Raw genomic sequence first — 112,427 nt, forward strand, 5'->3', positions numbered from 1 at the left:
CCTGCCGGTCTACGAGGCGCGCGGCATCGTGAGCCGTGTTGACGGAATGGCCGATATCGATGAAGTGACTGGAGCGATTTCGAAAATCCTGTCCTGACCGTTTTATCGGTCGCTTTTGCGACTTCCCCTTGCAAGCTGTCCGGTCCCCGTCCTAACCAACGGGTGATCGAGCGATAGAGGGGACAGGGTAATGCGGGCCATCTTCCAATTTGGCGCAATCGTTGCCGCTTCGGTATTGGCGGCGGGCCCCGTCCACGCCGAAGTGGCCGTGCTGAAGGAAGACTTCTTTGTCGTCCGGCATACGGAGACTGTCGCTGCCAGCCCCGAGACGGCTTGGGACGTCCTCGTTTCGCCTGCCGATTGGTGGAGCGGCGAGCACAGCTTTTCGGGCGACGCCGAGAATTTTATCCTCGACGCGCGTGCAGGGGGCTGCTTTTGCGAGATGCTGCCCGCAGGTGATGAACGGCCCGAGCCGGGCAGTGTCCGCCACCTTGAGGTGATTTTTCTCGATCCGGGCAAGGCGATGCGTCTGAGCGGTGCGCTTGGCCCACTCCAGAGCGAGCCTTTGAACGGGGTGCTGACGATCACCTTCAAGCCGGTCGACGATGAAACGCGCATCCTTTTCGAATATGCGGTTGGCGGGCCATCGCGTTTTGATCCGCAATCCATTGCGCCAGCCGTGGACGCAGTGATCGGGGAGCAACTGGAACGGCTGGCGGCTTTGTTAGGGCAGGGGAAGGCGAGCACTGACGAAGTGCCGATCGAAGCCGCGCCTGCCGACTTGCCGCCGCAGCCTGCTTTGGGCGCGGAGACGAGGGCGGTGCCACCGATTGAACCGGTTCCAGATGTGGTCATGGACCGTGAGCCAATGCCCGAGGCATCCGAAGATGACGGGATCGGAGCCGATTTCCTGTCGGGAACCTGACAGACGATCGCAAGGTCGTGACATGGCCTGGCATTTTTGACCTTTGGCAAGCCTTGAGTTATATCCGCCAAGGATGAAGAAGCGGAGGCGCGCAAATCGTGCCGTCCGTTTTTCTGCATGCGTCAGACAGCCGTTGACATAACCGGCGAATCTGCGTAAGCGCGCCCCTCGCTCGTCTTTAAATGACAGTGGTCCGGCCGGATCGCGTGTTTGCGCGTTCTATCCGGGCTTTTTGCCGTTCAGGCAATTCGTCATTCAAATTCAAGCGATACGCGATGAGATAGGGGCCGTGATCCGCACTGGTGCGGAAACCGCGCAACCCCTGTGGAGCAGGAGAATTTTGTGGCTCGTATTGCCGGGGTGAACATCCCCACCAACAAGCGCGTTATCGTGGCGCTTACCTATATTCACGGTATCGGTTCGAAATCGGCCGTCGACATCGCCGACAAGCTCGGCATTGATCACACCCGCCGCGTGCAGGACCTGACCGACGCCGAAGTGCTGCAGATCCGCGAAGCGATCGACGCTGAATATGTGGTCGAAGGCGACCTTCGCCGCGAAACCGCGATGAACATCAAGCGCCTGATGGACCTGGCCTGCTATCGCGGCCTGCGTCACCGCAAGGGGCTGCCCGTTCGCGGTCAGCGCACCCATACCAACGCCCGTACCCGCAAGGGCAAGGCCAAGCCGATCGCCGGCAAGAAGAAGTAATTCACTACCCTTGGTAGCGAATTTCTTCCACTAGATCAGGATACGAGACAATGGCACGCGAACCTCAGCGCATTAAGCGGCGCGAGCGCAAAAACATCTCCAGCGGCGTCGCGCATGTGAACGCCAGCTTCAACAACACGATGATCACCATCACCGACGCGCAGGGCAATGCGATCAGCTGGTCCTCGGCGGGCATGATGGGCTTCAAGGGTAGCCGCAAGTCGACCCCTTATGCTGCCCAGGTCGCTGCTGACGATGCCGGCAAGAAGGCCGCCGAACATGGCGTCCGCACCCTGGAAGTCGAAGTAAAGGGCCCGGGTTCGGGTCGCGAAAGCGCTCTGCGCGCTCTGCAGGCGGTGGGCTTCACCATCACCTCGATCCGCGACGTGACCCCGATCCCGCACAACGGCGTGCGTCCGTCCAAGCGTCGTCGCGTCTGATACGGCTGGCGGGGCGTAGGATCCACGCCCCGTCTGTCCGCCTGCCCAAGGCTCATGCCGCGCCCTCACGCGGTTATGGCCACCCAAGAACAAACCCCAGGGGAAGCCCATGTCCGTCAATATGAAGAACTGGCAGGAACTGAAGAAACCCAACAATCTCGAGATCAAGGGGCAGGGCGACGCCAAGCGTCGTGCGACCTTCGTGGCCGAGCCTCTGGAGCGTGGCTTCGGCCTTACGCTCGGCAATGCGCTGCGCCGTGTGCTGCTGTCGTCGCTGCAGGGTGCTGCGATCACCTCGATCAAGATCGACAACGTGCTGCACGAATTCTCGTCGCTGGCCGGTGTTCGTGAAGACATCACCGACATCGTTCTGAACGTCAAACAGGTTGCGCTGAAGATGGAAGGCGAGGGCGTGAAGCGCCTGAATCTGTCCGTCACCGGCCCCGCCGAAGTGACTGCGGGCGACATTCAGGTGTCGGGCGATATCGAGGTGATGAACAAGGACCTCGTGATCTGCCATCTCGATGATGGCGCCACGCTCAACATGGAACTGACTGCGGACACCGGCAAGGGTTACAGCCCCGCCGTGGCCAACCGTCCGGCCGATGCGCCGATCGGTCTGATCCCCGTCGACTCGTTGTATTCGCCGGTTCGCCAGGTCAGCTACAAGGTTGAAAATGCACGCGTCGGTCAGGAACTGGACTACGACAAGCTTTCGCTGACTGTCGAAACCGACGGCACCGTGACGCCCGAAGACGCGGTGGCCTATGCCGCCCGCATCCTTCAGGACCAGCTGGCCCTGTTCGTGCACTTCGAGGACGGTATCCCGCAGGGCGCTCCGCAGACCGCTGGCGCGGCGGCTGCCGCCCCCGAGGAATCGGATGCGAACCAGCTCAACCGTTACCTCCTCAAGAAGGTGGACGAGCTGGAACTGTCGGTGCGTTCGGCCAACTGCCTCAAGAACGACAACATCATCTATATCGGCGATCTGGTGCAGAAGACCGAGGCGGAAATGCTCCGCACTCCGAACTTCGGCCGCAAGTCGCTGAACGAAATCAAGGAAGTCCTGTCGTCGATGGGTCTGCGCCTTGGCATGGATATCCCGGGCTGGCCGCCCGAGAATATCGAGGAAATGGCCAAGAAGCTGGAACAAGAGCTTCTCGGTTAAGAGCTTCCCGCCCTGGCGACGGCCGGGGCGGGAGACCGGGTATCGGGCTGGACCTTAATCAGCCTGGATCGGGGTACCTCATACGGCCCCCCTACGAACGAAGGAATGAATTATGCGTCACAAGATGTCGGGGCGTAAGCTCCAGCGTAAGACCGGCCACCGTAATGCGATGCTTCGCAACATGGCCGCGGCTCTGATCAAGCACGAGCAGATCAAGACCACCACGCCCAAGGCGCGCGAACTGCGTCCCTATGTCGAAAAGCTGATCACGCTGGCAAAGCGTGGCGGCCTGTCGAACCGTCGTCTGGCGCACAGCCGCCTGCTCGACGATGCGCAACTGACCAAGCTGTTCGACGTTCTGGCAGAGCGTTATGCCGATCGTGAGGGCGGTTACACCCGCATCATCAAGGCAGGCATTCGCGCTTCGGACGCGGCACCGGTTGCGATCATCGAACTGGTCGATCGCGACGTTGAAGCCAAGGGCCAGGACAGCGGCCCCGTGATGAGTGACGAGGACGGATACGAGGACGCCTGATCGGCCTCGGCTTCGGTCTGATGTATTGAAAAGGGCGTCGGCGGGTATCCTGCCGGCGCCCTTTTTCTATCAGCTTTGCACCCTAAAGAGTGCCAAGTTCATCAGAGCGTCGCAAAAAATGAACGAGCGCTGACGTCAAGGTTCAGCGCGCCATCATCGCCCGTCATGCATCTTGCGTTTCAACCGGTTGGATGGGCCCGACCGGATGAAAGGATCGCAAGCCATGAAAGCTCTATCCAAAGCCATCGTCGGAACGGCGGCGGCGGGCGCAATGACCGTCGCGGGAATTAGCCCCGCCTTTGCACGGCCGCATGATCGCGACAACGGCATCGATGGCGGTGACATTTTCGCAGGCGCGCTGATCATCGGTGGTATCGCTGCCGTGGCGGGTGCGTTCGACGGTCGTGACGACCGTTACAATTACCGTGACCGCGACCGCCGCTATTATGACCGTGACTATCGCGGGATGAGTTCGCGCGGGGCGGTGGAACGCTGCATCCGTGCGGCCGAACAGCGCGCCTATCGCGCCGGTTACGGGCGCGTCAAAGTGACCGATATCCGCGACGTCGACCGCAAGAGCTATGGCTATAAAATCAAAGGCCGCATCGCGGTCGATAGTGGCTATCGCGGCGGACGCTATGGGCGTGGCTGGGATAATGACTATCGCGGTTGGAACAATTCCATGCGCGGTTGGGACAGCGGCAAGTTCTCCTGCAAGGTCGATGGTCGCGGCGTTCGTGATCTGGACTATAGCGGCATTCGCGGTTTGCGCTGATAGGGCGAATATTTGCGACAAATGTCGCGGTTCAGGCTCCGTCAAGTGACAGGGTGTAGTCTGCCTGCGACAATCTGCCCGCTCGAACTGCGATCAATCGGGCGGGCCCCTGACCGGGGGCGCCTTCGTGGGGAGGGTGCGGTTGATGAGAGGGCTCGATCGATGAAGACATTTCACTGGCTCGTATCCGCGCCTGCCATGCTGGCCGCGACCGGACTGGCCCTGCCTGCGCAGGCCACCGTCATGCAGACCGCGGTCGATGTGGAGGGGCCAACCCTTTCCGTACTTGCCACAGGCAATCAGGCGGGCTGGGACCGTGGTCGCCGCTATCGCGGTCACGGCCATGGTCATGGACGCTATGACGATAATATCGATGCCGGTGATGTGATTGCGGGCATCCTTCTGATCGGCGGCATTGCGGCCGTGGCCAGTGCCATCGCCAATGACAAGGACAAGCAGCGCGACGAATACCGCGAACGTTATCCATATCCGGAGGATCGGTCCTATCCGCAGAACGGGCCATATCCCGATAATGGAAACGCCTATCCCGACGATCGCTACCGATCCGCCCCTGCGGCGGGTTCAGCGGCAGGCGGCGGCATTCAGGGGGCCATAGACCGCTGCGTGGCAGAGGTGGAGCGGCAGGACCGTGTGGCAACCGTCGATGATGCAACACGTAGCGGGCAGGGCTGGACCGTGCAGGGCGGTCTGCGTGATGGCGGGCAATATCGCTGCGAGATCGACGATGCGGGCAAGATCCGCGATTTGAACGTCGGGGGCAGCGAAAGCTATGGCTGGAGCGGAAGCGGTCGGCAAACCTCGTCCTATGGCCAGCAGGGCGACGATTATTATGCCAATGCGCGGGCACGGCAGGGTATGGGAACACCCGACCGGCCTGTCGGCAATGGCGATGTCCATGCTGGCGATGACTGGCAGGGCGATGACTGGCAGGCCGGTGACAACGGGCAGAGCGCTGCGGAAGAGCAGGATTGGCAGCGCGGCGAAAGCGACGATCGCTATCAGACTTCCAACGGAACGGTTGTCGCCCTGGCGAAGTAGTCCGGACCCGACATCAGTGACGCTCGGAATCGTGCTGATCGCCGGCAATCCCGCGCGCATAGGCCGGCAACTCTATTTTCCAGATCATCGCTGCACCCCTCAGGCCAAATCCTGCTGCGCTTGCCAGCAATAGCGCGGGAAGGCGCGGCATGCCGAGGCCGAGCGCAATCAGCGAAACCGAAGCCGCCAGCGCGGCGGCCGTGACGTAAAGCTCGGGCCGCATGATGATCGACGGTATGCCCGCCAGAACATCGCGCACGATCCCGCCGACGCAGCCCGAAATTACGCCTAGAACGATGGCGGGCAGGGGCTGAACGCCATATTCGACTGCCTTGGCCGTCCCCAGCGCGGCAAAGGCGGCTAGCCCTGCCGCATCAGCCCATTCCAGCACGCGTTCGCGCCACCAGCGCCCCGGCGTGAACCATACGGCCAGCGCCGAGAGCAGGATGACCAGCGCCACCAGCCTGTCGCCCAGCCACTCTGCCCTGATGCCCAGCAAAAGATCGCGCAGAGAGCCGCCGCCGACTCCCGTGACCAAAGCGAAAAAGCAAGCCGTGACGAAAGTTTGGCGCAAGCGCGTGGCGACCAATGCGCCCGACACCGCGAAAACTGCGACCCCGACCAGTTCCAACGCGGCAACGGGGGTGATCATGCGCTCACCCGGGTCTTGCGGCGGCGGAACATCAGCACGCAGCCGATGACGCTCATGATAAAACCTATGATTGCGAACAGGATGAGCACGGGATGGTGCGTATCTTCGCGCGTTTGCAGGTCCATGATATGCAGACCCCACATAAAATCGAACACCCGCCACCAACGCGTGCGGACTGCGGCGATCCGGCCGGTGTCGCGGTTGACATAGATATGGGTGCCATCGTGCAGTGCAACTTGCCACACGGACACCGGATTTCGGAAATCGAACGGCGGATCGCTGGCCGGAAACGCGGTGACGGCCGAGACCTGATCGCCGCCTGCTATGTCCTGCGCTACGGTAGCGCGGGCTTGTTTTTCAGAGATTTGCGGAAGTTGCCTGCCGTCGGCAGCGGAAAAGCGCGCGATGCTTCCATCGGAAAGCTGCACGATCATAACGGGGTCTTTACCGGCCATGACGACGGATAATTCGGTCGCAGGCGCGGGCAGATTCTTTAGCGCCGTCATGGCGGAGGTCAGGTCCAGAGCGGGCAACGCTTCGCTTTCATGCCCGATCCGCAAATGATTGCCGCGCACTTCCTCGATCGGGCGGGCAACCATGACCAGACCGGTCAATGTCCACATCACCAGCGGGACGCCAGCCAGCCATCCCAGCCAGATATGCCATTTGGCAAAGCGGCGCATGATCGCGGCCTGACCCACGTTGGAACCTCCCATTCTGAGCTGGGACAATCGTCCGGCAAAAGATGTGCGGAAACAAAAAGCCTCCGCGTTCCGTGTCGGCGCGCGGAGGCTTGTTCGTCAAGCGGCGAGGCGGGAACATACCCGCCTCTGGTGATCGCGATCAGATGTGAATGGGAAGGCCCTTGATGCCCATCGCCGCTTCCTTGATTGCTTCCGAATGGGTCGGGTGCGCGTGGCAGGTATAGGCGATGTCCTCGCTGGTCGCCCCGAACTCCATGGCTTGCGCGACCTGCGCCACCATCGTGCCGGCAACGCTGGCGATCATCCATGCGCCCAGCACGCGATCGGTTTCGGCATCGGCGATGACCTTCACGAAACCGTCGGGCTCGCGATTGGTCTTTGCGCGGCTGTTGGCCATCATGGGAAATTTGAACGATTTCACGCTGTGACCGGCTTCCTTGGCGGCAGCCTCGGTCAGGCCAACGCCTGCAAATTCGGGCATCGTATACACGACGCCGGGGATCACGGCATGGTTCACGATGCCAACTTCGCCAGCGATGTTTTCCGCTACGGCCAGACCTTCGTCTTCGGCCTTATGCGCGAGCATCGGTCCGGGGACGCAATCGCCGATGGCCCAGACACCTTCGACCTTGGTGGCGAAATCGTGGTCGATTTCGATCTGGCCGCGCTGGTTGGTTTCAAGCCCTATGGCGTCAAGGTTCAACCCATCGGTATTCGGCCTGCGTCCGATTGCGACAAGAACGGCGTCCGCCTCGATCGTTTCGGCATCACCGCCTGCTGCGGGTTCAATCGTCAGGTTGGCTTTCCCGCCCTTGACCTCGGCACCGGTGACCTTGGTCGAAAGCTTGAGCTCCATGCCCTGCTTCTTGAAGATCTTGCCGGCTTCCTTGCGGATATCGTCGTCCATGCCGGGAAGCAGCTTGTCGAGGAATTCGACCACGGTCACCTTCGCGCCAAGCCGGCGCCATACGCTGCCCAGTTCCAGACCGATCACGCCGCCGCCGATGACGACCATGTGTTCGGGCACCTTGGCCAGTTTCAGCGCGCCGGTGGAATCGACGATCACGCCGCCGTCATTGTCCACCTCGACCCCGGGGAGGGGCGTGACCGACGAGCCGGTCGCGATGACGATGTCCTTGGCGGTATAGTCCTTGCCGTCGACCTTAACGGTGCTGGCATCGACAAAGCTGCCCTTGCCCTTCAGCCAGGTGACCTTGTTCTTCTTGAACAGGAACTCGATCCCACCAGTCAGGTCCTTCACGGCGGCCGATTTCTCGCCCATCAGCGTGTCGAGATCGAGCGAAACATCCTTCGCGATCACGCCGAACTTGGCCATCGTGCCGTGTGCCGCTTCCTCGAACAGTTCCGATCCGTGCAGCAGCGCCTTGGACGGGATGCAGCCGACGTTGAGGCAGGTGCCGCCCAAAGTCTCGCGGCTTTCGACACAGGCGGTTTTCAGACCCAGCTGGGCGGCGCGGATCGCAGCCACATATCCGCCGGGTCCGGCGCCGATGACGATTACGTCGAAGTCAGTTTCAGCCATGATTTCAGTCTCTTTTGTCGTCTGGCTCTCAAAGGTCGATCAGCAGGCGCGTCGGATCCTCGATCGCTTCCTTGATGATCTTGAGTGCGGTCACAGCCTCACGCCCGTCAATGATACGATGGTCGTATGACAATGCGATATACATCATCGGCCGGATCTCGACTTTGCCGTTAATGGCGACAGGGCGATCCTCGATCCGGTGGAGGCCCAGCACGGCGCTCTGCGGAGGGTTGATGATCGGGGTCGACATCAGCGATCCGAACACGCCGCCGTTGGAAATGGTGAAGGTACCGCCCTTCATGTCTTCCATCGTCAGCGTGCCGTCCTTGGCGCGGGCACCGAAATCGGCGATGTCCTTTTCGATCTGGGCAAAGCTCTTCTTGTCTGCATCGCGCAGGACAGGAACGACCAGCCCGTTGGGAGCCGACACGGCGACCGACACGTCGACATAGTCGTGGTAGAGGATTTCATCCCCTTCCATCTGTGCGTTGACGGCGGGAACATCCTTCAGCGCAAGGCAAGCTGCCTTGGTGAAAAAGCCCATGAAGCCCAGGCGCACGTCGTGCTTCTTGGCAAACAGATCCTTGTACTTCGCACGCGTTTCCATGACGGCGGTCATGTCGACATCGTTGAAAGTGGTCAGTAGCGCGGCCGTGTCCTGCGCGCTTTTCAGGCGTTTCGCGATGGTCTGGCGAAGGCGCGTCATCTTCACGCGCTCGACATTGCGTCCGGCTGAAGGTGCAGCGGCGGGGGCAGGGGCGCTGGTCGATGCGGCGGGCGCATCTTTCTTTGCCTTGGCTGCGGCCAGCACGTCTTCCTTGGTCAGGCGACCATCCTTGCCGGTGCCCTTGATGGTCGCAGGGTCGATCCCGTGTTCCAGCACCGCACGGCGCACGGCGGGAGAGAGAACGACCGCATCGCCCTCGCCAGCCGGTTCTGCTGCCGGAGCAGCAGTGGGGGCGGGGGAAGCGGCAGGCGCGGCATCTGCCTTGGCGGCAGGCTTGGCGGCAGTGCCCGAACCTTCCTCGATCGTGGCGATTAGCGCGCCGACTTCGACGTTATCGCCTTCGGCCACCAGATGTTCGCCCATCACCCCAGCGACGGGCGAGTTTACGTCAACCGCGACCTTGTCGGTTTCAAGGCTGCAGATCGGCTCGTCCGCGGCAACGGCTTCCCCGGGCTGCTTCAGCCATTCGCCGACGGTCGCTTCGGTGATCGATTCGCCCAGTACGGGGACCTTGACTTCGGTGCTCATTCCAATGTCCTTTACGGTATTTCTTCGGCCTCAGAAACTGGGGCTGGGGCTGGGGCTCATTTCTTGTCCGCGGCGATCATGTCTTCGATCGACAGGCCGAGCGCATCGGCGACCAGCGCCTGCTGCTGCGCGACATGGCGAGAGGCAAGGCCCGTTGCGGGCGATGCCGCCGGTTCGCGGCCCGCATAACGCGGACGCGAAACGGATGCCTCGGCTTCGGCCAGTGCTTGTTCGATCTGACTTTCGACGAAGAACCAGGCGCCATTGTTGCGCGGTTCTTCCTGACACCAGACGACCTTTTTCAGGTTCTTCATCCGGCTCATGCGCAGGGCAAGCGGTTCGCCCGGGAACGGATAGATCTGCTCGATCCGGACGATGCTGGTATTGTCCAGCCCCGCCTTGTCACGCGCTTCGATCAGGTCATAGGCGACCTTGCCCGAACACAGCACCAGACGTTCGACCTTCTCGTCGGGAATATCGGTGGTGTCCGATACGATCCGGCGAAAGTGCGATTCGCCCAGGAAGTCTTCCTTGGCCGATTTCGCCATCGGATGACGCAGCAACGACTTGGGCGTCATGATCACCAGCGGCTTGCGGAAGCTGCGAAGCATCTGGCGGCGCAGAACATGGAAATAGTTCGCAGGCGTGGTGATGTTGCAGACCTGGATATTATCGCCCGCGCAAAGCTGCAGGAAACGTTCCAGACGGGCAGAGGAGTGTTCTGGCCCCTGACCTTCGTAGCCGTGCGGCAGCAGCATCACGAGGCCGTTTGCGCGCAGCCATTTGGCTTCGCCGGCTGCGATGAACTGGTCGATCATGATCTGCGCGCCATTGCCGAAATCGCCGAACTGCGCTTCCCACAGAACCAGCGATTTGGGATCGGCCAAAGCATAGCCATATTCAAAACCCAGCACGCCATATTCGGAGAGCGGGCTGTCATAGACTTCGAAATGGCCATGCGGCACATGGCAGAGCGGAATATATTTCTGCTCGGTTTCCTGATCGACCCATACGGCGTGGCGCTGTGAAAACGTGCCGCGACCCGAATCCTGCCCCGAAAGACGGACGGCAAAGCCCTCTGCCAGCAGCGAACCGAAGCCCAGCGCCTCGGCCGTGGCCCAGTCAAAACCTTCGCCATCGGCGAACATCTGGCGCTTGGCATCCAGAACGCGGTTCAGCGTCTTGTGGATCTTCACATCGTCGGGAACGGTGGTGAGGGTCCGACCAAGGCTGTCGAACAGCTTCGGTTCAATACCTGTGGTCAGGTTGCGACGCGCGGTTTCGGGGTCTGCCGGCTTGTTAAGGCCGGTCCAGCGACCGCCGAACCAGTCGGCCTCGTTCGCCTTATAGCTCTTGCCCGCCTCGAACTCTTCTTCCAGCTCGTGGTGAAAGGCGTCTTCCTGCCCCTTCAGATAGCCGGGCTCGATCACGCCTTCTTCTTCAAGTCGCTGGGCATAGAGCGCGCTGACACCGGGGTGCTTGCGGATCTGCTTGTACATCAACGGCTGGGTAAAGCTGGGCTCGTCGCCCTCGTTATGGCCAAAGCGGCGATAGCACCACATGTCGATCACGATATCGCGACCGAAACGCTGGCGATATTCGATGGCCAGCTTGCAGCAGAAGGTGACCGCCTCGGGATCGTCGCCATTGACGTGCAGGATCGGTGCCTGAACGCCCTTGGCCACATCCGACGGGTAAGGTGAAGAGCGCGCGAATTGCGGGCTGGTCGTGAAACCGATCTGGTTGTTGATCACGAAATGGATGCAACCGCCGGTATTGTAACCGCGAATGCCCGAAAAGCCGAGGCATTCCCACACGATCCCTTGTCCCGCAAAGGCCGCGTCGCCATGGATCAGTACGGGTAGGACCTGCTGATGCTTGCCTTCGCCGATATCGTCGCGGAACTGCTGTTGCGCGCGAACCTTGCCCAGAACGACAGGGTCGACCGCTTCGAGGTGCGATGGGTTGGGCACAAGGCTCATATGCACCTTTACCCCGTCGAATTCGCGGTCGGTGCTGGTGCCGAGGTGGTATTTCACATCGCCCGAACCGCCCACGTCTTCGGGATTGGCTGAGCCGCCTGAAAATTCGTGAAAGATGACCTTGTACGGCTTGCCCATCACATTGGCGAGGACGTTGAGGCGGCCGCGGTGGGCCATGCCATAGACGATTTCGCGCACGCCCATGGCGCCGCCGTATTTGATCACCGATTCCAGTGCTGGAATCATCGCTTCGCCGCCGTCGAGGCCGAAACGCTTGGTGCCGACATATTTCTTGGCGAGGAACTTTTCGTACTGCTCGCCGCGGATGACCGCGCCAAGGATCGCCTTCTTGCCCATGATGGTGAAGTCGATCGACTTGTCGGCGCCTTCCATGCGTTCCTGCAGGAAGCGGCGCTCTTCCACATCGGCGATGTGCATATATTCAAGGCCGACCTTGCCGCAGTAATTCGCGCGCAAAATCTCGACCAGCTCGCGCACGGTCGTCCACTCAAGACCGAGATTGCCGCCGATATAGATCTTGCGATCAAGATCGTTCGGGCCGAACCCGTGCCATTCGGGCGTGAGATCCTTGGGCAATTCACGATGCGACAGGCCCAGCGGGTCGAGTTCCGCCGCCATATGGCCACGCACGCGATAGGTGCGGATCAGCATCATGGCGCGCACCGAATCGTCGGCAGCCGCCTCGATCGCCTTTTCGTCGATCGGCGCGCCCTTTTTCTTGGCCGCTTCCTTCAACGCCGCCTTCATCCCCGTGGGATCGAGCGCCTGCGTCAAATCGTCGAAGCCGTCCGCGCCCGTCAGTGGCCAGCTCTTGCGCTGCCACGACGGTCCGGGCTGGGCCACATCGGGCTCCAGTTCGGGAAGGAAGGTCTGATGCTCTTTGCCCATGGGTTTCTTCCGTGGTTGCCCGCAAATGGTGCGGGGCTTGAAATTCGGGTGCCTTGGCCCGCTTCCTCCTCCCCAAGGAAGCAAGCCTCAGCGGATCAGGTCAGGCGAGTTCCTTGAGGAGCCCGTCAAGCGTTTCGCCCAGCAGCGAGGGCGAGGGCGAGACACGGATGCCAGCCTCTTCCATCGCAGCGATCTTGTCTTCGGCGCCGCCCTGGCCGCCCGATACGATGGCGCCCGCGTGGCCCATGCGGCGTCCCGGGGGAGCCGTGCGGCCCGCGATAAAGCCGACCATCGGCTTCTTGCGGCCCTTCTTGGCCTCGTCCTTCAGGAACTGCGCAGCTTCCTCCTCGGCCGAGCCGCCGATTTCGCCGATCATGATGATCGACTTGGTCTCGTCATCAGCGAGGAAGAGTTCGAGTACGTCGATGAAATTGGTGCCGTTCACCGGGTCGCCCCCGATGCCGACCGCGGTGGTCTGGCCAAGGCCGATGTTCGAGGTCTGGAACACCGCTTCATAGGTGAGCGTGCCCGAACGCGACACGACGCCGACCGAGCCCTTCTTGAAGATGGAGCCGGGCATGATGCCGATCTTGCATTCGCCGGGCGTCAGCACGCCGGGGCAGTTGGGACCGATGAGGCGCGACTTCGAACCCTGCAGCGCGCGCTTTACGCGCACCATGTCGAGCACGGGGATGCCTTCGGTAATGGCGACGATCAGTTCCATTTCGGCATCGATCGCTTCGAGGATCGAGTCGGCAGCGAACGGCGGTGGAACATAGATGCACGAAGCGGTGGCACCGGTCGCGGCCTTGGCCTCTGCTACGGTGTCATAGTTGGGCAGTCCGATATGGGTCGTGCCGCCCTTGCCGGGGGTCACGCCCGCAACCATCTGCGTGCCATAGGCCAGCGCCTGTTCGGTGTGGAACGTGCCGGTGGCACCGGTCATGCCCTGAGTAATGACCTTGGTATTCTTGTCGACGAGAATGGACATTTAACGCTCTCCTTGCAGGGAGGGGCGGGCGACGCAGCGCATCGCCCGAAAAGAATGGATGGGCGCGATCAGGCCAGCGAGCCGTCGAGGCCCTTGCAGGCTTCCAGCAGTTCCTCGACCGCATCGACCGAGACCTTGAGGTTCTTGGCTTCTTCGTCCGAAAGTTCGATTTCGACCACGTCCTCGATACCCTCGGCACCGATTACGGCGGGGACGCCGACATACAGGCCGTCAACGCCATATTTGCCTTCGACATAGGCAGCGCAGGGCAGGATGCGCTTCTGGTCGCCCAGATAGGCTTCGGCCATGGCGATCGCGCTGGTCGCGGGTGCGTAATAGGCCGAACCGGTCTTGAGCAGGCCGACGATCTCGCCGCCGCCCGAACGGGTACGCTGCACGATTTCGTCCAGACGGCCCGCATCGACACCCTTGATCTTGGCAAGGTCGCCAACTGGAATGCCGCTGATGGTCGAGTAGGAGAGGACCGGCACCATGGTGTCGCCGTGGCCGCCAAGAACGAAGGCGTTCACGTCTTTCACCGAAACGCCGAATTCCCAAGCAAGGAAAGTGGCGAAACGCGCCGAGTCGAGCACGCCGGCCATGCCGACGACCTTGTTGTGCGGAAGGCCGGAGAATTCACGCAGCGCCCACACCATCGCGTCGAGCGGGTTGGTGATGCAGATGACGAAAGCGTCGGGTGCGTTGGCCTTGATGCCTTCGCCGACCGACTTCATGACCTTGAGGTTGATGCCCAGCAGGTCGTCGCGGCTCATCCCCGGCTTGCGCGGCACGCCGGCGGTGACGATGATGACGTCTGCGCCTGCGATATCGGCATAGTCATTGGTGCCGGTGATGTTCGCGTCGAAACCCTCGACCGGGCCGCATTGCGACAGGTCCAGAGCCTTGCCCTGCGGCATGCCTTCGGCAATGTCGAACAGGACGATGTCGCCCAGTTCCTTCTTCGCGGCCAGATGGGCGAGCGTGCCGCCGATCATGCCCGAACCGATGAGGGCGATCTTCTTGCGTGCCATCGACTCTCTTCCTCTTCTTCTTCCCGTGGGTGCGCCCGCCAGAATTTACGAAGATGGGCGCTGTTTCGGGCAAGTGCCGTAGGCCCCGAAATAGGTGATTGCAACCGGCAAAAAAGAGGGCGGGCGGATTATCTTTGATAAGAGTTCGCAATATCAATAAACGCGGCAAATTGCAGGTTTAGTCTTGCCGCGCTTGCCAAGTGCGCGGCTCGTGGCTAAGCGGCGCGCCATCGTTATGGGTTGGCTGGCCGCACGATTATGTCGCGCGTCTGGCCCTAAGAGGGAAGATCGGTGCGCCGCGACGTGCATGAAACGCGCGTAAAACGGCAAAACCGGCACTGCCCCCGCAACTGTAACCGGTGAGCGTCCGCCAATCGTGCCACTGGTCCCGAAAGGGGCCGGGAAGGCCGGCGGAACGCGGTGATCCGGAAAGTCAGGAGACCTGCCCGTAACGGTCGTTCGAGCCAGCGGGCGGGGTGTACCGAAGGCATCGGATAGGCGCGCGTGCGTCTTCCGACAGGAGCGACATTCGTTCTTGTCGGAGGATTTATGCTTTCTTATTTCCGTATTGCCGTGTCCACCCCTGCCATTGCCAGTGCTGCCATTGCCAGTGCTGCCATCGCCGGTGCTGCCATTTCCGCGCCTGCCGCTGCGGAAGAGGCGATTACCGTCACCGCGACGGGCCTTGAAACCTCGCTCGACGATACCGGCCAGCCCGTAACCATCATCGAATTGCCCGAAATCCAGGCGATCCAGGGGCCTGACCTTGCCCGCGTACTGCAACGCCTGCCGGGTGTGACGATAAGCCGCAATGGCCCAGCGGGCAGCTTTACCGGCGTGCGCGTCCGCGGCGCGGGGGCAGAGCAATTGCTGGTGCTGATCGACGGAGTGAAAGTGGGCGATATGGGCGCGCCGGGTGGCGGGTTCGATTTCGCCAATATGCTGGCGGGCGATGTCGAGCGTGTGGAACTGCTGCGCGGCCCCAATTCGGTGATCTGGGGGTCGGATGCGATGGGCGGGGTAATGAACCTGACCACGCGGCAGACCGGCGGCATTGCGGCCAGTGCCGAATATGGCGCGTTCGACACCGCCTATGCCACGCTGTCGGGCGGGATCGTGACCGGGCGTGTAGAGGCAGGACTGACCGGCAGTTTTTACGATTCCGACGGATTCAGCGCGGCCGATACCGGAAGTGAAAAGGACGGTTTCCGCCAGTGGCAGCTTACCGGTCGCGGCCGGTTCAACCTGTCCGACAGCTTTTCGCTGACTGCCAATGGTCGCTATGCCGACGGGCGGCTGGAACAGGACGGCTATCCCGCGCCGCTTTATGCGTTTGCCGATACCGATGATCTTCAGGATACCGAGGAATATTCGGGCCGCATCGGTGCCGATTATACCGGTGACAGGCTGACCCTGCGCGGCGGCTATGCCATGTCCGATACGACGCGGCTTTATACGGGCGAAAGCTATGGCGATTATCCCTATGAAACCAAAGGCCGTCTGGAACGCGCCGAATTGTTCGGGCGCTATGCAATCGCCGGCAATCTCGGCGTTGATTTCGGGGCTGACCGCGAATGGATGAGCTTTGAGGATTCGGGCAGCGACCGTTCGACGACTCTGACGAGCGGGCATGGCCAGTTGTCATGGACCGGCGCGGCGCTGAAACTGGCGGCCGGGGTGCGCTATGACGATCATGAGCTGTTCGGAGACGAATGGACATTCGGGGCCAATGGCGCGTTGGAACTGGGCGCGGGGCTGCGGCTGCGCGCGTCCTATGGCGAAGGGTTCAAGGCACCGACGCTTTACCAGCTCTACTCCTTTTACGGCGACGAGGGACTGAGCCCCGAACGCAGCAAGGGCTATGATCTGGGGCTGGAAAAGGGGCAGCGCGACGGGCCGTTCTTTGCTTCCGTCTCGCTCTATCGCCGCGACAGCACCGGGTTGATCGACTTCGACCTCGTCAATTCGGTCTATTACAATATCGGCAAGGCTCGTGCGCAAGGCGTGGAACTGGAACTGGCGGCGCGACCCGACAGCAATCTGCGCCTCGGCCTGGTCTATTCCTATCTGGAAACCGAGGACCGGACCGAAGGTGGTGCTTATGAAGGCAATGACCTCAACCGCCGTCCCGGCGATGCGGTGACGGCCAGCATCGACTGGACATCGCCGGTCGGGCTGGCGCTGGGCAGCGACGTGCGCATGGTAGGCGACAGTTTCGACGATCGCGGAAACGTCACGCGGCTTGACGGCTATGTCACGGTGGATTTGCGCGCCGCCATGCCGCTGGGTGACAATCTGCAAATCTTCGGCCGGATCGAGAACCTGTTCGATACGGGGTACGAGACGACCGCAGGCTATAATACGGGCGGCGCAGCGGCCTATGGCGGGGTGCGGGTGAAAATCTGATGATGATTCGGGCGGCAGTCGTGTGGGCGGGGGCAGCGATGCTGTCCGCCTGTGCGCCTGCCACCCGGCATGAGCAGAAAGATGCGCCGGTCATCGTATCGCTCAACCCCTGCACCGATGCGATACTGGCCGAAATCGCACCCGGTCATCTTGCCGCGATTTCGCATTACAGCCACGATCCGGCAGGGTCCTCGATGCCGCCGGATCTTGCCGCCCGCTTTCCCGCCGTTTCCGGCAATGCAGAGGAAGTGGCTGCGCGACGGCCCGATATCGTGGTCGCCGCCATGTTTCTGCCCCCCGCGACCGAACAGGCTTTGCAGCGCATGGGCATTCGTGTGGTGAAGACCGGCTCGATCGCCAATGTCGATGATGCCATCGCGCAGGTCCGCGATCTGGCGTCGCTGGCGGGAGAGGTCGCGGCGGGAGAGCGCCTGGTGCAGCGGATCGAAGCCAGCCTGACTATTCAGGGCAATGTCGATCCGGTTCCCGCGCTGGTCTGGCAATCGGGCGGTCTGGTGCCGGGCGAAGGCGTGCTGATCAGCGATCTTCTGACCCGTGCGGGCTTTACCAACTGGAGCGCGGGGCGCGGTCTTGGACAGGGCGCAATCCTGCCGCTGGAGCAAGTGTTGGCCGATCCGCCTCCGCTGATCATCGCGGCTGGAAAGGGCGGCGAAGAGAACCGCAAGCTGCGCCATCCGGCCCTGAACGCATTGCACGATACGCGCCGCGTCGATTTCGACCCCAAGCTGCTTTATTGCGGCGGGCCGACCATTCCGCTCGCGATGGCGCGGCTGACCGAAATCCGCGCAGAGGTGGCGCCATGAACCGGCTCAATGCGTGTTTGCTGGCGACGCTTGCGGTGGCCTTGCCCTTATCCCTGCTGGCGGGGCGCATATGGATCGCGCCGTGGAGCGATCCTGTCCCCAATGCCGCGATCATCCTTGCCGAATTGCGCCTGCCACGCGGGATATTGGCGCTGGTCATCGGCGCGGGTCTGGGCGGCGCAGGGGCGGCGATGCAGGGCTATTTGCGCAACCCGCTGGCCGATCCGGGCCTGTTCGGCATCGCGCCGGGGGCGGCATTTGGCGCGGTGATGGCGCTGTTTCTGGGGATTGCCGCCGTGCCATTCACCCTTCCGGCCTTTGCCTTGGCGGGAGCGGCGGGGGCGATGGCGCTGTTGGCGGTGATCGCGGGGCGTACCGGCGGAATCGCGCTGTTCACTTTGGCAGGGCTGATGATCGCCAGCCTTGCGGGTACGCTGACCAGCCTTGCGATCAGCCTGTCGCCCAATCCGTTTGCCATGTCGGAAATCGTGACTTGGCTGATGGGCGCGTTGACCGACCGGAGCTGGGCCGACGTATGGATCGCCGCGCCTTTGACCCTGACGGGGCTAGTGGTGCTCTATCTCTGCGGCCCGTCGCTCGATGCGATGATGCTGGGCGAAGAAGCCGCGCTGTCGCTGGGTGTCGAGGCTCGTCGGCTGCAATGGGCCATCGTTGCCGGCATTGGCCTGACCATCGGGGCTGGCGTGGCGGTTGCGGGGATCGTCGGCTTCGTCGGGTTGATGGTGCCGCATATGGTGCGCCCCTTTACCGATCGCCGTCCGTCGAGCCTGCTGGTGCCGGGCGCACTGGCCGGGGCCTTGCTGGTGCTGCTGGCCGATACAGTTTGCCGCGTGCTTCCGATGGCAGGCGAATTGCGGCTGGGAATCGCCCTGTCGTTACTGGGCGCACCGTTTTTCCTTGGCTTGCTGTTGCGGCTGCGACGAGGTTTGGCCTGATGATCGAGGCACGACTTCTTTGCGTCCGGCGCGGTGCGCAAATGGTGCTGAGGGATGCCCGATGCACGCTCGAAGCGGGTCAATTGCTGGCCATTTGCGGTCCTAACGGTGCTGGAAAGTCTAGCCTGTTGACCGCCATGGCGGGTCTGATCGATCCAGCCGGAGGCGGGGTGTCGCTGGACGGCAGGCCGCTGCCCTCGCTCGCGCCGCGCGAACGGGCACGGACCATCGGGTTCCTGCCGCAGCAGGCCGAAGCGGCGTGGGACGTCAGCGTTCGCACTTTGGCCGGGCTGGGCCGCTTGCCGTGGCGGGCCGTACCGGGCAGGCCGGCGCGGGCGATGCGCAAAGCGGACGACGCCGCGATTTCAAACGCGATCGCCGATATGCAACTGGACGACCTGGTCGACCGGCCTGTTTCGCAATTGTCGGGGGGTGAAAGGGCGCGGGCCATGATGGCGCGGGTTCTGGCTGGCGAGCCGCGCTTCATCCTTGCCGACGAACCATTCGCCAGCCTCGACATCGGGCACGCCCGCGATCTGGCTGGCTTGCTGCGCCTGCAAGCGTCGCGTGGCAAAGGCGTTGCCGTGGTGATGCACGATCTGGCCATGGCGATGAACCATGCCGACAGGGTGATCGTTCTCGATCAAGGTCGGATCGTGGCCGATGAAGTCCCCGAACAGGCGCTGGACGAGGCAGTGATCAGCCGCGTCTGGAACACAAATGCGCGCTGGTTGGGCGACAGGGGCGCCCGTGCGCTGACGGTTTAGCGCAGCGGATAGGCCACAACCGGATCGTATTGCGACCCCTTTGGCGTCAAAGTGCTTTCATACAAAAAGAACCGTTCGACTCTGAAGGTGTCAGTGCGCAGGGCGGCGTGCTCGACCAGAAAAGGCGCGATCGCCCCCGCGCTGCCAGACAATCGCGCCAGAGTCACATGGGGTGCGAACACGCGCTTCTCCTGCGCGATCCCCGCCGACCTGCACGCGCTCTCGACACTTTTTTGCAGGGTCAGCAAGGCTGGCGAATGCGCGACCCCTGCCCATAATGTGTGCGGTTTGCCCTTTTTCTCGAAATGGCCGACACCGCGCATCTCAAGATCAAAGGCAGGGGAGCGGATCTGCCCCAGCGCATCGGCCAGATCATTGGCCAATGGCGTATCGACTTCGCCTGCGAAGCGCAGGGTCAGATGCAATTGCTCTTGGCTTTGCCAGCGGGCGTTATCGACGCCTTCCATCGTGTCTATCAGCCGGTCGATCACATGCGGCGGAGGCTTGATGGCAACGAACAGGCGATGGGTCATGGATAGGCAGCCGCACGGGCGAGCGGGGAGCTATTTCGCCTTATACACCTGCTCCTCGCCCGGAAAGCTGCGGGCGCGGACGTCGGCGGCATATTCGCCCGCCGTGTCCGAAATGATTTTGGCGATGTCGTTGTAACGCTTTACGAAGCGCGGTGTGCGTTCGAACATGCCCAGCATATCCTCGGCCACCAGAACCTGACCATCGCATTGCGCCGATCCGCCGATCCCGATGGTGGGGATGGCGATTTCCCTGGTCAGGGTGATGGCAATATCCTCGACCACGCCTTCGATTACGATGGCGAATGCTCCGGCCTGTTCCAGTGCCTTTCCGTCCGCGACGATCTTGGCTTCCTCCGCCTCGCTTCGCCCGCGCGCCATATAGCCGCCCAGCGCGTTCACTGCTTGCGGGGTCAGGCCAACATGGCCCATTACCGGAATGCCGCGCTGCGACAGGAAGGACACGGTTTCGGCCATGGCTGTCCCCCCTTCCAGCTTGACCGCCGCAGCGCCGGTTTCGGCCATGATGCGGCTGGCGCTTTCGAAAGCCTGTTGGGGCGAAGCCTCATAACTGCCGAACGGCATGTCGATCACCACCAGCGAATGATAGGATCCGCGCACCACTGCCGCGCCATGGGCGCACATCATGTCGAGCGTGACCGGCAGGGTCGACGGCAGCCCGTAGATCACCTGCCCCAGCGAATCCCCCACCAGCAGCATATCGCAATGGGGGTCCAGCAATTGCGCCATGCGCGCGGTATAGGCGGTCAGCATGACAAGCGGTTCTTCGGTCACGCCGTCCTTTTTGCGCTGCATCACCTTGGGCACGGTCAGGCGCTTCATCGGGGCGGGGGTGGGATTGGCGCGGCTGGTCGCGGTGTCGAGCTGGAAGGTCGTGGACATGGGCGGCGTTCTAGCCGCGCTTTGCCATGTGGGAAAGGGCGCGCAAGCAACGCCTGTTTGGCACCGCCATGTGGATGCGGTGCACGCAGCGGGTTTTCAGCGGGCGTTTCACCTCTATAAGTCAGGTCCGTTACAGATGAAACGGAGGGTTGAATGGCAGGTGCGACCGGACAGGCCGGAGAACAGGGCTGGTCCTCGCGGACGGCATTTTTGCTGGCTGCCATCGGTGCGGCGGTCGGATTGGGCAATATCTGGCGCTTTCCGACGCTGGCGGGCGAAAACGGGGGCGGGGCATTCGTTCTTGTCTATATCGCCTGTGTTTTCCTGATCGGCCTGCCGCTTGTTTTGTCGGAAGTGATGATCGGGCGCACCGGGCGCGAGGATGCGGCGGGATCGATCGCCCGCGTGGCCGAAAAATCGGGCGTGTCGCGCAAATGGAGCCTGTTCGGCGGAATCGAGATTCTGGCCGCTTTTCTGATCCTGTCGTTCTATTCGGTCGTGGCGGGCTGGGCGCTGTATTACGTGTTCGTGATGGTCGGCGATGTCGCATCGTCCATCGGGGCGGGTGCGCCGTTCGGCGCGGCGTTTCAGGGCGAAACGCAGGATGTGATTACGGGGCGCATGGGCTCTTTGTTCGGCAGCCTTGGCACCATGATCGGGATGCACACGATTTTCATGGTGGTAACCGTGATGATCGTCGCCAATGGCGTGCACGACGGGATCGAAAAAGCGGCCGGCACGCTGATGCCGGCCTTTTTCGTGCTGCTGGTGGCGATCACCATCTATGGTGCGTTTACGGGCGAATTCGCACAGGCGCTGGCCTTTCTGTTCACGCCCGATTTCTCGCAATTGACGCCGACCGCGGTGAACGAGGCGTTGGGGCAGGCATTGTTCTCGCTGTCGCTGGGGTCGGCGGCGCTGATCACCTATGGCGCCTATGTGGGCGACGACGTGAAGCTGGCCCCCACGGCAGGTATGATCGCGGCGGCGGATACGGGTGTGGCGATGCTGTCGGGCCTGATGATCTTTCCCATCGTGTTTGCGGTGGGCCTCGATCCGGCGGCTGGGCCGGTGCTGGTGTTCCAGTCGCTGCCAGTCGCTTTTTCGCAGATGCCTGCCGGTTCGCTGATCGGGCTGGCGTTCTTTGTCCTGATCTTCTTTGCCGCGCTCACCAGTTCGATTTCCCTGCTGGAAGGGCCGGTCGCGTGGGTCATCGACCGGTTCGGGGTAAAGCGCCTGCATGCAGCCTTGCTGGTCGGCGGGAGTGCCTATGCGATCGGGTTGCTGTGCGCGATGGGTTATAATGTGCTGTCGGATGTGCGGCCGCTATGGTTCTGGGGCATTTTTGCCGAGAACGATATTCTGGATTCGATCGACGGCATCACGGGTAAGGTGATGCTGCCGCTGGCGGCGCTGGGCGTGTCGCTGTTCATCGGCTGGCGCGCGGATCGCAGGCTGGTGGAAACGCAGACGGGACTGTCGGTGGGCATGCTGGGTCTGTACCGTTTTGTGATGGCGTGGCTGGCCCCTATGGCGGTGGCGCTGATCCTGCTGTTCGGCCTGTTTCCCGGTCTGCTGGGCTGATGGCAAAAGGGGCGCTCCGCGATGGAGCGCCCCTTTTTCGTTTTACGGCCTTCATCATTTTATAGCGAAGTCTCAACATGTTTGTCGCGGACGTCGCCCGTGACATCCTTGCCCAGCATCATCTTGGCGGTTGTCGTGATTCCGATGCTGGCATCCCAGATCGATGCTTTGCCCAGATCCATACGCAGCATCAGCAGGTTGGGGTCGTCCTTGCCGCCCGGGAACCATGCCTCGGTCATGTTGCTCCACTCTTTCTCCATCCGTTCGCGGCTGGTTTCTTCGACGAGTGTTCCGCGGAAGCGGGCGAATACCGAATGGCCGCTGGAGGAGAATGTGGCCGTGGCGGGGCCCATCGCAGCGAAATGGCCGGTGCGATAGGTGAAGAACCAGATCGCGTGATCGGCATCCTTGTCCAGTTGCGCGGTCATGGGGGCGGCGCTGTCGGGATCTCCGTCAAGCTGCAGCATCACAAAGGGGGATGAGGCCAGTTCCTTCCAGAACTTTTGCTTCAGCTCGTCGGCTTTTCCTTCCTTATATTGCATGGGTTGGTCCTTTCGGTTTGTTCTTCCCTGATGCAACGGTGGAAAGGGCAGGCTGTTCCGTTTTTTCGGATGGGTCAGTGGACGCAACGAATGGAACATAATAAGAACATTGATCGTTTTCATGTCCCGATTCGATTCTTTTAATGGAGCCTGTCATCGCCGGTCCCGATCCCCACGCAGGTATATGCCCTGCCGATCCGGTTCCCTTGCCCGAAGGGGTGTTTCCCGCTGCCGATCTGGCCGGTTCGCGCTGGCTGGAGGGTGGGGACAAGGACGGGGACGGGCGCGGCTGGAACCCTGCCATCGCCTTTCGCGGAGCGGGGGAGATCTTTGCAAACGGCGACGACGGGGCCGGGGCGGCGCTGGCGCTGGAACTGGCGCGCGGGGCACCGCGACCCTTGCACGAACGGGCACTCACCGAAACGAGCGACGAGCGTGCCTTTCTGTGGGTGCAGGACGCCGCTTCTATCCGCGCTGGCGGCCGGCCGTTCTGGCCCGGCCTGCCGCGCGATCTGGCGCATCGGGCGATCCATGTGGCCGTGCGCACGGCAGAGGATGCCTTGTTCGCGCTGGAAGAAGGCGTGCGCTGCCACGATCTGGCCTTTGTGATCGGAGAGATCGCGGGAAACCCGCGTGCGCTGGATTTCACGGCCTCGCGCCGGCTGGTGCTGGCGGCAGAACGGCATCGCGTGCCGCTGTGGCTGGTACGGGTGGATGCGCAGCGCGATCTGGGCGCGGCACGGATGCGGTGGGATGTATGCTCTGCCGTATCGCAGCCGCCGCGCTGGAACCCGCAGGCACCGGGCCTGCCGGGCTGGCGCGGCGAATTGTTCCGCGCCCGAGGCCTGCGCCCCGGCGCATGGTGGATCAGGCCCGAACGCATGACAAGTGATGGAGGGGGTAATGGGGGATCGATCCTCTCCGCCCGTCCGGTCGATCATGACGCCGCCGACCATGGCGGGCACCTTGCAGCCGGACAGGCGGGTGCTGGCGATCTGGTGCGCGCGGCTGGCGATCGATCGCTGGCGGCAGGCTGAAGCGGGAGGCGAGGCGGAGCCGGATGTTCCGCTCGCGCTCATTACCGAAACCGCGCATGGCCCCCGCATCGCCGCTGCCACGCGCGCCGCCGGGGCGGCGGGTGTGCGCATCGGCACCATGCTGGCCGATGCCCGCGCCTTGTGTCCCGCGCTGGAAGTGCGCCCTGCCGATCCGGCGGGCGATCTTGCCTTTCTGGAACGGCTGGCCGTGTGGGCGCAACGCTGGGGGCCATGGAGCGCGCTGGACCCGCCCGACGGGGTGATCGTCGACATCACCGGCGCGGCCCATCTGTTCGGCGGCGAGCAACGCCTGCTGGATGATGCGGCGCGCGTGTTCGCGGCGCGCGGTTTGACGGTGCGGCTGGCCATCGCACCCACGGCAGGCGCGGCATGGGCGCTGGCGCATTACGGGAGAGCCCGTCAGGGAAAGGGCGGGCTGGTGCTGGACGGGGGAGAGGATATCGCTGCCAGCCTGGCCCCTTTGCCGGTCGCGGCACTGCGGCTGGACGACGATGTGCTGCTGGTGCTGCGACGGCTGGGGCTGAAACGGGTGGGCGATCTGGACGGGATCGGCCGCGATGCGCTGTCGCGCCGGTTCCGCAACCGCCGTTCGGCCATGGCCAATCCGCTGATGCGGCGCGACCAGATGATCGGACTGGTCCCCGAACCCATGCTGCCGGTCATCGGCAATCCGCCCGCCATGGTGCAATTGCGGCTGATGGAGCCGATCCGCCACTTGCCTTTGTTGGAAGTCGTGCTGGCCGATCTGGCCGCCGCGATGATGCGCATGCTGGAAGGGCGGGGCGAAGGGGCACGGCGGCTGGAACTCGCATGCTGGCGTGTCGATGGCGAAATCGCGATCCGCACGCTGGAACTGGCCGCCGCGACGCGCGATGCCGCCCATGTCTGCCGCCTGTTTGCCGAACGGATCGCCACGATCGATGCAGGGCTGGGGATCGAAATGGCGCGGCTGGTCGCCCGCTGGGCCGAGCCGCTGGGGCTGGCGCAGGCCGATCTGGATGCCTCGGCAGAGGTGCATGGAACCAGCCTTGCAGCCTGTATCGACCGGCTGTCGGCACGGCTGGGCACGCGCGCGGTGCGGCGACCGGTGCCTTTTGCCAGCCATGTGCCCGAACGCGCCCAGCGCTGGCAGGCGCCGCTGGAGCCGGTGCCCGCAGCGCAGGAGAGCTTTGCCTTTCACGCCCGCCCGTTCAGGCTGCTGGACAAGGCAGAGCCGATCGCGGTGCTTTATGCCACGCCCGACGGTTTGCCCCAACGCTTTCGCTGGCGCGGTCATGTCCACGATGTCGCGCGTGCCGAGGGGCCGGAACGGATCGCGCCCGAATGGTGGCGCGAAAAGGGTGCGGCGCGGCTGCGCGATTACTACCGGATCGAGGATGGCGAGGGACGGCGTTTCTGGATCTATCGGCTGGGGCTGGCCGGCGACGGGCGGGGCGGAGCACCTGACTGGTTCATGCAGGGCCTTTTCGCCTGAGCTTCGTTCGCCTGGGCATTCGCCGACAGGTGTTTGACGCGATCACGCACGATCGCATTGCCGTGCAGCCTCAAAGATACCGGATGATGCAATGATGCAACAAATGCGAAGGGCGACGAGGTCAAAACCCCGCCGCCCGCACACGGAGGCCTTCCGTGCTATCTGTAAATGGCGCGATGCAATGGTTAACGCCAACATGCAAGCGCTTTGGTGCGAGTGGTATTTTCGCCACTATCGCCCTGTCCTGCTGCGGAATCCAGCATATCTTTTGCGAAGTTTGCGCGGCTGCAGCGCATCGATTGATACTATGTCATGACATGATTGCGGCCTTGTCTGTCATAATATTGCGATTGGTCTGAACGCCCTCGGTTCGTCGATTTTGCGGCGAGTGGGGCTAGCCAGCATGGCGCAAAGAACATAAAGTGAACACTGGAGTCGCAATGGCACAGAAATCACTTATCGAACGACTGAAAGTCCTGGCGGATGCCGCCAAATATGATGCGTCCTGCGCATCGTCGGGCACGTCGAAACGCGACAGCCTGAACGACAGGGGGCGGGGCGGCAAAGGCATTGGATCGACCGAGGGCATGGGCATCTGCCACGCCTATGCGCCCGATGGTCGCTGCATATCCTTGCTGAAACTGCTGCTGACCAACCATTGCGTGTTCGATTGCCATTACTGCGTGAACCGCAAGAGTTCGAATGTGGAGCGCGCGCGCTTTACCCCGCGCGAGGTCGCCGATCTCACCCTCTCGTTCTACAAGCGCAATTATATCGAGGGGTTGTTCCTATCCTCGGGCATCATTCGCAATTCCGATCACACGATGGAGCAATTGGTCGAAACGGCGCGCATCCTGCGCGAGGAGCATGATTTTCGCGGCTATATCCATTTGAAGACCATTCCCGAGGCCGATCCCGAAATCGTCCGGCGGGCAGGGCTTTATGCCGATCGCATCTCGATCAATGTCGAATTGCCGACCGATGCGGGGCTGGCCCGGCTGGCGCCCGACAAGAATGCGCATCGGATCGATGGCGCGATGGGCGCAATGCGCAATGCCATTGCCGAAGGGCGCGACGCGAAGAGGCGTTTCCGCCATGCGCCGGCATATGCGCCCGCGGGGCAGTCGACACAGATGATCGTGGGTGCCGACGGGGCCAGCGATGCCGATATCGTAAGCCGCGCCAGCGCGCTTTACGGGCGGCACCGGCTGCGGCGCGTCTATTACTCGGCCTTCAGCCCCATTCCCGATGCCAGCGCGGTGCTGCCGTTGAAACGCCCGCCACTGGTGCGCGAGCACCGGCTTTACCAGTCGGACTGGCTGATGCGCTTTTACGGGTTTTCTCCGGCGGAAGTGGCCGATGCCGCCGGGGCGGACGGTATGTTGCCGCTGGACATCGACCCCAAGCTGGCATGGGCACTGAAGTTCCGCGACAGCTTTCCCGTCGACGTCAATCGCGCTTCGAAAGAGGCTTTGCTGCGGGTACCGGGACTGGGAACGCGCGGCGTGGCCCAGATCCTTAGCGCACGGCGGCATCGCGCCTTGCGACTGGACGATGTGGCCAGGCTGACCGTGTCGGTTGCAAAGCTGCGTCCCTTTATCGTCACGGTCGACTGGCGGCCCGTCGCGCTGATCGACCGCGCCGATCTGAAGGCGCTGGTCGCGCCCGATACGGGGCGGCAACTGGACCTGTTCGCATGACTGCGCTGCAACATGTGCGGCTGGGTGCCTATCACGTGGTGCCAATGGCCTCGCCCGACGATTTCGACGAATGGCGCGATCATGCGCGGCGTATGGTCATGGCCGATGTGCCGCCCGACCGCGTGGCATGGACCGAACCGGGCGGACCGGCGGGCAATCTGTTCACGCATGGTGACCGCCGCTTGCCCGCACCCGACCGCGAGGCGCCGCCGCCGCGCGTATCGCGGCGTTTTATCGAAATTGCGAAGACCGTGATCCTGCATGCCGATACCGACAGGTTCGCACTGCTGTATCGCGTGCTGTGGCGATTGCAGTCGAAACCCCGCCTGATCGAGGACGGGGCCGATGCGGACATACGCGCCATGGCCGATATGGCGCGGGGCGTGCGGCGCGACATTCACAAGATGCGGGCCTTTTTACGCTTCCGCGAGATCGAGCATGAGGGCGGCGAATATTTCGTCGCATGGTTTGAACCGCAGCATCACATCCTGCGCCATAATGCGGGTTTCTTCACGCGTCGCTTTGCCAATATGCGCTGGTCGATCCTGACCCTGCGGGGCAGCCTGCATTGGGATGGCGATACGTTGCGCGAAGGGCCGCCCGCCACGCGCGCCGATGCGCCGAACGGCGATCCGGTAGAGGGGATGTGGCGCGCCTATTACGCATCGATCTTCAATCCCGCTCGGTTGAAGGTCGACGCGATGCTGAAGGAAATGCCGCGCCGATACTGGAAAAATATGCCCGAAACGCAGCTGATTCCCGAACTGATCGCGGGGGCGCAAGCGCGCGAGGCGGCCATGGTTTCGGCAGGCGCGATGGAAAATGGCGAACGGCCCGCAACGCTGGATGCGGTGGACAAGGCGATCCATGCCTGCGCGCGCTGCCCCATCGGCGCGCTGGAAAACCGCGCGGTGATGGGTGAAGGGACGCCCGATGCCCCGCTGATGATCATGGGCGAGCAACCGGGCGATATCGAGGACCGGCAGGGACGCCCTTTCGTCGGTCCGGCGGGGCAATTGCTGGACGTGCATCTGGAACGCGCGGGGATCGACCGTCGTGCGGCCTATGTCACCAATGCGGTCAAGCATTTCAAATATGTGTCGGGGGATGTGCCTGATCGGGGCGTGCCAAATCGTGGCGTATCCGGTCGCGGCGCATCCGGTCGCGGCAAGCGGCGCCTGCACCAGAATCCCTCTGCCCGGGAAATCGACATCTGCCGCTGGTGGGTAGAGGCGGAGCGCGCCATCGTGCGGCCAAAGCTGGTGCTGGCGCTGGGCGCCAGCGCGGCGCGCAGCGTGTTGGGCAAGACAATATCGGTCACCAAGGCACGCGGCACGCCTGTGCCGCTGGACGATGACAGCGAGCTGTGGGTGACGGTGCACCCGTCCTATCTGTTGCGGTTGGAGGGACCTGCGCGCAAAGAGCAGGCGCGGCTGTTCGACGCCGATCTGGCGGCCGTCGCGGCGCGTCTTCGGGAACTGGCGTAATGGCGCGCTGTGGACTGTCTGTGGATAAAGCTGTGCGCAAACCTGATGATAGTGCTGTGGACGGGGCGGCAGAACGTGGGGGTAACCGGCCTGTTTTCGCGGTGACCCGTCCGCTTGTCAGGGGCCTGCCGGTGCCGCCATGCCCGACGCGCCGTTAACGCCCGATCGTCGCCGGATAGAGATCGATACCGATGCATTGGGTGCGCCGCCGCGAGCGCCCTTTGTCGAACTTGGCCTCGTCTCGTGCTTTTCCTTCCTGCGCGGCGCGTCCGACGCGGTCGATCTGGTGATGACGGCGCGCGCTATGGGCTATGACGCCATCGGGATTGCCGATGCAAATTCGCTGGCAGGCGTGGTCCGCGTACATGGCGAGGCAGAGACTTTGCGTTTGCGCCCGGTGATCGGCGCGCGGATCGAAACGGTCGAGGGGCTGGCCTTTCTTGCCTATCCCGAAACGCGCGCGGCCTATGGCCGGTTGTCGCGGCTGATCAGCAAGGGGCGGATGCAGACCTTGTCGGGCGCATGGCAGGACAAGGGCGTGTGCGAGATCGATCTGGCGATGCTGGCCGAACATGCGGCGGATGATGGCGGGCACGGCGCCTTGCATCTGATTGCCTTGCCGCCACCCGATCTGGATACGCCGTTCCGCGTCAGCCTGCCGGGCAATGTGATGCCGATTGGCGGGGGGCAGGCAGAGCCGGTTGCGCAAAGCCTGTCCTTTGCCGGCCTGGTGCCGCATCTGGCGCAATTATTGCCATCGCTGGGCCATATCGCGGCCAGCCATCTCTATCGCGGCGATGATGTGGCGCGGATCGGCAGGCTGGATGCGCTGGCGTGCGCCCATGGGCTGGGCCTGCTGGCCACGAATGACGTGCATTACCACGCACCCGACCGCCGCCCGTTGCAGGATGTGATGACCGCGATCCGGCACAAGACCACGGTGGCAAGGGCGGGGCATTTGCTGCACGCCAATGCCGAACGGCATCTGAAAGCGCCCGAGGAGATGCAACGCCTGTTCTCGCGCTGGCCGCATGCGATCCGCGCCGCCCGCGATCTGGCGGACCGCTGCCGGTTCAGCCTGAACGAATTGCGCTATGAATATCCCGATGAGATCTATCCCGAAGGCCGCACCCCGCAGCAGCATCTGGAAGTGCTGACATGGGAAGGCGCGGACAGACGTTATCCCAGTGGTTTGCCGGAAACCATTCGCGCGACGCTGGAGCGTGAACTGGCGCTGATCGCAAAGCTCGACCTCGCGCGCTATTTCCTGACGATCCACGATATCGTCCGCTTCGCGCGCAGTGTCGATCCGCCGATATTGTGTCAGGGGCGCGGGTCGGCGGCCAATTCGGCGGTCTGCTATTGTCTTGAGATTACGGCCGTCGACCCGGCGCGCCATGCGCTGCTGTTCGACCGCTTCATTTCCGAAGAGCGCAAGGAGCCGCCCGATATCGACGTCGATTTCGAGCATGAGCGGCGCGAGGAAGTGATACAGCATATTTACGAGAAATACGGTCGCCACCGCGCGGGACTGTGCGCCACGGTCATCCATTACCGGCCACGCATGGCGATCCGCGAAGTGGGCAAGGCGATGGGCCTGTCGGAAGATGTCACGGCCAAACTTGCGGGCACCGTATGGGGCGGTTGGGGGCGCGAGATCGGCGAGGCGCATGTGGCCGAAACCGGCATGGACATCAGCGATCCGCATTTGCGGCGGGTTCTGAAGCTTACCCAGCAGATGATTGGAATGCCGCGACATCTGTCTCAACACGTGGGCGGCTTTATTCTGACGCAAGGCGCGCTGACCGAAACCGTGCCCATTGGCAATGGCGCCATGCCCGATCGCAGTTTCATCGAATGGGACAAGGACGATATCGAGGCGCTGGGCATATTGAAGGTGGACGTGCTGGCGCTGGGCATGCTGACCTGCATTCGCAAATGTCTTGATCTTGTGCGCGATCATCATGGCCGCGCGCTGACTTTGGCCAGTGTCCCGCGCGAGGATCCGGAAACCTATGCGATGCTGCGGCGCGGGGATTCGCTGGGCGTTTTCCAAGTGGAAAGCCGCGCGCAAATGAACATGCTGCCGCGGCTGCGCCCGCGCGAGTTCTATGATCTGGTCATACAGGTCGCCATCGTGCGCCCCGGTCCGATTCAGGGGGACATGGTGCACCCCTTCCTGAAACGCCGGAGGGGAGAAGAGCGGGTGGAAATTCCGGCCCCGGGCCCCGCGCATGGTCCGCCTGACGAGCTTTCCAGCATTCTGGGGCGTACATTGGGCGTGCCGATCTTTCAGGAGCAGGCGATGAAGATCGCGCTGGACGCGGCGAAGTTCAATTCGGCCGAAGCCAACCGGCTGAGGAAAGCGATGGCGACGTTCCGTTCGCGCGGCATGGTCGATGAATTGCAGGACATGATGGTCGAGCGCATGGTGAAGCGCGGCTATGACCGCGATTTCGCGCAGCGCTGTTTCAACCAGATCAGGGGGTTTGGCGAATATGGCTTTCCCGAAAGCCACGCGGCCAGCTTTGCCCATCTGGTCTATGTGTCGAGCTGGCTGAAATGCCATTACCCTGCCGCTTTCGCCTGCGCCTTGCTGAATTCGCAGCCGATGGGCTTTTATGCGCCCGCCCAGATCGTGCGCGATGCGGCCGAACACGGAGTAGAGGTGCGACCGGTGGATGTGAACCTGTCGCAATGGGATTGCACGCTGGAACCCGCGCGTGGCGATACGGTGGCGCTGCGGTTGGGGTTGCGACAGGTGGACGGACTGCCCGAACATGTCGCGGCGCGGCTGATCGCTGCCAGGGAAGAACTGAACGGTGAGGATAGGGCCGCATTTTCCGATGTGGCCGCGCTGCGCGAATATTCGGGCATTCCCGCGGCGCATATCGAACGACTTGCCAGTGCCGATGCGTTCGGTTCGCTGCGGATTACCCGCAGGCAGGCCCTGTGGGATGCGCGTTCGATCGTTTCGGCCCCGCCATTGCCCCTGTTCGAAGCAGCGCGTGCCAGAGATCCGCGGGTGCGGGACGAAGGGGCGGAGGTCACGCCTGCCATTCTGCCCGCGATGCCCTTGTCCGAAGAAGTCGTCGCGGATTACCAGACCACGCGCCTGTCGCTAAAGGCGCATCCCATGGCGTTCCTGCGCGCAGGCCTCGCCGAACGCGGCTTTATCCGCGCCTGCGACCTGCGCGAACGCAAATACCGGTCGAATGTGCAAGTGGCGGGCGTTGTGCTGATCCGCCAGCGGCCCGGCAGCGCCAAGGGCGTGTGCTTTATCACGCTGGAGGACGAGACGGGGGTGATCAATCTGGTCGTCTGGCCGCATCTGAAAGAGAAATATCGCCGCGTGGTGATGGGGGCGCGGCTGATGGAGGTGCGCGGGCGGGTCGAATATGACGACGATGTCGTCCATGTGATCGTCCAGCAGATGTTCGATGCCAATCACGCCCTGCATGCCTTGTCGGACGATGTCATGCCCGCCGTAATGGCCCGTGCCGATCACGTGCAAAGCCCGCTGCCCGAGAAATCCGGACGCGGAGGTAACTTGTGCGACGATCCGCGCAAGGACCGCCCGGCCGACCCGCATGGTAGCGCGCCCGACGGGGCGAAGCAGCCGATCGATCCGTGGGAGCCGCCGCCCGCAGGCAATCGCGAATGCGGGTTTCAGGGGCGCCATCCGCGCGATATGCGCATTATTCCGCGGATCCTGCCGCCGTCTCGGGACTTTCACTAGGGTGACTATCCGCAAACGCCTGCCGGCCCGCCCTTTCCGTATCGATCGCGCTGTCATCGCACTGCTTGTGCTGTTGGCATTACTGGCGGGAGGGCACGGCTGGCTGAAAGCGCACCCCGAGCATGATCCGCGTGCGCCGGTCGACCTGAACGGGCCCGAAGGCTGGGCGACTTCGATGAAGCTGGCGGGTTTGCGCGGTGATCCCGTGCAATGCCGTCAGGCGCTGGACCGCGCAGGGATCGGCTTTACCGCACTCGACCCCACGGGTGAGGGGGCGTGCCGACGCGACGACCGGATGCGGATCGCGAGTGATGCCGAACGGGGCATGATACTGACACCGACCATGCCCGAGGCAAGTTGCAGCGTGAATGCCGCGCTGCACTGGTGGATGCGGCACCGCGTGCAACCGGCGGCAGAGGATATTCTGGGGAACAGGGTCGCCAGCCTGCAGCATCTGGGCACCTTTAATTGCCGGCGCATCAATGGAGGCACGCAAGGCCGGTGGAGCGAGCATGCGACGGGCAATGCCATCGACATAGCCGGGTTCACATTGGAGGATGGACGCCGATTGACCCTGTCGGCGGACTGGCAGAACGCCGGAAATCCGGAAGGCGCATTTTTGCGAGCGGTACGCGACGGTGCCTGCGATGCGTTCGGGACAGTGTTGTCGCCCGACTATAACGCCTTGCACGCCGATCATTTTCATCTGGATCAGGCAGAGCGCGGGTTTGGCAGTTTTTGCCGGTAAGGGCAGGCGGGTGCGACCCGAACCCCGCCCGACCGGTCAGTCGCGGAATGTCATCGACCGCAGCAGCATCGAACCTGCCAGATGACGATATTCGGCGCGTTCGCCCGACGCGCTTTGCATCTGCGTTTCGGTCATCGCCATATGTTTGCGATAGGCCTCGGCGCGCGCCTCTTCCTCTTCGGGGCTTTCCCATTCGGTCCAGCGGGTGATCAGATAGACGTCGGGTTCACCTTTGCGCGGGAAAGAGTTCACCAGCACCTCGTATCCGGTGATCCAACCTTGTTCCATCGCAAAGGCCTGACCCTTGCGCCACATGCCCGCCAGATGATTGGCATAATCGAGCCCGTGCCCGTCCTCGATCTCGATCCCCGAAACTTCGACATATTCGCCGCTGACGAACGGCCACTCGCTCTGCGCATGGGCAAGTTGCGGGCAGGCAAGCGCCATCGATGCCGCAAACAGCGGCGCAAGTAATTTGACAGTCTTCATCAATCATCCCCTTCGCGGAACATGTGCAAGACGCACAGGTTTCCCTCGGGCAGTCCCGGTGTATTTACGATGTTCGGAAAAATACCCGATCGGGTCAGGCTGCGCGCCCGTTAATCTTCTGTCAATCTTGCAGCGCAGCAAAAATGATCAGGCAGCTTCGAATGCGTAACCGGCCGAACGGACGGTACGTACCGGGTCCTTGCTGCCTTCGACCGACAAGCCCTTGCGAAGACGGCGAATATGCACGTCGACCGTACGCAGTTCGATATCGCTGCCGGTGCCCCATACGGCATCAAGCAATTGGCCCCGGCTGAAGACGCGTCCGGGGTGTTCCATGAAGAACCGTAGCAGGCGGAATTCGGTCGGACCCAGTTGCAGCGAATGGCCGCGACGGGTGGCTTTATGGCTGGTGGCGTCCAGCTTGATATCGCCGACCTCCAGCACCTCGCCCGCAAGCGCAGGACGCACGCGGCGCAGCACCGCCCCGACGCGGGCGATCAGTTCGCGTGGAGAGAACGGCTTGGTCACATAATCGTCGGCGCCGGTTTCAAGGCCGCGGATGCGGTCATCCTCGCTTCCGCGCGCCGTCAGCATCACGATGGGAACATGCGCCGTTTCCTTGTCACGGCGCAGGCGGCGGCAGATTTCGATGCCGCTGGTCCCCTCGACCATCCAGTCAAGGATGACGAGGTCGGGCGCTTGTTCGTCGGCAAGGATCAGCGCCTCGTCACCATCGCCGGTGACGTGCACTTCATAGCCTTCGGCCTCAAACCGATATTGCAGCAACTCGGCAAGCGAGAGATCGTCTTCGACGAGAAGCAGGCGCGGAGCGGGCACTTCTACGGATCCTTATCAGTGGCGGTACGTCACCCCATCACACGCCTTTTATTACCGGCTTATGACAAGAGCGTGAATATTACACGACTGTGGTCCGGCAATCAGCTCTCGTGATCCTCGCGATCGGGCGGATAGGTGCCGGTGGCCGAGAAATGCACCATTTCCGCCACATTGGTCGCATGATCGCCGACGCGCTCAATATTGCGCGCCACGAACAGCAATTGTGCCGCGCTGCCGATGGTGGCGGGGTTTTCGACCATATGGGTGACCACATTGCGGAAGATGCTGTCGTAAAACGCATCGACGCGCGCATCGCGGGCGATCACTTCCTTGGCCAGCATCGGATCGCGCGCGGCATAGGCAGTCAGCACATCATGCACCATCTCGACCGCGATTTCGCCCATGGCGGGGATTAGCGCGAGCGGTTCGAACCGGCGGCGGCCTTCGATGCGGTTGACGCGCTTGGCGATGTTCTTGGCGTAATCGCCGATCCGTTCGACCACGCCCGCGATCTTCAGCGCGGCGATCACCTCTCGCAAATCGTCGGCCATGGGCGCGCGCAGGGCGATGGTGCGAACGGCCAGACGGTCGATCTCCATCTCCAGCGTGTCGATTTCCTTGTCGCGGGCGATGACGCGATTGCCCAGTTCCTCGTCGCCATTGACGATGGCTTCGAGCGATTCCTGGACCGACAGCTCGGCCAGTCCGCCCATTTCAGCGACCAGACCGCGCAGGCGGGTAATGTCTTCCTCAAACGCTTTGACCGTGTGTTCCATAATCAGCCGTAGCGCCCCGTGATATAATCCTTTGTCCGTTCTTCGCGCGGATTGGTGAAGATGTCACTCGTCTTGCCGTACTCGACCATTTTTCCCATGTGGAAAAACGCGGTCCGTTGCGAAACGCGGGCGGCCTGCTGCATCGAGTGGGTGACGATCACGATGGCATAACGGCCGCGCAATTCGTCGATCAGCTCTTCGATACGCGCGGTGGCGATCGGATCGAGCGCCGAACATGGCTCGTCCATCAGGATCACTTCAGGGTCGACCGCAATGGCGCGCGCGATGCACAGGCGCTGTTGCTGGCCGCCCGAAAGCGCTGTGCCCGAATCGGCAAGGCGGTCCTTCACTTCGTCCCAAAGGCCGGCGCGTTGCAGCGACTCTTCTACGATGCGGTCCATTTCGGCCTTGCTGGTCGCAAGCCCGTGGATGCGCGGCCCATAGGCGATGTTTTCATAGATCGACTTGGGAAACGGGTTCGGCTTTTGAAAGACCATTCCGACACGCGCGCGCAATTGCACGACATCCATCCTGGAGCGATAGATATCCTCGCCGTCCAGCAGGATTTCACCTTCGACCCGCGCGCTGGCAATCGTGTCGTTCATGCGGTTCAGCGTGCGCAGAAAGGTCGATTTGCCGCAGCCCGACGGGCCGATAAAGGCCGTCACATAGCGCGTGTGCACGTCGATCGAGACATCGTCGATCGCCTTTTTCTCTCCGTAGAAAACGGAAACGCCATTGGCCGAAATCTTCGGCTTGGCGGCAGCGGTCTGCGTGGTGGCCTCGGCCAGTTCTTGTTCGGGCATGGTCATCTTCATTAGACGGTCTCAGGGATTACCAGCGGCGTTCGAATTTGTTGCGCAGGTATATGGCGAGGCCGTTCATGGCCAGAAGGAACAGCAATAGCACGATAATCGCGGCAGAGGTACGCTCTACGAAGCCGCGATCGATCTCGTCCGACCACAGGAAGATCTGAACCGGCAGAACGCTGGACGGAGAGGTGAAGCCCGCAGGCGGCGTGGCGACAAACGCGCGCATGCCGATCATCAGCAGCGGCGCGGTTTCGCCCAGCGCGCGGGCCATGCCGATGATCGTGCCGGTCAGAATACCGGGCAGGGCCAGTGGCAGCACATGGTGAAACACCACTTGTACCGGCGAAGCGCCGATTGCCAGCGCGCCGTCGCGGATCGAGGGCGGGACCGATTTGATCGCATTGCGCCCGCTGATTACGATGACCGGCATGGTCATCAGCGCCAGCGTCATGCCGCCGATGATCGGAGCGCTGCGCAGATTGGGAAAGATCCAGAGAAACACCGCAAGGCCCAGCAATCCGAAGATGATCGATGGAACTGCGGCGAGGTTGTTGATCGAAACCTCGATAATATCGGTCCATTTGTTCTTGGGGGCATATTCCTCAAGATAAACGGCTGCCAAGACGCCGATGGGAAAAGCCAGCACCAGCGTGACGATCATCGTGAGCAGTGAGCCTTTGAGCGCGCCCCAGATGCCCGCTTCCTGCGGGTCGGTGGCATCGGCACGCGACAGGAAGCCCCAGTCGAAAGCGCGCGACAAAACGCCTTCGTCCTTCAGCCGCGATGCCATCGCCTGCAATTCGGCCGGTCCTTCGCCGCGATAGGCCGCGGCCAGATCGTCCTCGACCGGCACGGCCACGGTGACATCGCGGGTCAACATGTCGGGATCGGCCACGATCTTCGCCGCCAGATCGCGTGAAGCACCGCCGCCCAGTTGCGAAGCGACGTCATCGCCATAGGCCTGCGTCGCGGCAAATTGCAGCGCGTCGGTCAACCCTGCCGAACGCAGCATCGCTTCGGCACCGGGCTGGCTGAGCTGGCTTTGATCGACAGCAAGGCCGAGTTCGGTAAATTTCACCGGCACCTTCAGTTCGGCACGGGTGAAGCCGGCAATACCGTTCGACGTCATCGCGACCAGCAACACGGCCAGCACCGCGACGGAGACCAGCACCGACAGCATCGCCAGCAATTTGAAGCGCCGTTCTGCCGCGTAGCGCTTCTTCAACCGCTTTGCGACAACGGCATTGCGCTGCACACGCTGCCGGTCGAGTTCGGACAAATCCTGCATCTGTGCGGGGGACGGGGAGGCGGTGTTCATCGCATCCTTACTCATAGGCTTCGCGGTAGCGCTTTACGACGCGCAGGGCGATGAAGTTCAGGGTCAGCGTCACGGCGAACAGCACCATCCCCAATGCAAAGGCGGAGAGGGTGGCCGGATGGTCGAAGCTGCCTTCGCCCGTCAGCATGGCGACGATCTGATAGGTGACCGTGGTCATGCTTTCCAACGGATTGGCCGAAAGGTTTGCCGACGCGCCCGCAGCCATCACCACGATCATGGTTTCGCCGATCGCGCGCGATACGGCCAGCATCACGCCCGCCACAATGCCGGGCAGGGCAGCGGGGATCAGCACCTTGCGGATGGTTTCCGACTGCGTCGCCCCCATGGCAAGGCTGCCGTCGCGCATCGCGGCGGGGACGGCTGCAATCGAATCGTCGGCCATCGAGGATACGAAGGGAATGATCATCACGCCCATAATCAGGCCTGCTGCCAAAGCGCTTTCGCTGCTGGCGCTGGAAATGCCGATCGACTGCGCCACATCGCGGATAAACGGCGCCACCGTCAGCGCAGCGAAATAGCCGTACACGACGGTCGGCACACCGGCGAGAATTTCAAGGATCGGCTTGAGCCATTTACGCAGAGTGGGCGACGCATATTGGGTCAGATAGATCGCGCTTCCCATGCCCAGAGGGATCGCAACAATCATGGCGATGATCGCGCCGATATAGATCGTGCCCCAGAACAGCGGCAGGGCGCCGTAATCCTCACCCGTCGTATAGGCCGGATCGCGCATGGGATCGGGCGACCAGTGCGTGCCGAACAGGAAGTCAATGGGGTTGACCATGCCGAAGAAGCGCACGGTTTCGAACAGCAGCGACGCCAGAATGCCGAAAGTCGTCAGAATGGCGACTAGCGAGGCGAGCAGCAGCAGGCCCATGACCATGCGCTCGACCTTGGTGCGGGCGGTAAAATCGGGACGCAGTTTCAGAAAGGCATAGGCGCCGCCTGCAAAGCCCGTCACCAAGGTGACGGCCAGCCCGATGATGCCATAGCGCGACAGGGCCGCCGCGGCCGGTTCGACCAGAGGCTGCGCGCGCGGGTCGAACACCGCCTGCATGTCGCCGCTGGCAACCGCGATCGCCTCGCCAAGGATGGTATTGCGGGCAAGACCAAAGGGCGGCAGCGAACCGGCGGCCGGATGCGAGAGCATGGCCTGCAACACCAGTTGCGGGCTGAACGCGCTCCAGATCAGGGCGAACAGCATTGCGGGCACAAAGGCCCACAGTGCGACATACCATGCGTGATAGCTGGGCAGCGAATGCGGACGGCTGTCACCGCTGCGAAACGCATAGGCGCGCGAGCGAGCCGCCAGCCACCCGGCCAAACCGAGGCCGAGTGCGAGTAGAACGAGAATTGCTGGCGACATCGCTAGGGTATTAAGCTCGCTTTATTGCAGATCCGTGGCCTGAATCACGGTCAGATTCGAGGCCACCTCGGCGTTGCGGGCTGCCGCTTCGGGCGTGGAAGCGATCATGCCCTTGCTCGTAAGCAGGCCGTCCTTGCCCCAGTTCTCGACCCAAGTCGAGAGATACTCTTTCAAACCGGGCACGGCTTCCACATGCTGTTTCTTCACATAGATATATAGCGGACGGGCACCGGGATACTGTCCGCCCGCGATATTATCATAGGTCGGCTCGAACCCGCCAAGGCTGAGGCCGCGCAGCTTGTCTGAATTTTCCTCGAGGAAGGAATAGCCGAAAACGCCGATCGCCTTGGGATTGGTGGCCAGCTTCTGCACGATCAGATTGTCGTTCTCGCCCTGCTCGACATAGGCGCCGTCGCTGCGGACTTCGGTGCAGATCTGCTCGTAACGGTCTTCGTCGGTTTCCTTCAGCGCCTTGGTCGCGGCATCGGTGTTGCAACCGGCAGTCAGGATCAGCTCGGCCAGCGCGTCGCGCGTACCCGATGTCGGGGGCGGGCCATAAACAAGGATCGGCTCGTTCGGGAACGAGGGGTCGATATCCGACCAATTCTTGGCAGTCTGCGGCTTGCCATAGGGCTCTGCCGCCAGCGCCTGATAGACCTGTGCGGGGGTCAGGGAAAAGTTCTGCCCTTCCTTCGATTCGGCGATCGCAATACCGTCGAGGCCGACTTCAAGCTCCACAACCTCGGTCACGCCATTGGCCTGACAGGTTTCGAATTCCGACAGCTTCATCCGGCGCGAGGCGTTGGCGATATCGGGATATTGCGTGCCGACACCGCCGCAGAACAGCTTGAAACCGCCGCCTGTGCCGGTCGATTCGATGATGGGCGAGGAGAACTGCGGATAGCTGCGGCTGAATTCCTCGGCCGCGGCCTTGGCGAAAGGATAGACGGTGGACGAACCCACGGCCTTGATCTGGTCGCGGCCGGCCGACTGGGGGCCGCCGCAGGCCGCAAGGGTCGCCGCCGACAGGGCGGCCAGAAGAAGGGGCTTCATCATGCGCATGGGATTGGTTTCCTTTCGAATCGCCCGCGCCAATATGGGCTTAATATGACAGTTATGTGACATAATGCTGCACGCCGTACGCGTAAGCTTTTGAAATTGCGTGATTGCTGGAATTGCAAAATCGACACTCCGGTCAGAAATCCAGCTGTGCGCGCGCTCCGAAGCTGTTCACGCCGTAAGACGTATCGCCGCTGGCCGTTGGATAAACCGCGCCATCATACTCGATATAGGCGTAGTTCAACAGGAAGCGGGTGTAGTCGGTCGGCGTCCAGATCAGCGATATCCCGTAAAGGTTCTGCTGGCCGCCCGCGATATCGACATCGTCGAGGTCGAGATAATCATAGCGCAGATTGACCTGTAATGCGCCCATGCCGCCCTCGTTCACCGGATTCGCTGGGCGGATACGGTCGAACAGGCCCTTTTTATACCCGCGCCGGTCGCCCGGCGTCAGGAAATAGCCAACTTCGGCATAACCGCCGAAAAATGTGGGGTCGGCAAAGCCGGTCCGTTCGACATGCTGCCAGAAAGCTTCGCCCGCCACGTGGAACGGACCCATGATGGCAGATGTCTCGACACCCAGACCGGTTTCGCTGTCGGCCGAGAAAAAGCCGGTGTCGATAAAGCGCGAATTATTCGGATGTTCGAGCGGGCGCTGGCGATAGCGGACCAGCCCGTCATCTTCGATATCGTTGTAATGGACCGAGCCGCCGATATGCAGCTGTGTGTCCCCGACCTTGGGCATATAGGCAAAGCGGATGTCGCCGCCAGCGTTCTTGTTGTCGCGCAACACTTCGATATTGTCGGTGAAGAACCCCGCCTGCACCAGCCAGTCGTCGGTGATATATTGCGCCGAGATCCCCACGCGGCGTTCGAACACAAAGGCATCGGTAAAGGCCGCGCGTTCGATGAAAGAGGTGTGGAGCGAGCTGGACAGTTCTTCCATCGACTGGAACGTGTTGTGCTGTCCGGCAATGATGGTGAGATTACCGTCAGTATAGTCGATATAGGCGTCGGTAGTGACGGTCACTTCCTGCGCGAAATCGAATTCCGCCTTATAGCCGAAACCGCCCGGTACTGTGCCTTCGATGCCCAGGCGAATGCGACGCGCCTCGCTGGAATAGCCGTCGTCATGGCCGGTCGATTCGGGTGCCGAGATATAGGCGGCGTCGTAGTTGAAGCGCCCGCGCGGCTTAAAGCTCCATCCGTCGGGATGCGATATGACCGGCGCACCCTTCCATGCGATTTGCGTCTGCGGCTCTTCCTGCGCGGCAACGGGCACCGGCGCGGCCACAGGCGCCGCTGACGCGACAGGCTGCTGCGCATCGGCGTTGCGAGTGTGGGCCAGTTCTGCCTCAAGCTCCTCGATCCGGCGGTTCATTGCCTCCATGCTGGCCCGCATAGCGGACAATTCAGCCTGGATAGCATTCACGTCTACCGTGGCCTCTTGAGCCATGGCGGTGTGGGCCGCCATTAGGCTGGTGGTCGCGAGGAGCGATAATGTGATTGCGTGTTTCATCGAATGTTACAGTTCAGTGTCGATTCCATGACCGGGAGGCGACGCCACTATGACGTATCAATGACAGTTTTGTTACAGTGTGTGTCCAGGATAGGGCCAAGCACCTGCTAAACAGGCTGAAATCTGCGGAACAGTGCGGATCAAAAAAATTTACACTCGCCAACGTGGCGGACTGGTGGTGCCCGCTTCAAGCGCCTTTTGCCTCTTCGTCGACATGGCGGGGCAGTCGGATGGTGATCGTTGTGCCGACGCCCAACTCGCTCGCGATATCCATCCTGCCGCGATGGCGTTCCACAATATGCTTCACGATGGCCAGCCCCAAGCCGGTTCCGCCTGCCGCACGGCTTCGTCCGGGATCGGTACGGTAGAAGCGACGCGTTAAGTGGGGCAGATGCTCGGGCGCGATACCTTCGCCTTTGTCGGTTACGGTCAGTTCGTAACTCGCGTCACTGTGCTTGACCGACACATGGACCGGTTCGGTCTTGGATCCATATTTCATGGCGTTGTCTATCAGGTTTCGGGTCAACTGGTCCAATTGTTGCGTATCGCCCCTGACTGGCATCGGGCGCGGGTCGACATCCAGAAAGACGCGGTCCTTGCCATGCAGCGAAGTCACTCCCGATACGACATGTTCGGTCAGTTCGCGCAGATCGAGCACGGTCGGGGGCAGATCGTGTTTGCCCGCCTCGACCCGCGAGAGGCTCATAAGATCTTCGACCAAAGCCTGCAGACGCTTGGCTTCCTTGGCGACGATTTCAAGAAATCGATGGCGGGTGGCCGGTTCCATCGGTCGGCCGTCGTCGACGTCGGCCTCCAGCATAGTTTCGACATAGCCAATGATCGAGGAGAGCGGCGTGCGCAACTCGTGGCTGGCATTGGCGACGAAATCGGTATGCGCGCGGCTGATATCGGCCTCTGCAGTGCGATTCACCAGTTCGATCGTAGTCCGCGCATCGTCGACCGGGCGGACGGATACGTTCCAGATGGACCGGGGGCCGGATAGCCCCTTGATCGTTGCGCTGCCGCCCCCCTTGCTGTCGAGCAAGCGGATCGCTTCGGGATGGCGCACCGCAACGCGCGCGTCCTGTCCCACGATATGCGGGCCCAGCACGTCGCGCGCAGCACGATTGGCAATCGTGATGCGCCCTTTTTCCATCATCAGATAAGGCTGCGATAGCGGCTCGATCAATTCGCGGGTCTGTTCGGGACCCAACGTGCCGCGTGCGGGCGGTTCGGGTGCCGGTGGAGGGTCACGGCGGCGCAGCAGCAGCGAGCATATCCAGACGAGCAGGATCGCCCCCGACAGCGCGGCATCATAAGTGGTCAGCCAGATCGCCAGCGTGCCGAGCAGGGAGAGTAATATGCCGCCCCATGGCAGTCCTGCCATGATCACGGGATGAACCGAAGTGTCTGAGCGGGGAATCGGTGTTGGGATACCATCCGCCTTGCGATAATGTCGTGCGGCAAGAGGCGCCAGTCCGAACCCGTACTTTGTCGCTTTAGCGTCGGAAAAGAGATTGATCGGGAGCGCGCGACCTTGCCATTCACCTGCGAAGATATGGCTCGTTCAAACCGATGATGGTGGAGAAGGTCGTGGTGACCCCTACGGGAATCGAACCCGTGTTTCAGCCGTGAGAGGGCCGCGTCCTGACCGCTAGACGAAGGGGCCGTGCCTGTCGGCAAGCCCGCACCTTGGTGACCCCTACGGGAATCGAACCCGTGTTTCAGCCGTGAAAGGGCCGCGTCCTAACCGCTAGACGAAGGGGCCTCCGTGGTGCGGAATGGCCCTCTAGATAGCAGACGGTCGGGGGTCAAGCGAAGATTGCAGAGTTTTTACAGACTTGCCGAAATTTCTTTTCACGCAGGGTTGAAGGGGCTCCGGCGATACCGATCTAAATAGCCTAGCCAGCTGCCCCGAAAAATTACGCCAGAGATGCAACAAATGCGCGACTGCCGCATTGTTGGGTTATCAAGGCGCGAAGGACAGGGCTTTGCGCGGAACAATCGAACATGACCAGCAGCGGACGAGAGCATCCATGCCCCATGAACCAAGCGGAATTCTTCCGATCTCCCGCCGCAGCCTTTTGGCAAGCAGCGCAGCCTCGGTCGCTATGACGGCGACACCGCCGATGGCCTATGCGCGCACGCCTGCCCCGGATGCGGTGCCGACCGAATCGGTTCGCTTCATCGTCAACGGCTCTGCACAGACGCTCGAACTCGACACGCGCGTCACCCTGCTCGACGCCTTGCGCGAGCATTTGAAGCTGACGGGGACCAAAAAGGGATGCGATCACGGTCAGTGCGGAGCCTGCACGGTGATCGTCAATGGCGAGCGGATCAATAGCTGCCTGTCTTTCGCGGTCATGCACGAGGGTGACGAGGTTACAACGATCGAAGGTCTGGGAACGCCCGACGACCTGCACCCGATGCAGGCGGCCTTTATCGAGCATGACGGATATCAATGCGGCTATTGCACGCCGGGACAAATCTGTTCCGCCGTCGCCGTGCTCGACGAAATCCGCGCCGGTATCCCCAGCCATGTGAGTGATGACATCACCGGATCTTTCGCGCCGACCGAAATGGAAATGCGCGAGCGGATGAGCGGTAATATCTGCCGCTGCGGGGCCTATTCCAATATTGCCGAAGCCATGGCGCAAGTCGCGGGAGAAAGCGCATGAGGGCCTTTACCTATGAGCGCGCCCAATCGCCGGCGGCGGCGGCAAAGGCAGTGCAGGGGCGGGCGGGCGCCAAATTCATTGCGGGCGGCACCAACCTGATCGATCTGATGAAGATCGAGGTGGAGACGCCGACGCATCTTGTCGATGTGAACGGGCTCGGCCTCGACAAGGTCGAGAGCGACGGGGACGGCGGTCTGCGGATCGGTGCGCTGGTGTCGAACACTGCGCTTGCTGCCGATGCGCGGGTGCGGCGCGAATACGGCGTCCTGACCCGCGCGATTGTGGCGGGCGCATCGGGACAGCTTCGCAACAAGGCGACGACCGGCGGCAATCTGCTGCAACGCACGCGCTGCCCCTATTTCTACGACACCAACCAGCCTTGTAACAAACGTAGCCCGGGGTCCGGTTGCGGCGGGCATGAGGGCTATTCGCGCCAACTGGGTATCATGGGGGTCAGCGATCAGTGCATCGCCACCTATCCGGGCGACATGGCCGTTGCGCTGCGCGTATTGGATGCGGTGGTGGAAACGGTAAGGCCAGATGGCCAGACGCGTGCCATCCCCATCGCCGACTTTCACCGGACCTGGGACAGCGCGCCGGAAAAGGACAATGTGCTGGATAAGGGCGAGCTGATAACCGGTGTCACCTTGCCCAAGCCGCTTGGCGGCACGCATATCTATCGCAAGGTGCGCGATCGTGCATCCTACGCCTTTGCACTGGTGTCGGTCGCGGCGGTGATCCAGCCCGATGGCACGGGGCGTTTCGCGGTCGGCGGGATCGGTTCCAAACCGTGGCGCAGCGCCGAGGCTGACAAGCAACTGCCCAATGGCGCCGCTGCCGCCGCCCGCGTGCTGACGCAAGGTGCGCGCACGACCGAGGATAATGCGTTCAAGGTTCCGCTGGTCGAACGGACACTGGCCGCCGTTCTGGCAGAGGCACGCGGGAAGGGAGATGCGGCATGAAGTTCGATACACCCGCAGGCGCCAATCCGATCGATCGCATGAAGCTGGTCGGCAAATCGACCAATCGCATTGACGGTCCGCTCAAGACCACCGGTCTTGCGCCTTATGCTTATGAACGCCACGACGTCGCCGAGGGGCAGCTTTACGGCTATGTCTTGGGCGCTGCCATCGCCAAGGGACGAATCCAGTCGATGGACCTTTCCGAAGCGGAAAAGGCGCCCGGTGTGGTCGGCATTCTTTCCACCCTCGATCACCAACCGGTGCCGCTGACGGGGTTCAATACTGCCAATCTGTTCGGCGGGGCACAGATACAGCACTATCATCAGGCCATCGCGCTGGTGGTGGCCGAAAGTTTTGAGCAGGCACGCGCCGCATCGGCCTTGATCCGCGTGAATTACCAGCGCGAACAGGGCCAGTTCGATCTGTCGGCCATCGCACCCTCGGCTCCCGTCAAGGAAGACAGCGTCGTCCGGCACGGCGATTTCGACAATGCCTTTGCGAAGGCGGCGGTGAAGATCGAGCAGACCTATACGACGCCCGATGAAAGCCATGCGATGATGGAGTGCCATTCCAGCCTGGCGCATTGGCAAGGCGAGAAAGTGACCGTCTGGACGTCGAACCAGATGATCCAGTGGAACAAGCGCGCGTTGGCAAAGGCGCTTGGGTTGCCCGAAGAGAACGTGCGTGTGGATTCGCCATATCTGGGTGGCGGATTTGGATCCAAACTGTTTCTGCGCGCCGATGCGGTCATGGCTGCTTTGGCGGCAAAACAGGTCGGCCGGCCGGTCAAGGTGATGCTGCAACGCCCGCTGGTGTTCAACAATACGACCCATCGGCCCGCCACAATCCAGCGGATCAGGCTGGGAGCAGGCAAGGACGGCAGGCTGATCGCGATTTCGCATGCATCGGTCAACGGGAACCTGCCCAATGGCGACACCGAAGGTGCGACGGCGCAGACCGAATTGCTCTATGCGGGCGAAAACCGGCTGACGCAGTTGCGGCTGGGTGTGCTGGACTTGCCTGAGGGTAACGCGATGCGCGCTCCGGGCGAGGCACCTGGCATGATGGCGCTGGAAATGGCGATGGACGAGCTGGCCGAGAAGCTGGACATGAACCCCGTCGATCTGCGCATCGTCAATGATACCCAAGTCGATCCGGTAAACACCGAACGCCGTTACAGCCAGCGCCAGATGATCGAATGCCTGCAGCGTGGTGCTGCAGAATTCGGGTGGAGCGATACGAAAAATTTCCCGAGGCCGGGCCAGCGGCGCGAAGGAGAATGGCTGATCGGAACGGGCATGGCAGTGGGTTTCCGCAACCATCTTGTGATGAAATCCGCCGCGCGCGTCCGCCTGTCGCCAGAAGGGCGAGTGACCGTGGAAACCGATATGACCGATATCGGGACCGGCACCTATACGATCATCGCGCAGACCGCTGCCGAAATGATGGGCGTGCCGCTCGACATGGTGACGGTGACGCTTGGCGATTCCGATTTTCCCGTTTCGGCAGGATCGGGCGGGCAATGGGGCGCGGCGAATTCGACGGCGGGTGTCTACGCGGCATGCGTCAAATTGCGTGAGCAGGCCGCCGCCGCCGCCGGTTTCAACGCCGCCGACGATGTCGAGTTTGTCGACGGTGAAATTCGCGCGGCGGGCCGTTCGGTCCCCTTGGGCGAAGCAGCCGGCTCAGGCGAACTGGTCGCCGAGGATGCGATCGAATACGGCGATCTGGATAAGAAATTCCAGCAATCGACCTTTGCCGGCCATTTTGTCGAAATGGCGGTCAACGCCTATACCGGAGAGCCGCGTATCCGCCGTATGCTGGCTGTGTGCGCTGCGGGGCGGATCCTGAATCCGAAATCGGCTCGCAGTCAGGTTATCGGCGCGATGACCATGGGTGTCGGCGCCGCGCTGATGGAAGAACTGGCGGTCGACAAACGCTTCGGCTTTTTCGTGAACCACGATCTGGCCGGATATGAAGTGCCGGTCCACGCCGATATCCCCCACCAGCAGGTGATCTTTCTGGAGGAGGAGGATGCAACCACCTCGCCCATGAAGGCCAAGGGCGTCGGTGAACTGGGCCTGTGTGGTGTGGGCGCGGCCATTGCGAACGCGATCTATAACGCGACCGGTGTGCGGGTGCGCGATTACCCGATCACGCTGGACAAGCACTTGGCCGATCTGCCGGCCATCGCCTGATCTGGTCGGCTGGTTTCCGGCTCAGCGTCCGGTGCTGCCGGGCGCCAGCCCTGCCACCTGCATCGCAGCTTCCAGCTCCATGACGGCCTGTTGCAGCGCCTCGACATAGGGCGCTGCAACAGCGGCGGCGCAGACGGCAGCGCGATCGCTTGTGCGGTCGAGCAAAGCAAGCAGCAAGGCTTCCCCTTCGGCCACCACGGGGCAACAGGGGCGCGCAAATCCCAACTGCATTTTGGCATGCACGGCCAGCAGCGTCATCGCGCGGTAGAACGGGGCGAGGGCCGCGATCATGCGTCGGTCGAGGAAAAGTGGGGCGATAGCGTCTGCCGGACATTTGCGATCGGCCACGGCCATCACCCAGCCCCGCACGGATTTCACCGCGAACTGTCCACCTTCGTCGAGAGCCGACAGGCGCTGATCGAGGAATCGGTACATGGTCTCTCCGTCATTTGTTTCGGGGTGCACGATTCCACGCCTGACGAATTAATGCAAGAGACTCGCAATAGCATTTTTTGGTGTTCTACGACGATCGGTGGCGGGAGCGGTAAGAAGTGGGACTCGGCCCTCAAAATGCGCTAGTGGTAAGGTGTCAGATGCATCGAGCTTGGAAAGGGGATGTCCATGCGTATTGCCATTTTGCTGCCCGTGGTTGCGGCCGCAGCGCTGGCGGCCTGCGGTTCATCAGGCGACACAGGTGCCGAAACAGAAGCCACACCCTTCGAATTTCCGCCCAGCCTGTCACCTTTTGGCGATGGCTATCCAGTGGCAGGCGATCCCTGCCGCCAGATCGGGGAGAGCGAAGCGGTCCTCGATCTCCTCGACGATAGTGCGATGCTGGTCGGCTGTCCGACCGTGGAGCAGGCCGAGGCGTTGGGCGGATCGCTTGTCGCGACGATCGACGGGGTCAGTCTCGTTTCCGTTCCGATGGGCGATGCGAACGCCGGGATGGGCGAAACGGGCGATGCTCTTGTGGCCGGAACCGATTACAATGCAACGACGATTCTGTCCTGTGCCTTTGACGGGGCGGCCAGTTTTTCGGATTGCAACGCCGGAGTGAAGCGCAACTGGGGCGATGACGGCACCTCGCTGGTCGAAGTCTCCAAGCCTGATGGCACGACGCGGGCGATATTTTTCAACGGCACCGAAGCAACCGGCGCCGACAGCGCGCAGGCCGACGGATCCGCCGCTTGGGACTTCAAGGTCGAGCGAAAGGGCGACGAAAGCACGGTCACTTTCGGGCCGGAGAAATATATCATTCCCGATGCGCTGGTCGTTGGCGGATGAGGGTTATCTGCGGTCTGTTCGGCTTGCTCTATCTGGGCGCATTGGGTTTGCTTGCGATCGGCACGTTCGGCCTTTTCGGTCAGGAACAGGACCCGCTTTCGGGCGTATTTCTGATTCCGCTGGGCATGCCGTGGATATGGCTGGCGGACAAGGTCGGCCTGAGCGGCGCGCTGGTGGCGATACTGGCGCCGCTGATCAATCTGCTAATCCTGTTCGCCCTCTGCCGAATGATGAACAGGCGACGCGCAGCCAAGCGCGAGGCGACACCCTAACCGCCGCCCGCGTGCTTCGGGCCAAGCGGCTTTCCGCCCTGCGCCTCGACGATTTTCTCGCCGCCCGAATGGGGCTTGCCGACCTTGCCGTCCCATTCGATGTGGTAAAGATCGAAACGCCGGTCGGCGAGGTTCTTCACCGTGCCTTCGGCGCGCGCCCATGACAGATCGGCAAGATTGACGTCGCTGATGGTCAGCGTTTCGACATTTTCGCTTGCCTCTGCCGCGATACCGTCGCGGGCGAAGGGGAAGTCGCACGGCGTCAATATACAGGACTGGGCGTACTGGATGTCCATATTGCCGACATTGGGCAGGTTCCCGACATTCCCCGCCATCACGACATAGCACTGGTTCTCGATCGCGCGGGCCTGCGCGCAGTAACGCACGCGCAGATAGCCCTGGCGGCTGTCGGTGCAGAAAGGCACGAAGATGATCCGCGCGCCTTCATCGACCAGTCGGCGGGCGAGTTCGGGAAATTCGCTGTCATAGCAGATGAGCACACCGATCGGACCGCAGTCGGTCTGGATCGCGTCGATACTGTCGCCGCCCTTGATATTCCACCAGTAATCCTCGTTCGGGGTCGGGTGGATCTTCTCCTGCTCGTGGATCGATCCGTCGCGTAGGCACACATAGGCGACATTGTGGATGTCTCCGTCCTCCATGCGCGTCGGGTGCGAACCGCCGATGATATTGATGTTATATTCCAACGCCATCTTGGACAGCGCCTTGCGGATTTTGGGCGTGTACCAGCTCAGCGCCTCGATCGCTTCCTGCGGGCTCAGCTCTTTTTCCGCGAAGGAAAGGAGGGGCAGGGTGAACAGCTCGGGAAAGAGGATGAAATCCGCTTCGTAATCCGCTGCGACATCGACGAAATATTCGATCCCGCGCATGAATTCATCATAGTCCTTCACCTGACGCGCCTGCAGCTGGCACGTGGCGATGCGGACTTGCTCGACGCCGCGCGGTAAGCGGAATTTCTTCGGTTGGTCGCGGTCGACGAAGGGGTTTCGCCACACCATGCGCACGGCATAGGCCTTGGATTTCTTATCCTCGGGCAGATAATCCTTCATTACGCCGTCAGGCTCGAAGCCATTGGCCATCTGGAAACGCAGAACGGGGTCGTGCAGCTTTCCTTCTATGACCTTTTCCAGATAGTCCTCGGCCCCGTCGACGCGCCGCCAGAAGCGGCTGAGATTGGGCATGCGTCCGGCAAAGACGATGCCGGTCAGTTCCAGCTCCTCTGCCAGCGCGCGCCGTTCTTCGTAAAGGCGCCGTCCGATGCGCGTTCCGCGCACCTTGGGGTCGACGCACATCTCATAGCCGTAAAGCCAGTCGCCGGTAGGATCGTGGCGCGATCCGAAACCATTGCCGGTAATTTCGTCCCAGTCATGCAGGCTGAATGCCAGCCCCTGCGAAACCCGCATCGACGCGCAATAGCCGACGACCTTGCCGTCCAGCTTGGCGACGAAACAGCCCTCCGCGAAATTGTTCATCTGACCGCGAATCTCACCATAGGTATAGGCGGGCATATCCTCGTAAACGCGGCGGATCAGGGCGGCGATGCCCGATACGTCAGAGGATCGTGCCTGGCGGACTTCCAGGCGGGCGCGGGTGTTGGCCATGGGTACTTCCGGTGTTTTGGACAGTCTGAATGCGAAAGCACCGGCCCCACCTGTTGGCGGAGCCGGTGCCCTTCTAACGCACGAAAAGAGAAATCAGGCCCAGCTGGCCATTTCCTTTTCGAGATTCTGAACGATCGCTTCGAAGAACTGCTCGGTCGTCATCCAGCTCTGCGAAGAACCGATGAGCAGGGCAAGATCCTTGGTCATCGCACCGCTCTCGACGGTTTCGATGCAGACACGCTCAAGCGTTTCGGCGAACTTCACCACGTTAGGCGTATCGTCGAACTTGCCGCGATACATCAGGCCGCGGGTCCATGCGAAGATCGACGCGATCGGGTTGGTGCTGGTTGCCTTGCCCTGCTGGTGCTGGCGATAGTGGCGGGTGACGGTGCCGTGGGCGGCTTCTGCTTCGACGGTCTTGCCATCGGGCGCCATCAGGACCGAGGTCATCAGGCCGAGCGAACCGTAACCCTGCGCGACGGTGTCCGACTGCACGTCGCCGTCATAGTTTTTGCAGGCCCAGACGAACTTGCCGCTCCACTTCAGCGCCGATGCGACCATATCGTCGATCAGGCGGTGTTCGTAAGTGATGCCCTTTTCAGCGAACTTTTCCTTGAATCCTTCGGTGTCGAACACTTCCTGGAACAGATCCTTGAAGCGGCCGTCATAGGCCTTCATGATCGTGTTCTTGGTCGACAGGTAGACCGGCCAGCCAAGCCCCAGACCATAGTTGAACGAAGCGCGCGCGAAGTCGCGGATCGAATCGTCGAGGTTGTACATCGCCATGGCGACGCCGGGGGCGGGGAAATCGAACACTTCGAGGTCGAGGTCGTTCTGACCGTCTTCCGAATCGAAGACGAGGCGCAGCTTGCCCTTGCCGGGGATCAGCGTGTCGGTGGCGCGATACTGGTCGCCGAATGCGTGACGGCCCACGACGATCGGGTCGGTCCAGCCCGGGACCAGGCGCGGCACGTTCGAGATCACGATGGGTTCGCGGAAAACCACGCCGCCAAGGATGTTGCGAATAGTGCCGTTAGGCGAACGCCACATCTTCTTAAGGTCGAATTCCTCGACGCGCTGTTCGTCGGGCGTGATGGTCGCGCATTTCACGCCGACACCATATTGCTTGATCGCATTGGCCGCATCGACGGTGATCTGGTCGTCGGTTTCGTCACGCTTGGTAACCGACAGATCGTAATATTTCAGATCGACGTCGAGATAGGGAAGAATAAGGCGTTCGCGGATCCATTCCCAGATGATCCGCGTCATTTCGTCGCCGTCGATTTCGACGACGGGGTTCTTTACCTTGATCTTCTCCATGGGGCTTTCATCTCTCTTCGTGAGTTAGGGAGGAGCACGATGTTTTTGGCATCGCGCACGAATGAGTCGAGCGGGTCTTAGCAAAGCGCGCCGCTGGCGCAAGGGCGCTTGCCAGCGGATATGGAAGCGGGATCCGGGCGGACAGTGGTATTGCGACGCGCTTGCACCTACATCGGCGCGGCAAATAGCGACAAGGCAGGACCCATGAAATCAGTTCAGGCGCGGATCGAGGAAACCGGCGGGCCGGAGATTATCCGCTTTGCCACAGTCGAAACCGGCGAACCCGGACCGGGGCAAGTCCTGCTGCGGCATGAGGCGGTGGGCGTGAATTTCATCGACACCTATCACCGCTCGGGCCTCTACCCAGTGCCCTTGCCAAGCGGTCTGGGGCAAGAGGCCGCAGGAGTGGTAGAGCAGGTCGGCGAAGGCGTCGTCAATGTACGGACCGGCGACCGCGTTGCGACGTTCAAGTCGGGGCTGGGCGCCTATTCCTCGGCGCGGATCGTCGATGCGGAATGGTTGGTGCGGTTGCCCGATGCGGTCGGGTTCGATCAGGCGGCAGCATTGATGCTGAAAGGATGCACGGCCGAAGCGTTGATCGAACGCTGTGCCAGGGTACAGGCGGGCGCCGTCGTGCTGGTCCACGCCGGTGCGGGCGCGACAGGGCAGATCATGATCCGCTGGCTTGCGCATATTGGCGCGCGGGTAGTGGCAACGGCCAGTACTGCCGCGAAGCGGGCCATCGCCCGTTCGGCGGGCGCGCATTTCGTGTGCGGCTATGTCGAAGACGAGGTGATCGAAACGGTTCACGCCGCCAGCGAGGGACGCGGCGCGGATGTCGTCTTCGACGGCGTAGGCGCGGACAGCTGGCAAATATCGCTGCGTGCGGCGCGGTGCAGGGGGATGATCGTCAGCTTTGGCAATGCCAGCGGCCCCGTCACCGGCGTCAGTCTGGGCGAGCTTGCCAACCATGGCTCTCTGATGGTGACGCGTCCGACGATGATGCATTTCTATGCCGAAAAGAGCGAGTTTCGGACCGGCACCCAGCGTTTGATGCAAATGATTGCCGACGGGGTGATCAATGCCGAGATCGGTCAGCGTTTCCCGTTGGAGCAGGCGGCAGAAGTCCACCGCCTGCTGGAAGCGCGCAAGACAGTCGGAGCCACGATCCTGATCCCCTGACCGCGAGAGTCAGAGGCATCAGATACTCGGACAGTTAAGTTAGTCGCAATCCATTACGGTCAGCGATTGCGTATTGCTGATTGCATTGTTCTGCCGCCCACGCACGTTGAACGCGCTTTCGTACCGGATAGTGGTGGCGGGGAAAAAGCCGGTAGTGACAAGCGGCTGGTAGGCATAGGTTACTTCCGCAAACATCAGTGCGGTGCCTTGCATGGCGGCAATGCTGTGCCCATCCGCGCCCAGACCGGTGGCCAGCGTGGCATCGAAGCGTCCGTCACCCTGCTCACCATAGGCAGGGTCGACATCCATATCGCCCCAGCAACGCTGCCAGCGGATCATTTGCCCTGCGTTCGAACCGGACTGTCCATTCGCTTCCAATGACGAAAGAATTACACGGCCGTTCGCCTCGAAGTCGATCGATTCACCGATCACCTGCGCGCCCGAAAACACTTCGTAGATATCGGCCTCGTCCACGCCCGACATGACGCGGCCTGCATTGTCGGCCACCGTCATTGCCAGATTGCTGACCCGCAAATGGGCCAGAGCCAGATTGGTCGCTTCGATCCCGCCGACACTCAGGGTGAGGAAAACCGGCAGGCCTATTGCAAATTCGGCCATCGCCATGCCGCCCTTGTCGCGGCAAAAGCGCTGTAAAAGTGACGTTCGGGGCATCAATCGTCTCCGCAAATGACAGCCGGCGTCGCCTGAAGCGCATAGGGCTGGTTGCGAACCGCGGTTTTGACGGTGAAGCTGGTAGTGTTCGAGACGGCCATGAAATTATAGATCGGCAATAGGCGCGGCATCGCGATATTCGCTTGGTAAAACGCGACATCGCTGGCGCCCCCGATCCCTTCGCCGCCGGCATCGGTGTCATAGCTGCCGTTGCCGTTCATATCCTCGAAACAATCGCCGTCTGCGGCGTCATATTCGCCATTGCCATCCTTGTCGGTCATCAGCTTTTCGGGATTGCCGATGTCGCTGAAGTCCGAATAGCTCGACTGCGAAGTAATCACGACTTCGTCCACAGCGACCAGTCCGACGGTGCTGGTGATGTAATTTGCCACCTGCTCCTCGACAGTGTCGCCTTCGGAATCGAGCACGGGGTCCTCGACCGCGGCAAGACGGGCGGCATTGTTGAGCGCGCCCTGCGCCAGCGATTTGACATAGGCGACATAACCGAATTCCATCGCGCCCAGCAGGATGATCAGCAGCGGCGTCAGCACCAGCGCGAATTCGACGGCGGCCGCGCCGCGTTCGTCGCGCCGCCAGAATTTCAGGCGTCGGAGGGCACTCATCGCGTCAGCCTCAGATTACCGATGCCCTGGCCGATATCCTCGAAGATTTCTTCAAGGTCGGAACCGTCGCTGGTGTAGAAATGGCCCGGGCTGGTCGCGCAATCAGCAACATCCTCGGTATCGGTCACGTCGAGCGCAACGACCCAGATCGTCATGCCCATCGACTTTGCCACCGAGCAGGCCGCCCAAAAGCGGTTGATATGCTGCGTGTTCTGCGAGCCTGTGCCCTTGGTGCGGTCCTGATAGGTCTCAACACCATGGGCGGAATAGAGCGTGCTGCCGGTGTCCAGCTCACCATCGGTCATGAACACGATATGCTTGTTCACCGGCACGCCATCGATTTCGGTCGGATTGTCGGCCGAGAAGAAGCCCGACGAAGACAGAAATCGCGCGCCCCAGAGAATGCCGACATCGTGATAGGTGCCGCCCGTTACATTGGCGGTCGCGCTATTAACGGCATTCTTGAACGCGGTTTCGCTGGCATAGCTCGTCAGTCTGATCGATTCTCCCGGACACCCGTCCTGGCTTTCGCCTTCTTGCACGTCGGGATCGTAGCGTCCGAATTGCAACGCATTGTCGGCAGAATCTGCGCTGCGATTATCTATGTCAGCGCGCTTGATTGTATCATCGATCTCGATAGGCGAGAATGCGTTGCCGACCGAAGGGCGTTCTTCGATACAGGCGCTGCCGCTGGTGCGGAAGGCGTCCTTGTTCTGGGTCAGGCTCCAGCTCGATTTGCCCCAGCTGGAGTTTTTCACCAGCGTCGTTTTGGTGCCATAGACCCATTTGCAGTTTTTGCCTTTGCTATTGCAGGACTGATAGCGGCTGACATATTCTTGGCTGTCGAGAATATCGTTCGCCGCAAGTGACCGCCCGACATTCACCGTATGCGAATAGGAAACGATGCCGAAGCGCGTGACCGATCCGTTTTCGGAATCGTCGAGCGCGCGGAAGATGCCCGCCGCACCGGTCCGCAGACGGCTAATCTTGGACGCGCCGCCGATCGATGGGGCATAGGCCATCGAGCCGGTGGTATCGAGCACCAGCAGCACATCGTTATGCCCCAGATCCCGCTTTGCATTGCAATTGACGGCCACGTCCATGGTATTAAAACCGAACATATGCATGACGATGGTCGGGATGATGGCGCTTGCCTCACCCAGCAGTTCGGCGCGGTCGTCCTCGTTCTGCTCGATATCGAAGTCGAGGTCGGTGGCGTGATTGGTACCTGCGGGGAAGTTGAAGTCGAAGAACTTGTCGGCCTCGACCTCCACCGCGCCCGTCCATGCATTGCCTTCCATCGACTGCCGTCCTGCCAGGACGGCGGCATCGCAGGCATTCTGCAGCTTGGCGCGCGCGGAATAATAATTGGCGATATCGACGGCGCCGCCGATCATCAGCAGCAACGGGACCAGCGCACCCGCATAGAACATAAGCACATTGCCCGATTCGTCATCGAGCCAAAATGTGATGATTCGCCTTAGCGTTTTCATCGCCGCAATCCTGAAACACCCCTAGATATTGCCAGTCTGTCACGAAAACAGTTAACATCTGTGTAAGCAGCGGGGTTTATTTTCGCGGCCGTGTAATTAAACAACAAATCATTATTTCTAACAGTCTCTCAGCAGGGCTGCATGGAATTTGTTAGAAAGATTAATGACAATTGTTGTGAATGCGACGGGCGGCGGCAAGTGAGGGGCAGCGCCGAGCATGCGCGAGATGCGTCACTAAATTATATCGGGAAGCGAAGCCGCGATGGTGGGCGTAGGAAGGATTGAACTTCCGACCCCTGCGATGTCAACACAGTGCTCTACCACTGAGCTATACGCCCACTCTATCGCCAGGCTCTGCTGGGCTGCCGACCGTTTGTTCCGGGAGGCAGGCGCGATCCCCTAGCGGTGGTTTTCGCGCTGTTCAAGCACAAACATGGGCAGAACAGAAAATTCCGGCGATCAGCCTTCTGCGGTCGCGACATTCTCGTCGAACAGGCGTTCAACTTCCAGCACCAGATCGCGCAAATGGAACGGCTTTGACAAAACGCGTGCCTGCGGTGCTTCCCGGCTGGCCTTCATGGTGACTGCGGCAAAGCCGGTGATGAACATGACCTTGGTAGCTGGCGAAACCTTGGCGCAGCGTTGCGCCAGTTCGATACCGTCCATTTCGGGCATGACGATATCCGACAGCAGCAGATCGAAATGTTCGTTGGTCAGCAAAGGCAGTGCATGGGTGCCGCGGTCAACGGCTACAACGTCATACCCCGCATTTTCGAGCGCGCGGGCGAGGTAGGTCCGCATCGATTCTTCGTCTTCGGCCAATAGGATACGAATCATGGATGTCACTTGGGCCCCTCTTATCCTTGCCGTCACCGTGGCCTGCCATGGGCGGGCCGATATCACCATGCCGCCCCCGCCGGGGCAGGCATGTCTTGAACCGGTGCGGACTATATCCAATGTTGTCGCAGTGCGGAAAAATTCGCGCATGTTGTGCACCTTTGGAACAGGCGGCCATTGACCTGCGACATCACAGGCCGCAGCCTTGCAGGCATGAGCGATGCCGCGCCGCAGCACAACCGGGACGATCCAGCCAACCGCCATGCGGCCAGCACCCGCTGCGAGGCACTCGAATCCGGCGGATCGGTGCCGGGTCTTTCGCGGGCCGCCTTTACGTTACAGCGGTTCGGGACAAGGGCGGTGGAATCTCCGCTTCCGGTGGTGATCGCCGTGCCGCACGCAGGGCGCGCCTATCCTCCCGACACATTTTCGACGCTGCGCCATGGCGAAGCGGCCGCCCACCGGCTGGAGGACCGCTTCATCGATATGGTCGGCCGGTCGGCAGCGGCGGCGTGCGGAGCCAGCCTGCTGGTCGCGCATATGCCCCGTGCGCTGATCGACCTGAACCGGGATGTCGGCGATATAGACAGCGGCATGTTCGCGGGGCCTCCGCCTGCGCGACAGGGCGATGTTCCGGGCATGCCGCGCCAACAGCCGCGCGCGGGGCGGGGGCTAGGCCTGTTTCCACGCCGCTTGTCGGGAATGGGCGAATTATGGCGCGATCCTCTCACTGCGGAAGAGGCAGAGCGCCGCATTGCCTGTGTGCACAGGCCCTATCACGCGGCTCTGCAGGCGGAACTTGTGCGTCTGCGTGACATGCATGGGCACGCGATCCTGATCGATCTGCATTCCATGCCCAGCCTGCGGGGTCAGGGTGACGAAGGGGGGGCATCGCATGTAGTGGGCGACCGCTTCGGTGCCAGCTGCGCCAGCGCGCTTTCGGCAGCAGCGATGGATTTGCTGACCAGGGCCTATGCGCAGCCCGCCTATAACCGACCCTATGCGGGTGGCTATGTGCTCGACCGTCACGGACGTCCGCGCCGCGATATTCATGCGTTGCAACTGGAAGTCGATCGCGCGCTGTACCTGACCGGCGCGGGCGCACCTTGTGCCGACGGTATCGCCGCGCAGGCAAGAATCGTCACCGATCTGGCGCATCTGCTTTCTGTCGTGCTTGCCGGCAGAGGCGCTGGCAGTAGCTGGGGACTGGCCGACGCCGCCGAATAGGGCCCCATGAAAAAACCACCCCGTGCACATGGCACGAGGTGGTCAAGGTTCAGGGAGGTGGTGCAATCGCTCGCACCAGTCCGAGGGGCCATGAGGGAAGCCCGCGCCGGACATTCGTAATATATGCGATTGGGCCTGCTGTTGCAAGAAGGCATCAATCAATAAAAATTAGTACGTCGGGCGATTCTGCCGCATTTCAGGACAAAAACGCGGCAGGGCGCCTTGGAGCGTCGATCAGGCGTTAGCCGGCTGTGCCGCGACCGGGCCCTTGCCCTGACGAATCTGACGCGCGAAAATTTCGCGCGTCAGGTCGAGCGAGAACAGATGCGCGAAAATCAGCGCGATCAGGCCGTTTTGATTCCAGCTGCGAAGCACATCGCCGCGCACTTCGCGCAGCTTGGCTTGATCGACCATCTGGAAACCGCGATACACGAACGGCTGCTCGCTGTCGTCGCGGCGAATCGAAACCTCGCCGTCCATCAGCAGGTCGTGTTTCTTCAGCTCTTCCATGAAGTTCTGGGTCTTCATGCCGGCCTGTTCGAACTGTTCGTTGAACTTCAGAATGTTCTGCGTGGCGGTGCTGGGCTGACCGTCGGTGAACAGCGGTTCGCCTTCGTCGAATTCGCCGACAAGACCGCTGTCGGGATCGAGGCACAGCGAAAGCTGGTCGTTATTCGCGTCAAGCTTTGCCAGAAGAAACGGATAGCGGCGGACATAGGCCGGCACATAGACCTGATCGATCATCGTGCCTTCGTCGTCGAAGAACGTGTTCACGCCTTCGTTCAGGCCCATCAGCGCGATCGGCACGGGGCTTTCGCCCGCCGTGAACACGATCGGAAAATGGCGCTGCGCCTGGGGAAATTCCTCAACCGTCAGCGGAATGGCGTGGTTCTTGCCCAGCCACGGAGCCTTGTCGGTGCTTTTCGCGCGCCAGTTGGCATGCGTGTTCGAATTCAGCGGAACGAGGTTCTTGTAGAACAGCGGCAGATTGGCGTTTTGCGGCGCGCTCGCCATGGGAAATCTCCGGTAAAGTCATGAAATGGGTCGGGCCGGATGCGCGGGGAGCGCAGGCTCTGGGGCGTGGCTTTAGGCGCTGTTCGGCGCGGGTGCAAGGCAGGCGAGGGTGGCGGCGGGGGTTTCGGGGGAAACTGCCCGCCGCGCGCGATGGTCAGACCAGCTTGCCGGGATTGAGCAATCCGCCGGGATCGAGCGCCCGTTTGATGGCACGCATCACCTCCAGTGCCGCCGGATCGCGGGTTTCGCGCAGGGTTTCTAACTTGTCCTGCCCGATCCCGTGTTCGGCACTAATCGATCCGCCGATATCGGTGACCATGCGATAGACATGCCTGCTGACATCCTTGCCCGGACCCTGCTCCCACTCTTCGGCGTCGACACCTTGGGGGGCAACGGTGTGAAGATGGATGTTGCCGTCCCCCAGATGGCCGAAACCGACCACCTGAATGCCGGGGAAGAGCGCGGGTATGTCGCGTCCGGCCCGTTCCATCAATTCGGGCATCAGCGCAACGGGGACCGATATGTCGTGCTGCTTGGCGGGGCCGCGTTGTCGTTCGGCGGGGGCGACATTCTCACGCAGTTCCCAGAACGCTTCGGCCTGTTTCTCGTTCGCGGCGATGACGGCATCGGCGATTAGTCCGCGCTCCAGCGCATCGGCCATCGCGTTCTCGACCGTTTCGCCCAGCGCGTCGGCGCGATCCGGTCCCGCGTCGAATTCCATCAGCACGTTCCACCCATGCCGGTCGGCCAGCGGCGGGTGGGCATCGGGCATATAGTCAAGCACATGGTCGAGGCATTCTCGCGGGATCACCTCGAACCCCTCAAGCTCTTCGGCCAGAGCCTGCTGGCAATGGAGCAGCAGGCTGCGCGCCTGGTGGATGGTTTCGATCCCTGCCCATACCACGCGGCGTTCCGCGATGGCGGGGATCAGGCGCAGCACCGCGCGGGTTACGATACCCAGCGTTCCTTCCGATCCGATCCACAATTGCTTGAGGTCGAAACCGCGATTGTCCTTTTTCAGCGCCGATGTCAGATCGAGGATCGACCCGTCGGCCAGAACAACCTCAAGCCCTTCGACCAGTGCGCGCATGGTGCCATGGCGCAAGACCTGCGTGCCGCCCGCATTGGTGGAGATCAGCCCGCCGACCGTGGCCGACCCCTTGCCGCCCAGCGAGAGGGGGAAGCGCAGCCCTTGGCTCTCGGCCGCTTCGTGCAGGGTTTGCAGCACGACGCCAGCGCCGCATTCGGCGATCGAGGCGCCCTGATCGATGCGCAGCGATTGCATCCGGCGCAGCGACAACAGGATCGCTTGCCCGCTGTCGTCGGGGGTCGCGCCGCCGACCATTCCGCTATTGCCGCCCTGCGGAACCAGCGGGACGTTTTCCCGCGCACATAGCTTGACCAGCGCCGATAATTGCTCTGCCGTTTCGGGCTGGGCAAGGGCGCGCGCCTTGCCGCGGTACCGGCCCCGCCAGTCGGTCAGCCACGGTTCGATGGCATCGGCACCGGTAACGATACCGCATGGACCGAGCAGGCTGGCGGCTTCGGTCAGAAAGGGATCGGTGATCGCCGTCTCGGGGGCTGGTTCGGGCACCATGGTCGTCTCGCTCATCCTGCGCTTTTGCCAAAACGCGGCAGGGGCCGCAATCTTGCTGCGGTTCAGCGAACGTTAAATGCCGATGGGCAATGTCACCGCCGGGACATGTCGTGCCGCCGTTTTCGCGGGGATTGGGTGCGGCCGGAAATGATAGGGATTCTTGACTGCCTATGGCGAGCGGGCTTGCCTTTCTTGCAGCGATCTTGCTCGGCAATAATGCCGTGCCCGCCGGGATGCCCGATACCCGCCCCGCCAGCGAACCCTTGGCAGAAGCCGCCATTTTCGCCGAAGCGTTTGACCCCGTTCAACATCAGGTACGGATCGAACGCCGCGTTATCGTGCGCATCACCCCTTTCAGCGCGCGCCGGGCCTCCAGCGAGATGTCGATACCCGCTCCCCAGTCGGCACCGCGCAATTTCACCGCCGCGACCGAGGTGAAGGGCGGCTGCATTCCGCTGTCCGAAGTGGCTGGCGTACAACTGGGCGAGGGGCGGCGGCTGTTGCTGTTCATGCGCGACCGGCGCGTGATAACCGCCAGCTTCGAACGGTCTTGTCCCGTACAGGGCTTTTATTCGGGGTTCTACGTCGAACGCCCCGCCGATGGCATGCTGTGCGCCGGACGAGAGAGATTGCACGCACGATCGGGCGCGGATTGTACCTTGGGCAGCTTTGCCGAGTTGCAGGAAAGCCAGAACGACGACGATTAGGGTTTATGCGGGCCTCCGACTCGCGCTTTCCCTTGACTTTTCACCCGCTGCGCGCATAGGCGGCTGGCCGGTACGCCGGTGGTCGTTCCGACGGCGCGTTTTCGCGCATCCGGTGTCGCCCGTTTTGGCGAAAGTGGCTTTGCCCTTATCCGCCGCCCGTCCGTTTTGATACGTCCAACAGGATCACTGAATGAAGTTTGCCGATCTCGGCCTCTCCGACGAATTGCTGCAATCGGTCGCCGCGGCCGGTTATGACGAGCCGACCGCGATTCAGGCGCAGGCGATTCCTTCGGTACTGATGATGCGCGATCTGATCGGGATCGCCCAGACCGGCACGGGCAAGACGGCCAGCTTCGTTCTGCCGATGATCGACATTCTGGCGCATGGACGCCGCCGCGCGCGCATGCCGCGATCGCTGATCCTGGAACCGACGCGCGAACTGGCGGCGCAGGTGGCCGAGAACTTTGAGAAATACGGTTCGAACCACGATCTGAAGATGGCACTGCTGATCGGCGGCGTGCAGATGGGCGATCAGGTCAAGGCGCTGGACGAAGGCGTCGACGTGCTGATCGCCACGCCGGGCCGCCTGATGGATCTGTTCGAGCGTGGCAAGATATTGCTGACGGGTTGCGATCTTCTCGTCATCGACGAGGCGGACCGTATGCTCGACATGGGGTTCATCCCCGATATCGAGAATATCTGCACCAAGTTGCCGCCCAACAGGCAGACGCTGTTGTTTTCGGCAACGATGCCGCCGCCGATCAAGAAGCTGGCGGACAAGTTCCTCTCGAACCCCAAGTCGATCGAGGTCAGCCGCGCGGCCAGCACCAACAAGGATATCGAGCAATTCAAGGTTCGTACCTCTGCCCGCGCCAAGCGCGAGGTGCTGAGGAAGCTGCTGCGCGAGGATAACGTCAATACCGCGATCATCTTTGCCAATCGCAAGACCACTGTGCGCGAGCTGAACAAGAGCCTGCAGCGCCACGGTTTCGCGACTGGCGAGATCCACGGCGACATGGACCAGTCCGCGCGTCTGGCCGAACTTGCCCTGTTCAAGGAAGGCAAGATCAACATCCTGTGCGCCAGCGACGTTGCCGCGCGCGGACTGGACGTTAAGGGCGTCAGCCATGTCTTCAACTTCGATACGCCGTGGCACCCGGACGATTACGTGCACCGCATCGGCCGCACCGGCCGCGCCGGTGCCAAGGGCCGCGCGTTCACTTTCGTAACGGCAGAAGATGCCGAGGCGGTCGCCAATGTCGAGAAGCTGACCGGCGCGGAAATTCCGGTGTTCGAATTGACCGACAGCGAACCCGAGCACGAAGAGCGCGAAGAAAAGCGCGAACGCAAGCCGCGTGGCGACAGGTCGCGCGGCGACAAGCCCCGCAGCGGCAAAACTGGACGCGAGTCGAAGCCGGGGAGCGAGGACGTCCCGGTGCGTGCGCGGGAATCCAACCGCAAGGAAGCCCCCCGCCGCGAACGCCGCGATCAGCGTGAAGAACCGAGCAAGCCCGGCGAATGGAACGGCCCGATCCCCGATTTTCTCGGTGTATCGGCGGGTTGATCCTGCAGGTTTCGGGGTAATGGCCCGCTAGTCGGCGGGCTTTACGAAACTGTCGAGCAGGCGCTTCGTACCCGCCTGTTCGAAGTCGATCTCCAGCTTGTTGCCTTCTTGCGCGACAACCGCGCCATAGCCGAACTTGTCGTGAAACACGCGCTGCCCGATGGCAATATCGGTGCGCGGCTTCGCGGCAAAGCTGGCGGCGCTGCGATGTGTTTCGGCAATGCGTTTGGGTGCGGGATCGAACTGCCCCTGCGAAGCGCGGCGGAAACCCGGACCACGCGTCATGGTGCGCGCAGGCTGCGCTGCGGCGACATGGGCGAACGGATCGTCACGCTCGGTAAAACTGGCCCGCCACAATGATGCGCCGCCTGTCATCGTCGTTTCGATATCGACCATTTCTTCGGGCAATTCCTCGATAAATCGAGAGGGGATGGCGCTGCTCCACTGGCCATAGATGCGGCGGTTCGCGGCATGCAGGATGGTGCAGCGCTTGCGCGCGCGCGTGATCGCAACATAGGCAAGCCGGCGCTCTTCCTCCAGCGACTTCAATCCGCCCTCGTCGATCGCGCGCTGCGACGGGAAGACCCCTTCTTCCCAGCCGGGCAGGAACACATAGTCGAATTCCAGTCCCTTGGCGGCATGCATCGTCATGATGGTGATCGTGTCGGCATCGTCTGCCGCATCATTGTCCATCACCAGCGACACATGCTCCAGAAATGCGCCGAGGGTTTCATATTCCTCCATCGCGCGGGCCAGTTCGGACAGGTTTTCAAGCCTGCCCGCCGCCTCGGTGCTCTTTTCGGCCTGCAGAGCTTCGGTATAACCGCTTTCGTCCAGCACCACGCGGGCAAGCTCGGCAGGGGCCAATGTCTTCGCTTCCTCGCGCCAGCGGGCGAAATGGCGCATCAGATCCAGCACCGTATTGCGCGCACGGGCAGGCAATTCGTCGGTATCGCAAATATCGAGCGCGGCGGCAGCCAGCGGCATATCCGCATGGCGCGCATGGCGATGCAGCTTTTCCAGCGCCTTTTGGCCCAAGCCGCGTTTCGGCGTGTTGTAAATCCGTTCGAACGCCAGATCGTCCGACGGCTGTGCGATCACGCGCAGATAGGCGAGAGCATCGCGGATCTCTGCCCGTTCGTAAAAGCGGAAACCGCCGATGATGCGATAGTTGAGGCCGATCTGGATGAAGCGGTCCTCGAACTCGCGTGTCTGGAACTGGGCACGCACAAGGATGGCCGTGCTGGACAGGCGGATGCCGCCGCGCATCAGCGCCTCGGCCTCTTCGCCCACGCGGCGGGCTTCCTCGGGACCGTCCCACACGCCGATCACGCGCAGCTTCTCCCCCTCGGGCTTTTCGGTCCACAGCGTCTTGCCAAGCCGCTCGCTATTCGCGCCGATCAGCGTGGAGGCAGCAGCAAGGATCTGCGGAGTCGAGCGATAGTTCTGTTCCAGCTTGATGATCTTCGCGCCGGGAAAATCACGTTCGAACCGCAGGATATTGGCGACTTCCGCGCCGCGCCACGAATAGATCGACTGATCGTCGTCACCCACCACGCAGATATTGTGGCCAGCGTCGCCCTTCACTTCGGCCAGCAGGCGAAGCCACAGATACTGGACGGTATTGGTGTCCTGATATTCGTCCACCATGATATATTTGAAACGGCGACGATATTCGGAAAGCACGTCGGCGTGCTTTTTCAGGATCGTCACCATATGAAGCAGCAGATCGCCGAAATCACAGGCGTTCAGCGCCCTGAGCCGGTCCTGATACAGGCGATACATCTGCTCGCCGCGGCCATTGGCATAGGCCTCGTTTTCCACCGCATCCAGGTCGCCGGGCAGCAGGCCGCGGTTCTTCCAGCGATCGATCAGTCCGGCTAGCTGACGCGCGGGCCAGCGCTTTTCATCAAGGTCGTTGGCATTGATCAGCTGCTTCAACAGCCGGATCTGATCGTCGGTGTCGATGATCGTGTAATTGGATTGCAGGCCGACCAGTTCGGCATGTTTGCGCAGCATACGGGCGGCGATGGCGTGAAACGTGCCCAGCCACGGCATCCCCTCAACCGCAGGGCCGATCAGATTGCCAACGCGCTCGCGCATCTCGCGCGCGGCCTTGTTGGTAAAGGTGACGCACAGAATTTCGCCGGGCCATGCGCGGCGGCTGGCGACCAGATGCGCAAGTCGTGCGGTTAACGCCGCCGTCTTGCCGGTGCCTGCGCCCGCCAGCATCAGCACCGGCCCCTCGGTCGTCAGCACCGCCTCTCGCTGCGGGTCGTTCAACCCCTGCAGCCACGGCTCACCCTGATGGACCGGTGGTGTGCGCGGGGGCGTAAGGGCATTGTCGGACATGGTGAACAGTTAGGGAACGAAACCCCGTCGCGCAAGCCGGAGAGCGGCCATTGCCAACCAACTTCCCCGGAACGATTTACCGAATGGAAACGTAGAAAAGGCAAGGAAGAGGCCAAGTTCAACGAGAGGCCGTGGCAAACGAAGGAGAGCCCTCATGCGAAAACTCATTCTGACCGGAGCCGCGCTGATGCTTGGCACGGCACCGGTTGCCATTCAGGCGCAGCCCGCGGCGATCCAGCTGACCGAAGCACAACAGTCGGAATATGCCGGTTGGTCCGATGCGAAAAAGGCCGAATTCGCGACATGGCCGACCAGCTATCAGGCCTATTACTGGGGCCTGACGCCGACGCAGCAAGACGCCTATTGGACGCTGCCCATCGAGCGACGTGCGCAGCTTGCCGCCATGGCGCCCGCCGAAGAGGCACAGGCGTGGAGCGAGATCGAGGCGAAATTCGCCGCCGATTCGACGGCTGGCACGGTCGAACCGGTCTATCTGATGCAAAGCAACGAAATGTCGCAGGCCGCACCCCCTGCGCAGGCGGGCGAGTATCCCGTCTGCAGCGACGGCATGACCGACGGCTGCATCAACCCGCGCGAGGCGGGCAAGGATTACGGGAATGTCCCGCTGGATTACTGGCCGGGCAAACCCGCCAGCCAGATGACGCCTGAGGAAAAGATGCAGCACCAGAAGGCACAGGCCGCCCCGCCGCAGCCATAGGGTTTTTGCGTTCTTCGCGCAGCCTGTGGGGGCATTCGGCGGCGCGCGGGACGCACAGGGGGAGGAGGGCGGTCCGCCATCGGTGTGGCCGCCCTTTTCCTGTTCCGGATCAATCGGCCCTGCGCAACAAATGCAGCCGTGCCTTGCCGCAATCGCGGACGGTCTCTGCCTCGAAACCCTTGACGGTAACATCCTCGTCGCGGCCGGTTTCGATGCTGATCCAGGTGGCCGGCGCGATCCATCCGATCCGGTTGAGCCTGTCCAGCGCCACCGCGCCCGCACCGGTGCCATAGGGCGGGTCCATCAGCAACAGATCGGGTGCATCGTCGGTTTTCGTCAGCGAGAGCACCGATCCCGCGCGGACATCGCATCGCGGCTGGGCCTGAAGGGTGGCGATATTGCCGCGCAGGGCGCGGATCGCGGCGGGGTCCTGCTCGACAAACAGGGCGCGCGCCGCTCCGCGTGACAATGCCTCCAGCCCCAATGCGCCGGAACCGGCGAACAGATCGGCCACGAACAGCCCTTCGAAACTGCCCAGGCGGCTGAGCAGCATCGAAAACAAGGCCTCGCGCGTGCGGTCAGCAGTGGGGCGGGTCGCATCGCCTTCGGGTGCGTTTAAACGCCGACCGCGCCAATCGCCCGCAATGATGCGCAGGCCCGTGGGCTTACCCTGCTTCACGCGCCCTTGTCCGTCTTCAGCGCCTTGCGCAGCCGCTCGACATCCTTTTGCGGCACTTCAGCCGCTTGCCCGCGGGCCAGATCGCCCAGCACGAACGGGCCATAGGACAGGCGCAACAGGCGCGATACTTTCAGGCCGAGATGCTCCAGCACGCGGCGAACCTCGCGGTTCTTGCCTTCGGTCAGGGTCAGCTCGATCCATTGGTTGCGGCCCGTCCGACGCTCCATATTCGCATCGATCTGGCCATAGTGGATGCCGTCGATCTCGATCCCGTCCATCAACCCTTCCAGATCGTTCTGGGTGATGTCGCCGAAGGTGCGGGCGCGATAGGTGCGGGGCACGCCCGTGGCGGGCAATTCAAGCGCGCGCTTCAACTCGCCATCGTTGGTAAGGAGCAGCAAGCCCTCTGTATTGAGGTCGAGCCTGCCGACCGGCATCAGCCGCGGCGCGCCTGCAGGCAGGGCATTGCGCAAGGCGGTGTAGATCGTGGGCCGACCGGCGGGATCACGCTCCGCCGTCAACAGGCCCTGCGGCTTGTGAAACCGGAACAGGCGCGCCTGTTCGGGCGCGGCGACCGGTTTTCCGTCCACGGTCACGCCTTTCAGGCTGGTCAGCACGGTCGCGGGCGTGTCCAGCACCTTGCCGTCGATCGCGATGCGCCCGTCCTCGATCATGCGCTCCACCTCGCGGCGGGAGGCAATGCCAGCGCGGGCAAGCAATTTGGCGATCCGGTCCCCGTCGCGCTTCGGCAAATCGGGGGAGGGCGGTGTCGGTCCTTTCGCGCGCGGCTTTGCGGGGCCGCGGGCGGGGCGGCGGGTGCCGGACTTGCCGCCCGCGTTGCCGCGTGAGGGCCGGTTGTTGCGCGTAGGGGGGCGTTTGTCGCCGGTCACATGCAGTCGCCTGTCGTTAGGAAGGGTTCGTTCAGCCGCGCGCCATGCGCCATCGCGCACTCTGGCGCAAGTCGGGTGACATGCTGGTCGGGGCCCGTGCAAGTCGGGTGACAAGCCGGGGGCGGCAATTGCGTGGCGGCGGCGAAGCGTTTTACACCGATCCACCAATGCAAGGAGAGCGGATGAGCAGCACCCCCGTCACCGGCGACACCGCGCCCGAAGCCGAAACGCCGCCGGCCCGGAAAAAACCCGGCTGGCGCGCGCTGGCCGCTGCGCTGAAGAACCGCAAAACAGCCTATATGCTGCTGTTCGGTTTTGCCTCGGGGCTGCCCTATACGCTGCTTCTCTCCACGCTCTATGCCTGGATGAGCGACACATCCATCGATCTGGAGACGATGGGTGTCTTCTCTCTGATCGGGCTGGCCTACAGCTTCAAGTTCCTGTGGTCGCCGGTGCTGGATCAGGTCAACCTCCCGATTATCAAGCGGCTGGGGCATCGCAAGCAATGGATCGTCACCGCGCAATTTCTGTTGGGCGGAGTATTGTTGTTCGTGTCGCGGCTGGATCCGGCGGGGGCGATCGGTGTGTTGTCTTTGATGGCGGCCATCGGCGCGTTCGCGGGTGCGACGCAGGACGTGGTGATGGATGCATGGCGCGTCGATGTCGCGGACGAGGAAGCGACCATCGATATGCTTTCCACCGTGTATCAGCTGGGCTGGCGGACGGCCGTTCTGGTTGGCGGCGCGCTGGCATTGGTGATTGCGGACCGTACCGACTGGCCCACGGTCTATGCGATCATGGGCGGTGTTATGATGCTGATAGCCTTTGCCGCCATCTTCGCGCCCGAGGCGGAGCAGAGCGTTGCCACCATCGCGGCAGATGACGAGGCGCTGAAGGGCCTGCGCCGGACGGGGCAGTTGCAACCGAAAATCCGCGGCTGGGCACTGGCCATCGTTGGTGTGCTGTGGGGCTGGGCGCTGATTACCGTGGGCGTATTCATGTTCCGTTCTCTCAGTTCCGATCCCGATGCGCGGCCCGATTCGGTCGAATTCATCACCGGCATGGGACCGGTGATCGTGATCGCCACCGTGGTCGTTCCGGTGATCATCGCCGCTGTATTGGAGAACTGGCGACGCAAGGGACGCTATGTGCTGACGGGCGACGCGGCAAAGTCGGGCGCATTCGACGGGTTTGTCGACCATGGCTATCGTGCGCTGATCCTTCCTTTGACCGAATTCGTCGGTCGGCTGGGGTGGGCGGTTATCATCGTGCTGACGCTGGTGTTGTCCTACCGCTTTACCGATACGGTGTGGGGCAGCTTTGCCTATCCGTTCTATCTGGGTGAATTGCAGTATTCCAAGGACGAGGTGGCGATCGCGTCCAAGGGGTTCGGGGTTGGCGCGCTTATGTTCGGCATCATGCTGGGCGGCGCATTGTTCAGTTTCATCGGCCGCATGGCGGTGCTGTTCATCGGCGCGCTGACGGCTGCACTTTCGAACCTGCTCTATGCCGATCTGGCGCTCGGCGGCTCCTATATGGAACTGGTGTCGAACCTTACCGGCTTTTCAACGCTGGTCGAATGGCTTGGGGGCGATCTGCGTCTGGCAAAGCTGATGATGGCGATTGCGGGAGAGAACGTGGCGGGCGGTCTCGCCGGAGCGGCATTGGTGGCCTATCTCTCCTCGATCACGGCCAAGGGTTATTCGGCAGTGCAATATGCGCTGCTGTCGTCGCTTACCTTCCTCATCGGCACGTTGGGACGCGGCGCATTGGGGCAGATGATCGATGAGGAAGGCTATTACCCTGTCTTCATCCTGACCACGGCGCTGGGCATGATCGCGGTCGCCGCCTGTATCATCGAATGGGTTCGGCAATCGCGGCTTGGCAAACGCGCAGGGGTGGTCGCGCCCGAAGCAGTCTAGTCGGGCAGTTCCCCGTTTGCCCGCAGCACACGGCCTGCCAGATAGAGCGAGCCGCAAATCAGGACCGGAGTATCGGTGCCCGTTACTCGCGTCAGGGCATCCTCGACCGACAGGGCCGTGCCGGACGCGAGACCCAGATCGGCCGCAGCTTTTGCCAGATATTCCGGCGAGTGGCAGGCATGGCCCGGGATGGGCACGGCCGTCAGACCGGCGAGATGCGGCGCCAGCGGAGTAAGGAAGCCGCGCGCGTCCTTATTGTCCAGCATCGCGCAGATCGCGTGCGGTTTCCGGTCGAGAGCGGCCAGATATGCGGCGAGAACCCGTGCCGCATCGGGATTATGCCCGCCATCCAGGAGCACGCGCGCAGGCGCGGTCAGCGCAGTTAGCGGACCGTCTGACAGCCATTGCAACCGCGCGGGCCAGCAGGCGTTCTCGATACCTTGCACCATGGCGGCAGAGCTGACGGTCACCCCATCCTGATGGCGCAACATGGCGACGGCCAGCGCTGCATTGTCGGCCTGATGCGCGCCGGGCAGGGCGGGCATTGGCAAGGCCAGTTCACCGTGCCGGTCGCGATAGTCGATTGTGTCATTCGATACCGCGTCCCAGTCGCCACCGCGCATATGCAGCTGACAGCCTTTGCTCGCGGCAACGGCGGCAATCGCGTCGCCGGCCTCGGGCCCATAGGCTTGCGTCACCAGTGGCACGCCTTGCTTCGCTATCCCTGCCTTTTCAAATGCGATGCGCGCCATCGGATGTGCGGGCGCGCTGTCATCGGGGGCCAGCAGAAAGCGTTCGTGATCCATACCCAAAGTCGCGATCCCGCAGACGGCGGGACGGGCCAGCACGTTGGACGCATCGAAACGCCCGCCCAGACCGACCTCTATCACACAGGCATCGGCTGGCGTTCTGCTGAAGGCTAGGAAGGCAGCGGCGGTCGTCACCTCGAAGAAGCTGGCGCCGACATCTTCGCCCGCGTCGATCACTTCGGCGAGCAGCGTCGCCAGCGCGTCGTCGGAAATCAGCGTGCCCGCCAGCCTGATGCGTTCGTTGTACCGCACCAGATGCGGGCTGGTGAACTGGTGCACACGCTTGCCGTCAGCCTCCAGCATAAAGCGCAGGAAGGCACTGGTCGAACCCTTGCCGTTCGTGCCCGCGATATGGAACGCGGGCGGCATTGTGTTCTGCGGATTGCCGATCCTGTCCAGCAGCGCGCGGATCGCATCGAGCCCCAACCGGCCTTGAGGCACGGACAGCGCCTCAAGCCGGTTCAGCTGCGCCTGCACGCGCGGATCGTCTGACACGGCGAAATCGCGCATCTGTTGGGCTTTGCGCTTGGCCTCAGGCTGCCTGTTTGGCGGTCATCAGATAGTCGATGGTCTTGGCCAGCGTTTCGCGGATTTCGGCGCGCGGGACGACCATGTCGAGCATGCCGTGTTCGTGCAGATATTCGGAACGCTGGAACCCTTCGGGCAATTGCTCGCGGATGGTGTCCTGAATGACGCGCTGGCCCGCAAAGCCGATCAGCGCATTGGGTTCGGCCATTTGCACATCGCCCAGCATCGCATAGCTGGCGGTAACGCCGCCCGTGGTCGGATCGGTAAGCACGACGATATAGGGCAGGCCCGCCGCATGCAGCCGCCGGATCGCCACCGTGGTTCGCGGCATCTGCATCAGCGACAAAATGCCTTCCTGCATGCGCGCGCCGCCCGCTGCGGTAAAGATCACATAGGGGCAGCCCGCCTGTACCGCGCGGTCGACGCCCGCGACGAACGCATCGCCCACGGCCATGCCCATCGATCCGCCCATGAAACCGAAATCCTGAACGCCGACGATGGCCCTGCGCCCCTCGATCGTGCCTTCCGCCGTGGTCAGCGCATCGGGATGCGGCGCGTTATGGCGCGCCGAACGCAGGCGGTCGGTGTATTTCTTGGTGTCGCGGAACTTCAGCGGGTCTTCCTTGACCTGCGGGGCGGGCAGGACGGTATAGCCGGCGTCCATCACCTGCCCAAGGCGCGTGTCCGCGCCGATGCGGCCATGATGCTCGCAGCGGGGGCAGACCCACAGATTATCCTCATACTCCTTGGTAAACAGCATTTCGCCGCAACCGGGGCATTTGCGCCAGAGATTATCGGGCGTATCGCGCTTGGGTGCGAAGGGCAGGCGTTTGCGGACTTCACTCAGCCAGCTCATGATGCAGTCTCCCTCGCCGCGTGCACGGCATCGGCCAGCGCGGCGGTCAGTTCTTGAATATATCGGGGGGCTTCGTGGCCGTGCCGGGCCACAAGGTCAACCAATGCCGATCCGACGACGACGCCATCGGCCACGCGGGCGATCTGGCTTGCCTGTTCGGGGGTACGCACGCCGAAACCGACGCAGACGGGCAGGTCGGTCGCTGCTTTCAGCCGCGCGACGGCATCGTCGATGCTGGCCTGCGCCGCCTGTTGCAGCCCGGTGATGCCCGCGACCGACACGTAATAGAGGAAGCCGCCCGCACCATCGAGAATGGCGGGCAGGCGCTTTGCGTCGCTGGTGGGCGTCGCAAGGCGGATCGCGGCCAGCCCCTCGGCGCGCAGCGCGGTGCCGAGCGAATCGTCTTCCTCCGGCGGGATGTCGACGCAGATCACCCCATCGACGCCTGCGGCCTTGGCTTCGCGCGCGAACCAGTCCGCCCCGCGCCGTACCATCGGATTGGCATAGCCCATCAGGACAAGCGGAATATCGGGATGCCGAGCGCGGAAATCACCGGCGATTTTCAGCACATCGGCGGTTTTGGTGCCCGCACCCAACGCACGCAGATTCGCCAGCTGGATCGCCGGACCGTCCGCCATCGGATCGGTAAAGGGCATGCCCAGTTCGATCACATCGGCACCGCCCTCGACCAAGGCGTCAAGATTGGCCGCAGTATCGCCATCGCCCGCCGTGATGAAACAGACGAGCGCAGGTTGCGGCTTGGCGAAGGTTTTTTCGAAGCGGGTCATTTTGAAGGGCTCAGAAATCGAAATGGGACCAAAATTGCAGAACGCGCCAGATGTTGAAAAACAATCCGATTACGAAGGTTATCACTGATGCATAAGAAACTAAGTGGATTGCATCCCAGATTGTGAAATTCCAGTCGCCCAAAAAGACGAGAAAGGCAAAGAGCGAATAGATCGGGATGGAAATGAGGAAGGAGATTGTAGCCCGCTTCACGCTAATCATGGAGAGGAGTCCGGATAAAAACCCTTTTGACATGCCCTCTCGGTGATCCTGTTCCCACATTGGGTGGGGTTTGCGCTTGGGCGCTCGCTTCCTCAAATCTCCACCCCCAGCGCCTTGGCCACAGTGAAGATGTCCTTGTCGCCGCGTCCGCACAAATTGCACAGCACGATCTGGTCCTCGTCCATTTCGCGCGCACGCTTCACCACGGCTGCGATGGCGTGGCTGGGTTCGAGGGCAGGGATGATGCCCTCGGTCCGGCAGAGCAGTTGGAAAGCGTCCAGCGCCTCCTTATCCGTCGCGCTGGTATATTCGACGCGGCCCACATCGCGCAGCCACGCGTGTTCGGGGCCGATGCCGGGATAGTCCAACCCTGCGCTGATCGAGTGCCCCTCGATAATTTGCCCGTCATCGTCCTGCAGCAGATAGGTCTTGTTGCCATGCAGGATACCCGGCGCGCCGCCTGCCAATGATGCGGCATGCTCCTTGTCCAGCCCGTAACCGGCGGCTTCCACGCCCAACAGGCCGACATCCTTGTCGTCGAGGAAGGGGTGGAACAGGCCGATCGCGTTCGATCCGCCGCCGATCGCCGCGACGCATACGTCGGGCAGGCGGCCCACGCGCGACAGCATCTGCTCGCGCGCCTCGCGCCCGATCACGCTTTGAAAATCGCGGACCAGTTCGGGATAGGGATGCGGACCCGCCGCCGTGCCGATGATATAGAAGGTGTCGTGGACGTTCGCGACCCAGTCGCGCAGCGCCTCGTTCATCGCGTCCTTCAGCGTGGCGGCGCCCGCCTTCACTGGCACGACTTCGGCGCCCAGAAGCTTCATGCGGAACACATTGGGCTGCTGCCGCTCGACATCGGTCGCGCCCATATAGACGACGCAGGGCAGGCCGAAACGCGCTGCGACAGTGGCGGTCGCCACACCATGCTGGCCCGCGCCGGTTTCCGCGATGATGCGCGTCTTGCCCATACGGATCGCCAGCAGGATCTGGCCGATGCAATTATTGATCTTGTGCGCGCCGGTATGGTTCAGCTCGTCACGCTTGAACCAGACTTGCGCCCCTTTTCCGGCGGGAGCGTCCTTGCGTAATTCCTCGGTCAGCCGCTCCGCGTAATAGAGCGGGCTGGGCCGTCCGACATAATGTTCCAGCAGATCGTCGAACTGTTCCTGAAACGCGGGATCGGCCTTGGCCGCGCGATATTCGCGTTCCAGATCGAGGATCAGCGGCATCAGCGTTTCGGACACGTAACGACCGCCGAACTGGCCGAAATGGCCACGCTCGTCAGGCTGGTTCGCAAAGCTGTTGGGCAGATCGCTGATGATGGTGTCGGTCATGGCGTGCGATTGGCAGAGCGGGCGGGGCTTGTCCAGCGTGACAGCATTGTTTCAGCCCGACCGGTGGACCGGATTTCAGGCGGCCCGCACGGCCTTGGCAAAGGCCGCGATCTTTGACGCATCCTTCACCCCCGCCGCGCTTTCCACGCCCGAGGATACATCCACCAGCGGAGCGCGGGTCCGGCCGATCGCTTCTGCCACATTCGCCGGATTGATCCCGCCGGCAAGGCCCCATGGCAGCGCGCCACGATAGGCGGCCAGCAACGACCAGTCGAACGACAGTCCCATGCCGCCGGGCAGCGTGCCCTTGGGCGTTTTCGCGTCGAACAGCACCAGATCGGCAGCGCCCGCATAATGGGCCGCCCGGTCCACATCGCCTGCGCTGGCGACCGCGATGGCCTTCCACACCTGCAGTCCGAAACGGCCCCGCAACTGGGCCGCACGCTCGGGCGTCTCCGATCCGTGGAGTTGCAACGCATCAAGCCTGCCCGCAGCGACAGCCTCTGCAATTGCGGCATCGTCGGCGTCGACGAACAGGCCGACACGGGCGATGCGGGTGCCCGACCGTTCCGCAAGGCGGGCGGCCTGCTCGCTGCCGACATGGCGGGGCGAGGGGGGGAAGAACACCAGTCCCGCATAATCGGCGCGCGCTTCGATCACCGCGTCCATTGCCGCGCCGTCGCTGATGCCGCAAATCTTGATTTTCGCGCTGCTCATGCCGGTGCCGATAGGGTCAAAGCTGCTTTTCGAAAAGGCGGAAGTACAAGGGCGCGGGCTGCGGCGTGGGAAATGCCTCGCGCGCGCCGGTGTCGGCATACCCCTTGCGCTCATACATGGCGATCAGCTCGTGGCGGTTTTCGATCACCGATATCTCCATGATACGCGCGCCGAAACCGCGAGCCAGTTCCTCCGCCGCAAGGATCAGGCGAGAGCCAAGCCCGCTGCTTTGCATGGGCGGATCGACGCATAGCATGCCGAAATAGGCGCGCCCGCCGCCCTTGTCGGTTACGGCGATGCAGCCGACGGGGTTCGCTTCGTGCTCGGCCATCAGGAAATGAATGGCCGGATCGGCCAGCATTGCGGCCAGATCGGTCGCGGCGATGCGCTCGTCCTCGAGAATATCGGCCTCATGCGTCCAGCCCCGCCGCGCGGAATTGCCGCGATAGCCTCCCTCGATCAGGGGTTTCAGCGCTGCCGCATCGGCAGGACCGGAGCGCCGCAGGCTAAGGCTGTCCGGCGCAATCACGGCGCATAGACGGGCCAGAAGGGACCGCCCAATGCGCCGTTAAAGGCAATATGGGTGATCCGGCCTGTCGAAACGTCGAATTCCACGCCAAAAAATGCAGGTCCGCCATCGCAGACCACCGTGGGCATATGGCGCTGGTCGGGCATGATGTCCGCAGGAACGAAATTGGCGTAGACTATCTGCTTGCCGCCGCGAATGATCCCGAAAATCTCGCGCTGCCAGCGCGGATCGTTGACTGTATAGGTCAACGGATCGGGGTTCTCGGTTCCCGCAGTATAGCCGTTGCTGCGTGCCAGCGAGGGGAGGATTTGCGCCAGTTCCGCTTCCATCGCGCCGATTTCGCTGTCTTCCACTTCCCAGCCGCCATGGACCGGCCCTGCAGTAGAGCGTGAGCAGGCGGGAAGCTGGAAGCCTGCTTGCGGGCCCGCAAGAATGCTCGTTTTGGGCGGCAAGGGTGGCGGCGGCAGTTCGACCTGCGCCATGCTGGCCGCGGCGAGAAGGGATGCGAAGAGAATCAGAGCGTCGCCTCGATCTTGCGGGCGGCGGCCAGCGGGTCCTCGGCCTTTGAAATCTCGCGACCGATGACGAGCACGCTGGCACCGTCGTCACGCGCCTGACGCGGAGTAACGACGCGTTTCTGGTCGCCCACCGAATGTCCCGCAAGGCGCAGGCCGGGAACGACGAAATAGCCGTGCTTCCACTGCTTGTGGACCGCGCCCACTTCCTGTCCCGAACAGACGATCCCGTCGAGGCCCGATTTCTCTGCCAGTTCGGCAAGACGCATCACCTGATCGTGGGGCGTGCCGCCGATGCCGGTTGCGGTCAGGTCATTCTGATCGAGGCTGGTCAACATGGTAACCGCAACGACCTTGGTGTTTTCGCCCGCAGCGGCCTTTGCATCTTCCATCATGGCCCGCCCGCCGCCGGCATGGATGGTGACGATGGCGGGTTCCAGCACATGGATTGCCTGCATCGCGCCTGCCACGGTATTGGGAATATCGTGCAGCTTGAGATCGAGGAAGATGGGCAGCCCAAGCTGCGCAATTTCATGCACGCCGTGGTGGCCATGCGCGCAAAAGAATTCGAGGCCGAGCTTCAGCCCGCCGACATGGCCTTTGACCTTGCCGACCAGTTCCTTGGCCGCAGCGATCTGCGGCACGTCCAGAGCGAGATAGACCGGGTTGCTCATGGAGTGGTGCCCTCTGGCCCCAGCGTGTCCGGAGCCGTGGCGACAGGTGCGGGTTCGGCAGCGGGACCTGGCGCGGGAGCGGGCGACTGGCTGGCAATCAGCGAGCGCTGCGACGCTTCGAGCGAGGCGATGCGCCGCTTCAGCCGCCAGGTGGTCGTGCGATGGGTCAGCCACATCGGACCATAGCCGAGCAGGAAGGCAACGAGGATCAATACCGGAAGCTTGGTTTCCAGCACCAGGCTCTCCCAGATCTGGATATCGACGGAAGTCCAGTTGAACGCCGTGAACAGGGCAAGCGCGACGATAACGACGACCCACAGGGCGGTGCGTAAGATCTTCATGAATTCTCCCGTCTGGCGCGGCGTTGCGGACCCTTTAGCCAGCTGACCCTAAGCGCGAAATCGGGGCTTGACCAGCCCGCCCCGACGTCGGCCGACCTGCTGCTGGCGATCAGCCGAACACCCGCGCAAAGATCGTGTCGACATGCTTGAAGTGATAGTCGAGGTCGAATTTCTCCTCGATCTGCTGCGGCGTCAGCGCTGCGGTCACTTCGTCATCCGCCTTCAGCAGTTCGAGCAGCGACAGCGCGCCGTCGCTTTCCCAGACCTTCATCGCATTGCGCTGGACAAGGCGATAGGCATCCTCGCGGCTGACACCTGCCTGGGTGAGGGCGAGCAGGACACGCTGTGAATGGACAAGCCCGCCCATGCGGTCGAGGTTCTTCTGCATGCGTTCGGGATAGACGAGCAGCTTTTCGACCACGCCGGTCAGGCGGGCGAGGGCGAAGTCCAGCGTGATGGTCGCATCGGGACCGATGAAACGCTCGACCGAAGAATGCGAAATGTCCCGTTCGTGCCAAAGCGCCACGTTTTCCATCGCCGGAACGGTCGCGCTGCGCACCACGCGGGCCAGACCGGTAAGGTTTTCGGTCAGGACGGGGTTGCGCTTGTGCGGCATGGCCGACGAACCCTTCTGGCCGGGCGAGAAATATTCCTCTGCCTCCAGCACTTCGGTTCGCTGCAAGTGGCGCACTTCGACCGAAAGGCGTTCGATCGACGATGCGATGACGCCCAGCACGGCGAAAAACATCGCGTGACGGTCGCGCGGGATCACCTGTGTCGAAACCGGTTCAACGGTAAGGCCCATCTTTTCGGCCACATAGGCCTCGACGCTGGGGTCGATATTGGCGAAAGTGCCGACCGCACCGGAAATGGCGCAAGTGGCGATTTCCTTGCGCGCGAATTCCAGACGCTCTTTGCAGCGCGAGAATTCGGCATAGGCTTCCGCCATCTTCAGGCCAAACGTCACCGGCTCCGCATGGATGCCGTGGCTGCGACCGATGGTGGGCGTATATTTGTGCTCTTCTGCGCGGGTTTTGATCGCGGCCAGCAGCCTGTCCAGATCTTCCAGCAGGATCGCAGCCGCGCGGTCGAGCTGAACGGCCAGCGTGGTGTCCAGCACGTCAGAGCTGGTCATGCCCTGATGCATGAAGCGGGCCTCTTCGCCCACGTTCTCGGCCACCCAAGTCAGGAAGGCGATTACGTCATGCTTGGTCACTGCCTCGATCGCGTCGATGGCTTCGACGTCGACCTTGGGGTTCGTCGCCCACCAGTCCCACAGCGCCTTGGCCGCGGATGGCGGCACCACGCCCAGTTCGCCCAGCTTTTCGGTCGCATGCGCTTCCAGTTCGAACCAGATGGCGTATTTCGCCTCCGGCTCCCAGATGGCGGTCATGGCGGGGCGGGCGTAACGTGGGACCATGGGTCAAGGGCTCCGGTCTGCGATTGCGGCTTTGCGCGGGTTGTGGCGCGGCTAGGCCGGAGAGGCTGCGATGGCAAGAGAAAGCGCGCCCGTGGCAAGGCGCTAACCACAGAAAAGGGCGCGACCCGTGCGGATCGCGCCCCGTCAGATTTAAAAGAGGAGAGCGCTCAGGCGGCCTTGTCTTCTGCGTCGCTGTCCTTTTCGGACCCGTCGATCACGCTCAGCTTTTTGGAGCCATTGATCGCGATCTTCTTGGGCTTCATAGCCTCGGGCACTTCGCGTTCGAGATCGATCACGAGCAGGCCGTCGGCCAACTGTGCGTTACGGACCAGCACGAAATCGGCCAGTTCGAAGCGGCGTTCGAAACCGCGCTGGGCAATGCCGACGTGCAGATATTCACGCTCTTCGGTCTCCTCGGCCTTGCGGCCCTGAACGGTGAGCATGTTCTGCTGCGCCGTGATGTCGATATCCTCGGGCTTGAAGCCGGCAACGGCCAGCGTGATGCGATAGGCATCTTCGCCGCTGCGTTCGATGTTAAAGGGCGGATAATTATCGCCCTGACCCGAACGGGCGTTGTTTTCGAGAAGGTCGAACAAACGGTCGAAACCGACGGTGGTGCGACGATAGGGGGTAAAATCGAAACGGTTCATCTTGCAAATCCTCCGTAAGAAGCAATCTAGCGGCAGGAAACAGTGGCAAACCCCGCAAACGGGCATCGGCCTGTCCTGCCAGACGAAGCGGTCGGACATCCGGAACCGGCATGTCCGTCCGCGATTGCTATCTGGGAAGGGGCGAGACGCTATTCAAGTGGGTGCAACGCCCATAAAAGAGCGGTTAACGCCCGCATGGAAAAGGATATTCGAGTGAACGGTCAATCCACGCCCCCCAAGGTCGAGATTTATACGCAGTTCGGCTGCCCCTATTGCCATCGCGCCATCGCGCTGCTGCGGCAGAAGAATGTCGAATTTACCGAATATGATGTGACGATGGACCGCGCCAAGCGCACCGAGATGGTCGAACGCGCTCCCGGCGCGCGCACGGTGCCGCAGATTTTCATCGACGATCGAGCCATCGGCGGCAGCGACGACATGGCGGCGTTGGAACGCGAAGGTAAGCTTGATCCGATGCTGGGACTTTAACGGGCGATGGTTCGCATCGCGGTCTATCAGGCCAACACCGGGATCGACCCCGCGGCCAATGCGGCGCGTCTTGTTGATGCGGTCGAAGAGGCTGCGGCGGGCGGGGCGCAAATGCTGTTCACGCCCGAGATGTCGGGGATGCTCGACCGCAATCGCAAGCGCGCTGCGGCCCATGTGACCGGTGAAGCGGATAGTCCGGTGCTGAAAGCTGTGGCTGGCGCGGCGCGTGTGCACGGCATCTGGGTCGCGCTCGGCTCTCTGGCCGTGCGGCGCGATGACGGGGAAGACCGCTGGGCCAATCGTTCCCTGCTGATATCGCCGGAAGGCGCGGTCGCGGCGCGCTATGACAAAATCCATATGTTCGACGTCGATCTGGACGACGGAGCAAGCGGTGAAAGCTGGCGCGAATCGAACGGATTTGCGCCGGGCGAACGCGTGGTCACGGCGAAAACGCCGCTGGGGCGCCTTGGTCTTGCGGTCTGTTACGACATGCGCTTTCCCGCGTTGTGGGGCGCGTTGGGCGATGCGCGTTGCGATGCGATCGCCTGCCCCGCCGCATTTACCCGCCCCACTGGCGCTGCGCATTGGCACGTGCTGCTGCGCGCCCGCGCGATCGAGGCGAGCGCCTATGTCATCGCCGCCGCGCAGGTCGGCGAGCATGAGGACGGGCGCAAGACCTATGGCCATTCGCTGGTCGTCGATCCGTGGGGCGAAGTATTGCTGGACATGGGCGGCGATCGGGCAGGTGTGGGTTTTGCCGAGATCGATCCTGCGCGGATCGCCAGCGTGCGCGCCCAACTGCCCAGCCTTGCCAACCGGCGTGCAATCACTAAGTGACATTTGTCATGATTGTTTTCGATCTTCACTGTCGCGAGGATGGCACGCGTTTCGAAGGATGGTTCCGTTCCTCCGCCGATTTCGAACATCAGCGCGAAGGCGGGCTGCTGATGTGCCCGCAATGCGGCGGGGATCAGGTGGAAAAGGCCGTGATGGCTCCTGCCGTCGGGCGCAAGGGCAACCAGCTGGTCGAAAAGCGCCCCGCGCAATCCGCCTCTGCCAAAGCCGTGCCGATGGACGCACAGCCGCAGGAAACCGCCGTTGCCACCATGGCACCCCTGTCTGACGAGGCGAAGAAGGCACTGGTCGCCATGGCCGAGATACAGCGCAAGGTGCTGGAAAAATCGCGCTGGGTCGGCGGGAAATTCGCCGATGAGGCCCGTTCAATGCATTATGGCGAGAGCGAGGCGCAGCCGATCCATGGCGAGACCAGCATTGAGGAAGCCGAGCAATTGATCGAAGAGGGTATCGAAATTGCCGCTTTGCCATTTCCCGTCGCGCCGCCCGACGCTGTCAACTAAACTGCGTCGGCAAGTCCCACTACCGATTGCCATTTAAGCTGTCCGCCCGTAAACGAACCGCGGCGCGCCCGTAGCTCAGCAGGATAGAGCATCAGATTCCTAATCTGGGGGCCACAGGTTCGAATCCTGTCGGGCGCACCAAGCAGGGTCCGTTTCTATTTTAGAGGCGGGCCTTGTTCGTTCAGTTTTCGGTGGTTCGGCTGGCCGAATTCGTTGCTGATGACTGCAGCGGTCCGGATGTCGCGGGTCAGGCTATGGGCGGATCGCTGCCGAACAGCTATAGTCTGTTCAATCCGACCTTGCCGACGACAGGGACCGCATTCGTGATCATGCAACAAAAGATGCGGGTCCTTTGGGCGGCGGGCCTGCTGGGCTGTTCTGCTGGCGTCGCCAAAGGGGCGATTGCGCAGGAGCAGCAGGATATCGGTGCTGCTGACGAGCTTGATTCGGTCACCGCCGCAGGCCTCGACCCCGGGCATGAGGGCGGTTCGGACAGCGACCGCGTGATCGTTCCGGTGCCATTCGTCACGCCGCAACTGGGTGCGGGCCTCGCGGTGGCGGGGGCGTGGTTCTATCAGCCGGACAGCAAATCGCGCCCCTGGGCCAGCGGAGTCGGCGCGCTTTATACCTCGAACGGCAGTCGGGGTTTGGCCGGGTTGCACAAGATGTCGCTCGATCAGGACCGGATCAGACTGGATATTCTGGCCGGCTATGGCGAAATCCATAACCGCTATTTCGCGGTCGAAACCGATGACCAATGGGTTGAGACGAAGGAAAAGACCTTTGTCGCATCTGCCACGGGACGGGTCCGCATCGGTGAGGAAATCTTCGTCGGGGGCAGGGCGCGTTTTCTGTCCAAGGATTCGCGACCGCGCGATCAATCCGATCCGCCGCCGGATTTCGACCAGAGCGGGTTCGAGGACGATGCCGGCTTTCTGCAGCTGAGCCCGATCTTCACCTATGACACGACGGCCGATGCCTTTGCCCCGCGCAAGGGATCGATCCTGAATGCGCAATGGACATTCGCCATACCGGTTCGTGGCGGGGATGCGCATTACAACAAGAAGCAGGCCTATGCCCGCCATTACATTCCGGGAAAGGGGCGAAGTTCCGCCGCGTTCCAGATCAAGGGGTGTTCTGCCACGGATCAGGCACCTTTCTTCGACCTCTGTTCGATCGGGCTGCGCGGATATTCCAGCGGGCGGTTCCGCGACCAGTCCAGCTGGTCGATAGAGGGCGAATGGCGTCAGCCTGTATCGCGCAGGTTCGGTGTGGTGGGTTTTGCGGGGCTGGGTGCGACGGGTTCGGGGTTCGGCGACGCGCTGGGCGGTAAGATCCTGCCCGCCGTGGGGGCAGGCGTGCGTTATCTGGCGGCAGAAGACTATGGCATCAACCTGCGTGTGGACGGCGCGGTCGGGCGTGACAGCAGCGCCGTCTATGTGTCTATCGGAGAGGCATTTTGAAATGGCGACAGGCCATATTGCAGCGCAACTTGCACATTATTTCGCCTATTCACCGCAATTCGTCGTGGCTTGATGGAAAACCGCTGCAAGCCGCTTGATTCCGGACGCTTAGTGTGATTCTGCTGTAAGTCATGAACGAAGGGGCAAATCACACACGCGGCGAACCGAAGGGCGACCAGAGCCTGGTGAGGCGCGGGCGTCGCATTGCCCCGCAGCCGCGTGCGCGCAAGCGCAGCATCGGCCAGATCGCGGCGGGTGTCGGCATCGTCGCTTTTGCGGCGCTGGCGCTTGTCGGACCCACCGGGATAAGCGCTTGGGCGGATTCGCGGCAAAAGCTGGAACACCGCGGGGCAGAGCTTGCGCAATTGCAGGCGGAGCGCGACCGTATCGCCAATCGGGTCGAATTGCTCGATCCCGATAATGCGGACCCCGATCTGGTGGGCGAATTGCTGCGCAACAATCTCAACGTCGCGCATCCGGATGAGATTGTCGTTCCGCGCGACTGGACCCGCCGGAATCGAGGGTTGTGCATTTTCTGCAACTGACCGCTCGACATGCTCATTTGGATTTGCGGGTCAATCGCTTGCACCCATCGCCCAAGTGATAATATAGCGTCCTCGCGAAATCAGGGCCTCCTCCCTATAAGCCCTGATGCGAGACGAGGATACTTGACTTGGCAGCCGATAGCGTAACGCCCCCGACTGACGATCCCGACTTCAAGCTCCACAGCCTGCAGGAAGCCTACGAAAAGGCTGGCCCTTACAAGGCGACGGATGAAGAGCTGATGTCGCTTTATGAGCAAATGCTGCTTATCCGCCGCTTTGAGGAGAAGGCCGGGCAGCTCTATGGCCTTGGCCTGATCGGCGGTTTCTGCCACCTCTATATCGGTCAGGAAGCTGTGGCGGTTGGCCTGCAATCGGCACTGGCCGAAGGCAAGGACAGCGTGATCACCGGTTACCGCGACCACGGCCACATGCTGGCCTATGGCATCGACCCCAAGATCATCATGGCCGAACTGACCGGACGTCAGGCGGGCATTTCGAAGGGCAAGGGCGGTTCGATGCACATGTTCAGCACCGAACATGCGTTTTACGGCGGTCACGGTATCGTCGGCGCGCAGGTGCCGCTGGGCGCGGGCCTCGCTTTTGCGCACAAATATCGCGAAGACGGCGGCGTGTGCCTTGCCTATTTCGGTGACGGCGCGGCCAACCAGGGCCAGGTTTACGAAACCTTCAACATGGCTGCCCTGTGGCAGCTTCCGATCATCTTCGTGATCGAGAATAACGGCTATGCGATGGGCACCAGCACGGTGCGTTCGTCGGCCGAAACCGAATTCCACCGTCGCGGCACGGCCTTCCGCATCCCCGGTATGGATGTCGACGGGATGAATGTGCTGGCCGTTCGCGGCGCGATCGAGGTGGCGCTGGACCATGTACGTGGTGGTGGCGGTCCCGTGCTGATGGAACTCAACACCTATCGCTATCGCGGCCACTCCATGTCCGATCCGGCGAAATATCGCACGCGTGAGGAAGTGCAGGAAATGCGCGAGAAGCACGACCCGATCGAGGCGGCCAAGGCCGAGCTGCTGAAACGCGGCGTTGACGAGGATACATTGAAAGAGCTTGAAAAGACCATTCGTTCGCAAGTGAACGAAGCCGCCGATTTCGCGGAAAGCTCGCCCGAGCCGGAGCCGTCCGAGCTCTACACCGACGTTCTGGTGGAGAATTACTGATGGCGACCGCAATCAAGATGCCCGCGCTTTCCCCGACAATGGAGGAAGGCACGCTGGCCAAATGGCTGGTGAAGGAAGGGGACAAGGTTTCGCCCGGCGACATTCTGGCCGAGATCGAGACCGACAAGGCAACGATGGAGTTCGAGTGCATCGATGAAGGCACCGTCGGTGCAATCACCGTTCCCGAGGGGACGGAGAACGTCAAGGTCGGCACCGTGATCGCGGTGCTGGACGGCGATGCCAGCGATGTCGGCGGCGATGCCGCACCTGCGCCTGCGCCAGCGCCCGCACCGACCGAGAACAGCGCCGAGGCGGCGCCCGCTCCGGCAGCGCCCAAAAAGGAGCCCGCTTCCGATCCCGAGATCGCGGAGGGCACCTCCATGACCTCGACCACTGTGCGCGAAGCTTTGCGCGACGCCATGGCCGAGGAAATGCGCGCCGATGACCGCGTTTTCGTCATGGGCGAGGAAGTGGCCGAGTATCAGGGCGCCTATAAGGTGACGCAGGGGCTGCTCGACGAATTCGGGCCGAAGCGGGTGATCGATACCCCGATTACCGAATATGGCTTTGCCGGCATCGGCACGGGCGCGGCCATGGGCGGTCTTCGCCCGATTGTCGAGTTCATGACGTTCAACTTCGCCATGCAGGCGATCGACCACATCATCAACTCGGCGGCAAAGACGAACTATATGTCGGGTGGCCAGATGCGCTGTCCTGTGGTGTTCCGTGGCCCCAATGGCGCGGCAAGCCGCGTTGGCGCGCAGCACAGCCAGAACTATGGCCCTTGGTATGCCAGCGTTCCCGGCCTTATCGTCATCGCGCCCTATGACAGCCGCGATGCCAAGGGCCTGATGAAGGCGGCAATCCGCTCGCCCGATCCAGTCGTGTTCCTCGAAAACGAACTGCTTTATGGCAAGAGCTTCGATGTGCCCGATACGGACGACTGGGTCCTGCCCATCGGCAAGGCGCGGATCATGCGCGAAGGATCCGACGTGACCATCGTCTCCTACTCCATCGGCGTCGGTTTCGCGCTGGAAGCAGCCGAAAAACTGGCGGGCGAGGGGATCGATGCCGAGGTGATCGATCTGCGCACGCTGCGTCCGCTGGATACCGAAACGGTTCTGGCATCGCTGAAGAAGACCAACCGGTTGGTCGTTGCCGAAGAAGGCTATCCGACCTGCTCGATCGCCAGCGAAATCAGCGCTGTCTGTATGGAACAGGGCTTCGACTACCTCGACGCTCCTGTCCTGCGCGTCAGCGATGAGGATGTACCGCTGCCCTATGCGGCGAACCTTGAAAAGCTGGCACTGATCGACGCCGACCGCATTGTAAAGGCGGCGAAGAAGGTCTGTTACAAGGACTGAACATGACGGGGCCGCGCGCTCCGTCCACTGCGGTTAGTGCAAAAAGAAAGGGCCCGCCGTTTTGGCGGGCCCTTTTCGGTTGCGCAGCTGAAGAGAGGGTCAGCCGTTCGCGACGAAAATCGATTTTGTATAGGTCAGCTGCAGAGGGCCCATATTCACAAAGGCCATGACGCTGGGCACCTTATAATTCAGCTTCAGCTCGATCTCGCGGACATTGCTGATCGGTTGGGTTGCCGAATTGGTCGCGGTTGCGGCCAGCTTCGCACCGTCCAGCAGATAGGGAGAACCGGTTGCCCGTGCAAAAGCAAGCGTTTCAAGCTGGGTGTTGGTGATTTTGTTATCCTTTTGATATTCCACCGACATATAGCGGCTCATATCCCCGGCGACGCCACTCAGCGCATTCTGCGCCTGCATATACAGGCCGATCTGCATCACACCCAGCAGCATCATGATCAGCGCAGGGGCCAGGACGACAAATTCGATCGCGCTGGCTCCGCGATCATCGCGCCAGAAGCGTTTGGCAATGTTGAGGGGGGTGTATGCCATGACTTACCCGATCTGGACCGACTTCTCGACCCGGTATTGCAGTTCCTCGCCAATGCCGAATTCGTTCCAGACGGGCGTGTATTTGTCACGCAGCAGGAAGACGACGAAGCGTTCCGAATTGGGCGAATCGGTGCAGCCGGTATCGGCCTTTTTGAAGTTTTGGGCATTGCCGCAGCGATAGCGGGTCATCACATAGCCCACATCGTTCTTCGTTTCGTCTGGCTCGACATTCGAACCGATGGCGCTGGTGTCCAGCCCGGTATCATCCTCGATCGCGGCGGCAAGTTGTTGCATCACCACCGACAGTTCCGCTTCGTCCTTGGGGCGGGCAGCCATCATGATCTCGGCTGCCTTGGATGCTGCGTTCTGCAATTCGTGCTGGCGCTTGACCATATTGGCCACTTCTACGCCGCCCAGACTCATCACGATCAGGACAGGCGCAACAAAAGCTGTCTCGATCAGAGCCGAGCCGCGATTGTCATACCTGAAACGGCTGAGGAAGAAGCGCAGTCCCATCATGCCACCAGCGAGACATTGCCGTAAATGATCGTGGTCGGATGGTTCGGCGGATCGGGGCACCAGCTGGTCATTTTCAAAGTACCCGTCAGATTGACCTTGTTGGCGACCAGCAAAAGGCAGGCGTTCGCAACGTCTGCGGTGCCCGACAGGTCCAGCTTGTTGACCTTGGTATAGATTGCACCGTTGAGATAGGTGTTGCTGTTGCCGTTCAGGATCGACCCCTTGCCCTCGCCATTGTCGGGGCTTTCAAAGATCAGCATCGTGTTGATCTTGTGGGCTTCCTCGGAAGTATAGCCCAGATCCATCAGCGTTTCTTCGGTCATGCCGGTCAGGTTTATGTCGGCGCCGCCATTGATCTTGAAGTCGGCGCCGTCCTCCAGCACGAACATCACTTCGCCCGCGCTGGTGGCGGTGTGATTCCCGTTGATCGTCAGCGTGCCGCCACGAATGAAATAGACGCCCCCCTTGAACACAGTGTCGCAGCCAAGCGACAGCCCGCCCTCGTAAACGCCGGGGTAGGCCGTTCCGAGTTCGAGCGGTTCGGTGTGCGTGTTGTTATATTCGTCGATGACCTTTTTTGTCTTGCCGGTCGACTTGCAGACATAGGTGCCCGCTCCGACGCCATCGCTCGACGGCGGATCGACGCCTTCGAAGGGGTCGGCCAGATTGGTCGCGCCTTCGATGATCGTGTCGCCATTGGCCTTGGCCTTTTCTTCCAGCGAGTCGCTTACAGTGCCAGCTGTGGCGATCGAACCTGCCTTGATTTCATAGCTGTTGCCATTGTCGTCGATGGCATCCTCGCCCGTCCAGCCGAGACAGGTGCCGCTGGTATCGTAACCGCCCGTGCAGACCCGGGATGAATTGGACAGGGCCGCGATGCCGCATTGCGCGGTGAAGACAGCGTTGCCGCCAATGGTAACGGTGCCTGCGTCCTCTTTGTCGACAGCGATCAGGCAACTGTTGATCGTCGCGCCGCCGGTAAAGGCAGCCTGGCTTGACACACTCACCGTCGTCGCGCCCTTGGTGAAGAACGAAGTAAACGGCAGGCGCTTGGTCGCGCTGGATGTGACGATCACCGAGTTGCCAACACCGCCCGCATAATTGGCCAGCTTGACGACCGGATCGGTGTTGAAATCTGCCGTGATCTGCTCATTCACGGCAAAGGCGTTCTTGGCGCGATCGGTCATTTTGGCAGAGCTGCCGCTGTCCAGAACTTCCCATGCCGCCGCGATGGCCGCCTGATCGTTGGCGAACTGCAGCTCGCGCTTCCACAGATAGAACTGCGCGAAATCGATCGCCATGCCGCCGCCGCCGATTACCATCGGCATGGCGAACGCGACCAGCATGGTGGCGTTACCTTTACGGTCGCCCAGAAAGCGGCTCGTGCCGGTGCTGGCCGCGCAAGACTGCAATGCGCTGACAAAGCGCGTCAGGCGTTTGCGTCCGGTTGTGATGCTCGTCATAAGCGCGCGGGCTCCCTGCTGAATATGTCCGACTCACTGCGGGCGGAGACGGAGCGTTCAGTTAATTTCATGACAGAAAATAGCGCGGCTCTGGTAAGCACGATCCGAAGAAAGATGGTAAACCAAAACTTAACCGAGAATAGCGCGCAAGATCAGGGCGATAGTTTTGCAAGTTCCAATGGTCTTGCATCTGCGGATGCATTGCCACCCCCTTGGCAGCTTGCGCTCGCCTATGCGCCGACGCGAGCAAGGGACCAGTGGAGGGCGCTGTTGATTCTGGACCGGCGGCTTGCGCGGATCGTGGCGCAAGCGAGCGAACCGATGCTGGCGCAGATCAGGCTGGCATGGTGGCGCGAGATGTTCGGTCGTCCGGTCGCTGACTGGCCTGTGGGAGAGCCCTTGCTGGCGCGACTGGCAGCATGGGGCGAAGAATGTTCCTCTCTGGCGGCACTGGCCGACGGGTGGGAAGCGATGGTCGGCGATGCGCCATTGCCCGCCACGGCTTTTGCAGCCTTGTCCGACGGACGCGCGCGGGCGATGGCGGGGCTGGCACATGTGACGGGTAGCAGGACCGCCCGGTCGGTCGTTCAGAGCCATGCCTATCGCTGGTCGCTGGCAGATATCGCGATCCATCTGGCCGATGAACAGGAACGGGCCCGCGTGATGGCGCTGCTGAAAGCGGCCGATCGCGCCGAGGGAAGTGTGGACAAGGCGATGCGCCCGTTGAACGTGCTGCGCGTGATGGCAGAACGGGCGGCATCGGCGGTGCGGCCCATCGGCGGTTTGGGGGACTTTCTGGCTGCGATCAGGGCGGGTCTGACGGGTCGATAGCGTTCCCTTAACCCTGCGGGCCCTATGCGATTGCCGGATAGCGGGACGGAACGGATCGGACCGGAAAGGGCGTAGATGAATCGCATGGTATTGGGCGCTTTCGGCGCGCTTCTTCTGGTCGCCATCGGCGTGTTCTGGTGGCAGGGCAGGGCGGTCGAAAGCCCCGCCGCGCCGTTGCCGGAGGCCGAGGAAGCGGGCGCTGCCAGGCCCGATGCAGATGCGATCCCCGCGGCCGATGTCGGCGGCATGCAGGGCCCCGCGCTTCCCACCGCAGTCGAAATGACGCGCGAGCAGGAGCGGTTCTTTCGTTATGACCGCAACCGCGACCTTGAAATCACGCGTAACGAGATGCTGTCGACCCGCGTCGCCGCCTTCCGCAAGCTGGACAAGGACGGCAACAACCTGCTGACGTTCGAGGAATGGGCCGTCACCACGGTTGACCGGTTCGAGAAGATGGACGCCGACCACAACCAGCGCCTGACGCCCGCCGAATTCGCCACCAGCGCGCCAAAGCGCACTGCCCGCAAGCCCGCCAGCAAATGTTCGTGCTGACCGGTCAGGCGGGTTCCGCCGCTTTGGCGGTGCCCAGCCATGCCGCCATGTCGCGTTTGGCGCGGTCGGTATAGGCGCGCTTGCGTTCCTTTTTCTTCACATCCTCGTCCGGCATGGGGAACAGGCCGAAATTCACATTCATCGGCTGATAGGTCTCCGCCTCGGCATCGCCGGTGATATGCGACAACAGGGCGCCCATTGCGGTCGTGCGCGGCGGCGATTGCCAGTCGCGTCCTGCCAGTTCGCTGGCCGCCATCATCCCTGCCATCAGCCCGACGGCCGCGCTTTCGACATAGCCTTCGCAGCCGGTGATCTGGCCCGCGAACCGGATATGCGGCGCTGATTTCAGCCGGAGCTGCCGGTCGAGCAATATGGGAGAATTCAGGAAGGTGTTGCGGTGCAAACCGCCAAGGCGCGCGAATTCGGCATTTTCAAGCCCGGGAATCGTGCGGAACAATTCCTTTTGCGCGCCGTGCTTCAGCTTGGTCTGGAACCCGACCATGTTCCATAATGTGCCCAGCATATTGTCCTGCCGCAGCTGCACGACGGCATAGGGCCAGCGGCCCTTGGGAAATTCGGGCGTGGCCGTGTGCGGATTGTCCAGCCCCACCGGCTTCATTGGACCGAAGCGCAAAGTGTCCTCTCCGCGCGCGGCCATCACCTCGATCGGCATGCAGCCTTCGAAATAGGGGGTGTTCGCTTCCCATTCCTTGAACTCGGTCTTTTTGCCATCCAGCAGGCCCTGCCGGAAGGCGAGATATTGCTCCTTGTTCATCGGACAATTGATGTAGTCTTTCGTATCGCCCTTGTCCCAGCGACTGGCCATCCAGCAGATATCCATGTCGACCGTATCGCGATGGACGATGGGTGCGATGGCATCGAAAAAGGCGAGGCTGTCCGCACCCGTCGCCGCACCGATGCTTTGTGCAAGCGAAGCGGCAGTCAGCGGGCCGGTGGCGACAATCACATGCCCTTCGGCAGGCAAAACATCGATCCGTTCACGCACGATGGTGACATTGGGCATTTCGGCCAGCGCCTTTTCGACATGGGCCGAAAATATGTCGCGATCCACTGCCAGTGCCGAACCGGCGGGCACCTGCGTCTCTGCTGCGGCTCGCATGATCAGCGAATCGCATTGCCGCATTTCGTAATGCAACAGCCCGACCGCGTTCGAGGTGTCGTCGTCCGAACGGAAGCTGTTCGAACAGACCAGTTCGGCCAGCCCGTCGGTGTGGTGGGCATCTGTGGTGGCGCCGCCGTCCGGCAGATTGGCCCCGCGCATTTCGGACAGGCGAACATGGAAACCGCGCCGCGCCAGTTGCCAGGCCGCTTCGCTTCCAGCCAGGCCGCCGCCGATGATATGGATCTGTTGTGCATTTGTGGTCATGCGCGCCGGTTAGCGATTGCGCCCATGGCTTGGCAAATGCAATCAGGCGGCCCCGATGCAAGAAAACCGGCCTGATGGAGCCCAGATGGTAAAACGCGCCCTGATCGAACGCCGCCCCTGGCTGCTTTTATCCATCGTTTCGGCCATCGTCTGGTGGCTGGCGATCGACGGAACGCAAACGCCCGGTGCCTATCAGCTGGTGTTGAAGGGCGTGCCGGTCGGATTGCTGGCGGTTTACGCCTGGCAGCGTTCGCTTGGCACCGACGGCACGCTGGTCGCGCTGACCATGCTGGTCGCGGCGATTGGCGATGCGCTGATTACGCTGGAATATGGCTGGGGCGGGCTGGTCCATGCGCTGTCGCAGCTGATCGTGATCGCGCTCTATTGGCGCAACCATCGGCCCGGTGTGAAACCGGCGGTGATGGCATCGGGTCTGGCTGCCGTGGTGGTCGCGCCCGTGCTGGCATGGTTTCTGATGGTGGGCGAAACAGGGCAGGGCGCGGTCGCGGCGTCGGCGGCATTGCTGGCAATCACGGCGGCCATGGCGTGGCTCAGCCGGTTTCCGCGCCAGCGCGTGGGGCTGGGGGCCTTGCTTTATCTGCTGTCGGAATTGCTGTTGATCGCCGTCGGCGCGCGTTTGGTGCAGGGCGGGGCGCTGGAGCAGTCGGCCCGCGAACTGGTGTGGCCGCTGTATTATATCGGCCAGTTGCTGGTCACGACGGGCATCGTCACCACACTGCGCAACGAACGGCGATAGGGAAGGACAGGCCGGGCGGCAGCCTGCCGCCCGGCGCTATTCCTATTCCTCTCCCGGTTGCTCGTCGTCGCGGTCCTGCGTCGGATCGGGCTGCGTTTCTTCTGCGTTCCGGCCGACCATTTCCTCGACGATGGCTTCCTCGGCCTCGGTCTCGGGTGCTTCTTCCTCGTCGATGCGCGCGACCGAAACGACATGCTCGTTCTTGCCCACATCGAACAGGCGCACACCCGCCGTATTGCGGCCCAATACACGCAGCGAGGCGAGATTGATGCGGATCAGCTTGGCCTTGTCGGTCACCAGCATCAGCTGGTCCGAGACATTGGCGGCAAAGCTGTTCACCACGGGGCCGTTGCGGGCGATATTGTCGATATTGACGATGCCCTGACCGCCGCGACCCGTCTTGCGATATTCATAGGCGGAGCTGATCTTGCCGTAACCGTTGGCACAGACGGTCAGCACGAATTCCTCCGCATCGGCCATCGCCTGTTGATCTTCGGTCCGTTCGGCCGCGTCGTCCTTCCACGGCGCGACCTTCAGATAGGCGTCGCGCTGTTCGGAATCGGCCGTCAGCTCTTTCAGGATCGACAGCGAAACAACCTCGTCCCCGTCCTTCAAGGTCATGCCGCGCACGCCGGTCGAAGTGCGCGACTGGAATTCGCGCACATCCTCTGCGGCAAAGCGGATCGCCTTGCCGTTGCGGCTTGCCAGCAGCACGTCATGCGAGGAATCGAGCAATGCCACGCCGATCAGCCGGTCGCCCGAAGCCTCGTCGAAGCGCATGGCGAATTTGCCGTTCGACGGGATGTTGGTGAACGCGTCCATGGAATTGCGCCGCACGCTGCCCAGCGCGGTTGCGAACACCACGTGGAGTGCGCCCCAGCTGTCCTCGTCCTCCGGCAGTGGCAGCACGGTGGCGATCGTTTCGCCCGGATCGAGTGCGGGCAGTAGGTTGACAATGGGCCGCCCGCGCGTGGCCGGACCGCCCTCGGGCAGTTTCCAGACCTTGAGGCGATAGACCTTGCCGCTGGTCGAGAAGAACAGCACCGGATTATGCGTGCTGGTCACGAAGAGCGAGGATACGGCATCCTCATCCTTGGTGCTCATCCCAGAACGGCCCTTGCCGCCGCGATGCTGCGCACGGAAGGTGGAGAGCGGAGTGCGCTTGATATAGCCGTCCATGGTGACGGTTACGACCATATCGTCGCGCTCGATCAGATCCTCGTCGTCGACGCCGTCCCATGCGGGCGCGATCTCGCACTTGCGCGGAGTGGCGAATTTCTCGCGCACTTCCAGCAATTCGTCGCGCATCACGCCGTACAATTTCACCCGGTCGGCGAGGATCGAGAGATATTCCTTGATATCGACTGAGAGCTTTTCGAGCTCCTCGCCAATCTCGTCCCGGCCCATTGCGGTCAGGCGGTGGAGGCGCAGGTCGAGGATGGCGCGCACCTGCCGCTCGGACAGGCGATAGGCCGCGGCATCGCCCGCGTCCTCGTGGTCCTCGATCGCTTCGACAAGGCGGATATAGGGCGCGATCTCGCCCATTTCCCACTCGCGCGCCAGCAGCGTTTCGCGCGCCAGTTGCGGCGTGGCGGATCCGCGGATGATGCGCACCACCTCGTCAAGGTTCGACACCGCGATGACGAGGCCAAGCAAAATATGCGCCCGTTCGCGCGCCTTGTTCAGTTCGTACTTGGTGCGCCGCGTGATGACATCTTCGCGGAAATGGATGAAGCTTTGCAGAATGTCGCGCAGGTTCAGCGTTTCGGGCCGTCCGCCGCGGATCGCCAGCATATTGGCGGGAAAGCTCGACTGCGCGGGCGTGTAACGCCAGATCTGGTTCAGCACGACCTCGGGCGAGGCATCGCGCTTGAGGTCCACGACCACGCGCATGCCGGCACGGTTGGATTCGTCGCGAATATCGGCAATGCCCTCGATCCGCTTGTCCTTGGCGGCTTCGGCGATCTTCTCGACCAGACCCGCCTTGCCGACCTGAAACGGGATCGACGTCAGAACGATCGACTGGCGATCGCCGCGCCGTGTCTCGATCTCGTGCCGGCAGCGTTGCAGGATCGATCCGCGTCCCTCGCGATAGGCTGCGCGCGCGCCTGCCTGACCAAGGATCAGCGGCGCGGTCGGGAAATCCGGACCGGGGATGATTTCGAACAATTCGTCGATCGAAATCGCCGGATTGTCCATCATCGCAAGACAGCCGTCGATCACCTCGCCCAGATTATGCGGCGGGATATTGGTCGCCATGCCGACCGCGATGCCGCCCGCGCCATTGACCAGAAGGTTCGGGAAGCGTGCGGGCAGGACAGAAGGTTCCTGTTCGGAACCGTCGTAGTTATCGACGAAATCGACCGTATCCTTGTCGAGATCGTTCAGCAGCGGTTCCGCAGCCTTGGCCAGACGGCTTTCGGTATAGCGCATGGCTGCCGGCGGATCGGGGTCCATCGAACCGAAGTTCCCCTGACCGTCGATCAGCGGCAGGCGCATCGACCAGTCCTGCGTCATGCGGGCCAGCGCGTCATAAATCGCACTGTCGCCATGCGGGTGGTACGAACCCATCACCTCACCGACGATCTTCGCGGATTTGCGGAAGGGGCGGTTCGAATGGTAGCCGCCGACCTGCGCGGCATAGAGAATGCGGCGGTGAACCGGCTTCAGCCCGTCGCGCACATCGGGCAGCGCGCGGGCCACGATCACGCTCATCGCGTAATCGAGATAGCTGGTCTTCATCTCGTCGACGATGTCGATCGGTTCGATGTCGGGGCCAGGCTGCGAGGGAAGCTCGGTAATATCGTTCACTGGGGGTCTGCTCTATAGCGTCTTCTGACTGTCTTATCGGTCTGGCAGACTAGGCGAGGGCGCCCGCCAAGGCCAGCGAAGCAAGGCGTAACCGGGCGTTCGGCGCAGCGTTTTCCACAGTCGCCCGCCCAGTCTGGCGCGCTTTGGTCCGGCACAGGGCACCAGAGCGTCCGTGGTGCGTTCCCATTCAATCCGCGTTCAGTCGCTTTCGCGTATGAAGGGTGCGTGATTTAAGAAATATAAGGCGCGAACCGGTTGCCATGCGGGACATTCCCCGCCATCTGGTTCGCGCTTTTTTATGAGAGATACGGCCCGTCCGCGCTTCCCTCGGCGCGTGGGCCACAGCCTGAAAGCCTAAAGGAGTTTTTGATGAAGCGTTCCGTTTCGCACGTGGCCATGGCCCTGGCGCTTACGCTGGGCACTGCTGGCGCCATCGGCGTTGCTGCCCCTGCCTATGCGCAAAAGCAGCCCAAGATGGAGATTTCCAAGGAATTTCAGCCCCATGCAGTCGCCATTCAGGAATCGGTGAACGGTTCGGCCGAAAATCCGCAGGTCGCTGCCAGCCAGCAGCAGGCCATGGATGCGCTGAACAAGGTGCTGGGCGCACGTGACGATGCTTCGCGCGCGGCCGCACAGGCCGAACTGGATGCGGCGCGTGCCAATGTCGACCAACAGATGGGCGGCGTTCTTGCAAAGTTAAATGCCGGTCGCCCGACGTTGTCGACGGCGGATGACAAGCTGTTCTTCGGTCAGATGGAGCAGAACGTCGGCCAGAAAATGGCCGATTTCGCCATGCAGCAAAGCGGCATCCAGCTGATGATCGACAGCGGCAAGCTGCCGCCCGAAGAACTGCCGAAATATCATTATTTCGCCGGTCTTTCGGCGTTCAACTCGCAAAACTATGCCGATGCGCGCACGTCGCTGCAAAAGGCAGTCGACGGCGGCTATGTCGACGGCGGGGCAGAAAAGATGCTGGTCGATTCCTATTTGCGCGACAATATGACCGCAGAGGGGCTGACCAAGCTGAAATCGATGATCACTGCCAAGATGGCCGCCGGTCAGCCGGTGCCCGAAGGCTGGGCATTCGATGGTCTGGCCGCGTCGGTGAACCAGAACCAGCGCGATCAGGCGTTCGACTGGGCGTTGCTGACGCTGCAGACCGACAGCCGTGCGCAGGCGCGCGGGCAGGCCTATAATATTTTCGAGGCCTATACCCCGAACTATAGCGACGAGGAGCAGCTCGATGTGCTGCGTCTTATGTCGCGTGACAATGGCATCACCGAAAGCCGTCAGGCGCTGACCTATCTGGAACTGATGCAGCCACTGCGTCGTCCGGGCGAGGCGAAGACCTTTACCGACAAGGGCACGCAGCTTCCCGCCGGCCATTCCATGGTGACCGAAGCCAAGCGCGTGGGCGCGGAGCGTTACGATTCGACGCTGCGCGAACTGAACGCCGACGCATCGGGTGCGACCGGCAATGGCGCGGTGGCAATCGCTGACACCTATCTGGGTTACGGCAAGGCTGCCGAGGCCGAAGCGGCCTATCGCAAGGGTCTGGAAACCGGCGCTGCCGACAAGGCAAAGGCACAGATGGGCCTGGGTATCGCGCTGGCCGATCAGGGCAAATATGCCGAAGCCAAGCAGGCTTTCGGTCAGGTCACGACGGGCAATCGTGCATCGCTGGCAAAGGCGTGGATCGCCTATGTCGACAACAAGGCGGGCTGATCTGCCGATTATCGACACGGAAAGGGCGGCCTTTGCGGGCCGCCCTTTTTCGTTGGTTCGGTGCTGAATTGTTTCAGCGCAGGCGTTTGACGACCAGATGGCCGTCCTTTTCCTTTACCTCGAAATGTTCGAGCGAGCGCAGCAAATCGCTCAGTCTTTTATAGCCATAATTGCGCACGTCGAAACTGGACCGGTTGCCCGCGATCTGGCCGACTTCGCTCAACCGCGCATAGCCTTCGCCATCGCGCCGGGCATTGCGCCATGACTTGCCCAGCAGATCGATCATCTCGTCATCCACTTTCGGCTTGCTGTCGGACTTGGGCTCGGTGGTCGGGGTTTCGGTTTCCTCGACTTCCTCGTCGCCTGCGATCAGCGCGTCGATATCGATGAAACGCGTGCAGGCATTCTGGAACGCCTCGGGCGCCTTGGCGCTGCCGAATCCATAGACTGTCAGCCCGTCCTGCCGCAGCCGGGTGACCAGCGGGGTGAAATCGCTGTCACTGCTCATAATGCCGAAACCGTCGACCTTGCCTTGATACAGCAGATCGATCGCATCGATGGTCATCGCCATGTCCGTGGCGTTCTTGCCCTTGGTCAGGTCGAACTGCTGCTGGGGGCGAATGCCATAGCGATTGGTAAGTCCGGCCCATTTCGTCAGCGCGGGCTTGGCCCAATTGCCATAGGCGCGGCGGATGTTGACCTGTCCCAGCTTGGCCAAGGCGGTCAGGACGGGATCGATACCGCGCGGCGTGGTGTTATCCGCGTCGATCAGCAGGGCGATGTTCTTAAGCGATTCTTCGGTCATGAACCGCGATGTGTGGCTGCGGCGTGCCGATTGCAAGCGGGCCTTCGCCTGTAACCGGAATCAGCCGCGACGGCGACGACCGCGTGCGCGCGGCTGCATTTCGTCGACCAGCTGGCGGAACAGATCGGGACGGACGATTCGTTCGAACTGGAAACCGGCGCGGCCATCGGCCACCCAGATGACATGCGCCTCAATCCGGCCGATGACAGGCAGACGGATCAGCACGCGCTCGCCCCGACCCAGCGGGCTTTCGCCCGCAATCATAAATCCGTTGGCCGAAAGATTGACGATCTGGAGATGCACGTCGCCCAGCCGGCGATGCTCTGCCAGAACCGGAAAGTCGACCGGGTGCCGCGCTGCGCGCCGAAGATCGGTTACCGATAGTTGCGCCCCGCCAAGCACTGCTCATCTCCTTCAAGGTCCGGAAGACCGAGCCTAAGCGGAAATGGCGAATAAAACGTTAAATATGTTGTGTTTGGAGTCGGGTGCGGCTCAGGCTTTCCGGGTCAGCAGTCCGTGCCGCTTTTTCCCCAGCGACAGCTTGATCGTCTGTCCGCCCGCAGGCTGCACGATCATCTGCGGATCGCCGACGGCGGCATCGTCCAGCCTGACCGCGCCTTCGGCCACCTTGCGTTTTGCCTCGCCATTCGACTTGGTGAAACCGATGGCGGTCAGCGCGGCGACTAGCGGCATGCCTTCGGCAGGGATGGCAAGTTCGGGCAGATCGTCGCCCACGCCGCCCTTGGCGAACACATCTTCTGCCGTTTTTCGCGCACTGGCGGCGGCATCCGCGCCGCGGCACAGGCTCGTCACCTCGTCCGCAAGGAGGATCTTGGCATCGTTAATGGCACTGCCTTCCAGCGATTCCAGCTGCGCGATTTCGTCCAGCGGGACATCGGTGAACAGGCGCAGGAAACGCCCGACGTCACGGTCGTCGCAATTGCGCCAATATTGCCAGAAATCATAGGCGGGCAGCATGTCTTCGTTCAGCCAGACCGCGCCCGCGACCGTCTTGCCCATCTTGGTGCCATCGGCCGTGGTCAGCAGCGGAGTGGTGACGCCGAACACCTCGGTCCCGTCCATCCGGCGGGCCAGTTCGACGCCATTGACGATATTGCCCCACTGGTCGCTGCCGCCCATTTGCAGGCGACACCCCATCCGCTGCGACAATTCGCGGAAGTCATAGGCCTGCAGGATCATATAGTTGAATTCGAGGAAGCTGAGCGATTGCTCGCGGTCGAGCCGCATCTTCACCGAATCGAAGCTGAGCATCCGGTTGACCGAGAAATGGCGGCCCACCTCGCGCAGGAAAGGGATATATTCGAGCTTGTCGAGCCAGTCGGCATTATCGACCATGACGGCATCGGTGGGACCGTCGCCAAAGGTGATGAATCGTTCGAACACGGTACGGATCGAGGCGACATTGGCCGCGATCTTTTCCTCGCTCAACAGGCTGCGTGCTTCATCCTTGAAGCTGGGGTCGCCGATCTTGCCGGTGCCGCCACCCATCAGCACGATCGGCTTGTGCCCGGCCTGTTGCAGGCGGCGCAGCAGCATGATCTGGACCATGCCGCCGACATGCAGTGACGGGGCGGTGGGGTCGAAACCGATATATCCGGATATGATCCCGCGACTTGCCAGCGCGTCGAGCGCGGCGGCATCGGTCATCTGGTGGATATAGCCCCGCTCGTCCAGCAGGCGCAGCAGATCGGAAGTGTACTGGCTCATAATGGCGGCGCGGTTAGCACGGGTGGGGCCATGCGCAAAGGCGTCACGGCGAAAAGGCGCAGTTTTCACACAGGCTGCATCGGGGGAGATTGCGCCGCCGCGAAGGCTTGGGCAGGAAGGGGCGATGTCCCGCCTGATCTGCCATCCCGAAACCCCGCCTCTCGCTGTCGAGAGGGTGGAGGCGCAACTGATCCGCCTGCCTGCCGCAGGGGCGAGTACGGGGGCCTTGCTGGCGCGTTACCGCATCACCGGTATCGGCAGGCTGGTGATGCCCGCATTTACGGGGCGCGGGCGCGAGGACGGGCTGTGGAAGCATAGCTGCGCCGAATTGTTCCTTGCCCCCGAAACGCCCGGCTATCGCGAATATAATTTTGCCCCCACCGGTCGCTGGGCCGCCTATGATTTCCGCGACTATCGCAAGCCTGCGGGGGAATACGAGCCGTTGGAAATCCCCGAAATCTCGGTCCGGACCGGCGACACCATGGCCGTATTGGATGCAAGGCTTAACCCGCGCGAGATTACCGGCTTCGTCCGCGCCAACCTGTCGATGGTGATCGAGGAAGAGGGCGGTCATCTGTCATACTGGGCACTGGCCCATCCGGGCGACCGGCCCGATTTCCATCATCCCGATTCCTTTCTGCACCAGATCGAGCCTGCCTGATGTCCTATCCTTCCGTGAAATTCGGTATCGACCGACTGCTGGCCGATCCGGCCCTGCGCGCGCCGCTGCGGGGCAAGCGCGTCGCGCTGGTCGCGCATCCGGCGTCGGTGACGGCGGAGCTGACGCACTCGCTCGACGCATTGATGGCCTGCGACGATATCGAGATCACGGCCGCGTTCGGCCCGCAACACGGGCTGAAGGGCGACAAGCAGGACAATATGGTCGAGACGGCGGACGAGACCGATCCGGCCTACGGCATTCCGGTTTTCAGCCTTTACGGCGAAGTCCGCCGGCCGAGCGGTCAGATGATGTCGACGGCGGATGTGTTCCTGTTCGATCTTCAGGATCTGGGCTGCCGGATCTACACCTTTGTCACCACGCTGCTCTACATGCTGGAGGCCGCGGCCGAGGCAGGGAAAGAGGTATGGGTGCTCGACCGGCCCAATCCGGCGGGGCGTCCGGTGGAGGGAACACTGCTGCTGCCCGGGCAGGAAAGTTTCGTCGGGGCAGGGCCAATGGTGATGCGCCACGGGCTGACACTGGGGGAAATGGGGCACTGGTTTGTGCGCCACTTCGGTCTGGATGTGGCCTATCGCGTGATCGAAATGGACGGCTGGCAGCCCGATGCCGCAGCCGGTTTCGGCTGGCCCGAAGATCGTATCTGGATCAACCCCAGCCCCAATGCCGCCAATCTCAACATGGCACGCGCCTATGCCGGCACGGTGATGATCGAGGGGGCGACGGTTTCCGAAGGACGCGGCACGACGCGCCCGCTGGAAGTGTTGTTCGGCGCGCCCGATCTGGATGCCAGGGCCGTGCTGGCCGAAATGCAAAGCTTTGCGCCCGAATGGCTGGCAGGGTGCGCGCTACGCGAATGCTGGTTCGAGCCGACCTTTCACAAGCATGCCGGAACGCTGTGTTCGGGGCTGATGGTCCATGCAGAAGAGCCGTTCTATGACCATGCCGCTTTCCGCCCTTGGCGTTTGCAGGCACTGGCGTTCAAGGCGATCCGTAGGCTCTATCCGGATTACGACCTGTGGCGCGATTTTCCCTATGAGTATGAATTCGACCGGCTGGCTATCGATGTGATCAATGGCGGTCCGGCCTTGCGCGAATGGGTCGACGATCCGGCGTCCACACCCGCCGGTCTGGAAGCCGTCGCGGGCGCGGACGAAGCCCGCTGGCGCAGGGAAATCGCACCTTTCCTGCTTTATTGAAGCGTCGCGAACGAGGCGGGGTCGCCGAAGCCGACCGACGTCATCGAAAGCGCGCCGTCGATCGTGTCGTTAAAGAGCGACACGGCATCGCCCGCAAGCCGCGCCCCTGCGGCATAGAGTAGCGGCAGATAATGTTCGCCGCTGTTGATCGCCTTGGCGGCGGGCTGGTCGTCGGGAGCGAAACCGCTGATCGCATCGTCGTCGCCCGCGATCAGCGCCCGGTTGATGCGCGACTGGAAGTCGATCGCCCAGTCGGGCCGTGTGCCGGCGCTTTGCCGCCATAGCGCCAGATTATGGACGATATTTCCGCTCGCCGCGATCAGAATGCCTTCGTCGCGCAGGCTGCCCAGCTTGCGGCCGATTTCCAGATGGCGCGGCGGGGGTGCTGTCATATCCACGCTCATTGCGACGACCGGGATATCGGCATCGGGGAACATCGGCAGCAGCGTGCCCCACACGCCATGGTCGAAGCCATAGGCATCGTCGAGTTCGGCATTGCCGATCATCTCCGCAACGCGTGCCGCCAATGACGGATCGCCCGGCGCGGCGTAGCGCATATCGTACAAGGCTTGGGGAAAGCCGCGAAAATCATGGATCGTCTGCGGCGAGGGCGAGCCGGTCAGCCGCGTACCGCCGCGCGTCTCCCAATGGGCGGTGATGCTGACGATCGCCTTGGGACGGGGCAGGGCACGGCCCAAAGCCTCTAGCCCCGCGCGTTCGGGATTGTCGGTGATCATGGTTATGGGCGATCCATGCCCAAGGAACAGGGAATGCTGTCTGGTCATGCCGCCCATGTGGCAAGAGCAGACCATGTCGCCAAGAAGGCACAGGAATGTGCCTGGGCCTAAGGGAGTCTCCGGCTCATCCCTGCTTGCGGCTCAATTGTCGCATGGCATCCTCGATCCCGCCCAGCGTCAGCGGATACATGCGATCGTTCAGCAATTGGCGGATCATGCGGTTGGACTGGCTGTACCCCCACGCGCGCTCGGCTTCGGGGTTCAGCCAGACGGTGGCGGGATAGGTATTGGCCACGCGCTGCAACCAGACCGAGCCCGCTTCCTCGTTCATATATTCGACCGACCCGCCGGGGTGAGAGATTTCATAGGGGCTCATCGCCGCGTCGCCCACGAAGATCACTTTGTAATCATGGCCATATTTGTGAAGAATGTCCCAGGTCTGGGTGCGATCCTGCCAGCGGCGCGCATTATCCTTCCACACGAAATCGTATAGGCAATTGTGGAAGTAGAAGAACTCCATGTTCTTGAACTCCCCCGTGGCGGCAGAGAACAGTTCCTCGACCAGCTTGACATGCGGGTCCATCGAACCGCCGACATCCAGAAACAGCAGCAGTTTCACCGCATTATGGCGTTCGGGCCGCATGCGAATGTCCAACCAGCCCTGTCGCGCCGTTCCTGCGATCGTGGCGTCAAGGTCCAGTTCTTCGGCGGCGCCTTCGCGCGCGAAACGGCGCAGGCGGCGCAGCGCGACCTTGATATTGCGCGTGCCCAGTTCACGCGTGTTGTCGAGATTGGCGAAATCGCGCTTTTCCCAGACTTTCAACGCTCGTTTGTGCCGCGATTGCCCGCCGATCCGCACGCCTGCGGGGTTGTAACCCGAATGGCCAAAGGGGCTGGTCCCGCCCGTGCCGATCCATTTGTTGCCGCCCTGATGGCGCTCTTCCTGCTCTTCCAGACGCTTTTTCAGCGTCTCCATGATCTCGTCCCAGTCGCCCAGTTCCTCGATCCTGGCCATTTCCTCGGGGCTCAGGAACTTTTCGGCCACGGCGCGCAGCCATTCTTCGGGAATATCGGCACGCGTTTCGCCGATATCGGATAATATGCCGTTGAAAACCTTTTGGAAAACCTGATCGAACCGGTCGAGCAGCCCTTCGTCTTTCACATAGACCGAGCGGGAGAGGTAATAGAAATCTTCCGGACGGCGTTCGATCACGTCGCGGTCCAGCGCTTCCAGCAACAGCAGATGCTCTTTCAGGCTGGCCGGAATCCCCGCGCTGCGCAATTCGTCGAGGAAATTGAGGAGCATGCAATGATGGCCTTGTGCAGCGGAACGGTCAGACCGCCCACCATAGGCACGGATACGCCGGATGGGAAATTGTGGGCGGCGATACCGCCACGGCATCGGGATAAAGCCTGATTGTGGGGCTGCCGAAAAGGCGCAGTGTGTACGCCACATGCGCGACAACGCGCGCTGGGAGCGTGCATCGATGAAAAAACTTCTTCTCGCCGGGTTCTTCCTGCTGGTTCCGTTGGTCGTTCTGGCCGTGCTGGTCGAAAAGGCGTTCGAGTTCTCGTTGAAACTGACCCGTCCGCTGGGGCGCTTCGTGCAGATCGACACCTTGGGCGAGATGGCGGTGGCCAATATCATCGCGGTTCTGGCCATCCTGCTGGTGTGCCTGCTGGCAGGGCTGGTGGCGCATATGACGCGCTTTTCGCACAGGCTGGACCGTCTGGACCGCGTCGTGGTGGCGGCCGTGCCCGCCTATGCCGTCGCCAAGGTCGCGCTGGGCGCAGCGGCCAGGGGCGCGCAGGGCGAGGGCAATATGACGCCGGTGCTGGTGCGGTTCGACGATTATTCGCAGATCGCGTTCGAGATCGAGCGGAACGAGGATTACGCTATGCTCTTCCTGCCGGGCTCGCCCACGGTGTTCGCGGGCGCATCGGTCAGGGTGGAAATAGAACGCGTAACCCCCATAGACCTGTCGTTCGGCGAGGCAGTCGGTATCCTGCAATTGCTGGGCAAGGGGAGCCTTGGCGTGCCGCGTATTGCGGCGCCTGAACTATACCCCGCCTGAACTATCTTCCGCCCGCAGCGGAACTACCGCTCGCGCCGCGCCATGAAGGCCAGCCGTTCGAACAGCATCACGTCCTGCTCGTTCTTCAGCAAGGCGCCGTGCAGCGGCGGGATCGCCTTGGTCGCGTCTTTCTGTTGTAGCACGTCGAGCGGCATATCCTCGACCAGCAGCAGTTTCAGCCAGTCGAGCAATTCGCTGGTGCTCGGCTTTTTCTTGAGGCCGGGCACATCGCGGATTTCGTAAAACATCTCTAGCGCCTTGGCCACCAGACGCTGCTGGATGCCGGGGAAGTGAACCTCGACAATCTCGGCCATCGTCCCGGGGTCGGGGAATTTGATGTAATGAAAGAAACAGCGGCGCAGGAAGGCGTCGGGCAGGTCTTTTTCGTTGTTCGAGGTGATAACCACGATCGGCCGTTCCCTCGCCTCGATCCGCTCGCCCGTTTCGTAAACGTCGAATGTCATGCGGTCGAGTTCCTGAAGCAGGTCGTTCGGAAACTCGATATCGGCCTTGTCGATCTCGTCGATCAGCAGAACGGGCAGTTCGGGCGAAGTGAACGCTTCCCACAACTTGCCCTTGCGGATGTAATTGGCGATGTCGTGCACACGCTCGTCGCCCAATTGCCCGTCGCGCAGGCGGGCGACCGCATCATATTCATACAGCCCCTGCTGCGCCTTGGTCGTGGATTTGACGCCCCATTCGATCAGCGGCGCGCCGATGGCCTTTGAAATCTCGTGCGCCAGAACGGTCTTGCCGGTGCCGGGTTCGCCCTTGACCAGCAGGGGACGGCGCAGCGTAACGGCCGCGTTGACAGCCACCTTCAGATCGTCGGTCGCCACATAGTTTTCGGTGCCGGTAAAGCGCTGCATCCCAAATCCTGTCGATTGTCTGTTTGTCGTCACGCTAGATATTGCATCGCAGCATGGCAAGCGCGTGGCGGCGATATGCGCGTTCAGTATCCGAACAGACGCGGATAGCGCCGGACAAAGCGCCGTAGCCAGAAATCGGTCCGGTCGCGCCGCGCGCGATGCATATAGCGCCAGCCGGCCAGCGCGATCACTGCCGATCCCAGCGTGTCGACGATCAGGTCCCACATCGTATCGGTCAACCCCGAAGGATCGCCCAGCATCGGCTTCTGCATGTTCATGCCTAGCAACTGGTCGGCACCGAACTCAACGATTTCCCACAACGCGCCGATACCGACGCCGAAAAAGAACGCGAATAAGGCGACGAAGCTGGGTTTCATGGTCACGTCGACCAGCTCGTTCTCGTTCACCAGATAGACGAACAGAAAGCCCAGCATGCCCAGCAGCACGCCCGAACTGGTGTGCAGGGCAAGGTCCCACCACCAGAAGCGTTCGTAATAATCGCGCACCTCGCCAAGGAACAGCGTGGCGAAGATGAAGAGGACGGTGAAGATCTGGATCTCGACCGGAATGAAAACCGGCAGCTTGCCCGGAAACAGCGCCGGAACGCCGATGAGTACCATCAGCATCAGGACAAGGAAAAGGCCCATGAATTGCCGGTCGACCGCCAGCGCGATCAGTTCGCCCGCCATCATGAATTCCATCACGGCCACGATGATCAGATGCAGCCGCCGGACCAGCGGATCGGGCCGATTCTCGGCAGTACCCGGACGGGCCGGTCCGGTCACGCGTCGATCATGTCGCGGTCAAGCTCGCCCGCGCGGTTCTGGATGAAGTTGAAGCGGTGTTCGGGGTTGCGGCCCATCAACTCGTCCACCAGACGCGACACGCCTGCGCGCTGTTCGTATTCGTTGGGCAGGGTGATGCGGATCAGGCCCCGGCTTTCGGGGCTCATCGTCGTTTCGCGCAATTGCTGCGGGTTCATTTCGCCCAAGCCTTTGAAGCGACCGACCTCGACCTTCTTGCCCTTGAAGACTGTTTCCTCCAGCTCCTTGCGATGCGCGTCGTCGCGGGCATAGCGGCTCTCTTTTCCCGCAGTCAGGCGATAGAGCGGCGGCTGGGCAAGGAACAGATGGCCGCGCCGGACGACTTCGGGCATTTCCTGAAAGAAGAACGTCATCAACAATGTCGCGATATGCGCGCCGTCGACATCGGCATCGGTCATGATGATGATGCGGTCGTAACGCAGATCGTCGGGATTGCAGTCCTTGCGGATGCCGCAGCCCATGGCCAGCGTCAGATCGGCGATTTCCTGATTGGCGCGGATCTTGTCGGCGCTGGCGCTGGCGACGTTCAGGATCTTGCCGCGGATTGGCAGGATCGCTTGCGTCTTGCGGTCGCGCGCCTGTTTCGCGCTGCCGCCCGCACTGTCGCCCTCGACGATGAACAATTCGGTTTCGGCATCGCTTTCGCCGCTGCAATCGGTCAGCTTGCCGGGCAGGCGCAGCTTTTTCGCATTGGTCGCGGTCTTGCGTTTGATCTCGCGCTCCTGCTTGCGGCGCAGACGTTCGTCCATCCGCTCCATCACCGCGCCCAGCAGCGCCTTGCCCCGTTCCATATTGTCGGCAAGGAAATGGTCGAAATGGTCGCGGATCGCGTTTTCCACCAGCCGTGCGGCTTCGGGCGAAGTCAGGCGGTCCTTGGTCTGCGACTGGAATTGCGGATCGCGGATAAAGACTGACAGCATCACCTCGCTACCCGTGACCACGTCGTCGGGGGTGATGTCCTTGGCCTTTTTCTGGCCGACCAGCTCGGCAAAGCCGCGCAGCCCCTTGGTCAGCGCGGCGCGCAGGCCCTGTTCATGTGTGCCGCCGTCGGGAGTGGGGATGGTGTTGCAATACCAGCTGTAGGAACCGTCGGACCACAGCGGCCACGCGATGGCCCATTCCACGCGGCCCTGCTGTTCCCCTGCCTCGTTCGCGGGAAAGTCCTGCGAGCCGGAGAAGAAGTCGGTGGTGACGCATTCGCGGGTGCCGACCTGTTCCTTCAGATGGTCGGCCAGACCGCCGGGGAACTGGAAGACCGCCTCGGCCGGCACATCCTCTCCCGCCAGTTCGGGGTCGCATTTCCAGCGGATTTCGACGCCTGCGAACAGATAGGCCTTGGACCGCGTCAGGCGGAACAGGCGCGCGGGTTTGAATTTCTGCGCGCCGAAAATCTCGGGGTCGGGGGTAAAGCTGACCGTGGTGCCGCGCCGGTTGGGCGCCGCGCCCACTTGCTGGATGGGACCAAGCGGATGCCCCTTGGCAAATTCCTGCGCATAGAGCTTTTTATCGCGCGCGACTTCCACGCGGGTCAGGGTCGACAGCGCGTTCACCACCGACACGCCCACGCCGTGCAGGCCCCCGCTGGTGGCATAGGCCTTGCCCGAGAACTTGCCGCCCGAATGCAGCGTCGTCAGGATCACCTCAAGCGCCGATTTGCCCGGATATTTGGGGTGTTCGTCGATCGGCATGCCGCGACCATTGTCGGAAATGGTGATGCGGCCTGCCGTGCCGTCCTCGCCCTTTTCCAGCGTCACCTCGATCCGGTTGGCATGGCCCGCGACAGCCTCGTCCATGGAGTTGTCGAGCACTTCGGCGGCGAGATGGTGCAGCGCGCGCTCGTCAGTGCCGCCGATATACATGCCGGGGCGGCGGCGTACCGGCTCCAGCCCTTCCAGCACCTCGATCGAAGAGCTGTCATAACTTTGCGCGGCGGCGGCAGCCTTGGCGTCGAACAGGTCGTCGGAATTATCTTGTGGCATGGCGCTAAGACTATGCCCGCCATGGGGCCGCGATCAAGCGGATGCGGGAAGTTATGAGCAATCCTGAGTGCGATTAATCGCAAAACCCGATTTGTGTATCAGCTTTTTCGCATTTTCCCGAACAACGCGCATGTGGCATAGCCCAATCAATCAGCAGGACGCTGCATAGGCGGTCTGCGGGTTTGTCCCTTCGGCTTCCCGTCCCCCGACCCGACTCCCCCTCGGGTGGAAGCCGTTATCGGGGGCGTCGCCTCGCTCTTCACCCACCCTCGAACGCTTGGCGGCGCCCCTAGGGGCTTCGCCGCCAGGTCGAGAAGGGATCAATCGAAGCTGGTCGGTGCGGGCGAAACCACTTTCATGCCGTTCACCGTCACCTCGCGCACTTCGAACGCGCGCTGCACCACCCCGTCGTTAAAGCGGAAGGCACCGTCGAGGCCGAGGAAACCGCCACGATCGTTCAGTTCCGATACGGGAAATGCCGTGCCCGGTTGCCAATCGCGCGCGATACGGATCGTCAGCAGCACGGCATCATAGCCAAGCGCGGAGACGCGATAGGGTGCCGAACCGAAACGGCTTTTATAGCTGTCCGAAAGGCGCTGGAACCGCGCATCCGATACGGCGGAAAACCATGCGCCGCGCAGGGCGGGGGTCTGTGCGATCTGCGCATCGCCGCTCCACAATTCGGTGCCGAGAATCCTTGCCATCTTGTCGGCATCGCGGATCAGCGGGCCGGCGCGCACGGCGATCCGCGCGCCATCGGCAATCAGGATCGCCTGATAATCGCCGTTTTCCTGCAAGCGGCGGACGGCCGAGGTCAGCGAATTATTTTCGCGGTTATAGGTTTCGATGGCGGCGATCTGTGTGCCGGTGCGGCGCGCGGTCGCCAGCATCGCATCGGATGCGCGCTTGCCATATTCGCCGCTGGGCACCAGCGCGCCGAACCGGCTGATGCCGTTCTGCTGGGCGAAGATCATTGTCCGTTCGATCGACTGCGCCGGGATCTGGCCCATCACGTAAACGCCGTCGCCTGCGACCTCGCTATCGTTGGAAAAGCTGATGATCGGCACGCGCGCGGGCTTTGCCACGCCCTTTACCGCATCGACATTATCGCCCAGCAGCGGGCCGAGGATCAGCCGGTTTCCATCCGCGATCGCGCGCCGCGCCGCGCCCGCCGGATCGCGGGCCGTGTCATAGCTGGTGATGCGGATATTCGCCGTATTGGTATCGAGCAGCGCCATATTGGCGGCATTGGCCATGCTTTGCCCCACGGCCGCATTCTCGCCCGACATCGGCGCCAAAAGGGCGATGCGGTGGCGCGCCTCGTCCACATCGGGCAATTGGCCAGCGACCGGCCCTTCGACCGGCGCGGGGCCGGTGGTGGGCACATTGCCGCCATCGGGGATGATGCCCTTACAACCGGCGAGCACCAGCGCGCCAAAGCCCATGACCCCCAGCCGTAGGGCGCGGCGGCGGTTGGCGTTCTTGCCGGAACCGTCCGTGCCCGAAACATTTTTGCCCGAAACAGGCGCGGCAATGGGTGCGACCCGCGTGTTCATGCTTGCATCTCCCAGAGTATGGCGTGCATCAGCGCGGGCCATGGACCAACGCGATGAATCCCTTGAACCGGGCCTCTATATAGTTGCCACGCCTATTGGCAATCTTGGTGACATCACTCTGCGCGCCATTGCGACATTGCGCGGCGCGGAGGCGGTGGCTTGCGAGGATACGCGGGTAACGGGGCGGCTGATGCAGCATCTGGGCCTGAAAAAGCGGCTGATCCGCTATGACGACCATGCCGACGAACAGGCACGAGACGGCCTGCTGGCATTGGCGGCAGAGGCGGCGGTGGCGCTGGTGTCGGATGCGGGCACGCCGCTGATTTCCGATCCGGGCTACCGGCTGGTCCATGCGGCGCGCGCGCAAGGGCTGAATGTTATTGCCATACCGGGGCCGAGCGCGGTGGTCGCGGGGCTGTCGATATCTGGCTTGCCGACCGACCGCTTCCTGTTCGCCGGTTTTCTGCCGCAAAAGGCTAAGGCGCGTGCCGATGTGCTGGCCGAACTGGGCGGGGTGCGCACGTCGCTGGTATTCTATGAAACCGCGCCGCGCCTCGTTTCCGCGTTGCAGGCGATCGGCGATGCCTTGCCGGGCCGAATTGTTGCGGTAGGCCGCGAACTGACCAAGCTGCATGAGGAATGCCGGACCGGCACGACAGATGATCTGGTCGCCCATTATACCGCCCATCCGCCAAGGGGAGAAATCGTGCTGATGATCGGCCCTCCGGTCGAAGCGGATGCCGGGGATCTGGATATCGACGCCTTGCTGGTAGAGGCGCTGATGACCGACAAGCCCAGTCAGGCGGCGGCAAAGCTGGCCAGGGCGCATGGGCTGGACCGCAAGCAGCTGTATTCCCGCGCGATGGAACTGAAAGCGTGAAACCCGAAGCCATCCGCCGCATCCGTGCCGAGAAACAGGGGCGACGCGGCGAGGAGGAGGCCGCATTGTTCCTGCACGCGGGCGGTTGGGACATATTGGCGCGGCGCGTGCGCAATGCGGCGGGAGAGGTCGATCTGGTGGCCCGAAAAGGGCGCGTCGTGGCCTTTATAGAGGTCAAATGGCGCCAACATGTCGCCGGACTGGACAATGCCATCGACGCGCGCCGTCTTGCCCGTGTATGCGCGGCGGCCGAAGCGGAGGCCCACCGCTTTGTGCAAGAGGGCGATGACATGCGGATTGACGTGCTGCTGCTTGCACCCGGCCATGCGCCACGCCATCTGGAGAATGCGGGCCTGTTCTGACGCCTGCCGAAAAAGGAACCGACGTGCCACAGCCCCTGCGTATCGCCGTCCAGATGGACCCGATGGAATCGATCAATATCGCTGGCGATTCCAGCTTTGCCCTGATGCTTTCGGCGCAGGAACGCGGTTACCGGCTGTTCCATTACGACGTCCGCAGCCTGAGCTGGAAATCGGACGGGCAGGGCGGCGGACGGGTTACAGCATGGGCCGCGCCCGTTACCGTGCGCCGCGTGAAGGGCGACCATTTCGACATGGGCGAGCATCGCAGCATCGACCTTGGCAGCGATGTCGATGTGGTGCTGATGCGGCAGGACCCGCCATTCGACATCGGCTATCTGACCGGTACATGGCTGCTGGAACGGTTGAAGGGTGAAACGCTGGTCGTGAACGACCCCGTATCGGTCCGCAACGCGCCGGAAAAAGTCTATGTTCTGGACTTCGCCCGATTCATGCCGCCCACGCTGATCACCCGCCGGATCGAGGAAGTGCGCGACTTTATCGCCGAACATGGCGCGGTGGTGATCAAGCCGCTGCACGGCAATGGCGGCAAGGCGGTGTTCAAGGTGGATGCCGACGGCGGCAATCTCTCCGCGCTGGTCGAGATGTTCAACCAGACATGGCCCGAACCCTTTATGGTCCAGCCATTCCTTCCCGAAGTCAGCAAGGGCGACAAGCGCATCGTGCTGGTCGACGGGGTGGTCGCGGGCGCGATCAACCGCAAGCCGGGCGAGGGGGAGTTCCGGTCGAACCTTGCGCAGGGCGGCTATGCCGAAAGCGCGCTGCTGACCCCGCGCGAACAGGAAATCTGCGACGCGATGGGACCGCAACTGAAAGAGCTGGGCCTCGTCTTCGTCGGTATCGATGTGATCGGCGGCAAATGGCTGACCGAGATCAATGTCACCAGCCCGACGGGCATCGTCGCCATCGACAATTTCAACGGCACCGATACCAGCGGCATGATCTGGGACGCGATCGAGGCACGGCTGGGCCGCTAGGCGCGGAGCCAAAAGCGCGCTGACGCATTGAGCGGGTAATGACCGACTGGATCATCACCATGATCGAGAGGGGCGGCTATCTCGGCATCGCCTTTCTGATGGCGATCGAGAATATCTTCCCGCCCATTCCCAGCGAGGTAATCATGGGCGTGGGCGGCCTGTTGGTCGCGCGCGGGTCGATGTCGTTCCTGCCGCTGCTGGTATGGGGGACGGTGGGATCGGTCGCGGGCAATTATGTCTGGTACTGGATCGGCCACAAATACGGCTATCGGCGGCTGGAACCGTTCATCGAACGCCATGGCCGCTGGCTGACGCTGGACTGGCAACATATCGAGGATACGAGCCGCTTTTTCCGCAAGCACGGCCAATGGGTGGTGTTCTTCCTGCGCTTTTCGCCGCTGATGCGCACCATCGTCTCGCTACCGGCGGGGCTGGCGCATATGAATGTCTGGAAATTCCTGATCTTCACGGCGCTGGGTGCCGCGATCTGGAACACGCTGCTGATCGCGGGCGCGACCCTGCTGGCGGGCTTCGTCAAGGATTTCGAGGTGTGGGTCGGCATCGGCACATGGGTGCTGATCGGCGCGATGCTGGTGGGCTATGTCTTCCGGGTGGTGACGTGGAAACCTAGGGATCGGGAAGAGCAGTCAGGCACGGAGGGTTCAGAAACTTGAACCCCAGCTATAGCTGAACCGTAACAAACCGAAGGATGTCATGTAATAGCTGGCGATGGGATTGCCCTCGCTATCAAGGGCGGGAAGGAACTTCGTATCTTCCATCAAAACCTCGCAGACGAATTCGTCGAGCTTGTCATAGCTCATATCATCATAGGTGTGGCAGCCCGTCGGTAGCCCTGCTTCGTCCAAATCGACGCGAACCACCGCGATGAGATTGTCGGGGGCATGTTTGGATCGGAATTGCGGAGCGTCGATCATCTTGTCGAACATGTCGCGATAATCGACTGGCGCGGCGCGGCGGGTCAGATTTGCGTGCGCGGCAATATCAATTCCCCAGCTCTCGACGAGATTATCAGTGCACCTATCCATGACGCTCATCGGTGCGCGCAAACTGCCAGTCTTCACTACCAGCCTTTCGCCGCGAATTTCGACTTCTAGCCTTTCCATGGCGGCAGTCAGTTCCTCGCGTTCGCGATCGGTCCATATTGGACGGGCATTTTCATCATTCACATCGGGCAAGCGCGGACGAAGTGAAAGGCTGACGAATGCCGCCGGCACCGAGTCCCAATCCAGCGTATGATAGGATTCATATTCACGGAAGTCGGTCGAGGTGCCGACGCGTGCGCGAAATTTTGACCGACCGAATTTCTTTTCCGACGCCATTAGAAGATGGATTGCGTCGCCCGGTTGATACTGCACGAACTGAAGCCGGAACTCTCGCTCTCCCGATTTGAACAGGCGGGTCAGCAGACATCTGTTCTCGGCAAAGTCGACGAGCCAGTCGGTGCTGGGTTCAAAAATGACCTCTTCAGGCGGCTCCTTCGCCAAGACATTCGGGACAAAACCCGGCCATATGACCAGCGCAGCAGCAGCAAGAATGGTTCGCATGACCGGAACGATATGACCGAGGCATTGCCAAATCAATAAGCCCCGCGCAGTCATTCGGACCTAATCCTCGCGCTCCCTTGGGTGCGCGTCGCGATATACGTCGAGCAGGATCGCAGCATCGACCTTGGTGTAGATCTGGGTCGAGCCGAGACTGGCGTGGCCCAGCAATTCCTGAAGGCTGCGCAGATCGGTGCCCGCCGCCAGCAGATGCGTGGCAAAGCTGTGGCGCAGCGCATGCGGCGTCGCGCTGGGGGGCAGGCCCAGCGCAGTGCGCGCGCAGGCGGTGGCCTTTTGCACCATTCCTTGCGACAATCGCCCGCCTTTCGCGCCGCGAAACAGCGGATCGCGTGCGCCAGCAGGCCATGGCTGGCGGGCGAGATAA

At 62.2% G+C, this 112,427-nt stretch carries 106 protein-coding genes, 4 tRNA genes and 1 riboswitch (2 of these 111 only partly in view); of the genes, 49 read left to right on the forward strand and 61 right to left on the reverse strand.

Annotated features, from left to right (window positions below; translation table 11 throughout):
* The 8 genes from LOZ77_RS03425 to LOZ77_RS03460 all read left to right on the forward strand — a co-directional run.
* Positions 1–97: the final stretch of an adenylate kinase gene (locus LOZ77_RS03425; RefSeq protein WP_230280800.1), read on the forward strand. The gene continues 548 nt to the left of window position 1, outside the view; only the last 97 of its 645 coding nucleotides appear in the window; the start codon falls outside the window, past its left edge; the stop codon is at positions 95–97.
* A 93-nt stretch (positions 98–190) separates the two neighbouring features.
* The gene (locus LOZ77_RS03430) at positions 191–925 is read left to right on the forward strand and encodes an SRPBCC domain-containing protein (protein WP_230280801.1); all 735 of its coding nucleotides are present in this window, start codon (positions 191–193) and stop codon (positions 923–925) included.
* Between the two features lie 342 nt (positions 926–1,267).
* Positions 1,268–1,636 carry a 30S ribosomal protein S13 gene (rpsM, locus tag LOZ77_RS03435; protein ID WP_230281759.1) on the forward strand — a complete coding sequence of 123 codons (369 nt, stop codon included), beginning with the start codon at positions 1,268–1,270 and terminating at the stop codon, positions 1,634–1,636.
* A 50-nt stretch (positions 1,637–1,686) separates the two neighbouring features.
* On the forward strand, positions 1,687–2,076 hold the full coding sequence (gene rpsK, locus LOZ77_RS03440) for a 30S ribosomal protein S11 (protein ID WP_057884041.1): 390 nt from the start codon (positions 1,687–1,689) through the stop codon (positions 2,074–2,076).
* 109 nt (positions 2,077–2,185) lie between these two features.
* Positions 2,186–3,244, forward strand: a complete 1,059-nt coding sequence (locus LOZ77_RS03445) for a DNA-directed RNA polymerase subunit alpha (RefSeq protein ID WP_230280802.1) — start codon at positions 2,186–2,188, stop codon at positions 3,242–3,244.
* A gap of 112 nt (positions 3,245–3,356) precedes the next feature.
* On the forward strand, positions 3,357–3,779 hold the full coding sequence (gene rplQ, locus LOZ77_RS03450; RefSeq protein ID WP_230280803.1) for a 50S ribosomal protein L17: 423 nt from the start codon (positions 3,357–3,359) through the stop codon (positions 3,777–3,779).
* A 223-nt stretch (positions 3,780–4,002) separates the two neighbouring features.
* Positions 4,003–4,554 carry a hypothetical protein gene (locus tag LOZ77_RS03455; RefSeq protein WP_230280804.1) on the forward strand — a complete coding sequence of 184 codons (552 nt, stop codon included), beginning with the start codon at positions 4,003–4,005 and terminating at the stop codon, positions 4,552–4,554.
* Positions 4,555–4,716: 162 nt separating this feature from the next.
* Positions 4,717–5,613 carry a hypothetical protein gene (locus LOZ77_RS03460; RefSeq protein ID WP_230280805.1) on the forward strand — a complete coding sequence of 299 codons (897 nt, stop codon included), beginning with the start codon at positions 4,717–4,719 and terminating at the stop codon, positions 5,611–5,613.
* Between the two features lie 13 nt (positions 5,614–5,626).
* Here LOZ77_RS03460 and LOZ77_RS03465 read toward each other — a convergent pair whose 3' ends face one another.
* The 7 genes from LOZ77_RS03465 to mdh all read right to left on the reverse strand — a co-directional run bounded on the left by LOZ77_RS03465 (position 5,627) and on the right by mdh (position 14,680).
* Positions 5,627–6,265 carry a trimeric intracellular cation channel family protein gene (locus LOZ77_RS03465; RefSeq protein ID WP_230280806.1) on the reverse strand — a complete coding sequence of 213 codons (639 nt, stop codon included), beginning with the start codon at positions 6,263–6,265 and terminating at the stop codon, positions 5,627–5,629.
* Positions 6,262–6,981, reverse strand: a complete 720-nt coding sequence (locus LOZ77_RS03470) for a PepSY-associated TM helix domain-containing protein (protein WP_230280807.1) — start codon at positions 6,979–6,981, stop codon at positions 6,262–6,264. The genes LOZ77_RS03465 and LOZ77_RS03470 overlap by 4 nt, the downstream gene beginning before the upstream one ends.
* A gap of 127 nt (positions 6,982–7,108) precedes the next feature.
* The gene (gene lpdA, locus LOZ77_RS03475) at positions 7,109–8,512 is read right to left on the reverse strand and encodes a dihydrolipoyl dehydrogenase (RefSeq protein WP_230280808.1); all 1,404 of its coding nucleotides are present in this window, start codon (positions 8,510–8,512) and stop codon (positions 7,109–7,111) included.
* 28 nt (positions 8,513–8,540) lie between these two features.
* Complete coding sequence (gene odhB / locus LOZ77_RS03480; RefSeq protein ID WP_230280809.1) at positions 8,541–9,767, reverse strand: 2-oxoglutarate dehydrogenase complex dihydrolipoyllysine-residue succinyltransferase; 1,227 nt, start codon at positions 9,765–9,767, stop codon at positions 8,541–8,543.
* A gap of 56 nt (positions 9,768–9,823) precedes the next feature.
* On the reverse strand, positions 9,824–12,658 hold the full coding sequence (locus LOZ77_RS03485; RefSeq protein WP_230280810.1) for a 2-oxoglutarate dehydrogenase E1 component: 2,835 nt from the start codon (positions 12,656–12,658) through the stop codon (positions 9,824–9,826).
* 100 nt (positions 12,659–12,758) lie between these two features.
* A complete protein-coding gene (sucD, locus tag LOZ77_RS03490; RefSeq protein WP_230280811.1) occupies positions 12,759–13,649 on the reverse strand; it encodes a succinate--CoA ligase subunit alpha in 891 nt (296 codons plus the stop codon).
* A 68-nt stretch (positions 13,650–13,717) separates the two neighbouring features.
* Complete coding sequence (gene mdh, locus LOZ77_RS03495) at positions 13,718–14,680, reverse strand: malate dehydrogenase (protein ID WP_230280812.1); 963 nt, start codon at positions 14,678–14,680, stop codon at positions 13,718–13,720.
* A 220-nt stretch (positions 14,681–14,900) separates the two neighbouring features.
* A riboswitch (cobalamin riboswitch) is annotated at positions 14,901–15,145 on the forward strand.
* Between the two features lie 84 nt (positions 15,146–15,229).
* Here mdh and LOZ77_RS03500 point away from each other — a divergent pair.
* From LOZ77_RS03500 to LOZ77_RS03515, 4 genes are read left to right on the forward strand one after another with little or no spacing between them, the layout of a single operon-like run.
* Positions 15,230–17,086, forward strand: a complete 1,857-nt coding sequence (locus LOZ77_RS03500; RefSeq protein ID WP_230280813.1) for a TonB-dependent siderophore receptor — start codon at positions 15,230–15,232, stop codon at positions 17,084–17,086.
* Positions 17,086–17,910 (forward strand): ABC transporter substrate-binding protein, encoded by an 825-nt coding sequence (locus LOZ77_RS03505; RefSeq protein WP_230280814.1) that lies wholly within the window; start codon positions 17,086–17,088, stop codon positions 17,908–17,910. The genes LOZ77_RS03500 and LOZ77_RS03505 overlap by 1 nt, the downstream gene beginning before the upstream one ends.
* Positions 17,907–18,866 carry an iron ABC transporter permease gene (locus tag LOZ77_RS03510; RefSeq protein WP_230280815.1) on the forward strand — a complete coding sequence of 320 codons (960 nt, stop codon included), beginning with the start codon at positions 17,907–17,909 and terminating at the stop codon, positions 18,864–18,866. The genes LOZ77_RS03505 and LOZ77_RS03510 overlap by 4 nt, the downstream gene beginning before the upstream one ends.
* Positions 18,866–19,633 carry an ABC transporter ATP-binding protein gene (locus LOZ77_RS03515; RefSeq protein WP_230280816.1) on the forward strand — a complete coding sequence of 256 codons (768 nt, stop codon included), beginning with the start codon at positions 18,866–18,868 and terminating at the stop codon, positions 19,631–19,633. Before LOZ77_RS03510 ends, LOZ77_RS03515 begins: the two co-directional genes overlap by 1 nt.
* Here the strand turns inward: LOZ77_RS03515 and thpR are convergent.
* Both thpR and panB read right to left on the reverse strand, forming a co-directional pair.
* Complete coding sequence (thpR, locus tag LOZ77_RS03520; protein WP_230280817.1) at positions 19,630–20,166, reverse strand: RNA 2',3'-cyclic phosphodiesterase; 537 nt, start codon at positions 20,164–20,166, stop codon at positions 19,630–19,632. The two genes, LOZ77_RS03515 and thpR, sit on opposite strands and share 4 nt — an antisense overlap.
* Positions 20,167–20,196: 30 nt before the next feature.
* On the reverse strand, positions 20,197–21,066 hold the full coding sequence (gene panB / locus LOZ77_RS03525; RefSeq protein WP_230280818.1) for a 3-methyl-2-oxobutanoate hydroxymethyltransferase: 870 nt from the start codon (positions 21,064–21,066) through the stop codon (positions 20,197–20,199).
* A gap of 153 nt (positions 21,067–21,219) precedes the next feature.
* Between panB and LOZ77_RS03530 the strand changes: the two genes are divergently transcribed.
* The gene (locus LOZ77_RS03530; protein ID WP_230280819.1) at positions 21,220–22,650 is read left to right on the forward strand and encodes a sodium-dependent transporter; all 1,431 of its coding nucleotides are present in this window, start codon (positions 21,220–21,222) and stop codon (positions 22,648–22,650) included.
* Positions 22,651–22,709: 59 nt separating this feature from the next.
* On the opposite strand, the gene LOZ77_RS03535 is transcribed toward LOZ77_RS03530, so the two are convergent.
* Positions 22,710–23,192 (reverse strand): pyridoxamine 5'-phosphate oxidase family protein, encoded by a 483-nt coding sequence (locus LOZ77_RS03535; protein ID WP_230280820.1) that lies wholly within the window; start codon positions 23,190–23,192, stop codon positions 22,710–22,712.
* Between the two features lie 143 nt (positions 23,193–23,335).
* Between LOZ77_RS03535 and LOZ77_RS03540 the strand changes: the two genes are divergently transcribed.
* The 6 genes from LOZ77_RS03540 (at position 23,336) to LOZ77_RS03565 (ending at position 33,398) form a co-directional block, all read left to right on the forward strand.
* On the forward strand, positions 23,336–24,229 hold the full coding sequence (locus LOZ77_RS03540) for a hypothetical protein (RefSeq protein ID WP_230280821.1): 894 nt from the start codon (positions 23,336–23,338) through the stop codon (positions 24,227–24,229).
* Positions 24,132–25,724: a DNA polymerase Y family protein gene (locus LOZ77_RS03545; protein ID WP_230280822.1), complete on the forward strand. Its 1,593-nt coding sequence runs from the start codon at positions 24,132–24,134 to the stop codon at positions 25,722–25,724. Before LOZ77_RS03540 ends, LOZ77_RS03545 begins: the two co-directional genes overlap by 98 nt.
* Positions 25,725–26,164: 440 nt before the next feature.
* On the forward strand, positions 26,165–27,424 hold the full coding sequence (locus LOZ77_RS03550) for a putative DNA modification/repair radical SAM protein (RefSeq protein ID WP_230280823.1): 1,260 nt from the start codon (positions 26,165–26,167) through the stop codon (positions 27,422–27,424).
* Positions 27,421–28,911 carry a TIGR03915 family putative DNA repair protein gene (locus LOZ77_RS03555; RefSeq protein ID WP_230280824.1) on the forward strand — a complete coding sequence of 497 codons (1,491 nt, stop codon included), beginning with the start codon at positions 27,421–27,423 and terminating at the stop codon, positions 28,909–28,911. The genes LOZ77_RS03550 and LOZ77_RS03555 overlap by 4 nt, the downstream gene beginning before the upstream one ends.
* Before the next feature lie 139 nt (positions 28,912–29,050).
* Positions 29,051–32,650, forward strand: a complete 3,600-nt coding sequence (locus tag LOZ77_RS03560; protein WP_230280825.1) for an error-prone DNA polymerase — start codon at positions 29,051–29,053, stop codon at positions 32,648–32,650.
* A gap of 1 nt (position 32,651) precedes the next feature.
* Positions 32,652–33,398 (forward strand): extensin family protein, encoded by a 747-nt coding sequence (locus LOZ77_RS03565; protein ID WP_230280826.1) that lies wholly within the window; start codon positions 32,652–32,654, stop codon positions 33,396–33,398.
* Between the two features lie 36 nt (positions 33,399–33,434).
* Here the strand turns inward: LOZ77_RS03565 and LOZ77_RS03570 are convergent, their stop codons facing one another.
* From LOZ77_RS03570 to LOZ77_RS03620, 11 genes are all read right to left on the reverse strand, one after another.
* The gene (locus tag LOZ77_RS03570) at positions 33,435–33,887 is read right to left on the reverse strand and encodes a hypothetical protein (RefSeq protein ID WP_230280827.1); all 453 of its coding nucleotides are present in this window, start codon (positions 33,885–33,887) and stop codon (positions 33,435–33,437) included.
* A 147-nt stretch (positions 33,888–34,034) separates the two neighbouring features.
* Positions 34,035–34,724 carry a phosphate regulon transcriptional regulator PhoB gene (gene phoB / locus LOZ77_RS03575; RefSeq protein ID WP_230280828.1) on the reverse strand — a complete coding sequence of 230 codons (690 nt, stop codon included), beginning with the start codon at positions 34,722–34,724 and terminating at the stop codon, positions 34,035–34,037.
* A gap of 101 nt (positions 34,725–34,825) precedes the next feature.
* Positions 34,826–35,506, reverse strand: coding sequence for a phosphate signaling complex protein PhoU (phoU, locus tag LOZ77_RS03580; RefSeq protein ID WP_230281760.1), 681 nt, complete (start codon positions 35,504–35,506; stop codon positions 34,826–34,828).
* Complete coding sequence (gene pstB / locus LOZ77_RS03585) at positions 35,503–36,306, reverse strand: phosphate ABC transporter ATP-binding protein PstB (RefSeq protein ID WP_230280829.1); 804 nt, start codon at positions 36,304–36,306, stop codon at positions 35,503–35,505. Before pstB ends, phoU begins: the two co-directional genes overlap by 4 nt.
* Before the next feature lie 28 nt (positions 36,307–36,334).
* Complete coding sequence (gene pstA / locus LOZ77_RS03590; RefSeq protein ID WP_230281761.1) at positions 36,335–37,600, reverse strand: phosphate ABC transporter permease PstA; 1,266 nt, start codon at positions 37,598–37,600, stop codon at positions 36,335–36,337.
* A 37-nt stretch (positions 37,601–37,637) separates the two neighbouring features.
* Entirely contained in the window at positions 37,638–39,017 is a 1,380-nt protein-coding gene (pstC, locus tag LOZ77_RS03595; protein WP_230280830.1) for a phosphate ABC transporter permease subunit PstC, read from the reverse strand.
* A gap of 21 nt (positions 39,018–39,038) precedes the next feature.
* The gene (locus LOZ77_RS03600; protein ID WP_370638042.1) at positions 39,039–40,079 is read right to left on the reverse strand and encodes a substrate-binding domain-containing protein; all 1,041 of its coding nucleotides are present in this window, start codon (positions 40,077–40,079) and stop codon (positions 39,039–39,041) included.
* A 133-nt stretch (positions 40,080–40,212) separates the two neighbouring features.
* Positions 40,213–41,532, reverse strand: coding sequence for an OprO/OprP family phosphate-selective porin (locus tag LOZ77_RS03605; RefSeq protein ID WP_230280831.1), 1,320 nt, complete (start codon positions 41,530–41,532; stop codon positions 40,213–40,215).
* Positions 41,533–41,782: 250 nt separating this feature from the next.
* A complete protein-coding gene (locus LOZ77_RS03610; RefSeq protein WP_230280832.1) occupies positions 41,783–42,982 on the reverse strand; it encodes a cell wall metabolism sensor histidine kinase WalK in 1,200 nt (399 codons plus the stop codon).
* 207 nt (positions 42,983–43,189) lie between these two features.
* Positions 43,190–43,264: transfer RNA gene (locus LOZ77_RS03615), tRNA-Glu, on the reverse strand.
* A gap of 24 nt (positions 43,265–43,288) precedes the next feature.
* A tRNA-Glu gene (locus LOZ77_RS03620) sits at positions 43,289–43,363 on the reverse strand.
* 268 nt (positions 43,364–43,631) lie between these two features.
* On the opposite strand from LOZ77_RS03620, the gene paoA reads away from it, so the two are divergent.
* The 3 genes from paoA to paoC are packed head-to-tail and all read left to right on the forward strand — an operon-like array spanning position 43,632 to position 47,433.
* Positions 43,632–44,273 carry an aldehyde dehydrogenase iron-sulfur subunit PaoA gene (gene paoA, locus LOZ77_RS03625; RefSeq protein WP_255671175.1) on the forward strand — a complete coding sequence of 214 codons (642 nt, stop codon included), beginning with the start codon at positions 43,632–43,634 and terminating at the stop codon, positions 44,271–44,273.
* Positions 44,270–45,235, forward strand: coding sequence for a xanthine dehydrogenase family protein subunit M (locus tag LOZ77_RS03630; RefSeq protein WP_230280834.1), 966 nt, complete (start codon positions 44,270–44,272; stop codon positions 45,233–45,235). The genes paoA and LOZ77_RS03630 overlap by 4 nt, the downstream gene beginning before the upstream one ends.
* Positions 45,232–47,433: an aldehyde oxidoreductase molybdenum-binding subunit PaoC gene (paoC, locus tag LOZ77_RS03635; protein ID WP_230280835.1), complete on the forward strand. Its 2,202-nt coding sequence runs from the start codon at positions 45,232–45,234 to the stop codon at positions 47,431–47,433. Before LOZ77_RS03630 ends, paoC begins: the two co-directional genes overlap by 4 nt.
* Before the next feature lie 21 nt (positions 47,434–47,454).
* On the opposite strand, the gene LOZ77_RS03640 is transcribed toward paoC, so the two are convergent.
* Entirely contained in the window at positions 47,455–47,868 is a 414-nt protein-coding gene (locus LOZ77_RS03640; protein ID WP_230280836.1) for a hypothetical protein, read from the reverse strand.
* A gap of 186 nt (positions 47,869–48,054) precedes the next feature.
* Here LOZ77_RS03640 and LOZ77_RS03645 point away from each other — a divergent pair, with 186 nt between their 5' ends.
* Positions 48,055–48,717, forward strand: coding sequence for a hypothetical protein (locus LOZ77_RS03645; RefSeq protein ID WP_230280837.1), 663 nt, complete (start codon positions 48,055–48,057; stop codon positions 48,715–48,717).
* Positions 48,714–48,989 (forward strand): hypothetical protein, encoded by a 276-nt coding sequence (locus tag LOZ77_RS03650; protein WP_230280838.1) that lies wholly within the window; start codon positions 48,714–48,716, stop codon positions 48,987–48,989. Before LOZ77_RS03645 ends, LOZ77_RS03650 begins: the two co-directional genes overlap by 4 nt.
* Here LOZ77_RS03650 and LOZ77_RS03655 read toward each other — a convergent pair.
* Together LOZ77_RS03655 and LOZ77_RS03660 are read right to left on the reverse strand one after the other, a co-directional pair.
* Positions 48,986–50,611 carry a bifunctional GNAT family N-acetyltransferase/carbon-nitrogen hydrolase family protein gene (locus tag LOZ77_RS03655; RefSeq protein ID WP_230280839.1) on the reverse strand — a complete coding sequence of 542 codons (1,626 nt, stop codon included), beginning with the start codon at positions 50,609–50,611 and terminating at the stop codon, positions 48,986–48,988. The genes LOZ77_RS03650 and LOZ77_RS03655 overlap by 4 nt on opposite strands.
* A gap of 93 nt (positions 50,612–50,704) precedes the next feature.
* On the reverse strand, positions 50,705–51,931 hold the full coding sequence (locus LOZ77_RS03660) for an NADP-dependent isocitrate dehydrogenase (RefSeq protein ID WP_230280840.1): 1,227 nt from the start codon (positions 51,929–51,931) through the stop codon (positions 50,705–50,707).
* Between the two features lie 204 nt (positions 51,932–52,135).
* Here LOZ77_RS03660 and LOZ77_RS03665 point away from each other — a divergent pair, with 204 nt between their 5' ends.
* The gene (locus LOZ77_RS03665; protein ID WP_230280841.1) at positions 52,136–53,113 is read left to right on the forward strand and encodes a quinone oxidoreductase; all 978 of its coding nucleotides are present in this window, start codon (positions 52,136–52,138) and stop codon (positions 53,111–53,113) included.
* Between the two features lie 39 nt (positions 53,114–53,152).
* Here the strand turns inward: LOZ77_RS03665 and LOZ77_RS03670 are convergent, their stop codons facing one another.
* From LOZ77_RS03670 to cpdR, 5 genes are all read right to left on the reverse strand, one after another.
* Complete coding sequence (locus LOZ77_RS03670; protein ID WP_230280842.1) at positions 53,153–53,785, reverse strand: TadE/TadG family type IV pilus assembly protein; 633 nt, start codon at positions 53,783–53,785, stop codon at positions 53,153–53,155.
* On the reverse strand, positions 53,785–54,408 hold the full coding sequence (locus LOZ77_RS03675; RefSeq protein ID WP_230280843.1) for a TadE/TadG family type IV pilus assembly protein: 624 nt from the start codon (positions 54,406–54,408) through the stop codon (positions 53,785–53,787). Before LOZ77_RS03675 ends, LOZ77_RS03670 begins: the two co-directional genes overlap by 1 nt.
* A complete protein-coding gene (locus LOZ77_RS03680; protein WP_230280844.1) occupies positions 54,405–55,901 on the reverse strand; it encodes a Tad domain-containing protein in 1,497 nt (498 codons plus the stop codon). The genes LOZ77_RS03675 and LOZ77_RS03680 overlap by 4 nt, the downstream gene beginning before the upstream one ends.
* 263 nt (positions 55,902–56,164) lie before the next feature.
* Positions 56,165–56,239: transfer RNA gene (locus tag LOZ77_RS03685), tRNA-Val, on the reverse strand.
* Positions 56,240–56,360: 121 nt separating this feature from the next.
* Positions 56,361–56,738, reverse strand: a complete 378-nt coding sequence (gene cpdR / locus LOZ77_RS03690) for a cell cycle two-component system response regulator CpdR (protein WP_230281763.1) — start codon at positions 56,736–56,738, stop codon at positions 56,361–56,363.
* Between the two features lie 213 nt (positions 56,739–56,951).
* Here cpdR and LOZ77_RS03695 point away from each other — a divergent pair, with 213 nt between their 5' ends.
* Positions 56,952–57,965, forward strand: a complete 1,014-nt coding sequence (locus LOZ77_RS03695; RefSeq protein ID WP_230280845.1) for an N-formylglutamate amidohydrolase — start codon at positions 56,952–56,954, stop codon at positions 57,963–57,965.
* A 234-nt stretch (positions 57,966–58,199) separates the two neighbouring features.
* Here LOZ77_RS03695 and LOZ77_RS03700 read toward each other — a convergent pair whose 3' ends face one another.
* On the reverse strand, positions 58,200–58,979 hold the full coding sequence (locus LOZ77_RS03700) for a SapC family protein (protein WP_230280846.1): 780 nt from the start codon (positions 58,977–58,979) through the stop codon (positions 58,200–58,202).
* 154 nt (positions 58,980–59,133) lie between these two features.
* Positions 59,134–60,591 carry an FAD-binding oxidoreductase gene (locus tag LOZ77_RS03705; RefSeq protein WP_230280847.1) on the reverse strand — a complete coding sequence of 486 codons (1,458 nt, stop codon included), beginning with the start codon at positions 60,589–60,591 and terminating at the stop codon, positions 59,134–59,136.
* A 155-nt stretch (positions 60,592–60,746) separates the two neighbouring features.
* Here LOZ77_RS03705 and LOZ77_RS03710 point away from each other — a divergent pair, with 155 nt between their 5' ends.
* Both LOZ77_RS03710 and LOZ77_RS03715 read left to right on the forward strand, forming a co-directional pair.
* On the forward strand, positions 60,747–61,283 hold the full coding sequence (locus tag LOZ77_RS03710) for a hypothetical protein (RefSeq protein ID WP_230280848.1): 537 nt from the start codon (positions 60,747–60,749) through the stop codon (positions 61,281–61,283).
* A 190-nt stretch (positions 61,284–61,473) separates the two neighbouring features.
* Positions 61,474–62,847: a DEAD/DEAH box helicase gene (locus tag LOZ77_RS03715; protein WP_230280849.1), complete on the forward strand. Its 1,374-nt coding sequence runs from the start codon at positions 61,474–61,476 to the stop codon at positions 62,845–62,847.
* A gap of 27 nt (positions 62,848–62,874) precedes the next feature.
* On the opposite strand, the gene LOZ77_RS03720 is transcribed toward LOZ77_RS03715, so the two are convergent.
* Positions 62,875–65,199, reverse strand: a complete 2,325-nt coding sequence (locus LOZ77_RS03720) for an ATP-dependent helicase (RefSeq protein ID WP_230280850.1) — start codon at positions 65,197–65,199, stop codon at positions 62,875–62,877.
* A gap of 154 nt (positions 65,200–65,353) precedes the next feature.
* Between LOZ77_RS03720 and LOZ77_RS03725 the strand changes: the two genes are divergently transcribed.
* The gene (locus tag LOZ77_RS03725; protein WP_230280851.1) at positions 65,354–65,917 is read left to right on the forward strand and encodes a hypothetical protein; all 564 of its coding nucleotides are present in this window, start codon (positions 65,354–65,356) and stop codon (positions 65,915–65,917) included.
* Between the two features lie 109 nt (positions 65,918–66,026).
* Here the strand turns inward: LOZ77_RS03725 and rsmD are convergent, their stop codons facing one another.
* Together rsmD and LOZ77_RS03735 are read right to left on the reverse strand one after the other, a co-directional pair.
* Positions 66,027–66,572 carry a 16S rRNA (guanine(966)-N(2))-methyltransferase RsmD gene (gene rsmD, locus LOZ77_RS03730; protein WP_230281764.1) on the reverse strand — a complete coding sequence of 182 codons (546 nt, stop codon included), beginning with the start codon at positions 66,570–66,572 and terminating at the stop codon, positions 66,027–66,029.
* A gap of 20 nt (positions 66,573–66,592) precedes the next feature.
* Positions 66,593–67,486, reverse strand: a complete 894-nt coding sequence (locus LOZ77_RS03735) for a pseudouridine synthase (RefSeq protein ID WP_230280852.1) — start codon at positions 67,484–67,486, stop codon at positions 66,593–66,595.
* A 182-nt stretch (positions 67,487–67,668) separates the two neighbouring features.
* On the opposite strand from LOZ77_RS03735, the gene LOZ77_RS03740 reads away from it, so the two are divergent.
* On the forward strand, positions 67,669–69,408 hold the full coding sequence (locus LOZ77_RS03740; RefSeq protein ID WP_230280853.1) for an MFS transporter: 1,740 nt from the start codon (positions 67,669–67,671) through the stop codon (positions 69,406–69,408).
* Here LOZ77_RS03740 and LOZ77_RS03745 read toward each other — a convergent pair.
* From LOZ77_RS03745 to LOZ77_RS03795, 11 genes are all read right to left on the reverse strand, one after another.
* Positions 69,405–70,727, reverse strand: coding sequence for a folylpolyglutamate synthase/dihydrofolate synthase family protein (locus LOZ77_RS03745; RefSeq protein ID WP_230280854.1), 1,323 nt, complete (start codon positions 70,725–70,727; stop codon positions 69,405–69,407). The genes LOZ77_RS03740 and LOZ77_RS03745 overlap by 4 nt on opposite strands.
* A 22-nt stretch (positions 70,728–70,749) precedes the next feature.
* Complete coding sequence (accD, locus tag LOZ77_RS03750; RefSeq protein WP_230280855.1) at positions 70,750–71,601, reverse strand: acetyl-CoA carboxylase, carboxyltransferase subunit beta; 852 nt, start codon at positions 71,599–71,601, stop codon at positions 70,750–70,752.
* Complete coding sequence (gene trpA / locus LOZ77_RS03755; RefSeq protein WP_230280856.1) at positions 71,598–72,389, reverse strand: tryptophan synthase subunit alpha; 792 nt, start codon at positions 72,387–72,389, stop codon at positions 71,598–71,600. The genes accD and trpA overlap by 4 nt, the downstream gene beginning before the upstream one ends.
* 312 nt (positions 72,390–72,701) lie before the next feature.
* Positions 72,702–73,949: a tryptophan synthase subunit beta gene (gene trpB, locus LOZ77_RS03760; RefSeq protein ID WP_230280857.1), complete on the reverse strand. Its 1,248-nt coding sequence runs from the start codon at positions 73,947–73,949 to the stop codon at positions 72,702–72,704.
* A gap of 75 nt (positions 73,950–74,024) precedes the next feature.
* Positions 74,025–74,666: a phosphoribosylanthranilate isomerase gene (locus LOZ77_RS03765; protein WP_230280858.1), complete on the reverse strand. Its 642-nt coding sequence runs from the start codon at positions 74,664–74,666 to the stop codon at positions 74,025–74,027.
* A gap of 16 nt (positions 74,667–74,682) precedes the next feature.
* A complete protein-coding gene (locus LOZ77_RS03770; protein WP_230280859.1) occupies positions 74,683–75,195 on the reverse strand; it encodes a GNAT family N-acetyltransferase in 513 nt (170 codons plus the stop codon).
* Entirely contained in the window at positions 75,192–75,677 is a 486-nt protein-coding gene (locus tag LOZ77_RS03775; protein WP_230280860.1) for a hypothetical protein, read from the reverse strand. The genes LOZ77_RS03770 and LOZ77_RS03775 overlap by 4 nt, the downstream gene beginning before the upstream one ends.
* A 32-nt stretch (positions 75,678–75,709) precedes the next feature.
* Positions 75,710–76,384 (reverse strand): orotidine-5'-phosphate decarboxylase, encoded by a 675-nt coding sequence (gene pyrF, locus LOZ77_RS03780; RefSeq protein ID WP_230280861.1) that lies wholly within the window; start codon positions 76,382–76,384, stop codon positions 75,710–75,712.
* On the reverse strand, positions 76,381–76,725 hold the full coding sequence (locus tag LOZ77_RS03785; RefSeq protein WP_230280862.1) for a hypothetical protein: 345 nt from the start codon (positions 76,723–76,725) through the stop codon (positions 76,381–76,383). The genes pyrF and LOZ77_RS03785 overlap by 4 nt, the downstream gene beginning before the upstream one ends.
* 109 nt (positions 76,726–76,834) lie before the next feature.
* Positions 76,835–78,145, reverse strand: a complete 1,311-nt coding sequence (gene purB / locus LOZ77_RS03790; protein WP_230280863.1) for an adenylosuccinate lyase — start codon at positions 78,143–78,145, stop codon at positions 76,835–76,837.
* A 167-nt stretch (positions 78,146–78,312) separates the two neighbouring features.
* The gene (locus LOZ77_RS03795) at positions 78,313–78,795 is read right to left on the reverse strand and encodes an Hsp20 family protein (RefSeq protein WP_230280864.1); all 483 of its coding nucleotides are present in this window, start codon (positions 78,793–78,795) and stop codon (positions 78,313–78,315) included.
* Between the two features lie 213 nt (positions 78,796–79,008).
* Here LOZ77_RS03795 and grxC point away from each other — a divergent pair, with 213 nt between their 5' ends.
* The 8 genes from grxC to LOZ77_RS03835 all read left to right on the forward strand — a co-directional run bounded on the left by grxC (position 79,009) and on the right by LOZ77_RS03835 (position 85,201).
* Complete coding sequence (gene grxC / locus LOZ77_RS03800; RefSeq protein WP_230280865.1) at positions 79,009–79,284, forward strand: glutaredoxin 3; 276 nt, start codon at positions 79,009–79,011, stop codon at positions 79,282–79,284.
* Positions 79,285–79,290: 6 nt separating this feature from the next.
* Positions 79,291–80,121 (forward strand): carbon-nitrogen hydrolase family protein, encoded by an 831-nt coding sequence (locus LOZ77_RS03805; RefSeq protein WP_230280866.1) that lies wholly within the window; start codon positions 79,291–79,293, stop codon positions 80,119–80,121.
* 8 nt (positions 80,122–80,129) lie between these two features.
* On the forward strand, positions 80,130–80,642 hold the full coding sequence (locus tag LOZ77_RS03810) for a DUF1178 family protein (RefSeq protein WP_230280867.1): 513 nt from the start codon (positions 80,130–80,132) through the stop codon (positions 80,640–80,642).
* Positions 80,643–80,706: 64 nt separating this feature from the next.
* Positions 80,707–80,783: transfer RNA gene (locus LOZ77_RS03815), tRNA-Arg, on the forward strand.
* Positions 80,784–80,815: 32 nt separating this feature from the next.
* Positions 80,816–82,105 carry a BamA/TamA family outer membrane protein gene (locus tag LOZ77_RS03820; RefSeq protein ID WP_230280868.1) on the forward strand — a complete coding sequence of 430 codons (1,290 nt, stop codon included), beginning with the start codon at positions 80,816–80,818 and terminating at the stop codon, positions 82,103–82,105.
* Positions 82,106–82,236: 131 nt separating this feature from the next.
* Positions 82,237–82,650 carry a septum formation initiator family protein gene (locus LOZ77_RS03825; RefSeq protein ID WP_230280869.1) on the forward strand — a complete coding sequence of 138 codons (414 nt, stop codon included), beginning with the start codon at positions 82,237–82,239 and terminating at the stop codon, positions 82,648–82,650.
* Between the two features lie 128 nt (positions 82,651–82,778).
* The gene (pdhA, locus tag LOZ77_RS03830; protein WP_230280870.1) at positions 82,779–83,837 is read left to right on the forward strand and encodes a pyruvate dehydrogenase (acetyl-transferring) E1 component subunit alpha; all 1,059 of its coding nucleotides are present in this window, start codon (positions 82,779–82,781) and stop codon (positions 83,835–83,837) included.
* Entirely contained in the window at positions 83,837–85,201 is a 1,365-nt protein-coding gene (locus tag LOZ77_RS03835; RefSeq protein ID WP_230280871.1) for a pyruvate dehydrogenase complex E1 component subunit beta, read from the forward strand. Before pdhA ends, LOZ77_RS03835 begins: the two co-directional genes overlap by 1 nt.
* Positions 85,202–85,300: 99 nt before the next feature.
* On the opposite strand, the gene LOZ77_RS03840 is transcribed toward LOZ77_RS03835, so the two are convergent.
* Genes LOZ77_RS03840 through LOZ77_RS03850 form a run of 3 tightly spaced genes read right to left on the reverse strand, consistent with a single transcriptional unit; the run spans position 85,301 to position 87,729 of the window.
* Positions 85,301–85,747 (reverse strand): TadE/TadG family type IV pilus assembly protein, encoded by a 447-nt coding sequence (locus LOZ77_RS03840; RefSeq protein ID WP_230280872.1) that lies wholly within the window; start codon positions 85,745–85,747, stop codon positions 85,301–85,303.
* Between the two features lie 3 nt (positions 85,748–85,750).
* Entirely contained in the window at positions 85,751–86,266 is a 516-nt protein-coding gene (locus LOZ77_RS03845; RefSeq protein ID WP_230280873.1) for a TadE/TadG family type IV pilus assembly protein, read from the reverse strand.
* The gene (locus tag LOZ77_RS03850) at positions 86,263–87,729 is read right to left on the reverse strand and encodes a pilus assembly protein TadG-related protein (protein WP_230280874.1); all 1,467 of its coding nucleotides are present in this window, start codon (positions 87,727–87,729) and stop codon (positions 86,263–86,265) included. Before LOZ77_RS03850 ends, LOZ77_RS03845 begins: the two co-directional genes overlap by 4 nt.
* Positions 87,730–87,930: 201 nt before the next feature.
* Here LOZ77_RS03850 and LOZ77_RS03855 point away from each other — a divergent pair, with 201 nt between their 5' ends.
* Both LOZ77_RS03855 and LOZ77_RS03860 read left to right on the forward strand, forming a co-directional pair.
* A complete protein-coding gene (locus LOZ77_RS03855; RefSeq protein WP_230280875.1) occupies positions 87,931–88,560 on the forward strand; it encodes a hypothetical protein in 630 nt (209 codons plus the stop codon).
* A gap of 75 nt (positions 88,561–88,635) precedes the next feature.
* Positions 88,636–89,112 carry an EF-hand domain-containing protein gene (locus tag LOZ77_RS03860; RefSeq protein ID WP_230280876.1) on the forward strand — a complete coding sequence of 159 codons (477 nt, stop codon included), beginning with the start codon at positions 88,636–88,638 and terminating at the stop codon, positions 89,110–89,112.
* Between the two features lie 4 nt (positions 89,113–89,116).
* Here LOZ77_RS03860 and trmFO read toward each other — a convergent pair whose 3' ends face one another.
* Complete coding sequence (gene trmFO, locus LOZ77_RS03865) at positions 89,117–90,499, reverse strand: methylenetetrahydrofolate--tRNA-(uracil(54)-C(5))-methyltransferase (FADH(2)-oxidizing) TrmFO (RefSeq protein ID WP_230280877.1); 1,383 nt, start codon at positions 90,497–90,499, stop codon at positions 89,117–89,119.
* 85 nt (positions 90,500–90,584) lie between these two features.
* On the opposite strand from trmFO, the gene LOZ77_RS03870 reads away from it, so the two are divergent.
* Positions 90,585–91,256, forward strand: a complete 672-nt coding sequence (locus LOZ77_RS03870) for a lysoplasmalogenase family protein (protein ID WP_230280878.1) — start codon at positions 90,585–90,587, stop codon at positions 91,254–91,256.
* Between the two features lie 42 nt (positions 91,257–91,298).
* Here the strand turns inward: LOZ77_RS03870 and gyrA are convergent, their stop codons facing one another.
* Positions 91,299–93,998, reverse strand: a complete 2,700-nt coding sequence (gene gyrA / locus LOZ77_RS03875) for a DNA gyrase subunit A (RefSeq protein ID WP_370638065.1) — start codon at positions 93,996–93,998, stop codon at positions 91,299–91,301.
* A gap of 438 nt (positions 93,999–94,436) precedes the next feature.
* Between gyrA and LOZ77_RS03880 the strand changes: the two genes are divergently transcribed.
* Positions 94,437–95,792 (forward strand): hypothetical protein, encoded by a 1,356-nt coding sequence (locus LOZ77_RS03880; protein ID WP_230280880.1) that lies wholly within the window; start codon positions 94,437–94,439, stop codon positions 95,790–95,792.
* Between the two features lie 73 nt (positions 95,793–95,865).
* On the opposite strand, the gene LOZ77_RS03885 is transcribed toward LOZ77_RS03880, so the two are convergent.
* From LOZ77_RS03885 to tyrS, 3 genes are all read right to left on the reverse strand, one after another.
* Positions 95,866–96,597, reverse strand: coding sequence for an NYN domain-containing protein (locus tag LOZ77_RS03885; protein ID WP_230280881.1), 732 nt, complete (start codon positions 96,595–96,597; stop codon positions 95,866–95,868).
* Between the two features lie 60 nt (positions 96,598–96,657).
* The gene (locus LOZ77_RS03890; RefSeq protein WP_230280882.1) at positions 96,658–96,999 is read right to left on the reverse strand and encodes a PilZ domain-containing protein; all 342 of its coding nucleotides are present in this window, start codon (positions 96,997–96,999) and stop codon (positions 96,658–96,660) included.
* Positions 97,000–97,089: 90 nt separating this feature from the next.
* Positions 97,090–98,325, reverse strand: coding sequence for a tyrosine--tRNA ligase (gene tyrS, locus LOZ77_RS03895; protein WP_230280883.1), 1,236 nt, complete (start codon positions 98,323–98,325; stop codon positions 97,090–97,092).
* Positions 98,326–98,449: 124 nt separating this feature from the next.
* Here tyrS and LOZ77_RS03900 point away from each other — a divergent pair, with 124 nt between their 5' ends.
* Complete coding sequence (locus tag LOZ77_RS03900; RefSeq protein WP_230280884.1) at positions 98,450–98,986, forward strand: DOMON-like domain-containing protein; 537 nt, start codon at positions 98,450–98,452, stop codon at positions 98,984–98,986.
* Between the two features lie 14 nt (positions 98,987–99,000).
* Positions 99,001–100,203: an exo-beta-N-acetylmuramidase NamZ domain-containing protein gene (locus tag LOZ77_RS03905; RefSeq protein ID WP_230281765.1), complete on the forward strand. Its 1,203-nt coding sequence runs from the start codon at positions 99,001–99,003 to the stop codon at positions 100,201–100,203.
* Here the strand turns inward: LOZ77_RS03905 and ygiD are convergent.
* Positions 100,197–100,988: a 4,5-DOPA dioxygenase extradiol gene (gene ygiD, locus LOZ77_RS03910; protein WP_230280885.1), complete on the reverse strand. Its 792-nt coding sequence runs from the start codon at positions 100,986–100,988 to the stop codon at positions 100,197–100,199. The two genes, LOZ77_RS03905 and ygiD, sit on opposite strands and share 7 nt — an antisense overlap.
* Positions 100,989–101,064: 76 nt before the next feature.
* The gene (locus LOZ77_RS03915) at positions 101,065–102,246 is read right to left on the reverse strand and encodes a VWA domain-containing protein (protein ID WP_230280886.1); all 1,182 of its coding nucleotides are present in this window, start codon (positions 102,244–102,246) and stop codon (positions 101,065–101,067) included.
* Between the two features lie 181 nt (positions 102,247–102,427).
* Between LOZ77_RS03915 and LOZ77_RS03920 the strand changes: the two genes are divergently transcribed.
* Entirely contained in the window at positions 102,428–103,015 is a 588-nt protein-coding gene (locus LOZ77_RS03920; protein ID WP_230280887.1) for a hypothetical protein, read from the forward strand.
* A gap of 23 nt (positions 103,016–103,038) precedes the next feature.
* On the opposite strand, the gene LOZ77_RS03925 is transcribed toward LOZ77_RS03920, so the two are convergent.
* From LOZ77_RS03925 to LOZ77_RS03940, 4 genes are all read right to left on the reverse strand, one after another.
* Complete coding sequence (locus LOZ77_RS03925; RefSeq protein ID WP_230280888.1) at positions 103,039–103,884, reverse strand: MoxR family ATPase; 846 nt, start codon at positions 103,882–103,884, stop codon at positions 103,039–103,041.
* An 83-nt stretch (positions 103,885–103,967) separates the two neighbouring features.
* Positions 103,968–104,669, reverse strand: a complete 702-nt coding sequence (locus tag LOZ77_RS03930) for a hypothetical protein (protein WP_230280889.1) — start codon at positions 104,667–104,669, stop codon at positions 103,968–103,970.
* Positions 104,666–106,687, reverse strand: a complete 2,022-nt coding sequence (gene parE / locus LOZ77_RS03935) for a DNA topoisomerase IV subunit B (RefSeq protein WP_230280890.1) — start codon at positions 106,685–106,687, stop codon at positions 104,666–104,668. Before parE ends, LOZ77_RS03930 begins: the two co-directional genes overlap by 4 nt.
* Positions 106,688–107,007: 320 nt before the next feature.
* Positions 107,008–108,243, reverse strand: a complete 1,236-nt coding sequence (locus LOZ77_RS03940; RefSeq protein ID WP_230280891.1) for a penicillin-binding protein activator — start codon at positions 108,241–108,243, stop codon at positions 107,008–107,010.
* Positions 108,244–108,283: 40 nt separating this feature from the next.
* On the opposite strand from LOZ77_RS03940, the gene rsmI reads away from it, so the two are divergent.
* From rsmI to LOZ77_RS03960, 4 genes are read left to right on the forward strand one after another with little or no spacing between them, the layout of a single operon-like run.
* On the forward strand, positions 108,284–109,123 hold the full coding sequence (gene rsmI, locus LOZ77_RS03945) for a 16S rRNA (cytidine(1402)-2'-O)-methyltransferase (RefSeq protein WP_230280892.1): 840 nt from the start codon (positions 108,284–108,286) through the stop codon (positions 109,121–109,123).
* Positions 109,120–109,485 carry a YraN family protein gene (locus tag LOZ77_RS03950; protein ID WP_230280893.1) on the forward strand — a complete coding sequence of 122 codons (366 nt, stop codon included), beginning with the start codon at positions 109,120–109,122 and terminating at the stop codon, positions 109,483–109,485. The genes rsmI and LOZ77_RS03950 overlap by 4 nt, the downstream gene beginning before the upstream one ends.
* Before the next feature lie 23 nt (positions 109,486–109,508).
* Complete coding sequence (gene gshB, locus LOZ77_RS03955; protein ID WP_255671179.1) at positions 109,509–110,480, forward strand: glutathione synthase; 972 nt, start codon at positions 109,509–109,511, stop codon at positions 110,478–110,480.
* Positions 110,481–110,518: 38 nt separating this feature from the next.
* Positions 110,519–111,154: a DedA family protein gene (locus LOZ77_RS03960; protein WP_230280894.1), complete on the forward strand. Its 636-nt coding sequence runs from the start codon at positions 110,519–110,521 to the stop codon at positions 111,152–111,154.
* On the opposite strand, the gene LOZ77_RS03965 is transcribed toward LOZ77_RS03960, so the two are convergent.
* Together LOZ77_RS03965 and LOZ77_RS03970 are read right to left on the reverse strand one after the other, a co-directional pair.
* On the reverse strand, positions 111,143–112,099 hold the full coding sequence (locus LOZ77_RS03965) for a hypothetical protein (protein WP_230280895.1): 957 nt from the start codon (positions 112,097–112,099) through the stop codon (positions 111,143–111,145). The genes LOZ77_RS03960 and LOZ77_RS03965 overlap by 12 nt on opposite strands.
* Positions 112,100–112,105: 6 nt before the next feature.
* A protein-coding gene (locus LOZ77_RS03970; protein ID WP_230280896.1) for a tyrosine recombinase XerC crosses the window boundary here: on the reverse strand, positions 112,106–112,427 show its end. 599 nt of this gene lie beyond the right edge of the window; only the last 322 of its 921 coding nucleotides appear in the window; its start codon lies off the right edge, out of view; the stop codon is at positions 112,106–112,108.

This window comes from Croceicoccus sp. Ery15, from assembly GCF_020985305.1.
Classification (GTDB): domain Bacteria; phylum Pseudomonadota; class Alphaproteobacteria; order Sphingomonadales; family Sphingomonadaceae; genus Croceicoccus.

Excerpts from the sequence above, each read along its gene's own strand:
- LOZ77_RS03535 (WP_230280820.1), bottom strand. The coding sequence starts at position 23,192 with ATGCAATATAAGGAAGGAAAAGCCGACGAGCTGAAGCAAAAGTTCTGG.
- LOZ77_RS03835 (WP_230280871.1), top strand. The coding sequence starts at position 83,837 with ATGGCGACCGCAATCAAGATGCCCGCGCTTTCCCCGACAATGGAGGAA.
- LOZ77_RS03870 (WP_230280878.1), top strand. The coding sequence starts at position 90,585 with ATGGTAAAACGCGCCCTGATCGAACGCCGCCCCTGGCTGCTTTTATCC.
- LOZ77_RS03915 (WP_230280886.1), bottom strand. The coding sequence starts at position 102,246 with ATGCTCCTCAATTTCCTCGACGAATTGCGCAGCGCGGGGATTCCGGCC.
- LOZ77_RS03715 (WP_230280849.1), top strand. The coding sequence starts at position 61,474 with ATGAAGTTTGCCGATCTCGGCCTCTCCGACGAATTGCTGCAATCGGTC.
- LOZ77_RS03845 (WP_230280873.1), bottom strand. The coding sequence starts at position 86,266 with ATGATGGGACTGCGCTTCTTCCTCAGCCGTTTCAGGTATGACAATCGC.
- LOZ77_RS03710 (WP_230280848.1), top strand. The coding sequence starts at position 60,747 with ATGGCGAGCGGGCTTGCCTTTCTTGCAGCGATCTTGCTCGGCAATAAT.
- LOZ77_RS03515 (WP_230280816.1), top strand. The coding sequence starts at position 18,866 with ATGATCGAGGCACGACTTCTTTGCGTCCGGCGCGGTGCGCAAATGGTG.
- LOZ77_RS03765 (WP_230280858.1), bottom strand. The coding sequence starts at position 74,666 with ATGAGCAGCGCGAAAATCAAGATTTGCGGCATCAGCGACGGCGCGGCA.
- LOZ77_RS03605 (WP_230280831.1), bottom strand. The coding sequence starts at position 41,532 with ATGGCTCAAGAGGCCACGGTAGACGTGAATGCTATCCAGGCTGAATTG.
- mdh (WP_230280812.1), bottom strand. The coding sequence starts at position 14,680 with ATGGCACGCAAGAAGATCGCCCTCATCGGTTCGGGCATGATCGGCGGC.
- LOZ77_RS03485 (WP_230280810.1), bottom strand. The coding sequence starts at position 12,658 with ATGGGCAAAGAGCATCAGACCTTCCTTCCCGAACTGGAGCCCGATGTG.
- LOZ77_RS03505 (WP_230280814.1), top strand. The coding sequence starts at position 17,086 with ATGATGATTCGGGCGGCAGTCGTGTGGGCGGGGGCAGCGATGCTGTCC.
- LOZ77_RS03965 (WP_230280895.1), bottom strand. The coding sequence starts at position 112,099 with ATGACTGCGCGGGGCTTATTGATTTGGCAATGCCTCGGTCATATCGTT.
- LOZ77_RS03725 (WP_230280851.1), top strand. The coding sequence starts at position 65,354 with ATGCGAAAACTCATTCTGACCGGAGCCGCGCTGATGCTTGGCACGGCA.
- LOZ77_RS03840 (WP_230280872.1), bottom strand. The coding sequence starts at position 85,747 with ATGGCATACACCCCCCTCAACATTGCCAAACGCTTCTGGCGCGATGAT.
- panB (WP_230280818.1), bottom strand. The coding sequence starts at position 21,066 with ATGTCCACGACCTTCCAGCTCGACACCGCGACCAGCCGCGCCAATCCC.
- LOZ77_RS03540 (WP_230280821.1), top strand. The coding sequence starts at position 23,336 with ATGGAGCCTGTCATCGCCGGTCCCGATCCCCACGCAGGTATATGCCCT.
- LOZ77_RS03785 (WP_230280862.1), bottom strand. The coding sequence starts at position 76,725 with ATGAAGATCTTACGCACCGCCCTGTGGGTCGTCGTTATCGTCGCGCTT.
- LOZ77_RS03530 (WP_230280819.1), top strand. The coding sequence starts at position 21,220 with ATGGCAGGTGCGACCGGACAGGCCGGAGAACAGGGCTGGTCCTCGCGG.
- LOZ77_RS03850 (WP_230280874.1), bottom strand. The coding sequence starts at position 87,729 with ATGACGAGCATCACAACCGGACGCAAACGCCTGACGCGCTTTGTCAGC.
- LOZ77_RS03805 (WP_230280866.1), top strand. The coding sequence starts at position 79,291 with ATGGTTCGCATCGCGGTCTATCAGGCCAACACCGGGATCGACCCCGCG.
- accD (WP_230280855.1), bottom strand. The coding sequence starts at position 71,601 with ATGAGCTGGCTGAGTGAAGTCCGCAAACGCCTGCCCTTCGCACCCAAG.
- LOZ77_RS03920 (WP_230280887.1), top strand. The coding sequence starts at position 102,428 with ATGAAAAAACTTCTTCTCGCCGGGTTCTTCCTGCTGGTTCCGTTGGTC.
- LOZ77_RS03810 (WP_230280867.1), top strand. The coding sequence starts at position 80,130 with ATGATTGTTTTCGATCTTCACTGTCGCGAGGATGGCACGCGTTTCGAA.
- LOZ77_RS03680 (WP_230280844.1), bottom strand. The coding sequence starts at position 55,901 with ATGAAAACGCTAAGGCGAATCATCACATTTTGGCTCGATGACGAATCG.
- thpR (WP_230280817.1), bottom strand. The coding sequence starts at position 20,166 with ATGACCCATCGCCTGTTCGTTGCCATCAAGCCTCCGCCGCATGTGATC.
- LOZ77_RS03460 (WP_230280805.1), top strand. The coding sequence starts at position 4,717 with ATGAAGACATTTCACTGGCTCGTATCCGCGCCTGCCATGCTGGCCGCG.
- LOZ77_RS03645 (WP_230280837.1), top strand. The coding sequence starts at position 48,055 with ATGCGTATTGCCATTTTGCTGCCCGTGGTTGCGGCCGCAGCGCTGGCG.
- LOZ77_RS03650 (WP_230280838.1), top strand. The coding sequence starts at position 48,714 with ATGAGGGTTATCTGCGGTCTGTTCGGCTTGCTCTATCTGGGCGCATTG.
- odhB (WP_230280809.1), bottom strand. The coding sequence starts at position 9,767 with ATGAGCACCGAAGTCAAGGTCCCCGTACTGGGCGAATCGATCACCGAA.
- sucD (WP_230280811.1), bottom strand. The coding sequence starts at position 13,649 with ATGTCCATTCTCGTCGACAAGAATACCAAGGTCATTACTCAGGGCATG.
- paoC (WP_230280835.1), top strand. The coding sequence starts at position 45,232 with ATGAAGTTCGATACACCCGCAGGCGCCAATCCGATCGATCGCATGAAG.
- LOZ77_RS03655 (WP_230280839.1), bottom strand. The coding sequence starts at position 50,611 with ATGGCCAACACCCGCGCCCGCCTGGAAGTCCGCCAGGCACGATCCTCT.
- LOZ77_RS03960 (WP_230280894.1), top strand. The coding sequence starts at position 110,519 with ATGACCGACTGGATCATCACCATGATCGAGAGGGGCGGCTATCTCGGC.
- LOZ77_RS03455 (WP_230280804.1), top strand. The coding sequence starts at position 4,003 with ATGAAAGCTCTATCCAAAGCCATCGTCGGAACGGCGGCGGCGGGCGCA.
- LOZ77_RS03545 (WP_230280822.1), top strand. The coding sequence starts at position 24,132 with ATGACGCCGCCGACCATGGCGGGCACCTTGCAGCCGGACAGGCGGGTG.
- rpsK (WP_057884041.1), top strand. The coding sequence starts at position 1,687 with ATGGCACGCGAACCTCAGCGCATTAAGCGGCGCGAGCGCAAAAACATC.
- LOZ77_RS03695 (WP_230280845.1), top strand. The coding sequence starts at position 56,952 with ATGAGCGATGCCGCGCCGCAGCACAACCGGGACGATCCAGCCAACCGC.
- LOZ77_RS03465 (WP_230280806.1), bottom strand. The coding sequence starts at position 6,265 with ATGATCACCCCCGTTGCCGCGTTGGAACTGGTCGGGGTCGCAGTTTTC.
- LOZ77_RS03700 (WP_230280846.1), bottom strand. The coding sequence starts at position 58,979 with ATGGCGAGCGCGCCGCAAAACGCCAATCTGCCGCTGTTCTACAAGAAC.
- ygiD (WP_230280885.1), bottom strand. The coding sequence starts at position 100,988 with ATGACCAGACAGCATTCCCTGTTCCTTGGGCATGGATCGCCCATAACC.
- LOZ77_RS03675 (WP_230280843.1), bottom strand. The coding sequence starts at position 54,408 with ATGAGTGCCCTCCGACGCCTGAAATTCTGGCGGCGCGACGAACGCGGC.
- LOZ77_RS03665 (WP_230280841.1), top strand. The coding sequence starts at position 52,136 with ATGAAATCAGTTCAGGCGCGGATCGAGGAAACCGGCGGGCCGGAGATT.
- LOZ77_RS03600 (WP_370638042.1), bottom strand. The coding sequence starts at position 40,079 with ATGCGCATGATGAAGCCCCTTCTTCTGGCCGCCCTGTCGGCGGCGACC.
- lpdA (WP_230280808.1), bottom strand. The coding sequence starts at position 8,512 with ATGGCTGAAACTGACTTCGACGTAATCGTCATCGGCGCCGGACCCGGC.
- LOZ77_RS03720 (WP_230280850.1), bottom strand. The coding sequence starts at position 65,199 with ATGTCCGACAATGCCCTTACGCCCCCGCGCACACCACCGGTCCATCAG.
- LOZ77_RS03430 (WP_230280801.1), top strand. The coding sequence starts at position 191 with ATGCGGGCCATCTTCCAATTTGGCGCAATCGTTGCCGCTTCGGTATTG.
- rplQ (WP_230280803.1), top strand. The coding sequence starts at position 3,357 with ATGCGTCACAAGATGTCGGGGCGTAAGCTCCAGCGTAAGACCGGCCAC.
- pstC (WP_230280830.1), bottom strand. The coding sequence starts at position 39,017 with ATGTCGCCAGCAATTCTCGTTCTACTCGCACTCGGCCTCGGTTTGGCC.
- LOZ77_RS03660 (WP_230280840.1), bottom strand. The coding sequence starts at position 51,931 with ATGGAGAAGATCAAGGTAAAGAACCCCGTCGTCGAAATCGACGGCGAC.
- LOZ77_RS03640 (WP_230280836.1), bottom strand. The coding sequence starts at position 47,868 with ATGTACCGATTCCTCGATCAGCGCCTGTCGGCTCTCGACGAAGGTGGA.
- LOZ77_RS03825 (WP_230280869.1), top strand. The coding sequence starts at position 82,237 with ATGAACGAAGGGGCAAATCACACACGCGGCGAACCGAAGGGCGACCAG.
- cpdR (WP_230281763.1), bottom strand. The coding sequence starts at position 56,738 with ATGATTCGTATCCTATTGGCCGAAGACGAAGAATCGATGCGGACCTAC.
- LOZ77_RS03570 (WP_230280827.1), bottom strand. The coding sequence starts at position 33,887 with ATGAAGACTGTCAAATTACTTGCGCCGCTGTTTGCGGCATCGATGGCG.
- LOZ77_RS03670 (WP_230280842.1), bottom strand. The coding sequence starts at position 53,785 with ATGCCCCGAACGTCACTTTTACAGCGCTTTTGCCGCGACAAGGGCGGC.
- parE (WP_230280890.1), bottom strand. The coding sequence starts at position 106,687 with ATGCCACAAGATAATTCCGACGACCTGTTCGACGCCAAGGCTGCCGCC.
- LOZ77_RS03555 (WP_230280824.1), top strand. The coding sequence starts at position 27,421 with ATGACTGCGCTGCAACATGTGCGGCTGGGTGCCTATCACGTGGTGCCA.
- LOZ77_RS03630 (WP_230280834.1), top strand. The coding sequence starts at position 44,270 with ATGAGGGCCTTTACCTATGAGCGCGCCCAATCGCCGGCGGCGGCGGCA.
- LOZ77_RS03925 (WP_230280888.1), bottom strand. The coding sequence starts at position 103,884 with ATGCAGCGCTTTACCGGCACCGAAAACTATGTGGCGACCGACGATCTG.
- LOZ77_RS03560 (WP_230280825.1), top strand. The coding sequence starts at position 29,051 with ATGCCCGACGCGCCGTTAACGCCCGATCGTCGCCGGATAGAGATCGAT.
- LOZ77_RS03775 (WP_230280860.1), bottom strand. The coding sequence starts at position 75,677 with ATGGCGCAGGTCGAACTGCCGCCGCCACCCTTGCCGCCCAAAACGAGC.
- trmFO (WP_230280877.1), bottom strand. The coding sequence starts at position 90,499 with ATGACCACAAATGCACAACAGATCCATATCATCGGCGGCGGCCTGGCT.
- LOZ77_RS03550 (WP_230280823.1), top strand. The coding sequence starts at position 26,165 with ATGGCACAGAAATCACTTATCGAACGACTGAAAGTCCTGGCGGATGCC.
- gyrA (WP_370638065.1), bottom strand. The coding sequence starts at position 93,998 with ATGAAGACCAGCTATCTCGATTACGCGATGAGCGTGATCGTGGCCCGC.
- LOZ77_RS03510 (WP_230280815.1), top strand. The coding sequence starts at position 17,907 with ATGAACCGGCTCAATGCGTGTTTGCTGGCGACGCTTGCGGTGGCCTTG.
- rsmI (WP_230280892.1), top strand. The coding sequence starts at position 108,284 with ATGGACCAACGCGATGAATCCCTTGAACCGGGCCTCTATATAGTTGCC.
- purB (WP_230280863.1), bottom strand. The coding sequence starts at position 78,145 with ATGGTCCCACGTTACGCCCGCCCCGCCATGACCGCCATCTGGGAGCCG.
- trpB (WP_230280857.1), bottom strand. The coding sequence starts at position 73,949 with ATGACCGACACCATCATCAGCGATCTGCCCAACAGCTTTGCGAACCAG.
- trpA (WP_230280856.1), bottom strand. The coding sequence starts at position 72,389 with ATGACCCGCTTCGAAAAAACCTTCGCCAAGCCGCAACCTGCGCTCGTC.
- pstB (WP_230280829.1), bottom strand. The coding sequence starts at position 36,306 with ATGCCCGAACAAGAACTGGCCGAGGCCACCACGCAGACCGCTGCCGCC.
- LOZ77_RS03880 (WP_230280880.1), top strand. The coding sequence starts at position 94,437 with ATGAAGCGTTCCGTTTCGCACGTGGCCATGGCCCTGGCGCTTACGCTG.
- tyrS (WP_230280883.1), bottom strand. The coding sequence starts at position 98,325 with ATGAGCCAGTACACTTCCGATCTGCTGCGCCTGCTGGACGAGCGGGGC.
- LOZ77_RS03860 (WP_230280876.1), top strand. The coding sequence starts at position 88,636 with ATGAATCGCATGGTATTGGGCGCTTTCGGCGCGCTTCTTCTGGTCGCC.
- LOZ77_RS03470 (WP_230280807.1), bottom strand. The coding sequence starts at position 6,981 with ATGGGAGGTTCCAACGTGGGTCAGGCCGCGATCATGCGCCGCTTTGCC.
- LOZ77_RS03940 (WP_230280891.1), bottom strand. The coding sequence starts at position 108,243 with ATGAACACGCGGGTCGCACCCATTGCCGCGCCTGTTTCGGGCAAAAAT.
- LOZ77_RS03745 (WP_230280854.1), bottom strand. The coding sequence starts at position 70,727 with ATGCGCGATTTCGCCGTGTCAGACGATCCGCGCGTGCAGGCGCAGCTG.
- LOZ77_RS03610 (WP_230280832.1), bottom strand. The coding sequence starts at position 42,982 with ATGGCAGGACTGCCATGGGGCGGCATATTACTCTCCCTGCTCGGCACG.
- paoA (WP_255671175.1), top strand. The coding sequence starts at position 43,632 with ATGCCCCATGAACCAAGCGGAATTCTTCCGATCTCCCGCCGCAGCCTT.
- LOZ77_RS03705 (WP_230280847.1), bottom strand. The coding sequence starts at position 60,591 with ATGAGCGAGACGACCATGGTGCCCGAACCAGCCCCCGAGACGGCGATC.
- LOZ77_RS03885 (WP_230280881.1), bottom strand. The coding sequence starts at position 96,597 with ATGACCGAAGAATCGCTTAAGAACATCGCCCTGCTGATCGACGCGGAT.
- LOZ77_RS03445 (WP_230280802.1), top strand. The coding sequence starts at position 2,186 with ATGTCCGTCAATATGAAGAACTGGCAGGAACTGAAGAAACCCAACAAT.
- pstA (WP_230281761.1), bottom strand. The coding sequence starts at position 37,600 with ATGCAGGATTTGTCCGAACTCGACCGGCAGCGTGTGCAGCGCAATGCC.
- LOZ77_RS03795 (WP_230280864.1), bottom strand. The coding sequence starts at position 78,795 with ATGAACCGTTTCGATTTTACCCCCTATCGTCGCACCACCGTCGGTTTC.
- LOZ77_RS03500 (WP_230280813.1), top strand. The coding sequence starts at position 15,230 with ATGCTTTCTTATTTCCGTATTGCCGTGTCCACCCCTGCCATTGCCAGT.
- LOZ77_RS03740 (WP_230280853.1), top strand. The coding sequence starts at position 67,669 with ATGAGCAGCACCCCCGTCACCGGCGACACCGCGCCCGAAGCCGAAACG.
- pyrF (WP_230280861.1), bottom strand. The coding sequence starts at position 76,384 with ATGAGCAACCCGGTCTATCTCGCTCTGGACGTGCCGCAGATCGCTGCG.
- LOZ77_RS03900 (WP_230280884.1), top strand. The coding sequence starts at position 98,450 with ATGTCCCGCCTGATCTGCCATCCCGAAACCCCGCCTCTCGCTGTCGAG.